This is a genomic window from Glycomyces amatae (assembly GCF_020991375.1).
GTDB classification, from domain to species: domain Bacteria; phylum Actinomycetota; class Actinomycetes; order Mycobacteriales; family Micromonosporaceae; genus Glycomyces; species Glycomyces amatae.
The window spans coordinates 55,610-169,071 of record NZ_JAJLQZ010000002.1; the positions used below are offsets into that span (position 1 = coordinate 55,610).

Consider the following 113,462-nt stretch of genomic DNA (forward strand, 5'->3'; position numbering starts at 1 on the left):
GGCGGGTCTACTGGTACGCCTTCGAGAACGCCGAGGCGGGCGCCGCGCACGAGCACCGCGTCGCGGCCCTCGTCTCACGGTTCGCCCGCTGGCACCATCCGATCCCGGCCCTGCTCGCCGCCACCCCGAACGAGGCGCTCCTGCGCAACGACGTCCACTACCTGGCAGAGCCGCTCGAATCGTTCGCCCACGGCCGCGTCGCGCTGCTGGGCGACGCCGCCCACGCCGTCACCCCGGACATCGGCCAAGGCGCGTGCCTGGCGATCGAGGACGCGGTCGTGCTCGCGGCCGAGGTGTCCGCCGCCGCGGTCCCCGCGGCGCTGCGCTCCTATGACGCGGCCCGCCGCCCGCGCACGCAGGCGCTCGCCGGCGAGTCGGGCCGCATCGGCCGCATGCTGATGCGCTCCAACCGGATCGCCACCGGCATCCGCGACGCCTCGGCCGCGATGGCGCCCGCCTCGCTCGCCATGAAGACCGTCGCAGACATCTACGACTGGAACCCGCCGAAACCGAGCGCCCTCGCCGCGCGACCCTGAACGGAGCCGACACATGACACACGACCGATTCCTGCTGCTGAGCGCCGGAGAACGGCGTCCCGGACGGGCGCCGATGCCGAGCGCGTTCAGCGTCAAGGCGTCCACCGAGGACACCGAAGGGCGCCTCTCGATCCTCGAGGTCACCGTGGCGCTGCCCATTCCCCGCCACATTCACCACCGCGCCGACGAGTGCGTCTACGTCCTCGCCGGGGAACTGACCGTCGAGATCGAGGGCGAGACCCGCACCGCGGGCCCCGGCGACTTCGTCCTCCTGCCGCGCGGCGTCCCGCACGCCCTGCGGCCCGGATCGGCCCCGCCGCCCCGGGTCCTCCAGATCTCGGCGCCGGGAGGCTGGGAACGGGCCCTCGAGGACATGTTCGCCGCCAGGTCGGGCCTCGCCTCCGGCGGCGCCCTGGACCCGGCGAAGCTCAACGCCGCCACCGAGCCCCACGGCATCACCTACCTCTGAACGACGCCCGGGGGTCCACCCGCTTCACGGCGGGCGGACCGGTCCGGCGCCGAAGCGCTGGACCGGCCCGCCCGGTGCGGCGGAGGCCCGGCCTCATCGCGAATCCTCCAGGTTGCCGATCATCTTCCGCAGGCCGGCGACGACGGCCTCGTACTCGCCCGCTCCGAGTCCGGCGGTGGTCCGCTCGCGGACGGCCCGCACCTCGCGGGCCAGCGCCCCGAGGCGGTCGCGTCCGGCGCCGGTGAGCGAGCAGCGGCCTGCGTCGGAGCGGACCAGGCCTCGGCGGGCGAGCGGTTCGAGGTGCGGCAGCGCGTCCTCGCCGTCGAGGAACGCGGCGAGCGCCTCGGTCAGCTCCTCCAGTGCCGCCTCGCCTTCGGCGAGGAGGTTGAGCAGCTGCCACTGGCGGCGGCTGACGCCGTGGCCGCCGAGGACCTCCTCGAACCGCTCGTCGATGAGGCGGTCGAGGGTGACCAGCAGGAGGCCGATCGGCGCCTTATTAGTTGTAATCATACAACTATCGTAGTGGGACGACGGCGGTTGTCAAGTGGCAACTGTTGTACTGTGCCGGGCATGGCGACCGATGAGCGCGAACCCGACCAGGTGATCGAGCGGGCCCTGGTCCGCATCCGGCGCGTCCAGCAGTCCCGGCGGCTCCAGCGCCGCGCCGCCGGAGGCGACCCGGCCGCGGCGTCCGCGGCGAGCGCCGCCCGCTTCCGCTACCTCGACGCCCTCGAAGGGGCGCGCGAAGGCCTGGCCATCTCCCAGATCGCCGACGCGATCGACGTGGACCGGCCCCGCGCCAGCCGCCTCACCGGCGAGCTGCTCGCCGACGGCCTGATCGAGCGGGAGACCGCCCCCGGCGACTCCCGCTACGCCCGCATCCGCCTGACCGCCGAAGGCGAGGACTTCGTCGACCGCGTCCACGCCTCCCGCCGCCGGGCCGTCGCCGAGGCGCTCTCCGGCTTCACCGGCGAGGAGGCCCGGACCCTCGCCGCCCTCCTGGAGCGCTTCGTCGCGGCCTGGCCGCAGGAGCCTCCGCCCCGTTGAGGCGCGGCGAGCCGCCGCGGCGAGGCCGAGTCCCCGCGCATCGCAGTCCGCTGCTCCGCAAGCCTTCTCGCACCCCGGTGGTAGCCTTCTGCGCGTGATGACCGGATCGGCTGACCGCCACGCACGGACGGGCTACCCGGTCGTGCGCTGACTCCCGCAGCGAGGCCGACGCCGCACGGCGCCCGTGCTCCTCCTCGGTCGTGCCCTCACCCGCACGACCGACCATCACGAGGAGGAACCATGACCGCACTGTTCAACCACACCATCATCGCCGCGAAGGACCGCGCCGCGTCCGCCGCGTTCTACCGGGAGGCCCTCGAAGCGCGTGAAGCGCCCTCGTGGGGGCCGTTCACCAACATCAGCCTGGACGGCGACGTCCTGCTCCAGTTCGCCGAGCCGCCCGTCGAGATCCAGATGCAGCACTACGCGTTCCTGGTGACCGAGGAGCACTTCGACCGGGCCGTCGCCCGGTTCCGGGCGCAGGGGATCGCCTACTGGGCCGACCCGCAGCTCACCCGCGAAGGCGAGACCAACACCGAGCACGGCGGCTGCGGCGTCTACTTCCGCGATCCGGCCGGGCACGGCCTGGAGCTGACCACGCGTCCGTACCTTCAGTCCGACGAGAGCCGGGCCCGGCCGTAGGAGACCGGCGCCCCGCCCGGACCCGGGCGGGGCGCCGAGGCCGGGCCACGGGGTCCAGGACGCCGAAGGCGCGACGGCCGAGGCTGCGGCGGACGCGGAATTGAGCGCTGCGGCCCCGGCGCCGGGGTGCGGGAGCGGATGCCGAGGTCCGGGGCGTCATGCCAGGTCAGAAAGTTTTTGAACACGTTCGAACTTCACCTTCGCGCCCTTGTGAATGCGTTCACAAGGGCGTGGTTCCGGACATCCGGGCCGCTAGCTTCAAGGCATGGACGCAACCCAGCTCCTCGCCCAGGCGACCGACGCGGCGGGCTCCCCGCTCGCGACGGCGCTCGCCGCCGCCGACCCCGCGGGCCTCATGCCCGCCCGCCAGCAGATGGCCCTGTCCCTCGGCTGGCACATCATCCTCGCCTGCTTCGGCGTCGCGTTCCCCGCGATCATCTTCGTGATGCACCTGCGCGGCATCCGCCGGAACGACCAGACCGCGCTCGACCTCGCCAAGCGCTGGGGCAAGGTCTCCGCGGTCCTCTTCGCCATCGGCGCCGTCTCCGGCACTGTCCTCAGCTTCGAGATGGGCCTGCTGTGGCCCGGCCTCATGGGCACCTACGGCGACGTGCTGGGCCTGCCCTTCGCCTTCGAGGGCCTCGCGTTCTTCCTCGAGGCGATCTTCCTCGGCATCTACCTCTACGGCTGGGGGAGGATGCCCCCGAGGCTCCACCTGCTCATGGTGGTGCCCATGGCGATCACCGGCGTCATCGGCACCTACTGCGTGCTCGCCGTCAACGCCTGGATGAACGTCCCCACCGGCTTCGACATCGTCGACGGCCAGGTCGTCGACATCCAGCCCTGGGCCGTCCTGTTCAACGCCCACACCTTCATGCAGTTCGCCCACATGTGGGTCGCCGCCTACATGGTCGCGGGCTTCTCCATCGCCGCCGTCTACGCCGTCGGGATGCTCCGCGGCAGGCGCGACCGCCACCACCGGCTCGGGTTCATGGTCCCCTTCGCCTTCGCCACCGTCGCGGCCCTCGCCCAGCCCTTCGTCGGGCACCTCCTCGGCGACGGCCTCGACGAGCGCCAGTCCTCGAAGCTCGCCGCGTTCGAACTCGCCGAGACCACCGACGACGGCCCCTCCCCGCTGCGCATCGGCGGCGTCCTCATCGAAGGCGAGGTCAAGGGCGCCATCGAGATCCCCTACCTCGGGTCGATCATCTCCATGAGCTCGCTCGAACCCGTGCCCGGCCTCGACCAGATCCCCGACGAGGACGAGCCGCCCGTCAACATCACCCACCTGGCCTTCCAGACCATGATCGGCATCGGCCTCCTGCTCATGGCCGCCGTCGCCCTCTACTGGTTCCTGCGCTGGCGCCGAAGAGACCTGCTCGACAACCGCTGGTTCCTGCGGCTCATGGCCGTCTCCGGCGTCCTCGCGATCCTCGCCATGGAGGCCGGGTGGATCGCCACCGAGGTCGGCCGCCAGCCCTGGATCGTCTACGGCGTCATGCGGACCTCCGACGCCGCCGCCGACCACTCGGCCGCGCTCTGGGGCGTCTACGGCGGCTCCGTCCTCCTCTACGGCGGCATGACCGCCGGCGCGGTCATCGTGCTCCGGTCCATGGCCCGGCGCTGGCGCGCGGGCGCCGCCGACCTGCCCAGCCCCTACGGGCCGCAGTCGCCGCTCGCCGCCGACGGCCCCGCCGAGATCCGCGAGTGCGGCGACGAACGCGAACCCGGGAAGGGCGACGAGGCCGCCGCGAAGGAGGACGCGCGATGATGACCGTCGAGTTCGCCGTCGCCGCAGCGCTCTTCGCGGGCGTCCTGTGCTACGCCGTCCTCGGCGGCGCCGACTTCGGGTCCGGCTTCCACGACCTCACCGCCGGGAGCGCCCGCCGCGGCGCGCGGCTGCGGACCCTCATCGACCACAGCATCGGCCCCGTCTGGGAGGCCAACCACGTGTGGCTCATCTACGTGCTCGTCATGTGGTGGACCGGGTTTCCGCAGTCGTTCGCCGCCGCGATGACCACCCTGTACGTGCCGCTCGTGCTCGCGCTCATCGGCATCGTCCTGCGCGGCGCGAGCTTCGCGTTCCGCAAGTACGCCGAGACGCTCGCCCAGGCCCGGCTCTTCGGGATCGTGTTCGCGACCTCCTCCGTGCTCGCCCCGTTCTTCCTGGGCACCATCGCCGGAGCGCTCGCCTCCGGGCGGGTCCCCGAGGGCGGCGGCGGCGACCCGTGGTCGTCCTGGCTCGCGCCGACGCCGCTGTTCACCGGGGCGATCTCGGTGGGCACCTGCGCGTTCCTCGCCGGGACGTTCCTGACCGCCGACGCCGCCCGGCGCGGGCAGGCGGCGCTGGCCGCGACGCTGCGCGTGCGGTCGCTCGTGGTCGGCGCGGCCACCGGGGCGGTCGTGTTCGCGGCGCTCATCCCGATCGAGCACGACGCGCCGACGCTGTGGGAGGGCCTGACGAGCCGGGCCGCGCCGGTCATGGCGCTGTCGGCGCTCGGCGGGATCGCGACCTTGGCGCTCCTGTGGACCGGGCGGTTCGGCCCGGCCCGGTTCACGGCCGTGACCGCGGTCGCGGCGGTGATGGCCGGGTGGGGCGTCGGGCAGTACCCGTGGGTCCTGGTCGACCAGGCGACCATCGCCGAGGCCGCCGGGGCGCGGGCGACGATGCAGGGGCTCCTGGTGGCCGTCGGCATCGCCGCGGTGGTCGTCGGACCGGCTCTCGGCTACTTGTTCTACTTGACACAGTCGCCCCGCTGGAACCAAGCGGCACATGGGAACGGCGAGGCACCGGCCGTCGGCGCGACGCACTGGAGCCGCCAGGTGGGCGGTTGAACACATAGGCCATAGTGGAGCCTGCGGTGGATGATGGGAGGGCCGGGCGCGGCAGCGCCCGGCCCTCGACCGGCCCCGACTGCCGCTACTGGACGTCGCGGCGCGGCTTGAGCTGGTCCACGAACCAGACGTCCACGATGTCGCCCACGATGGCCCGCACCGGCTCGTCGGCGTCCTCGATGGCCTCGCCGTCCGTGCGGCCGATGACCACGTACATCAGGTAATGCCCATAGGTGTTGTACCCCACCATGGTCGCGGCGCGGCCCAGCTCCTCCGCCTCGCCGTCCGTCCGCAGGGCCGCGAAGCCGCCCTCGAGCCCCGCGTCGATCGCGGCCCGCAGCTCCTCGGCCGCGGCTGCGTCGCCCAGGTTCAGCACGCCCGCGGTCGCCGCGTACTCCCCGTCGGGGTTCACCAGCGTGGCCCGCACCGTCTGGGTGCAGTCCGCGTCGGCGAGCAGCTCGGCCAGCTCGTCCAGCGCGGCCTCGGCGCAGTCGGCGAGCTCCTCGGTGTCCAGCACCTCGTACGCGCCCGCCGCACCGGCCGGCGTGATCGCGCCCGCGCCGAACAGCTCCTCCACCGTGATCGGCTCGGCGTCGGTCTCGCGGCTCGCGATCGGGTCCACCACCGCGGGCGCGTCCGTGGCCGCGTCCGCGGACGACGCCCGGTCCGAGGCGCCCGGGGCGCTCGGCCCGGCCGGGCCCGGCTCGCCCTCGCGCAGCACGATGAACGCGCCCGCCGCGCACGCGGCCGCCACCGCGAGGGCGCTCACGACCGCGAGCGCCACCAGCCACCAGCGGGTGCGGCGGCGCGCCCGCTGGGCGGCGCGGCGCAGCGGCCGGGAGGCGTGGATCTGCTCCAGGTGCGCCTCCATCTCCTCGTCGGAGGCGAACGGGGCCGCCGCGGGCGGCAGCTCCTCCGGGCTGAGGCGGGCGGTGGGCGCGCCCATGCGCGCGCGCTCGTCGTACTCCGCCCAGTCGGTTCCCGGTTCGGTCTGGTTCCGGCGCCCCTGCGTCTGCTGCGGGACCCCGAAGGGGGACGGGCCATGTGCCATGGAGGCAGCTTAGACCCGCGGAGGGGCGAAACCGGGAAACGTTCCCCCTGGAGATGGACTCAGGAGAGCGCCGTTCATCTCCGTGGGTGAACGGCCGCGGTGCGTGAGACGCCGCCCGCCGCACCGGTGCCCCCGAGCCCCACCGGCGCGCCCGCGTCTCTCCCGGCGGATCCCGCCGCCCCGCCCGGCCGGGGCGCGCGACAATGGGGAGGTGTCCGACCAGCCAGAGCACTACTTCAGCGAGCAGCCCGCCGTCGACGACCGCGAGCGCACCATCGAGTTCGAGCTCGACGGCGTCGCCTACGAGCTGACGACCTCCACCGGCGTCTTCTCCGGCGGCCGCCTCGACCCGGGGACGAGCGTCCTGCTCCACAAGGTGGTCCCGCCCGAGGAGGCCGGGACCTTCCTCGACCTGGGCTGCGGGTACGGGCCGATCAGTGCGGTGCTCGCGCAGCGCGGGGACGCCGAGGTGTGGGCCGTCGACGTGAACCGGCGGGCCCTCGACCTGACCCGGCGCAACACGGCGAAGGCCCCCGGGACCGTGCACGCGGCCGCGCCCGAGGAGGTCCCGGCCGAGGTGCGGTTCGACGAGATCTGGTCGAACCCGCCGATCAAGGTGGGGAAGGAGGCCCTGCACGGGCTGCTGGAGACGTGGCTGCCGCGGCTCAAGGACGGCGGCGTGGCCTGGCTGGTGGTCTCCAAGCACCTGGGCTCGGACTCGCTGGCGAAGTGGCTCGCCGGGCAGGGGTGGGCGGTCGACAAGCACGCGAGCGCCAACGGCTACCGGGTCCTGCGGGTGGAGCGGGCGGCATAGCCGCGGCCGAACACTTTCGGGTGACGAAACCGCTGCGGGGGCCGGTTTTTGTCGTACCCCCGCGCAAAGGTTGCCGCTACGGTCCCCTGGCGGGTGGGGGTTTGGGATGGTAGACGGCCTTAAGTCGTACGGCGCCCGCCGCGACCACGGCGGTGTCCACTTCCTGACACCACGGTTGCGAAGTACGCTCGCGATGGCGTAGCGTCACCGCCGTAAACGAATAAACCCACGGGAGTCCGATGCATCGGGCTGAGAGGGGACTGGGTAGTCCCGACCGTCGAACCTGATCCAGATCATGCTGGCGCAGGGAGAAGGAGCTATGCAGGCTACTCGTCTACCCCGACTTCACGTCATCACCGACACCCGCGGCCCCGCCTCGACCGGCCGCGCGACCCATCCGGCGGCGCAACGCGATCCGGTCGCACACCACGCGGACCTCCCCCGCGGAGCCGCCGTCGCGCCCCGCGACCCCCTCGCGGCCGTCGCCGCCGCGCTGGACGCCGGGGCGCGCCTCGTCCAGGTCCGCCCCGAGGACCACTACTCCGACCGCGCCGCCTTCGACCTCGCCGCCGCGACCGCCGCGCTCTGCGACGCGTACGGCGCGCTGTGCCTCGTCAACGACCGCCTCCACATCGCACAGGCCGTGGGCGCCGACGGCGTCCACCTCGGCGCCGACGACCTGCCCCTCGACGCCGCCCGGCGCCTCCTCCCCGCCGCGATCATCGGCGGCACCTGCCGCGACCCCGAGTCGGCGCGGGCCGCCCGCAGGGCCGGCGCGACCTACCTCGGCGTCGGGCCCGTCTGGGGCACCGCCACGAAGACCGGCCTGCCGCGACCGATCGGCCTCGACGGCCTGGCGGCGGTGTGCGAGGCCGTCGACCTCCCGGTGATCGCCATCGGCGGCATCACCGCCGAGCGCGCCGCGCAATGCCGCGACGCCGGCGCCCACGGCGTCGCGGTCGTCGGCGCGATCGCGGCCGCCGACGACCCGGGCCGCGCCACGGCCGAACTGCTCGCCGCCGTCGGCGAAAGCCCCGGGCCCGCAGCCGAGGCGAACGCCCAAACCCTTGCAAGGACCGAAGGGCACCCTGAAACGGCGGACGGGAACACCGGACGGCGGTCCGGCGACCGTCCCGCATACGCCCGCACCCGCCCCGATCGCCGCACGGCCCCTGCCGCGCGGCCGCGAGGGGAAGGCGAAGCCTGATGCGCATCGCCGTCGCCGGCGCCGGCTCGATCGGGCTCGCCGTCGCGTGGCGGGCCGCCCAGTCCGGCGCCGAGGTCGTCGTCCACGACCCCGAACCCGGCTCGGGCGCCTCGCGCGTGGCCGCCGGCATGATCGCCCCCGTCACCGAGTCCCACTACGGCGAGGAGGCCCTCGCCCCGTTCATGGCCGCATCAGCCGACGCCTGGCCCGCCTTCGCCCGCGAACTCGAACTCGCCTCCGGCCTGGACGTCGGGTTCCGGGACGTGCCCACCCTCGTCGTCGGCGTCGAGGACGGCGACCGCGCCGAGATCGACCGGCAGGCCGAGCTCTACCGCCGCACGGGAAGGAGCGTCGAGACGCTCACGGCCCGCGCCGTCCGCAAGGCCGAACCGCTCATCGGCCATCGCGTCCGCGGCGGCGTCCTCGCCTCCGAAGACCGCGCGGTCGACCCGCGCGCCGTCCACGCCGCACTCCTGACCGCCGCCGAGCGGGCCGGAGTCGAACTGCGGCGCAACGGCATCGAGGACCTCGACGCGGTCGACGCCGACCAGGTCGTGATCGCCGCCGGTTGCGGCTCGGCGCGGTTCGCCCCCGCCCGAGCGGGCCAGGACGCCTCATCGCAGTGGACGATGCCGGTGCGCCCGGTCCGCGGCGCGGTGCTGCGGCTCCGCGCCGCGGGAGAGCAGCCCGCGCCCCGCACCACCGTGCGCGGCTACGTGAAAGGCCATGCGGTCTACATCGTGACCCGGGAGAGCGGGGAGGTCGTCGTCGGCGCCACGAGCGACGAGCGCGGCTTCGACCGGCGCACGGGCACCGCGGGCGCGGTGCACGACCTGCTGCGCCGGTCGATCGAGCTGGTGCCCGAGATCGCCGAGTACCACCTGGACGAGGTCAGCGTCGGCTTCCGGCCCGGCACGCCGGACAACCTGCCGCTCATCGGCCGCCTCGACGAGCGCACCGTCGCCGCGACCGGCCACTACCGCAACGGGATCGCGTTGATCCCGGCGACGGCGGCGGCCGTGGCCGCGCTGCTCGCCGGCGACGCGGCGGCGGCGCCGCGGGCGTTCGACCCCCTGCGGTTCGGCGCGGCCGGAAGCGGAGGGACCGGCGGCCGCGCCGAAGCGCGAAGCGACCGGCGGTCCGCGGCGCCGCCCGAAGGCGGCGGGCAGCGGCCTTCAACGGCGTTCGAGGGCAGGGGGCGGCGCCCCGGGGCGCCGTTCGCAGGCGCCCCCGAATCCATAGCGCCGGGAGGGCCCGACGATCCGGGCGCTCATGGGGCGCACGACCGGAGTGACACCGGCGACAACGGGGCGCGCGGCGACGCCGGGCGGGCCGGATCGTGACCGATCAGTGGAACAGCGCAGTGCGAGCAGGCGCCGCCCGCGGAGGCCGCCTCGCGGGGGACCGGACCGGCACTGCGGCAGGCGAAGGCGTCGAGGAGGCCGAATCATGACCATCGAGATCAACGGCGAAGCGCGCGAAGGCGTCGCCACCGTCGCCGACGCGGTCGCAGCCGTGACCGAGGCGCGGCGCGGGATCGCCGTCGCCCTCAACGGCGAGGTCGTGCCCCGGTCCGAATGGGACCGCCCCCTCGCCGACGGCGACGCCGTCGAAGTCCTCACCGCCACCCAAGGAGGCTGACATGGAACAGCGCACCGCTGCGCCCACCGCACCGACCGCCGACTCCGGCGGCGAGCCGCGGGCCGCCCGCGACGCCGCCCCGCCGGCCGCCGCGCACGGCACCGCCCCACGGGCCGGGACCGGCGCCGAATCCGGGGAACACCGCGGTTCGCCGCCGCCCCTCGCCCCGCTCACCATCGCCGACAAGACCTTCACCTCCCGGCTCATCCTCGGCACCGGCGGCGCCGCCAACCACGCCCAGCTCGCCGAGGCCATCACCGCCTCCGGCACCGAGCTCGTCACGGTCGCGCTCCGCCGCGTCGCCCCGCACCCCCACGGCTCCCTCCTGGACGTCATCGAGCGCTGCGGCGTCGACCTCCTGCCCAACACCGCCGGGTGCTTCACCGCCGAGCAGGCCGTCCGCACCGCCGAACTCGCCCGCGAGGCCTTCGGGACGAACTGGATCAAGCTCGAGGTCATCGGCGACGAGGACACGCTCCTGCCCGACCCCGTCGAACTCCTCGACGCCGCCGAGACCCTGGTCGCCAAGGGCTTCACGGTCCTGCCGTACACCAGCGACGACCCCGTGCTGGCCCGCCGCCTCGAAGCGGCGGGCTGCGCCGCCGTGATGCCCCTCGCCGCGCCCATCGGCACCGGCCTCGGCGTCCGCAACCCCCACAACCTGGCCCTCATCTGCGAGCACGCCGCCGTCCCCGTCATCTGCGACGCCGGGATCGGCACCGCCTCCGACGCCGCCCTCGCGATGGAGCTCGGCTGCTCGGCGGTCCTCCTCGCCACCGCCGTCACCCGCGCCGCCGACCCCGCGCTCATGGCCGCCGCCATGCGCGACGCCGTGAACGCCGGCCGCGCCGCCCGGCTCGCCGGGCGCATCCCCAAGCGCCACTTGGCGAACGCCTCCTCCAGCTTCGAGGGGATGGCCGACCTGTGAACCGGACCCAGCCGCCCGTCGCGCTCACCATCGCCGGATCCGACTCCGGCGGGGGCGCAGGACTCCAGGCCGACCTGCACACCTTCGCCGCCCACCAGGTCCACGGCACCAGCGTCGTCACCGCGATCACCGCGCAGAACACGCGCGGCGTGACCGCCGCCGAGGCGATCGGCGCCGGCCTGGTGCGGGCCCAGCTCGACGCGGTCCTCGGCGACTTCCCGGTCGCCGCGGTGAAGACCGGGATGCTCGGCGGCGCCGAACTGCTCGCGCTCGTGGCCGAGTACGGGCAGGCCGACCGGCTGCCGAACCTCGTCGTCGACCCGGTCATGGTCACCACGACCGGCGACGCGCTCTACGACGGCGACCCGGCCGGGTACCTCGGCGGGCTCGGGCCGCTCTCCACGGTGCTCACCCCCAACCTGATCGAGGCCCGGCAGCTGCTCGGCCGGGAGATCGAGACGGTCGGGGAGATGCGGGAGGCCGCCCGCGCGCTCGCGACCTACGGGCCCAGGGCGGTCCTGGTCAAGGGCGGGCACCTCGACCGGGACGGCGCGGCGGCCGTCGACGTGCTGTGGTGCGACGGGCGGATGCTCGACCTCGCCGCGCCGCGGATCGCGACCCGCAACGACCACGGCACCGGCTGCACCCTCGCGTCGGCGATCGCGGCGCGGCTCGCGCTCGGGCACCCGCTGCCGCAGGCGGTCGCCGGGGCGAAGGTCTACGTGAACGAGGCGCTGAAGGCCGCCGCCGACTGGCGGCTGGGGACCGGGCGCGGCCCGGTCCATCACCACCACGGCCGCAAGAGCGCCGCGATATGAGCCGCGAGGCGGGGCGGGGAGCGAACGGCGGGCGGCGCGAAGCGCTCCGGGGCCGGGAGTCCGAGCGCCCTCGACGCGACGGCGCCCGAGGAGTGCGACATTTCGAGTCCGGCGGGCCGCGCCGCGGGCCTGGCGCCCCGACGAGTCGCGGTGCGGTTTCCAGGCGGTCCGACGGCCCGCGGCAGTACGGATTCGAGCGCCCTCGACGCGACGGCGCCCGGCCGGTACGGCAGTCCGTGCCGGTGCCGCCCGCGGTGCGAAGGCGTTCGCCGCCGCGGCGACGTTTCCCGCGCACGCCGAAAGCGCTCGGGCCCTTGACCTGCGGGCCCCCGGTCTCAACCCTGCGCCCCGGATACGACAATCCGCGCCGCCCCTGCGCGACCGATGATCGAGATCACTGAGGAGACAGCATGAACGCCAGAACCAAGGTCTACGTGGAGGGGCCGCGCCCCGACGTCCGCGTGCCCTTCACCCAGGTCGAGCTCTCCGGCGGCGAGCCGCCCCTGCGCCTCTACGACACCTCCGGCCCCGGCTCCGACCCCGACGCCGGGCTGCCCGGACTCCGGTCGGCGTGGATCGGCGAGCGGCGCGGCACCGAGGCGAGCACCCTCCGCCGCGGCGGCGCCGCGCTCGAATGCCACACCCAGCTCCACTACGCCAGGCAGGGCGCCGTCACCCCCGAGATGGCGTTCGTCGCCGTCCGCGAAGGCCTCGACCCCGAGTTCGTGCGCGCCGAGATCGCCGCCGGCCGCGCCATCCTCCCCGCCAACGTCAACCACCCCGAGTCCGAGCCGATGATCATCGGCAAGCACTTCCTCACCAAGATCAACGCCAACATCGGCACCTCCGCCGTCTCCGACTCCATCGCCGCCGAGGTCGAGAAGCTCACCTGGGCCGTCAAATGGGGCGCCGACACCGTCATGGACCTCTCCACCGGCAAGCACATCCACGAGACCCGCGAGCACATCGTGCGCAACTCCCCGGTCCCCATCGGCACCGTCCCCCTCTACCAGGCCCTCGAGAAGGTCAACGGCGACCCGGTCGCGCTCACCTGGGAGGTCTACCGCGACACGATCATCGAGCAGGCCGAGCAGGGCGTCGACTACATGACCGTGCACGCGGGCGTCCTCCTGCGGTACGTGCCGCTCGCCGCGCGGCGCGTCACCGGCATCGTCTCCCGCGGCGGCTCGATCATGGCCGCCTGGTGCCTCGCCCGCCACGAGGAGAACTTCCTCTACACGCACTTCCGCGAACTCTGCGAGATCTTCGCGGAGTACGACGTCGCCTTCTCCCTCGGCGACGGCCTGCGCCCCGGCTCCATCGCCGACGCCAACGACGAGGCCCAGTTCGCCGAGCTGCGCACCCTCGGCGAGCTCACCCACATCGCCTGGGAGTACGACGTCCAGGTCATGTGCGAGGGCCCCGGCCACGTCCCGATGCACAAGATCAAGGAGAACGTCGACCTCCAGCAGGAGCTCTGCGGCGAGGCCCCCTTCTACACGCTCGGCCCCCTCACCACCGACGTCGCGCCCGCCTACGACCACATCACCTCCGCCATCGGCGCCGCCATGATCGGCTGGTTCGGCACCGCGATGCTCTGCTACGTGACGCCGAAGGAGCACCTCGGCCTGCCGAACCGCGAGGACGTCAAGGAGGGCGTCATCGCCTACAAGATCGCCGCCCACGCCGCCGACCTCGCCAAAGGCCACCCCAAGGCCCAGGAATGGGACGACGCGCTCTCCAAAGCGCGGTTCGAGTTCCGCTGGCAGGACCAGTTCAACCTCGCGCTCGACCCCGACCGCGCCCGCGAGTACCACGACGAGACCCTCCCGGCCGAGCCCGCCAAGACCGCGCACTTCTGCTCCATGTGCGGTCCCAAGTTCTGCTCCATGAAGATCAGCCAGGAGCTGAAGGAGTACGCCGAGCGGGGCATGGCCGGCAAGAGCGAGGAGTTCCGCGAAGGCGGCGGCAAGGTCTACCTGCCCGTGGTGGAGCCCCGGTGACCTGAAAAGGGGCCGCCGTCCGGGCCGCCGCGGCGGCCCGGACGGCGGCGGGGCTCCCGCCGAAACGGCTGTAGCCGAGGTCACGGCGGCCGCCGTCAGGGCCGCCGCCGCCACCGCGTAGACTTGGCAGCTGTTGTTCGAGTGCCTCCGCACCAGGGCCGGTCCCCGGCCCGCACGCTCCACCGCGGCGGCGCTGTCCAACGAATCCCACGTCGACCGCCCCGCGGCCGGCGCGCGCCGTTCCAGGCCGGGGGATTCAGGCGGTCCCGCATGTCATCCGCGGGATTCGTTCCACACCGACAACGAAAGCTAGGTAACACTGTGCCGACGTACAGCCCCAAGCCGGGCGACATCGACCCGCAGTGGCTCGTGATCGACGCGACCGACGTGGTGTTGGGCCGGCTCGCGACGCACGCTGCCGATCTGCTCCGCGGCAAGCACAAGCCGACCTTCGCGCCGAACGCCGACACCGGTGACTACGTCATCGTCGTCAACGCCGACAAGGTCGTGCTGACCCGCAACAAGCTCCAGACCAAGAAGGCCTACCGCCACTCCGGCTACCCGGGCGGTCTCAAGGAGAAGTCCTACAACGAGCTGATGCAGAAGGCCCCCCACAAGGTGGTCGAGAAGGCCGTCTTCGGCATGCTGCCGAAGAACAAGCTCGGCCGCGCCGTGTCCAAGAAGCTGAAGGTCTACGCGGGTCCCGGTCACCCGCACACCGCCCAGCAGCCGAAGCCGTACGAGATCAAGAAGATCGCGCAGTAGGCGCGGGCGGAAGGAATTTTTCACATGAGTGACGAGATCCAGGCCAACGAGGCCGTCGAGACCGAAGCCGTCGAAGCCGAGGCGCCCGTCGAGGTCCCCGCCGACGCTCCCGCGGAGGTCGCCGAGGTCGCCGAGGCCCCGGTCGAGATCCCCGCCGACGTCGCCGCCGCGCCGTCCGTGCCGAGCATCCCGGTCATCCCGAGCGACCGCCCGATCCAGACCGTGGGCCGCCGCAAGCGCGCCATCGCCCGCGTCCGCCTGGTCCCGGGCACCGGCAAGTACGTCGTCAACGGCAAGAGCCTCGAGGACTACTTCCCGAGCAAGGTCCACCAGCAGACCGTGGCCGAGCCCTTCGTGACCGTCGAGGCCGGCGACAACTTCGACGTCCTGGTCAACATCCACGGCGGCGGCGCCACCGGCCAGGCCGGGGCGCTGCGCCTCGGCATCGCCCGCGCCCTGGTCGAGATCGACCCGAACACCCGCCCGGCCCTCAAGGCCGCCGGGTTCCTGACCCGCGACGCCCGCGAGAAGGAATCGAAGAAGTACGGTCTCAAGAAGGCCCGCAAGGCGCCGCAGTACTCCAAGCGCTAGCACGCCTTCCCCGCGCACGCGGGGACGCGCTAGTCTGCACGAACGACGGGGCTGCCGAGGACATCCTCGGCGGCCCCCGTTCGTTGCCACCCTGGCACTGCCAACCGGCACTGCCGCCAGTCACCGAAAGGGCCGGTCCCGGCCGCGGGGCTCGCCAGCCGAGCCGACGGGCTCGCCGAGCGCGGTCCGCGAGACCCGCGCCGGCACCGCCAAGATGGGAAGCCACACCGTGTCACGACTGTTCGGCACCGACGGCGTACGGGGGCGGGCGAACGCCGACCTCACGCCGGACCTGGCCCTCCGCCTCAACATCGCCGCGGCCCGCGTCCTCGGCGCCTCGGACCGGCGCCCCCTCGCCGTCGTCGGCCGCGACCCCCGCGCCTCCGGGGAGATGCTCGCCGCCGCCAGCGCGGCCGGCCTCGCCGCCGCCGGCGCGAAAGTCATCGACCTGGGCATCCTTCCCACGCCCGCGGTCGCCCACCTGACGGCCCTGACCGGCGCCGACTTCGGCGTCATGGTCTCGGCCTCCCACAACCCCATGCCGGACAACGGCATCAAGTTCTTCGCCGCGGGCGGGCGCAAGCTCCCCGACGAGGTCGAGGACGCCATCGAGGCGGCCATGGGCGACCCCGCGCCGCTCCCGCAGGCCGAGGGCGTCGGGCGCATCGAGCGCTCGACCGGCCCCGTCGAGGCCTACATCGAGCACCTCGTGGCCGTGTGCCCGAACCCGCTCACCGGCCTCAAGGTCGTGCTCGACCCCGCCAACGGCGCGGCCGCCGGCGCGGCCCCCGAGGCCCTGCGCCGGGTCGGCGCCGAGGTCGTCACCATCAACGACGCCCCCGACGGCCTCAACATCAACGACGACTGCGGCTCGACCCACATGGGCGGGCTGCGCGCGGCCGTCGTCGCGCACGGCGCCGACGCCGGGATCGCGCTCGACGGCGACGCCGACCGCTGCCTGGCCGTCGACGCCGCGGGCGAGGTCGTGGACGGCGACGCGATCATGGCGGTCCTGGCCCTGGCCATGCACGAGGCCGGGACGCTGCGCGGCGACACGCTCGTCGCCACCGTCATGTCGAACCTCGGCCTCCACCAGGCGATGGGCGCCGCCGGCATCAAGCTCGAGGTCACCGGCGTCGGCGACCGCTACGTGCTCGAGCGGCTCGGCGAAGGCGGCCTCTCCCTCGGCGGCGAGCAGTCCGGGCACATCATCCTCGCCGACCACGCCACCACCGGCGACGGGACGCTGACGGCGATCATGCTGCTCGCGCGCATGGCCGCCACCGGCCGCACCCTCGCCGACCTGGCCTCGGTGTTCACCCCCGCCCCGCAGGTCCTGGTGAACGTGCGGGTGACCGACAAGTCCGTGATCGACCACGAGGACGTCCGCAGCGCGGTCGCCCTCTGGCAGGCCAAGCTCGGCGCCGACGGGCGGGTCCTGCTGCGCCCCTCGGGCACCGAACCGCTCGTGCGGGTCATGGTCGAGGCCTCCGAGGAACCGGTCGCGCAGTCGGTCGCGGCCGAGCTCGTGGCCGTGGTCGAGCAGGCCATGTCCTAGTCCGGACCCGTTCCCTCCTGTCGGGAGGGCGCCGTTGGCGGTGCCCTCCCACTGGCATAGATGGACTAGGCTCTCGTTCCATGACCACTGTCATCGTCATCCTCGTCGTCCTGGTGCTGATCGCGCTCATCCTGGTGTTCGCGGCCCTGGGCGGCCGCAACAAGCTGGTTCGGCTGCGCAACATCACCCAGGAGTCGTGGGCGCAGATCGATGTCGAGCTCCAGCGCCGATACGACCTGCTGGACAACCTGATGTACGTCGTGCAGCAGGCGGCCGGGGCCGAGAACGCCACGCTGCGGCAGGTCGCCGAGGCGCGCGCGCTGGCCATGCAGGCCCGCCAGGATCCGAACCAGGGCCACGGCGCCCAGGGCGCGGCCGAGGGCCAGCTCGGGAACGCCATCCGCGGCGTCATCCACATGCAGGAGTCCTACCCCGCCCTCCAGACGAACCAGAACTTCCTCCAGCTCCAGACCGAGATCACCGAGACCGAGAACCGCATCGCCGCCCCGCGCCGGTTCTACAACGCGAACGTCCGCGAGTACAACACCGCGCTCCAGGTCTTCCCCGGTTCGATCTCCGCGAAGATGGGCGGGTTCAAGCCCGAGGAGTACTTCGAGCTGGACACCCCGCAGGCCCGCGTCGCCCCGAAGCTCCGCGACATGCAGCAGCCCGGCTTCATGCAGCAGCCGCCCCAGCAGCAGCTGCCGCCGCAGGCCCCGCCCGGCCAGATGCCGCCCGGCTACGGCCAGCCCCAGCAGGTCGGCTACGGCCAGCAGCAGCCCCAGCAGCCCGGTTACGGCCAGCAGCCCCAGCCCGGCTACGGGCAGCCCGCGCCCCAGCCCGGCTACGGCGCCCCGCAGCCCGGCTACGGCCAGCAGCCGCCGCCCCCCGGCTACCCGCAGCAGCCCCAGCAGCCCCAGCAGCCCGGTTACGGCCAGCAGCCCTACGGCCGGTAGCCCGCGCGCGGCCCGCGCCCGCCGAGCCGCGCCCCCGCCCGAACGCCCTCGAGAAGGAAACCACCCCAGTGAGTTCATCCGATAACCCGTGGTGGGTCTACGTCCTCTGCGCCGTGGCCGTCATCGTCATCGGCTACTTCGGCTGGCGCGCCCGCCAGAAGAAGATCGCGATGTACCGGGCCTGGGCGGCCCAGTACGGCTTCCACTACGAGCCCTCCGACAACTCGGTGGTCGGGCTCTCCAGCGAGGAGCCGTTCAACGCCGGCCACTCCCGCAAGGGCGTCGACGTCTTCCGCGGCATGTACAAGAACTCGCACATCGTGTTCTTCCAGTACCAGTACACGACCGGCAGCGGCAAGGAGTCGCAGACGCACACCCACCAGGTGGTCGCGATCGGCCTGCCCACGGCCCGCCCGCTGCTGGACATCAGCCAGGAGAACTTCCTGACCAAGCGGTTCGCGAAGGACATCGACTTCGAGAACCAGACGTTCAACGACACGTTCCGCATCAAGTCGCCGAACCGGCGCTTCGCGTTCGACGTGATCCACGCCCGGACGATGGAGTGGATGCTCGCCGACCAGCGCGCCCGCTCCTACCAGTGGCGCTTCGAGGGGCCGTGGCTGATGACGTTCCGGTCGGGCGCGCTCAAGCTCGAGGAGGTCTTCTTCTACGCGGACTTCCTCATCGACATCTACGCGCAGGTGCCGCGGCACGTCTGGTCCAACAACTAGCGAACGGGACGGGCCGCGCCGCGAGGCGCGGCCCGTTCGCGTCCCGCCCTGAGGAGGCGCCCGTGGAGCTGATCCCCTTCGTCGTCGCGCCCCTCGGCGCCCTCACCTGCGTCGGGGCGGTCGTCGCGGTGGTCGTGGTCGCGGTGCACCACACCCGGCAGGCGCGCCGGCGCCAGATGGCCGCCTACCACCACTGGGCGGTCCGGCACGGCTTCCACTACTGGCCCGAGGAGCCCTCGGCGCTGGCGATCTCGGCCCAGGCGCCGCTGGCGGGCGGCCACGGCCGCCAGGCCCTGGACGTCTTCCGCGGGAAGTACAAGGGCGCGCACCTGCACTGCTTCGAGCTGCGGTACCAGACCGGCAGCGGCGACAGCCAGAGCACCCACTACTTCCAGGTGGTGGCGATCAGCCTGCCCGCGACCCGGCCGCTGCTGGACATCGGCCACGAGAACTTCCTCAGCAAGCGGTTCGACAAGGACATCGAGTTCGAGAACCAGGCGTTCAACGACCGGTTCAAGATCTTGTCGCCGAGCCCCCGCTACGCCTACGACGTGATCCACGCCCGGACGATGGAGTGGATGCTCACCGACTGGCGGGCGTGGTCGTACCACTGGCGCTTCGAGGGGCCGTGGCTGATGACCTTCCGCTCGGGCCGGCTGAACCTGAACGAGGTCTTCTTCTACGCGGACTTCCTGCACGAGGTGCTGGACCGGGTGCCCGACCACGTGTGGAAGGACTGAGGCGCGGAAGGCTTGCCGGAGGGCTTGCGGGCCCGCCGTGGCCGGCCCCGTCAGGTGCGGGAGCCGAGGTCTTCGACGGCAGGCTCACCACCGGGTTCACCCCGGCCCCGTCCGGTGCGGGGAGCCGGGGCGCGCCCTGGTGGCGGCCCCCGGAGGGAGGCGGACCGGCGCCGCGCGGCTGTTAGACTGGCTCCGCGCGCGCCCGTCGCCCCGACGCGCTCGCAATGGCCCGTGGTGTAATTGGCAACACTACTGATTTTGGTTCAGTCATTTCAGGTTCGAGTCCTGGCGGGCCAGCCATTCCCTCTCCCGGCAGGGCTCTCCCCGCAGGGCCTTCCTGACACGCCCCCCGTCCGCGGCGCGGAGCGCGGCCCGGCCGGAACACCGCTGAGGCACGCGAAAGCCGCCGAGGCCCGGGGGCCCCCGTTCTTCAATCCTCCCTCGCGGGTCCGACATGGTCCGGCTCGAACAAGGCGCGAGCGGTCGTCGCGTTCGGTGCCGCGTTAGCGCATCCGGTCGATGAGGGCCGCGAAACCCGTCTCCGCCGCGCCCGTCAGCGCGCCCTCGTCGCCCAGCACCGGGGTCCGCAGCCGCAGGCGCGAGCGCAGGTGCGGCAGCGTCGCCCCGGCCAGCGCCGACCGCACCGGGGCCGCCGCCGAGAGGTACAGCTCCCGCAGCCAGCCGCCGAACAGGATCTCGTCCGGGCCCGTCGCCGTCACCACCGCGCCCAGCGCCCGCCCCAGGTCCTCGCCCGACCGGTGCAGCGCGTCCCGCGCCGCCGCGTCGCCCATGCCCGCCGCCAGCGTCGCCTCCTCGATGTCCTCGGCGTACCCGAACGCCTCCATCTCCGCCTCCAGGCACCCCCGCAGCCCGCAGGCGCACTCGCGTCCGTTCGGTTCGACCACGATGTGCCCCAACTGAATCGATCCACCGCGCTGCGCGCGGCCCTCGACCACGAGCCCGGCCGTGAGGCCCCGCCCGCCGTGCAGGTACAGCAGCGTCGTCGCCTCGTGCGCGTCGCCCCGCGACCACTCGCCGACCGCCGCGGCGGTCGCCGTGTCCACCACCCGCCACTCGCGGCCGGTCGCCGCCGCCAGGTCGGCGGCCACGTCGCGCCCGGCCCAGCCCAGCTCGGTCGAGTGCGCGACGATCCCCGCGTCGACCAGGCCGGGCACCGCCGCCACCGCCTCGGCGCCCGCGGACCCGGCCAGTTCGGCGGCGGCCGCCGCGGCCGAGACCGGCTCCGCGCCCGACGCCAGCGCCGCCTCCGACCGCTCCAGCACCTCGCCGCCCAGGCCGACCAGCGCGAACCGCACCCGGTCGGCGCGGATCTCCACCGCGGCCACGGCGAGCGCCTTCGGGACGCACTCGACCAGCGTCGAGGGCCGCCCGGCCGACCCGGTCGACCGCCCCGTCGTCTCCTGGAGGTGCCCCGACTCGGCCAGGTCCGAGGCGAGGGCGGCGATCGTGGACCGGTTGAGGCCCAGCGCCTCGGTGAGTTCGGCCCTGGTCTGGGGGCCGTGCCGGTGGAGCTGTCCGAGCAGTGCCGCGCGATTGCGCCGCCGCAGCTCCTCAGTCCCGGGCCGGGCCACCGGTCAGTGCCTGCCGAAGAGCTTGCCCCGGCCCCGCGACATGGCGTCGACGCCCGCCGCGAGCAGCAGGACCGCTCCGGTCACACCGAACCGCACGCCCGCGCTCAGGCCCATGAGGCCCATCCCGTTGTTGATGATCGCCACCACCGCTCCTCCCAGCAAAGCGGCCCGCACCGTGCCCTTGCCACCGAAGAGGCTAGCACCGCCGATCACGGCCGCCCCCACAGAAAGCAGCAGCACATTGGACCCGCCCGTGTTCGGGTCGACCGAGGCCGCGCGCGAGGCGGCCACGACGCCGCCGACGGCGGCCATGCCCGAGCAGACGACGAACGCGGCGATGCGCACCCGGTCGACGTTCACGCCCGCGCGCATCGCGGCCTCCGCGTTCCCGCCCACCGCGTAGAGGTGGCGCCCGAACCTGGTGCGGTGCAGCACGAACGTCCACACCGCGAACAGCCCTCCGAGGAGCGCCACCACCACGGGCACGCCCGTGAGCGAGATGATCTGCGGGTTCGCCGAGCGCTCCAGGTTCAGCAGGAACACCGTCGCGGTCAGCAGCGCCGCCAGGGCGCCGATCCGGGCCAGGACCACCGCGAGCGGCTCGTGGACGAGCGAGCGCGCGACCCGGCGCCGCCAGCGCTGGACCTGGAGGGCCGCGTAGGCGGCGACGGTCACGACCAGCAGCGCCCAGCCCTGCCAGCGCTCGAGGTTCCCGCCCGCCAGGGCCTTGACCGTCTCGTCGTTGATGGAGATGTTGGTGCCCTCGTCGAGGATCATGAGCACGATCCCCTGGAAGGCGAGGAACGCCGCGAGCGTGACCACGAACGAGGGGATGCCGAGCTTGACGACGAGCGTCCCGATCACGAGCCCGATGACGACGCCCGTGGCCAGGGCCGCGCCGATCGCGAGCGGCCACGGCATGCCCCAGTCGGTGAGGATCACCGCCATGATCGAGGCGCACACGCCCGAGGCGAACCCCGCCGAGAGGTCGATCTCCCCGATGACGAGGACGAACACGAGCCCCATGGCGATGCACGCGACCGCCGCGCCCTGCCCGAAGAGGTTGGCGAGGTTCCCGACCGACAGGAACACCGGTTTGGACAGCCCGAAGAACACGCACAGCGCGATGATCCCGGCGACGGCCGGGAGCGCCCCGACCTCGCCCGAGCGCACCTCGGCCCAGTAGGACCTGGCGTGGTCGAGCACGGCGCGGCCCGCGCCCGGCCGGGGCGGGGCGGCGGGGGGCGTCTGCGTCTCTGCGGTCACGGCCGGACTCCGTTCTGGTCGGTGAGGCCCAGCTGGCCGGACCGGCCGCTGGTGATCAGCTCGACGACCTGCGACTGGGTGGCGTCGGCCGCGTCGAGCACGGCGGCCATGCGCCCCAGGTAGAGCGCGGCGATCCGGTCGGCCACGGCGAACACGTCGTTGAGGTTGTGGGAGATGTAGAGGACGGCCAGGCCCTGGTCGGCCAGGCGCCGGATGAGCTCGAGCACCTGCCTGGTCTGGGCCACGCCGAGCGCGGCGGTGGGCTCGTCGAGGATGACGAGGCGGGAGTTCCACAGGACCGCCTTGGCGATGGCGACGGTCTGGCGCTGCCCGCCCGAGAGGCTCGCGACGGGCTGGCGGAGGTTGCGGATGGTGCGGACGGCGAGCGAGGAGAGGGTCTCGGCGGCGAGCTGCTCCATGGCGTCGTCGTCGAGGACGAGGCCGCGGCGGCGCTCGCGGCCGAGGAAGAGGTTCTCGACCACGTCGAGGTTGTCGCACAGGGCGAGGTCCTGGTAGACGATCTCGATGCCGAGCGCGGCGGCGTCGCGCGGGCTGGTGATGTGGCGGGCCTCGCCGTCGACGCGGACCTCGCCGCCGTCGATGCCGTGGATGCCGGCCACGCACTTGACCAGGGTGGACTTTCCCGCGCCGTTGTCGCCGACCAGGGCGCAGACCTCTCCGGCGTCGATCGCGAGATCGACGTCGGAGAGGACCTCCACCGGTCCGAAGCGCTTCGAGATACCGGTGAGTTCGAGCAGCACCGTGTCTGGCCCCCTAACCGATCCCGTGCTGGGCGCACAGGTCCGCGTAGTCGTCGGCGCACAGCTCGGCCGGGTCGGCGTAGCCGTCGTCGACGACGGCCTGGATGTTCTCGACGGTGACGGGGATGGACTCCAGGAGCACGGCCGGGACCTCCTCGGAGCTGATCGGGTCGACCACGCTGCCCTCGGTGCTTGGCTTCTCGCCGTTCGCCAGGGCGATGGCCAGTTCGGCGGCGGCGTCGGCCTCCTGCTTGACGGGCTTGTACACGGTCATGCACTGGTCGCCGGTGAGGATGTTCTGGAGGCCCTGGATGGTCGCGTCCTGGCCGGTGACCGGGATGGTCCCGTTGAGGTTCTTGCGCTGGAGGACGGTGATCACGGCGTGGGCGAGGTCGTCGTTGGCGGCGAGGACGCCGTCGATCTCGTCGCCGGTGGAGGTGAGCATCTGCTCGAACAGCGTGCCGCCCTCGGCGTTGTCCCAGTCGGGCACCCACTCGTCGGGGCCCTTCTCGAAGGTGCCGTCGGCGTAGAGCGGGTCGAGCACGGAGTCGTAGCCGTTCTTGAACAGGGTCGCGTTGTTGTCGGTGGGGGAGCCGTTGAGCTCGGCCACGAGGGGGGTCTCGACGCCCTCGAGGCAGGCGGCGAGGCCTTCGCCCTGGAAGACGCCGACCTGCTCGTTGTCGAAGCTCACGTAGTAGTCGGCGCCGCCGTCCTCGGTGAGGCGGTCGTAGTCGATGGTGGCCACGCCCTGGGACTTGGCCTTCTCGATGACGGTTTTGCCGGTGCCGGAGTCGAGGTTCACGGTGACCAGGACGTCGACGCCGCTGGTGAGCATCTGGTCGGCGATGGTCTGGAAGTCCTCGCGGCTGCCCTGGGCGTTCTGGATGTCGTAGTCGACCCCGGCGGCCTCGAAGGCCTCCTGGAGGTACTTGCGGTCGGCGGTCTCCCAGCGGTCGGAGGAGGCCGAGTCGGGGAGGATGACGCCGATGAGCGGCGTGTCCCCGTCGCCGCCGGAGTCCTCCTGGGAGCAGGCGGCGAGGGTGAGGGCGAGGGCCGCGGCGGCGGTCGCGCCGAGGGCGGCGCGGGCCCTGGATCGGGTGGAGCGGCTTCTGAGAAGGTGCATGAGAGGTACCTCCGAGATTTGTTGTTGACTGCAACATATGATGCGTGACGAAGGTCGCACAAGTCTCGCGGGAGTGGATAGCGCATGCCATCGGTAACGATTCGGTAATGGCGGACATCCGGTCCGCTTCGGCGGCCCGGGCCGTTCACCCCGGCGCCACCGGCTACCATGGCCCATCATGAGCAGTGAGCGTTCGGCGATCATCCTGGCCGCTGGCCTGGGCACCCGCATGAAGTCCTCGAAACCCAAGATGCTGCACGAGATGCTGGGCCGGCCCCTCCTGGGCCACGTCCTCCAGGCCACGCGCGCCATCGGGCCCGACCAGCGCATCGTCGTCGTCGGCGCCGCCGCCGACCAGGTCACCGCCTTCCTCGACGAGGCCGCCCCCGACGCCGCCACCGTCCTCCAGGCCGAGCAGCTCGGCACCGGCCACGCCGTGCGCACCGCCGTCGAGGCCTTCCCCGACCTCGCCGGGACCGTCATCGTCGCCTGCGGCGACACCCCCCTCCTGCGGCCCGACACCCTCGCCGAGCTCGTCGAGGTCCACGAGAAGACCCGCCAGGCCGTCACCGTCCTCACCGCCGAGGTCGAGGACCCCAGCGGCTTCGGCCGCATCGTGCGCGACGGCGAGGGCAACGTGCTGCGCAACGTCGAGCACCGCGACGCCGACCTCGCCGAGCTCGCCATCCGCGAGATCAACTCCGGCACCTACGCCTTCGACGCCGAGGTCCTGCGCGAGCAGCTCTTCAAGCTCGACACCGCCAACGACCAGGGCGAGCTCTACCTCACCGACGTCATCGAGCTCGCCCGCGAGGCCGGCCACCCCGTCGGCGCCGTCGTCGTCGACGACCCCACCGAGGTCCTCGGCTGCAACGACCGCGCCCAGCTCGCCGCCCTGCGCCGCATCCTCCAGAGGCGCATCAACACCGAGCTGATGAAGGCCGGCGTCACCATGGAGGACCCCGACACCACCTGGATCGACGCCACCGCCAAGGTCGCCCCCGACGTGCTCGTCCGCCCCGGCGTCCAGCTCAAGGGCGCCACCGCCGTCGACTCCGGCGCCGAGATCGGCCCCGACACCACCCTCACCGACACCATCGTCGGCGCGGGCGCGGTCGTCGTCCGCTCCCACGCCGACCAGGCCACCATCGGCGAGAACGCCCACGTCGGCCCCTTCGCGCACCTGCGCCCGGCCTCCAAGCTCGCCGAGAAGGCCAAGGTCGGCGCGTTCGTGGAGACCAAGAACGCCGAGATCGGCCCCGGCGCCAAGGCCAACCACCTCGCCTACCTCGGCGACGCGGCCGTCGGCGCCGACGCCAACATCGGCTGCGGCGTCATCACCGCCAACTACGACGGCGTCAGCAAGCACCGCACCGAGATCGGCGAAGGCGCCTTCATCGGCTGCGACTCGGTGCTGGTCGCCCCCGTCGCGATCGGCGACGGCGCCTACGTCGCCGCCGGCTCCACCATCGTCAAGGACGTCGACCCCGGCGACCTCGGCGTCGCCCGCGCCCGCCAGGCCTCGCTGGAGGACTGGGTCGCCAAGAAGCGCCCCGGCACCGTCTCCGACAAAGCAGCAAGGCGAGCGAAAGGTGAGGCGGGAGTGGCCGAAGCGTGACGCGACACTAAACGCCCGGGCCCCTCGCGCTTTCGGGCCGGGTCGGGGACACTGGAACCGTCGAGGTTCAGGTGAGACGACCTATGGGGGAGCCCACGTCATGGCGAGCATGTCCGCTGTCAACTCCAAGATGCTCATGCTGTTCTCCGGGCGCGGCTACCCGGAGCTGGCTGAGGAGATCGGCAGGCACCTCGGGGTCGCGCCGACCCCGATGAGCGCCTACTCGTTCGCCAACGGCGAGCTCTTCGTCCGGTACCAGGAGTCCGTCCGCGGCTGCGACGCCTTCGTCGTCCAGTCCATGCCCGCGCCGATCAACGAGTGGGTCATGGAGACCCTCATCATGATCGACGCGCTCAAGCGCGGCTCCGCCAAGCGCATCACGGTCGTGCTGCCGTTCTACCCGTACGCGCGCCAGGACAAGAAGCACCAGGGCCGCGAGCCGATCTCGGCGCGGCTCATCGCCGACATGTTCAAGACCGCCGGCGCCGACCGCATCCTCACCGTCGACCTGCACACCGCGCAGATCCAGGGCTTCTTCGACGGGCCCGTCGACCACCTCTTCGCCATGGGCACCCTCGCCCGCTACGTCGAGGAGAAGTACGCCGACCGCCAGATGGCGATCGTCTCGCCCGACACCGGGCGCGTGCGCCTCGCGGAGCGCTGGTCCGACCGCCTCGGCGGCTGCCCCATCGCCTTCGTGCACAAGACCCGCGACCCGCTCAAGCCCAACCAGGTGGTCGCGCACAAGGTCGTCGGCGACGTCGAGGGCCGCACCTGCCTGCTCATCGACGACATGATCGACACCGCCGGCACCATCTGCTCCGCCGCCGAGATGCTCCACGAGTCGGGCGTCGAGGACATCGTCATCGCCTCGACCCACCCGATCATGTCCGGCCCCGCCGCCGAGCGCCTGGCCGCCGCCCCGGTCAGCGAGGTCATCGTCACCAACACCCTCCCGCTCCCCAAGGAGGCCGCGGACCTCGAGAAGCTCACGGTCCTGTCGATCGCCCCGCTCGTGGCCAAGGCCATCTGGGAGGTCTTCAACGACGGCTCCGTCACGACCCTGTTCGGCGGCCTCTCGTAAATCACACTGCGATGCCCGTGTCAAGGCGGATCTGACGCGCGTAGTACTCTGGTGGGGTTGCCGACGGCGAGGGTGTCCTCCAGAGGGCGCCGTAATCGACGCAAAGGCGTAGGTCTCTTCAGGGCTGCCTGCCCTTCCGAATGCCGACGTGAGCGTCGAGCGCCGCATGAAATGTTGCTTGAAAAACAGGGGAGTATTTCCGTGTCCGAAGTTCGTATCAGCGCAGAGCCTCGCACTGACTTCGGGAAGGGCGGTGCCCGCCGTACGCGCAGGGCTGGAAAGGTTCCCGCGGTGGTCTACGGCCACGGCGAGAAGCCGCGCCACATTTCCCTTCCCGGGCTCGAGCTCGCCGCCGCCATCCGCAAGGGCGGCGCCAACCAGCTCATCCAGGTCGAGGTCACCGACGGCACCCGCGAGCTGGTGATCCCCAAGGACATCCAGCGCGACCCGATCCGCGACGAGATCGTCCACGCCGACCTGCTCATCGTCCGCCGCGGCGAGACCATCACCACCGACATCCCGATCTCCTTCACCGGCGAGGTGGAGAAGGGCGGCCTGGTCGTGCACGAGCTGAACACGCTGTCGGTCGAGGCCGAGGCCACCCACATCCCCGAGTCCATCGAGGTGAGCATCGAGGGCCTGGCCATCGGCTCGCAGCGACTCGTCTCCGAGATCGAGGTGCCCAAGGGCATCACCGTCCTCACCGACGGCGAGCAGGTGCTGGCCACCGTCAGCGAGCCCCGCGGCGAGGAGCCCGCCGAGGACGCTGAGGGCGAGGCCGAGGACGCCGCCGCGCCCGCCGAGTAGTATCGGATTCTCGACATGACCGACACCCCGACGCTCGTGGCCGGCCTGGGCAATCCCGGGCCGAAGTACGCCGCGAACCGCCACAATGTCGGTTTCATGGTCGTCGACGCGCTCGCGAAGCGCGTCGGCGGTCGTTTCGCCGTGGCCCGCAAGGCCCGCGCCGAAGTCTGCGAGGCCCGCCTGGGGGTAGGCGGGCCTCGCGTCGTCCTCGTCAAGCCCATGACGTACATGAACCTCTCCGGCGAGTCCGTCGGGCCGCTCGCCCAGTACTTCGGGATCGCCCCCGAGTCGGTGATCGCCGTCCACGACGAGCTCGACATCCCCTTCGGCCGGATCCGCATCAAGCGCGGCGGCGGCGAAGGCGGCCACAACGGCCTGCGCTCGCTCACGAAGGTCCTGGGCACCAAGGACTACGCCCGGGTCCGGTTCGGCATCGGGCGCCCGCCCGGCCGCCAGGACGCGGCCGACTACGTCCTCAAGGACTTCGCCAAGTCCGAGCGGACCGAAGTGGACCTGAACATCGAGCTGGCCGCCGACGCGGTCGAGGCGATCATCGAGAAGGGCTTCGTGACGGCGCAGAACGCCGTCAACGCGCCCAACGAATAGTCCTCTGCAAACCTGCTGCACCGCAAGGCGATCCGGGACGGCCCGCGATAATGGACCGTCCCTCGTGTATGCCGTAGTGTGACAAAGCCGTCACTCCTTGTTCATTCGGTCGTTAGACCGGTCGTGACAGTGGTCGAGACAGATCAGACGGCGTCCCCGGCGGCACCGGGAGCGCGGGCGAGCGGAGCCGAGGCGCCCGAGCAGGGCCGCGTCTACGCCGTGGTCCCACCGGGAACCCGGCCCTACAGCGGGCCTCCGGCCTGGCAGCGCAAGTACTTCGTCGGGATCATCGCCTCCGACATCGCCGCGGGCCTCCTCGGCGCCGGCCTGGCGTTCCTCGCCCGGTTCGGCCACCTGGACCCGCACAGCCGCGTCTACGCCCTGGCGCTCATCGCCCTGCCCGCCGTGTGGATCGGCGCGCTCGGCCTCTCCCGCGCCTTCGAGAAGCGGTACCTGTTCGTGGGCACCGAGGAGTACCAGCGCATCGTCCACGCCGCGGTCGCGCTCACCGCCGCGGTCGCGATCGTCTCCTACGGCCTCGAACTGCCGACCTCGCGCGTGTTCGTCCTCATCGCGATCCCCACCGCCGCGGCGGTCTCCATCACCGCCCGCTTCGCGTGGCGCAAGTGGCTGCACGCGATGCGCCGCGGCGGCCGCTGCATGAAGCGCGTGGTCCTGGTGGGCCACGAGAGCTCGGTGGCCGCGCTCATCGTGCAGCTGCGCCGCGAGCACTACCACGGCCTCAAGGTCGTCGCGGCCTGCCTGCCCACCGAGCGGTCCCAGGGGGCGCTCCTGGACTTCGACACCCGGGTGCGCGGCAGCTTCGACCGCATCGACGAGGCCGTGGCCGCCGAGCGCGCCGACACCGTGATCGTCCTGTCCTGCCCCGAGATCGACGGGCAGGCCCTGCGGCGCCTGGCCTGGAGGCTCGAGCGCAGCGAGGTCGACCTCATCGTGGCCTCCGCGCTCGTGGACGTGGCCGGCGACCGCACCACCGTCCGCCCCGTCGACGGCCTGCCGATGCTCCACCTCGACCACGCCCGCCTCACCGGGGTGCGCCGCGTCGCCAAGGACGCCGTCGACCGCGTCGGCGCCGCCGCCCTCCTCCTGGCGCTCTCGCCGCTGCTGCTCGGCGCGGCCCTGCTCATCCGCTGCACCTCCCCGGGCCCGGCCCTGTTCAAGCAAGAGCGCATCGGCAAGGACGGCCACCCGTTCACCATCTGGAAGTTCCGCACCATGCACGTGGACGCCGAGCGCCGCCTCGCCGCCATCGCGCACCTCAACGAGGGCGACGGCGTCCTGTTCAAGATGAAGGACGACCCGCGCATCACCGGCGTGGGGAAGTACCTGCGCCGCTTCTCCATCGACGAGTTCCCGCAGCTGGTGAACGTCCTGCGCGGCGACATGAGCCTGGTCGGCCCGCGCCCGCCGCTCGCGGTCGAGGTCGCCGCCTACGAGAGCGACATGCGCCGCCGCCTCGCCGTCAAGCCCGGCATGACCGGCCTGTGGCAGGTCTCGGGCCGCTCGGACCTGCCGTGGGAGGAGGCCGTGCGCCTCGACCTGCGCTACGTCGAGCACTGGAACCTCACGCTCGACTTCGTCATCCTGCTGCGCACCGTCGCCGCGATCCTCAGGCCCAGCGGCGCCTACTGAGGCGCCCGCCCGCAACCACGCCCCACCGCACAGAAGGACCACCATGACTTCCATATCGCGGGACCGCATCGCTCAACATTTGGACGGCGCTGCGCCGCAGCGTAGACTGACCGGCATGCACGCCTCCCCCGACTCCGCCCCGAAGACCGGAGTTCCCACCGCCTCGCCCGAGGCCGCCGCGCCCGCCGACACGGCCTTCGCGGCCGAGCTCGCGACGGGCGCGGGGGAGCTGCTCATGAAGCTCCGGGCCGAACTCGGCTTCGCCGACCCGCGCGCCCTCAAGGACACCGGCGACCGCCGGGCCGACGACTACCTGCTCGGGCGACTCGCCGCCGAGCGGCCCGGCGACGCCGTCCTCTCCGAGGAGGGCGAGGGCGAGACCGGCCGCGTCGGCACCGCCCGCCTCGACGCCGACCGCGTCTGGATCATCGACCCGCTCGACGGCACCCGCGAGTTCGCCGAGGAGGGCCGCGACGACTGGGCCGTGCACGTCGCCCTGTGGCAGCGGGGCCTCGGCCTCACCGCCTCGGCCGTCGCCCTCCCCGCGCAGCACGCGACCCTGCGCACCGACCGGCCCCGCCCCGTGCCCTCCGCGCGCGCCGGGGCGCCGCGCATCGCGGTCTCCCGCACCCGCCCGCCCGCCGAGGCCGCCGCGGCCCAGGCCGCCCTCGGGGCCGAACTCGTCCCCATGGGCTCGGCCGGCGCCAAGGTCATGGCCGTCGTCGCCGGCACCGTCGACGCCTACGTGCACGCCGGCGGGCAGTTCGAGTGGGACTCCGCCGCCCCCGTCGGGGTGGCCCTCGCCTCCGGCTGGCACGCCAGCCGGATCGACGGCGCCCCCCTGCGGTACAACAACCCCGACCCGTACCTGCCGGACCTGCTGGTCTGCCGCCCCGACCTGGCCGAGCCGCTGCTCGCCGCCATCCGAGCCACGCACTGACCGACCCGGTCCAGCGCCGGACCACGAACACGAGACCACTGCCCCTTCCGGGGTGAGCTGAGAGGAGCACTGCGCCGGTGAGCGATTACCGCATCAGCCACATCGCCGCGCTTGAGGCCGAGGCGATCTTCATCTTCCGTGAGGTCGCGGCCACCTGTCAGCGACCCGTGCTCCTCTTCTCCGGCGGCAAGGACAGCATCGTCATGCTGCACCTGGCCCAGAAGGCCTTCGCGCCCGCCCCGGTCCCGTTCCCGGTCATGCACGTCGACACCGGCCAGAACTTCGCCGAGGTCATCGACTACCGCGACCGCCGGGTCGCCGACACCGGCGTCCAGCTCCTCGTCGCCTCCGTCCAGGACGCGATCGACCGCGGCATGGTCACCGAGCCGCCGGACGGCACCCGCAACCGCATCCAGACGCCCGTGCTCCTGGAGGCCGCCGAGAAGTACCAGTTCGACGCCCTGTTCGGCGGCGCCCGCCGCGACGAGGAGAAGGCCCGCGCCAAGGAGCGCGTGTTCTCCTTCCGCGACGACTTCGGCCAGTGGGACCCCAAGAACCAGCGGCCCGAGCTGTGGAACCTGTACAACGGCCGGGTCCACCCGGGCGAGCAGATCCGCGTGTTCCCGCTGTCGAACTGGACCGAGCTCGACGTGTGGCGCTACATCGGCTCCGAGTCGATCCCGCTGCCCGAGGTGTACTTCGCCGCCGAGCGCGAGGTCGTCGACCGCGGCGGGATGCTCTACGCCGTCAACGAGTTCATCTCGCCGCGCGAGGGCGAGCGGGTCTTCACGGAGACCATCCGCTACCGGACCGTCGGCGACGCGACCCTCACCGCGGGGGTCCGCTCGGACGCGACCACGATCGAGGAAATCATCGCCGAGGTCGCCGCCACCCGCGTCACCGAGCGCGGCGCGACCCGCGGCGACGACAAGACCTCCGAGGCCGCGATGGAAGACCGCAAACGGGAAGGCTACTTCTGATGACGGACACCATGTCGCCCCGCGAGGACAGCAGGGCCTCCCGCGAGGACACGCACGAGCTGCTGCGCTTCGCCACGGCCGGCTCGGTGGACGACGGCAAGTCGACCCTCATCGGGCGCCTCCTGTTCGACTCGAAGGCGCTCTTCGACGACCAGTGGGACGCCGTGGAGGCCGTCTCGGCGGGCCGCGGCGACGAGTACACCGACCTCGCCCTGCTCACCGACGGCCTGCGCTCGGAGCGCGAGCAGGGCATCACGATCGACGTCGCGTACCGGTACTTCTCCACGCCCGAGCGCAAGTTCATCATCGCCGACACGCCCGGGCACATCCAGTACACGCGCAACATGGTCACCGGCGCCTCGACCGCCGACCTGGCGCTGATCCTCGTCGACGCCCGCAAGGGCCTCGTGGAGCAGTCGCGGCGCCACGCGTTCCTGTGCTCGCTGCTGCGGGTGCCGCACATGGTCCTGTGCGTCAACAAGATGGACCTCGTGGACTACGACGAGGCGACGTTCAAGCAGATCGAGAACGAGTTCTCCGCGTTCGCGACCAAGCTCGACATCCCCGACCTCACGGTCATCCCGATCTCGGCGCTCAAGGGCGACAACGTCGTCAACCGCTCCGAGAACATGCCGTGGTTCCAGGGCCCGAGCCTGCTCCACCACCTGGAGAAGGTCCACATCGCGTCGGACCGCAACCTCGTGGACGCGCGATTCCCGGTCCAGCACGTGATCCGGCCGCACTCCAGCGACAACCACGACTACCGCGGCTACGCGGGCCAGGTCGCCTCGGGCGTCATGAAGCCCGGCGACGAGGTCACGGTGCTCCCCAGCGGGTTCACCTCGCGGATCGCGTCGATCGAGACGGCCGACGGCCCGATCGAGGAGGCCTTCCCGCCTCTGTCGGTGACCGTCCGCCTCGAGGACGAGCTGGACGTCTCCCGCGGCGACATGCTGTGCCGCCCGGGGAACCAGCCGCGCGTCTCGCAGGACATCGAGGCGATGGTCTGCTGGATGGACGAGGCCCGGCCGCTGCGGGTGCGCGGCAAGTACGCCGTGAAGCACACCACGAGCGACGTCCGCGCGATCGTGAAGGACGTCCAGTACCAGCTCGACGTCAACACGCTCCACCGCGACGAGGGGGCGACCGAGCTGAGGCTCAACGAGATCGGCCGCGTCACGCTGCGCACCACCAAACCGCTCCTGTGCGACGACTACCGCCGCAACCGCGCCACCGGCGGCTTCATCGTCATCGACGAGGCCGACAACCGGACCGTGGGCGCGGGCATCATCGTCTGACCGCCGCAGCACGGAGGGCCCGACCGCACGTGGTCGGGCCCTCCGTCGTCCAGTCTCAAGCCGCGCGCCGCTCCTCGACCTCATCGCCCCCGCGGGCACGACATGTGCCGGGGACGGACCCCGACCCGGCAGTGTGCTCCACGCGGTTCAGGGCTCGCCCGCGGCCGGAAGGTTCCAGGCCTCGAGCAGGTCGTCCGGACCCCACATGAGGTCGGCGTGCACTCCGGGCGCGATCCCTGAGAGGCTGACCACGGCCAGGCCGGTCTCCCCCGGTGCGGCTCCGGGCACCTGCGCCGCATCGGCGGTGAGCTTGGCGAGATCGCGGCGGTCGAACGGCGTGCCGAGCCATTTGACGGAGCCGGTGTAGTGGACCCGCCGGGCCCGCGGGGCCCGGTCGGCCCCCACGAGGTCGATCTCCGGGTTGAAGTTCCGCGGCCACCAGCCTCCGACCTCCACCGCTCCGCGCCAGGGGAACCCCTCGGCCGCCTCGGCCTGCGACAGCGCCTCGCGCACCAGCGGTTCCACGGCGCGTCCACGCCAGCTCGCCCACTGCCTGGTGAACCGCGCGAGGGCCAGATCGGCACGGCCGCGTCTGGAGTCGGCGTGGGCGTCGGCGAGCACGGCGAGGTAGAGCCGCAGGTAGCTGTCGGCGATCCGGAAGAGCTTGCCGCCGTTGCCGGGCAGGGTGGCCAGTGGTTCGTCTGCGGCGACCGCGCCTTTTTCGGTGAGTCGATGCAGGATCGGCGTCAACGCGCCCGAGCTGACCGGTGTGGCGGGATCGGCCCCGGCGGTCGTGGCGATGTTCCTGAAACTCCGGGAGCCGTGCCCGATGGCGGTCAGGACCCGCCTGGTCTGATCGGGGGAGGGGAACTCCGAGGCGATCATCTGCGCGCCGACCGTGAACAGTGGACTCTCGGGGAACTCGACCTGATCGGCGAGATACTCCTCGGCGGTGGAACCCTGCGGCCAAGTCCTGCACAGGCCGGGGAAGCCGCCGGTGACGAGGTGGGCGTCGATCGCGACCGATCCGGTCGTCCCCGTGACGTCGGCGGTCTCCCTGGGGTTCAACGGCCGGACCGTCATCGGTTCGGCCCGCCCGTAGAACGGGCGGTCGTACCCCAGGAAGGCCTCCATCATGTGGATGTCGCTGCCCACGAGCATCAGTAGCAGCGGTTTCCGTTTCAATCGACGGTCCCACTCGGTCTGGAGGACTCCTTCCAGCCGCTTGTCCTGCTGGAACAGCCAGGGCAGCTCGTCGATGACCAGGATCGAAGGCGTGTCGTCGGGAACGGCGAGGGACAGCAGCTGAAAGGTCTCGTGCCAGTCGCCCGGCCGGGCCCTCGGCAGGTCGAGGGCGCCGGGAAGGTCGGAACCGCGCACGGCTTCGAGCAGGTCGAGCATGGACTGCGCCGGGCTGCTGCCCTGGTCGGCCTGGAAGAAGGCGTACGGCAGACCGGAGGTCTGGCAGAAGTGCTCGACCAGGCGCGACTTGCCGACCTGGCGGCGGCCCCGGACCGCCACGGCCAGACCTTCGCCCCCTCGTTCGATCAATTCGATCCGGCGGGAGAGGCTTCGAAGCTCCCGTGTCCTTCCGATAAACGGACTTTTAAACATGAACGCTCCTGAGGTAGAAATCTCTTACGTAAAAAAATTCTACGTCAGAACGATCTACGTCAGGAGCGGTCGAGCGCCGCGGGTCAGGGGTTGATCCAGTTGCCGATGTAGATCAGGCTCGCCGCCGAGGCGGCGAGGACCGCGGTCGCCACGACGGCGGCCGCGAGCAGGCGCAGGGGCATCTGGGTCCAGTCCGGGCCGATCTGGTGGCGCATCGCCGGCATCGAGCCGGTGCCCGGCTCCGGCTGCGGCGCCTCGACCGCGTCGGGGATCTCCTCCGGCTGCGGGCGCATGAACGCCGCCGTCGGGAGCAGCTGGGTGTCGCCGCCCGTGCCGCCGTGGACGCGGACGTGGTCGACCTGGACCGACACCGGCCCGACCGATCCGCGCAGGCCGTCCCCGACCCGCGCGAACTGCGCGGTGTCGTCCGGCCTGACCTGCGGCTGCGAGTCTTCCGGGGCGGGCCGCGGCGGCGACTCGGCGAAGCGCGGCACTGAGCCCTCGCGGCCCGCGAGCGGCGCCGACCGCTCCCCGGGCGGCTCGCTCGTGTGCCGCGGCGCCGAGGTCTCCCAGCTGTAGCGGTACCGCGAGCGCGACTCCTGCCGGGGCGGCTCGGCGACCGTGTCGACCTGCACCGTGCGCAGCTCGTCGGTGCTCTGGCCGTTTCCGACGCGGGGGAGCTCCCCGGTGGTCGGATGCGACGGGTCGCCGTAGCGCGGACCCCAGTCGTCATGGCTCACAACGGATCCCTACCTACTGCTCGACGGCGGAGAGGATGTTGTCGAGGTGGCCTTGGAGGTTGTCGATGTCGGACTGCTGCACGGTGATCGAGCGCCGGGCCGCGTCGACCACCAGCGCGTTGTCGCTGCGCTCCAGCGCGGCCTTGGCCATGTCGATGCCGCCGATGTGGTGGGCGATCATCAGCTCCGCGAACATGACGTCCGCGTCGGTGCCGGTGAGGGTCTTGAACTCGGCCATCTCCTCGTCGGTGGCCATGCCCGGCATGAGGCCGCCCGCCTCCTCGGTGTCGTGCTCGTGCTCCTCGCCCGCCCACGCCATCGGATTCCCGCTGGAGAGCTGCACGTCCCAGTCGCGCAGCCACGAGCGGTACATGCCGATCTCGGCGCTCTGGGACGTGGCGATGTCGTACGCGATCGCCGTCATCGCCTCGTCCGAGCCGTTCCGCCACTCGTACATGGCCATCTCGACGGCCTGCTGGTGGTGCGTCTGCATGTCCCGCGCGAACCCGGCCTCGGCCGAGTCGTTGCCGGGGGCGGCCGTGCTCGCCGCCCAGCCGACCGCGATCCCGGCCGCGAGCATCAGCACCGCGGTGATCGCGACCAGTACGGCCGGCCTGCGCCACAAGCGGCTCATTCGTCGTCCTCTCTCGGCGGGCGCTCCCCGAAGCGCCCGCGCGCGTCCCGTATGCCTAACGAGTGTGAACTCGAAAGGTTCGCCGTCAGCCCGTGGGCATCTGCTGGTCGGCGATGGTGGTGGAGATGCCGCCGGAGCAGGTCGCGTTCATCTCCGCGAGGTTGTCGGAGTTCTGGATGTAGAAGTCCAGGAACTCGTCGATCTTCGGGTCGTTCAGATCGCTCGTCTGGTACTGGACGCCCCAGGCCTGCACGGAGACCTCCACGCCGAGGTCCTGGTAGGGGCTCATGAGCGAGTAGTCGCGGCCCTCGATCTTGGAGGCGAGCTGGTCGATGCCGTCGCCGTCGACCAGTGCCGGGTCGTAGGTCAGCCACACGGCGCCGTGCTCGAGGGAGTGGACGGCGTTGCCGTCGACGATGGGCGCGTCGTAGACCGAGCCGGTGCAGGTCTGCCACTGGCTCAGGTGGTTGCCGCCCGCGGGCGGGGTGACCTCGTACTCGGGGACCGCGGCCGGGTCCTCGCCGTCGACGTGGGTCTGCTGCACGACCCAGGGGTTCTCGAGGTCCTCCTCGGTGATGTCCCCGTCGGCGATCGCCGCCTTGGCCTCGGTGACGTTGGCGTAGTCGCCGTAGTAGCTGGTGATGCCCTCCGGCGGCTGGCTGCGGTCCCAGACGACGAAGATCGCGGCCCCGATGAGGCCGAGCGCGACCACGCCGACGCCGGTGAAGGTCCAGATCAGGCCCCACGGCTTGGGCTGCTTGACCTGGACGGCGCGGCCCTTGCCGCGGGCGGGGGCGGTCGTGGCGGAAGACTTGCCGGCCGGCTTGCGAGCGGACGCCTTGGAGGACTTGGCCGGGGCCTTCTTGGCCTCGGTCTTCACGCCTTCGGACTTCTTGCCCTCGGCCTTCGCGGCCTTGGTGTCCTGGGCCTTCTTGTCCTCGGGCTTGCCGTCGCTCTTGACTGCGCCTGTTCCAGAGCCTTTGCCGGCGCTCTTGGAGGCGGTTTGCTTCTTGGATGCCATTTCGCGGAGAGTGCCTTATTCGTCGACGTCGGGATGAGTGCTCGCGGCGCCGAGGAGGGCCCGGTGTGATTTCCGCTCGCGTACGCCACCTTACCCGGTCGCGCTGCGACGATTCCTTAGAGCGTTCTAAGAAAGCAGGCCTTCCGGGCCGCTACGGCGCCGTCGCGGTGTTCCCGCCCGAGCAGGTCGCCATCGCCTCCGGGTTGAACCGCTCGTTGAGGATGTACACGTTCAGGTACTCCTCGATGACCGGATCGGCCGGGTCCTCGGTCTGGTAGCGGTTGCCCCAGGACTGGAGCGAGACCGCGACGCCCTGGCCCGGGTAGGGGCTCATGAGCGAGTAGTCGCGCCCGCCGATGAGCAGCGCCAGCGCGTCCACGTGCGCCTGGTCGACCAGCTCGGGGTCGTAGGTCAGCCACACCGCGCCGTGCTCCATGGAGTGGACGGCGTTGCCCTCCACCAGCGGCGCGTCGTAGACCGAGCCGTTGCACGTCTGCCACACGCTCAGGTGGTCCCCGCCCACCGGCGGGCTCAGCTCGTACTCCGGGTTCGCGCCGTCCCACCCCGCGGCGGCGTCGACGTGGTCCTGCTGCGCCACGAACGGGTGCTCCAGGTCCTCGGCGGTGACCTCGCCGGCCTGGACCGCGGCGATCACGGTGACGTAGTCGCCGTACTCGCCGTAGAAGCTCTCCACCCCCTCGATCGGGGCCGGGGCCTGCGCGGACTGCTCGGCGGCGGCCGAGCCGTCCTCCGCCGTCTCCTCGGCGGGGGAGGAGGAGCAGGCCGCGGCCGCGGCCAGGGCGAGAACGGGGACGATCGCGGTCCAGCGGGTGCGAAGCGGGCGCATGTTCGGGGCCTTCCGTCGGAGTTGCCAATAGACAACCTACCGGCCCTGGCCACAACGGTGTTTATCACTCGCGGGCGCCGAAGCGGGGAGTCTACGATTGTCGGGTGACTCCTGAGACGCTCGCAGAGAAAGTGCTGTCCGCTACGCGCGATGCCTTCGAGGCCCTCGGCCTCGACGCCGCCGTACTGCCCGCCCAGACGGCGGTGGAGCGACCCAGGGACCCCAAGCACGGCGACTACGCCTCCAACATCGCGCTCCAGACCGCGAAGAAGGCCGGCACCAACCCGCGGGCCCTCGCGGAGAAGATCGCCGGGAACCTCGCCGCGGTCGACGGCGTCGCGAAGGTCGACATCGCCGGCCCGGGCTTCCTCAACATCACCGTGGACGCGGCCGCCGCCGGAGGCATCGCCGGGAAGATCGTCGCCGCCGGGGACGCGTACGGCACCAACAACTCCATGGAGGGCGTCTACGCCAACCTCGAGTTCGTCTCCGCGAACCCGACCGGCCCCATCCACGCGGGCGGCACCCGCTGGGCCGCCATGGGCGACGCCCTGGCCCGGGTCATGCGCGCCTCCGGCGCCAAGCTCACCGCCGAGTACTACGTCAACGACGCCGGCGCCCAGATCGACCACTTCGCCGCGTCCCTCCTCGCCCGCGCCAAGGACGAGCCGACCCCCGAGAACGGCTACGTCGGCGCCTACATCGACGAGATCGCCGCCGACGTGCTCGAGGCGCGCCCCGACGCGCTCGACGCCGCCGAACCGCTCGAGGTCTTCCGGACCGTCGGCCTCGACCTCATGCTCAAGGACATCCAGACCACGCTCGCCGACTTCGGCACCCACTTCGACGTGTTCTTCAGCGAGAAGGGCATGCACGACCGGGGCGAGGTCGAGACCGCCGTCCAGCGGCTGACCGACCTCGGCCACGTCTACGAGGCCGACGGCGCGACCTGGCTGCGCACGACCACCTTCGGCGACGACAAGGACCGGGTCCTCAAGAACTCCAAGGGCGGCTGGACCTACTTCGCCTCGGACTGCGCCTACTACCTCGACAAGCGCGAGCGCGGCTTCGAGAAGCTCGTGTTCATGCTCGGCGCCGACCACCACGGCTACGTCGGCCGGATGCAGGCGATCAGCCGGGCCTTCGGCGACGAGCCGGGCACGATGGAGATCCTCATCGGCCAGTTCGTGAACCTGCTGCGCGGCGGCGAGCCGATCCGGCTGTCGAAGCGGGCCGGGAACATCATCACCCTGAACGACGTGGTGGAGGCCGTCGGCGTCGACGCCGCCCGCTACGCCCTCACCCGCTACTCCGCCGACTCGACGATCGACCTCGACATCGACCTGTGGACCAGGCACGGCAACGAGAACCCGGTCTACTACGTGCAGTACGCCCACTCGCGGACCCACGGCGTCCTGCGCAACGCCGCCGACCGCGCCGTCGACCGCGGCGACTCCTACGACGCCGCGCTCCTGAGCCACCCGCGCGAGTCGGACCTGCTCAAGGCCCTCGCCGAGTTCCCGGCCGTGGTCGCCTCGGCCGCCGAGCTGCGCGAGCCGCACCGGGTCGCCCGCTACGCCGAGGAGCTGGCCGCGGCCTACCACCGCTTCCAGCACGACTGCCGCGTCCTGCCCTTCCCCGACGAGGAGACCACCGACGTCAACCGGGCCCGCCTCTGGCTGGTCGACGCCACCCGCGTCGTCCTCGCCAACGCCCTCGGCCTGCTCGGCGTCTCGGCCCCGGAGCGCATGTGATGCGGACCCACGAAGCCGGTGCCCTGCACGGCGACTTCGCCTCCCTGCGCCCGTCCTGGCTCGGCGTGCCCGAGGACGTCAACGCCCTCCTCCCCGGCCTGTGGTCGGCGAACGTGGAGCGCTCCGGCGGCGTGCTCCACATCGGCGGCCTCTCGGCCGAGAAGCTCGCCGCCGAGTTCGGCACGCCCGCGTACGTCTTCGACGAGGACGACTTCCGGGCGCGCTGCCGCGCCTGGACCGAGGCCTTCGAGGGCGCCGACGTCTTCTACGCCTCCAAGGCGTTCTGCTCCAAGGCCGTGCTGCGCGCCGCCGCCGAAGAGGGCCTCTTCGTCGACGTCTGCACCGCCGGGGAGCTCGCCGTGGCCCTCGCCGCCGGGCTCGACCCGGCCCGCCTGGGCCTGCACGGCAACAACAAGTCCCTCGCCGAGCTCCACCAGGCCGTCGAGGTCGGCGTCGGCCGCATCGTCGCCGACTCCTTCCAGGAGATCGAGCGCCTCGAGGCCGTCGCCGAGGAGCTCGGCAGGCGGCCCCAGGTGATGGTCCGCGTCAACGTCGGCGTCGAGGCCCACACCCACGAGTTCATCGCCACCGCCCACGAGGACCAGAAGTTCGGCTTCTCCCTCGCGGGCGGCGACGCCTACGAGGCCGCCCGCCGCGTCATCGCCGCCGAGCACCTCGACCTCATCGGCCTGCACTCGCACATCGGCTCGCAGATCTTCGACACCGCCGCGTTCGAGGTCTCCGCCGCCCGCGTCGTGCGCCTCCACGCGCAGCTCCAGTCCGACCACGACGCGGTCCTGCCCGAGCTCGACCTCGGCGGCGGCTTCGGCATGGCCTACACCAGCCAGGACGACCCGCAGGAGCCCGCCGCGATCGCCGCCTCCCTGCGCGGCATCGTCGAGCACGAGTGCGCCGCGGCGGGCATCGACGTCCCGCGCCTGTCCTTCGAGCCCGGCCGCGCCCTCGTCGGCCCGACGATGTTCACCCTCTACGAGGTGGGCACCGTCAAGCCGGTGACCCTGTCGGCGGCAAGGCAGAGTCTTCAGTCCGATCCGGGTGGCGGGGGGCGACGGGTAGGCGCCTCGCGCCTCTACGTCTCGATCGACGGCGGCATCAGCGACAACATCCGCACCGCGCTCTACGACGCGACCTACTCCGCGACGCTCGCCTCGCGATCGTCCACTGCGACGCCCGCACTGGCCCGAGTAGTGGGAAAGCATTGCGAATCCGGCGACATTGTTGTTAAAGATGAGTTCCTGCCGGCCGACATCGCGCCGGGAGACCTGATCGCGGTCCCTGGAACCGGCGCCTACTGCCGCTCCATGGGCTCGAACTACAACCACGTGCCCCGCCCGCCGGTCGTCGCCGTCCGGGACGGCGAGGCGCGGGTGATCCTGGCCCGGGAGACCGTCGACGATCTACTGCGACTCGACCTGGGCTAGGCACCGCACGCGGCCACACCATCGGAAAGAGGACACCAGCGATGAGACTCGCGCTACTCGGATGCGGCACCGTCGGCAGTGAAGTCGTGCGCCTCATGCGAACGCGCAGGGAGGAGCTGGCGGCCCGGGTCGGCGAGCCGGTCGAGATCGCCGGGATCGCGGTCCGCCGCATCGACCGCGACCGCTCGCACCTGCCGGTGGAGAGGTCCCTGTTCACCACGGACGCGCTCGGCCTGGTCAAGCGCGACGACGTGGACATCGTGGTGGAGGTCGCCGGGGGCATCGAGCCGGCCCGCACCTGGATCACGACCGCCCTCGGCCAGGGCAAGTCGGTCGTCACCGCGAACAAGGCCCTCCTCGCCGAGGACGGCCCGGCCCTGTCGGCCGCCGCGAAGGCCGGCGGCGCCGACCTGTACTACGAGGCCGCCGCGGCCGCGGCGATCCCGCTCATGCGCCCGCTGCGCGAGTCGCTCCACGGCGACACGATCAACCGGGTCCTCGGCATCGTCAACGGCACCACGAACTTCATCTGCACCGCCATGAGCTCGGGCGGCACCTCCTTCGAGGAGGCCCTGGCCGAGGCCACGGAGCTGGGCTACGCCGAGGCCGACCCGACCGCCGACGTCGACAACTTCGACGCCGCCGCGAAGGCCGCGCTCATCGCCTCGCTCGCCTTCCACACGCACGTGGACCTGAAGGACGTCTACCGCGAGCCGCTGCGCGGCGTCTCCGCGGCCGACATCGCCTCCGCCGCGGCCGAGGGCCGCGTCGTCAAGCCGCTGTGCATCGCCACCCGGGAGGCCGACGGCGTGTCCGTGCGCGTCCACCCGGCGATGATCCCCAAGACCCATCCGCTCGCCAACGTCAACGGCGCCTACAACGCCGTGTTCGTCGAGGCCGAGTCCGCCGGCCGCCTCATGTTCTACGGAGCGGGAGCCGGCGGGACCGAGACCGCCTCGGCCGTGCTCGGCGATATCGTGGCCGTGGCGCGCAACAAGCGCGGCGGGATCACCGCCTTCCCGCCCGAGGCCGCCTACTCGGACCTGCCGGTGAAACCCATCGGCGAGGCCCGCACCCGCTACCACGTCAGCCTCGACGTCGTCGACGAGCCCGGCGTGCTCGCCCGCGTGGCGGCCACCTTCGCCCACCACGGCGTCAGCCTCGCCACCGTCCACCAGTCCGGGCGGGGCGACGACGCCCAGCTCGTGGTCGTCACGCACACGGCCGCCGACAAGCAGTTGTCGGACACCGTAGAGGAACTGTCGCAGCTGACCTCGGTGCACCAAGTCACCAGCGTCATGCGCGTCGAAGGAGAATAAGGGCGACATGTCCAACTCTGCACAAGGCGCATCCGCGATGCGCCCGGGGTGGCGCGGCCTCATCGAGGAATTCCGCGACCGGCTCCCGGTCACCGACGCCACCCCCGTGGTCACGCTCCAGGAGGGCGGCACGCCGCTCCTGCCCGCGCCCGTCCTGTCCGCCAGGACCGGCTGCGACGTGTACCTCAAGGTCGAGGGGCTCAACCCGACCGGCTCGTTCAAGGACCGCGGCATGACGCTCGCGGTCTCCAAGGCCGTCGAGGACGGCTCGAAGGCCGTCATCTGCGCCTCGACCGGCAACACCTCCGCCTCGGCCGCCGCCTACGCGGCCCGGGCCGGGATCACCTGCGCGGTGCTCGTGCCGGCCGGGAAGATCGCCCTCGGCAAGCTCGCCCAGGCGCTCGTCCACGGCGCGAAGCTCATCCAGCTCGAGGGCAACTTCGACGACTGCCTGATGGTCGCCGACAAGCTCTCCCAGGACTACCCGGTCGCGCTGGTCAACTCGATCAACCCGGTCCGGCTCCAGGGCCAGAAGACCGCCGCGTTCGAGATCGTGCAGGTCCTCGGCGACGCCCCCGACCTGCACGTCCTGCCCGTCGGCAACGCGGGGAACATCAGCGCCTACTGGATGGGCTACACCGAGGACGCCGAGGAGGGCAACGCGACCAGGCGCCCCCGGATGCTCGGCGTCCAGGCCGCCGGGGCCGCCCCGATCGTGAACGGCCACGTCGTGGAGCACCCGCAGACCATCGCCACCGCGATCCGCATCGGCAACCCGGCCTCCTGGACCAAGGCGCTCGACGCCCGGAAGGAGTCGAACGGCGACATCATCGCCGCCACCGACCGCGAGATCCACGCCGCCTACATGCTGCTGGCCCGGTCCGAAGGCGTGTTCGTCGAGCTCGCCTCGGCCGCGTCGGTCGCGGGCCTGCTCAAGCAGACCGAGGCCGGTCTGGTCGAAAGAGGACAGACGATCGTCTGCACCGTCACCGGCAACGGGCTCAAGGACCCCGACTGGGCCGTCTCCACAGCCCCGCAGCCGCAGACCGTCCCCGTGGACGTGGTGAAGACCGCCACGGCCCTGGGCTTGTGACGTGATCGCCTTTCCCACCGGGCCGCGCGCCACCGTCCGCGTCCCGGCCACCTCCGCGAACCTCGGCCCCGGCTTCGACTCGCTGGGCCTGGCCCTCGACCTGTGCGACGAGGTCACCGCCGCCGCCACCAGCGGCACCGCCGTCACCGTCGAGGTCCAAGGCGAAGGCGAGGGCGCCGTCCCGCTCGACGAGCGCCACCTCGTCGCCGCCACGATGCTGCGCACCTTCAAGCACCTGGGCCTGGCGGCTCCGGGCCTGAAGATCAAGTGCCGCAACCGCATCCCGCACGCCCGCGGACTCGGTTCCTCCTCCGCGGCGATCGTGTCCGGGATCATGCTGGCCGACGCGCTCGCCGGAGCGGGGCTCACCCGCGGCGAGAAGCTCGCGCTCGCGAGCGAGATCGAGGGCCACCCCGACAACGTGGCCCCGTGCCTGCTCGGCGGCTTCACCATCGCCTACTCCACTGAGGACGGCGCGAAGGCGGTCAGCCTGGACCCCTCGCCCCGCATCCACCCGTGGGTGTTCGTGCCCCAGGTCAAGGGCCTGACGGCGGCCGCCCGCGCGGCCCTGCCCGAGAAGGTCCCGCACGCCGATGCCGTCTTCAACCTGTCGCGCGCCGCGCTCCTGGTGGCCGCGGTCTCGCGCCAGCCCGCGCGGCTCTTCGAGGCCACCGACGACCGCCTCCACCAGTCGTACCGCGCCCGGGGAATGCCCGAGAGCGCGCAGCTGTTGAAAGAACTGCGTTCCGCCGGGGTCGCCGCGGCGATCTCGGGGGCGGGACCGACCGTGCTGGCGCTGACCGTCGACGACCGCGGCGTCCCCGAGGCCCCTGCGGGCTTCGCGGCGATGCGACTGGACGTCGCGGACGGGGCCGCTCAGGTCGCGACCTCCCCGAACGAGTGATCCTCGGGTCCGTTGTTGTCACTGGGAAGAGTGCGCTACTATTCCAACTAGACGACCACCCGGTGTCGTGACTGCTCGAAGCCTTGCTTATGCTTGTAGTCACAACAGCTGCGGCGCATCCAGCGCACGCCTGATCTCTTGTTTGGGTCATCACCCTCAACCATGGATTTGTGACTTTGCGTAGCTCCAGCGTGACTTGGCACAGTTTCGACGAAGGAACGGCCTCTGTCCGCATTCAGCCCCGAGTTCCAGGCTCGGAGCGGATCGCAATGGAGTGGACCGCAACCAGCGAGGATCGTCTTCAGCGGGAATCGGGACCACGTGTCCCACCGTGCACCGTCATTCATCGCGAGCTGGTCGGTCGCAGGCCCAGAGGCGTCACTTCCATCAGGACGGTCTGCTCAGCGGACGGCCCAGGGGTGTTGCATCCGAGTGTCAACCGTCGCCTCCCATCCGCAAAGGCCAGGCAGGCCCGTGGGCGACGACGGCGGGACGCAGACCAGAACATCGGCATTGCGGCTATTTGAAAGACGCGGAACCTCCTCGAATTCGCTTCGAAGTTCCGCCAGGGAAGGAATCCATTGAGCGACACCACCGGCACGACGTCGGACCGGATGAGCGATGCGGCGTCGGCTTCGGGAGAACTCCCGGAGGCCAAGAAGCGCCGTCGGGCAGGAACCGGTCTGGCCTCTATGCTGATGCCCGAGCTCCAGCAGATGGCCCAATCGCTCGGCATCACCGGCGTTGGCCGGATGCGCAAGAGCGAGCTGATCGCCGCCATCCAGGAGCGGCAGGACACGGGCTCGCAGCCCGGCGGTGCCAGCGCAGAACGGGAGGCCCCGCCAGTGCCTGACTCTGACAACACATCGACCGCCGAGGAATCGCCGGCCACTGTCGACACCGCGCCGAGCGACAACGGCTCCGCGGGCGCCGAAGCCAAGGGCGGCGCCACCGCCCGCCGGGCGACCCGCCCGGCCGGCCCGCCGCAGCCGCGCCGCCAGCAGCGCCAGTCCGAGAACCGCGAGCCGGCCGAGGCCGACGAGCGCCGGACCGAGCCCGCCGAGGCCCCCGCCGCCGAGTCCGATGAGGACCGTCCGCAGCGCCGCCGCCGCACCCGCGACAACGGGCGTGACGGCGGACGCGAAGGCGGCCGCGAGCACAACCGCCGCGACGAGCAGCCCGAGGGCCGGACCGAGTCCCGCTCCGAGCGCTCCGAGCGCCGCGACGACGACTACGAGGACCGCGGTCCCCGCGACGGCGACGGCGAGGGGCGCCGCCGCAAGCGCCGCGACCGCTCCGACCGCCGCCGCAGCGGCGGCGGACGCGAGGAGACCGAGCGCGGCAGCGGCGGCGGCGGCGTCCAGAACGACGAGCAGCTCGTCCCCGTGGCCGGCATCCTCGACATCCTCGACAACTACGCGTTCATCCGCACCACCGGCTACCTCGCCGGACCCGACGACGTCTACGTCTCGATGTCGCAGGTCCGCAAGTACCGGCTGCGCCGCGGCGACGCCATCACCGGCGCGGTCAAGCCCGGCCGCGGCGAGGAGCCCGGCGGCGGCAACGGCAAGCAGCAGCGCCGCGAGAAGTACAACCCGCTCGTGCGCCTCGACACCGTCAACGGGATGAACCCCGAGGACGCCAAGAAGCGCGACGAGTTCTACAAGCTCACGCCGCTGTACCCGCAGGAGCGCCTGCGCCTGGAGACCGAGCCGAACGCGCTGACCACGCGCGTCATCGACCTCGTGGCCCCGATCGGCAAGGGCCAGCGCGCCCTCATCGTCTCCCCGCCCAAGGCCGGCAAGACGATGGTGCTCCAGGCGATCGCCAACGCGATCACCACGAACAACCCCGAGTGCCACCTCATGGTGGTCCTCGCGGACGAGCGGCCCGAAGAGGTCACCGACATGCAGCGCTCGGTCAAGGGCGAGGTCATCGCCTCGACCTTCGACCGCCCGCCGTCGGACCACACCACCGTCGCCGAACTCGCGATCGAGCGCGCCAAGCGCCTCGTCGAGCTCGGCCACGACGTGGTCGTGCTGCTCGACTCGATCACCCGGCTGGGCCGCGCGTACAACAACTCGTCGCCCGCCTCGGGCCGCATTCTGTCGGGCGGCATCGACTCCACCGCGCTCTACCCGCCGAAGCGCTTCCTGGGCGCGGCGCGGAACATCGAGCACGGCGGGTCGCTGACCATCATCGGCACCGCGCTGGTCGAGACCGGCTCCATGGGCGACACGGTGATCTTCGAGGAGTTCAAGGGCACCGGCAACGCCGAGCTCAAGCTCGACCGCAAGATCGCCGAGAAGCGCACCTGGCCCGCGATCGACGTCCACCAGTCGAGCACCCGCAAGGACGAGCTCATGATGAGCCCCGAGGAGCAGGCGGTCATGCTCAAGCTCCGCCGGGTCCTGTCCTCGCTGGAGCCGCAGCAGGCCATCGACCTGCTCATCGACCGGTTGAAGAAGACGCAGACCAACGCCGAGTTCCTGATGTCCATCGTCAAGAGCACGCCCGGCGAGTAAGGCGGCGGGCCGCGAGGCCGCTCCGGTTGAGAGCGGCCTCACGGCTTACCATTGAGTGCTGGTGCGCAGGTCGCGCACCCAACCAGAGAGCCCGTGAGGGCCCGGACCGGTACCGGTTCACGGCTGCCCCGGCAGCCGACCCGGCGACCGAACAGAAAGGGAAGTCATGAAAGACGGGATCCACCCTGAGTACGTCGTCACCGAGGTGACCTGTTCCTGCGGGAACGCCTTCACCACTCGTTCGACGGTGGCCAGCGGCAAGATCCAGGCTGCGACCTGCAACAAGTGCCACCCGTTCTACACCGGCAAGCAGCGCATCCTCGACACCGGCGGTCGCGTGGCCAAGTTCAAGGCCCGCTACGCCAAGACCCAGGAGAAGGCCGCCCAGGCCGGTAAGTAGCTGTGCCGCGCAGCGCTCGTGTCGTAGGACACGGGCGCTGCGTTTTTCGTATGCCTTTCCTAAGACCCTGCTTCTTGAGGACATGAGATGACGACCGCTGCCGACAACCGCCTGGAGTCCCTGCTCGCCGAGTACCGCGACCTCGAGGTCCAGATGGGCGACCCCGCCCTGCACGCCGACCAGGCCCAGGCCCGGCGGGTCGGGCGCCGCTACGCCGAGCTGTCCCCGGTCGCCAAGACCGCCGAGGACATCGAGGCCGCCAGGGACGACCTGGAGACCGCCGAGGAGCTCGCCAAGGAGGACGCGGACTTCGCCGAGGAGGCCGACCGCCTGCGCGAGCGCATCCCCGCGCTGGAGGAGAAGCTCGCCGAGCTGCTGGTCCCGCGCGACCCCGACGACTCCAGGGACGTCATCATGGAGATCAAGGCCGGCGCGGGCGGCGAGGAGTCCGGCCTGTTCGCCGGGGACCTCCTGCGCATGTACCTGCGCTACTTCGAGCGCCAGGGCTACGCGGTCGAGACCCTCGAGATGGTGCCCACCGACCTCGGCGGCGTCAAGGACTCCTCGATCGCCGTCCGCACCAAGGGCACCCCCGAGGGCGGCAACGGCGTGTGGTCGCGCATGAAGTTCGAGGGCGGCGTCCACCGCGTGCAGCGCGTCCCCGTGACCGAGTCGCAGGGCCGCGTCCACACCTCCGCGGCCGCGGTCGTCGTCATGCCCGAGGCCGAGGAGGTCGACTTCGAGCTGAACATGAACGACGTCCGCGTCGACGTGTACCGGTCCTCCGGGCCCGGCGGCCAGTCCGTCAACACCACCGACTCCGCGGTGCGCCTCACCCACGTGCCCACCGGCGTCGTCGTCACCTCGCAGAACGAGAAGAGCCAGCTCCAGAACAAGGAGGCCGCGATCAAGGTCCTCCGCGCGCGGCTCCTCGCCAAGCAGCAGGAGGAGGCCGCCGCGGCGGCCGGGGCCGCCCGCCTCTCGCAGGTGCGCACCGCCGACCGCTCCGAGCGCATCCGCACCTACAACTTCCCGCAGAACCGCCTCACCGACCACCGCGTCGGCTTCACCGCCTACAACCTCGACCAGGTCATGGACGGCGCGCTCGACGAGGTCCTCGACGCCCTCGCCGCCGCCGACCGCGCCGAGCGCATGGCCCGCGGGGCCGAGTGAACTGGTCCCGGGCGGTCGCCGCCGCCGCGCGGCGACTCGCGGCGGCGGGCGTCCACTCCCCGCGGAACGACGCCGAACTGCTCGCGGCCCACGTCTCGGGGCTGACGCGCGCCCAGCTGCTCATCGCCGACGGGCCCACCGCGCCGCAGCTCGCCGAGTTCGACGCGCTCGTGGAGCGCCGCTCGACCCGCGAGCCGCTCCAGCACCTGACCGGGTCGGCCGCGTTCCGCTACGGCGAACTCGCGGTCGGACCGGGCGTCTTCGTGCCCCGGCCCGAGACCGAGCTCCTGGTCGACTGGGCCCTGGAGCACCTCCCGGAGGGCGGCACCGTCATCGACGCGTGCTCCGGCTCCGGCGCGATCGCCCACGCCCTCGCCACCGAGCGGCCCGACGCGACCGTGTGGGCCGTCGAGATCGACCCCGACGCGTTCGAATGGCTCGAGTCGAACCTCGAGGGCACCGGCGCGACCCCCGTCAACGCCGACGCGGTCGCCGCCGCCACCCTGAACGAACTCGACGGGCTCGCGGACCTGGTCACCGCCAACCCGCCGTACGTGCCCTTCGAGATCGAGGTCGCGCCCGAGGTCGCCTTCGACCCCTCGGGCGCGGTCTACGCCGCCGAGGCCGGGCTCGCCGTCATCCAGCCGCTCGCCGTCCGCGCCGCCCGCTGGCTCAGGCCCGGCGGCTGGTTCGGGTTCGAGCACGACGACACGCACGGCACCGTGGCCCCCGAGATCCTCCGTGTCAGCGGATTCACCGACGTCGCGGACCACGACGACCTGGCGGGCCGACCGAGGTTCGCGACCGGAAGGCTAGGCTTGCTGCCGTGAGGCTGTTCAATTGCAGGAAGATCAAGGACCGCGCGACCGGGCTGAAGTCCGCCGCCAGGGCCGTCACCGGCGGCCGGCTGGTCGTCATCCCCACCGACACCGTCTACGGCATCGGCTGCGACGCGTTCAACCACGCCGCGGTGAAGGCGCTCCTGGCCGCCAAGGGCCGCGGGCGCGACATGGCCCCGCCGGTGCTCATCGGCTCCAAGCGCGCGCTCGACGGGATCGCCTCCGACGTCCCCGACTCCGCCAAGGAGCTCATCGAGGCGTTCTGGCCCGGGCCGCTCACGGTCGTCGTGCCCTACACCCCGACCCTGACCTGGGACCTCGGTGACACCGACGGCACCGTCGCGGTCCGCATGCCGCTGCACCCGCTGGCGCTCGAACTGCTCAAGGAGACCGGCCCGATGGCCGTGTCCTCGGCGAACAAGCACGGCCAGCCCCCGGCCGAGACCGCCGCCGACGCGAAGGCCCAGCTCGGCTCCGACGTCTCCGTGTACCTGGAGGCCGGGCCCAGCGAGGACAACCTGCCGTCGACGATCGTCGACTGCGTGGCGCACCCGCCGCAGGTCCTGCGTGAAGGCGCCCTGTCCCTGGAGCAGATCCGCAAGATCGTGCCCGACACGCTCGACCGCGACGGCTTCGGCCCCGGCGACCGCCCCGAGGAGCGGGAGCCCGAGGAGGAGACCGCCCAGGAGGCGGGCGCGGAGGCGGAACCGGACGAGGCGGCCCAGGCGTGAGCGCGCCGTTCTCCGTCCTGCACGTGTGCACCGGCAACATCTGCCGGTCGCCGATGTCCGAGCGCATCCTCGACGGGCTCACCGGCGAGGACGTGTTCAACCACGGCGCGGGCGTCTCGGCCTTCCACGAGGGCGAGGACATGCAGTCCGGCTCGGCCGAGCAGCTCCAGGAGCGCGGCTACGACGCCCGGGGCCACCGCGCGCGCCACCTCGTCCGCGCGCACGCCGAGTCCTCGGACTTGATCCTGGTCGCCACGACCGGGCACCTGGAGTACCTCGCCGAGCGCTTCCCCGAGGCGGCCGCCAAGACCTTCCTGGTGCGCTCGTTCGGGCTGCTCGCGGCCGACGTCGCGGGGACGCTGCCCGACGGCGGCACCGCCGTCCGCGGCAAGGCCCTCGCGGCCGCCGCCGAGGAGCGCCGCGGCGAGTACGACGAGATCGACCTGGCGGACCCGTGGGGGATGAGCCGGGAGGTCTACGCCCGGATCGCCGGCCAGCTCGAGGACGCGCTCCGGCCCGTCGCCGCGGCCCTCGGAGGCCGCGCATGACGACCGCGAGCGGATTCCTGAAGCCCTGCTCGGCGGTGGCGGGCGCGGCGGCGGTCGTCGCCGCGGTGATCGGCTGGATCGCCGCGGGGGGCACCGGCGCGTGGGCCGCACCGGCAGGAGTAGCCTTGGCCGCCTTGGGCTTCGCCGGATCCGCCGTGGCGGTCATGAAGGCCGAAAAAATTGACATACGTCTCACCCTGCCTATGGCCTTGGTCACGTACGCCATCAAGCTGATGATCGTGTTCATGGTGCTCGCGACGGTTCGGTTCGCCTTCCCCGAGGCCCTGCCCCCCTTCGCCTACGGGATCGCGGGGGGCGCAGTCGCCTGGCTCGCGGCGCAGGTTGTCTGGGCTTACAAGGCGAAAATCCCCTACATCGAGTTGGGCGACCGCTCCTGAGCGCGCATCCCGACCGGGCGCGCCGTGTTTCATTGAGGTTGACAAACGCGCACTGATGGCGCTCATCTCAGCGAACCCGCTGGGCAGTTCCGGTGTAGTAGCTGTTAGAGTTCAGCTCGACATGGCCGACATGGAACCCCCCGATCGCAAGCCCCAATCCGATGGATCGGAGATGGGCTGGCGCGCTCTGGGATATCTGCTTTCCGGAATCATCTTCTGGGGTGGTGCCGGATATCTCGTCGACCTGTGGCTCGGACTGCCCAAAGTCGGGCTCCTGGTAGGGATGCTTGTCGGTGCTGCAGCAGGAATGTACCTGCTGATGAAGCAGATGTCGCCGTAATTTGACCGACACTGACTGAGAGGCGTGGCTCGCGTGACCGACTCAGCCATCGTGCTGGCCGAAGGGGACTCCCACTTCCCGCCCGGTATCCACAGCTTTGACTTTGCCGACTGGTTCTCCGGACTCAGCGGGACCGCCCTCACCCACATGTTCACCACCATCACGTTCGTGGTGTGGCTTTCGGTCGCTATTCTGATCGTCTTCTTCCTGTGGGCCTACCGCAAGCCCCAGATCGTCCCCACCAAGAAGCAGTGGATGGCCGAGTCCGCCTACGGATTCATCCGGAACACCGTCGCCATCGACCTGATGGGCAAGAAGGACGGCGTCAAGTTCGCCCCCTATCTCGCCACGCTGTTCCTGTTCATCCTGATCATGAACCTCTGGGCCATCGTGCCCGGCGTCCAGATCTCCCCGAACTCGCACATCGCCTTCCCCGCGCTCATGGGCGCGCTGTCGTGGGTGATCTACATGGCCGTGGGCTTCAAGAAGCACGGCTTCATCGGGTTCCTGAAGCTCACCTGCGTGCCCCCGGGCGCCCCGTGGTTCATCTACCCGCTGCTCATCCCGATCGAGTTCCTGCAGAACCTCATCCTGCGCCCGATCACCCTCGCCCTGCGGCTCTTCGCCAACATGTTCGCCGGCCACCTCATCCTGCTGGTGTTCATCCTCGGCGGGTTCGAGATGCTCAACTCCTCGAACTTCCTGATCCAGGGCCTCTCGATCTTCTCGTTCGGCATGGGCATCGCCATGACTATGTTCGAGCTCATCGTCATCCTGCTGCAGGCCTACGTGTTCACGCTGCTGACGGGCATGTACATCCAGGGGTCCCTCGCGGACGAGCACTAGGGCTCCCGAGCTTCCACCCCTCAAACCACAGTTTTCGCAATTGAAGAACATCGTGCGCGTGACGGTCACGCCACGCTGACACCTAGGAGAAAAACGCCATGGATGGCAGCCTCAACGTCATCGGTTACGGTCTCGCCGCGATCGGCCCGGGCATCGGTGTCGCCCTGATCTTCGCCGCGTGGATCACCGCCACCGCGCGTCAGCCCGAGTCCGCCGGCATCACCCGTCCGATGCTGTTCATGGGCTTCGCCCTCGTCGAGGTCCTGGCCCTGTTCGGCCTGGTCCTCGCGTTCATCAACTAACCACCTCACGGAGCGAACATGATTCACGCCGCCGAAGGAGGCGCCGGGATCCTCTTCCCCATCTGGCAAGAGATCCTCGTCGGCGCCATCGCCTTCGGTCTGCTCTGCTTCGTGCTCATGAAGTTCGTCTTCCCCATGATGGAGAAGACCTTCGAGGCACGGGTGGACGCGATCGAAGGCGGGATCGAGCGAGCTGAGCGGGCTCAGGAAGAGGCCAACCAGACGCTCGAGGAGTACCGCCGCAAGCTCGCCACCGCCCAGGAAGAGGCGGCGGCGATCCGCGACGAGGCCCGCGCCGACGCGGTGGCCGCGAAGGAGGAGATCCTCGTCTCCGCCCGCGAAGAGGCCAACCGCATCATCGCGGCCGGCCACGCCCAGGTCGAGGCCTCCCGCCAGCAGCTCGTCCGCGAGCTGCGGGGCGAGGTCGGCAACCTGGCCGTGGACCTGGCCGGGAAGATCATCGGCCAGCGCCTCGCCGGGGACGCCGACACGACCGCGACCGTCGACCAGTTCCTGGCGCAGATCGCGGACGACACGGCCGAGACGAGCGGAGCACGCTGATGTCGACGACTGGACGCGAAAGCATCGAGGCCGGCCGTGCCGTGCTGGAGGCGGCCGCCTCCGGCGCCTCGGTCGAGCAGCTCACCGAGTGCGGCGACCAGCTGCTGGGAGTGACGCGGTTCCTCGTCGACCAGCCTCGGCTGCGTCGCGCCCTGTCCGACCCCGCCCGCAAGGCGGACGACCGGGAGGGCCTGCTCCGGCAGCTCCTCGCCGGTCGAGTCGGCGACACCGCCGCCGACGTGGTCGCCGCCCTCGTGCGCGGCCGCTGGGGCGGCCCCGCCGAACTGGTCGACGGCACCGAGCAGCTCGCCGTCGAGGCGCTGCTGCTCGCCGCCGGCAAGGACGGCAGCCTGGCCAACGTCGAGGACGAGCTGTTCCGCTTCGGGCGGCTCATCGACGGCGACGCCGAGCTGGCCGCGGCCCTCGGCGCCTCCGGCACCGACCCCAACGGCCGGGCCGCGCTGGTCGAGCGACTGCTCGACGGCAAGGCCGAGCCGGTGACGGTGGAGCTGGCGGCCGCCGCGTGCTACGGCATCGGCGGGCGCAGCTTCCACGCGTCGCTGGCCCACCTGGTCGAGTCCGCCGCGGCGGCACGCGACGAGGCCGTGGCCTACGTGACCGTGGCGAAGCCGCTCGACGAGGCGGGTGAGCGCCAGCTCGCCGCCAAGCTCACCCTGGTCTACGGCCGCCCGGTGGCGCTCAAGGTCACCGTCGACCCCGCGATCGTCGGGGGCATCCGGGTGCAAGTCGGCTCGGACCTGTGGGACGGCTCCGTCTCGCGCCGCCTCGACGAAGCCCGCCAAGCCTTGGCCGGACGCTGATCCAGCCGGTAGCAACAGAAAGGGAAAAGTTCAGATGGCTGAATTGACCATCTCCTCTGACGAGATCCGCAGTGCGCTCGACGCCTACGTCTCGTCGTACCGGCCGGAGATCACCCGCGAAGAGGTCGGTACCGTCACCAGCGCCGGCGACGGCATCGCCGTCGTCGAGGGCCTGCCCTCCGTCATGGCCAACGAGCTCCTGGAGTTCGAGGGCGGCGTGATGGGCCTGGCCCTGAACCTCGACGTCCGCGAGATCGGCGCCGTCCTCCTGGGCGACCCGACCAAGGTCGGCGAGGGCCAGCCCGTCAAGCGCACCGGCAAGGTCCTCTCCGTGCCGGTCGGCGACAAGTACCTGGGCCGCGTCGTGGACGCCCTGGGCAACCCCATCGACGACCTCGGCGAGATCGAGGCCGAGGGCGAGCGCGAGCTCGAGGCCCAGGCCCCGAACGTCGTCAGCCGCCAGTCGGTGTTCGAGCCGGTCGAGACCGGCATCAAGGCCATCGACTCGATGACCCCGATCGGCCGCGGCCAGCGCCAGCTGATCATCGGCGACCGCAAGACCGGCAAGACGCAGGTCGCGATCGACACGATCATCAACCAGCGCGCGAACTGGGAGTCCGGCGACCCGAACAAGCAGCTGCGCTGCATCTACGTCGCGGTCGGCCAGAAGGGCTCCACCGTCGCGGGCATCAAGGGCATGCTCGAAGAGCACGGCGCGATGGAGTACACCACCATCGTCGCCGCGAACGCCGACGAGCCGGCGGGCCTGAAGTACCTGGCGCCCTACACCGGCTCGGCCATCGGCCAGCACTGGATGTACGGCGGCAAGCACGTCCTCATCGTCTTCGACGACCTGTCGAAGCAGGCCGAGGCCTACCGCACCGTGTCGCTGCTGCTGCGCCGCCCCCCGGGCCGCGAGGCCTTCCCCGGCGACGTCTTCTACCTGCACTCCCGCCTGCTGGAGCGCTGCGCGAAGCTGTCCGACGAGCTGGGCGGCGGCTCGATGACCGGCCTGCCGATCATCGAGACCAAGGCCGGCGACATCTCGCAGTTCATCCCGACCAACGTCATCTCGATCACCGACGGCCAGGTCTTCCTCGAAGAGGGCCTGTTCAACTCGGGCGTGCGCCCGGCGATCAACGTCGGCACCTCCGTCTCCCGTGTCGGCGGCGCCGCCCAGACCAAGGGCATGCGCTCGGTCGCCGGCTCGCTGCGCCTGGACCTGGCCCAGTACCGCGACCTGGAGGCCTTCGCGGCCTTCGCGTCGGACCTGGACGCCGCGTCCCGCGCGCAGCTGGACCGCGGTCTGCGCCTGGTCGAGCTCCTCAAGCAGGGTGTGGCCGAGCCGTACCCGATGGGCGAGGAGACCATCTCGATCTGGGCGGGCACCTCGGGCGAGCTCGACGACGTCCCCGTCGGGGAGGTCCGCCGCTTCGAGGGCGAGTTCCTCACGTACATGCGGGCCAACCACAAGGACGTCGTGGCCCAGCTGAACGCGGGCAAGGACAAGGTGACCGGCGACATCGAGGACACCCTCAAGCGCGCCATCGCCAAGTTCAAGCAGATGTTCAAGGCCACTGCCGACGACCTGAACGTGACCGACGTCGCCGAGGACGCCCTTGAGGGCGACGTCGACGTCGAGACCGTCAAGCGCGTCAAGAGGGGTTAGCCATGTCAGCGCAGCTTCGTACTCTGCGTAAGCGGCTGAAGTCGACCCAGTCCATCAAGAAGATCACCAAGGCGCAGGAGCTGGTCGCCACCAGCCGGATCTCCAAGGCGCAGGAACGGGTCGCGGCCTCGCTGCCGTACGCCCGGGCCATGACCGGCGTGATGACCTCGCTCGCGAGCAACGCGTCGATCAACCACCCGCTGCTCCAGCCGCGGGCGGCCGTGCGCCGGGCGGGCGTGCTCGTGATCACCGCCGACAAGGGGATGTGCGGCGCGTACAACGCGAACGTCATCCGCAACGCCGAGCAGCTGATCTCGCGCCTCGCCGAGGAGGGCAAGGTCCCGGTCCTGTACGTCGCCGGCCGCAAGGGCGTCGACTACTACCGGTTCCGCTCCCGCAAGATCGAGCAGTCGTGGACCGGGTTCTCCCAGCTCCCGAAGGTCTCGGACGCGCAGGAGATCACCCGGACGCTGCTCGCGGCGTTCATGTCCGGCGCCGACGACGAGGGCGACGAGGCGGGTGCCGACGGTATCCTCGGAGTGGACGAGCTGCACATCGTGCACACCAGGTTCGTCTCGCTGCTGACGCAGTCCCCCGAGCCGCGGCAACTGGCCCCCCTCGAGGTCGAGGAGGTGGAGGAGCACGAGCTCGACGAGCACACGCTCCTCCCGGACTACGAGTTCGAGCCGAACCCGGAGGCGCTGCTCGACGCGCTGCTGCCGAAGTACCTGACGACTCGCATCTACGCGTCGCTGATCGACGCCGCGGCCAGCGAGCTGGCGTCGAAGCGTCGGGCGATGAAGGCGGCCTCGGACAATGCCGATGAATTGATCAAGACCCTGCGGCGGAGCGCGAACGCGGCGCGGCAGGCGGCGATCACGCAGGAGATCAGCGAAATCGTGGGCGGGGCGAGTGCCCTTTCCGCCGCAGGAAGAGAGTAACGATGACTGACACTCAAGGAGTGGGGCGCGTCGTACGGGTCATCGGGCCGGTCGTCGACGTCGAGTTCCCGCGCAACGCCATCCCGGCGATCTTCAACGCGCTGCACGTTGACGTGACCTACGGCGGCGACGTCAAGACGCTGACCCTGGAAGTGGCCCAGCACCTGGGCGACAACCAGATCCGCGGCATCTGCATGGCCCCGACCGACGGCCTGGTCCGCGGCGCCGAGGTGCGCGACACCGGCGGCCAGATCAAGGTCCCCGTCGGCGACGGCATCAAGGGCAAGGTCTTCAACGTCCTCGGCGAGTGCCTCAACCTCCCCGAGGGCGAGACGCTCGAGGCCGACGACCACTGGGAGATCCACCGGCACGCGCCGGAGTTCGCGCAGCTGGAGCCGAAGACCGAGATGCTGGAGACCGGCATCAAGGCCATCGACCTGCTCGCCCCGTACGTCAAGGGCGGCAAGATCGGCCTGTTCGGCGGCGCCGGCGTGGGCAAGACGGTGCTCATCCAGGAGATGATCATCCGCGTCGCCCAGAACTTCGGCGGTTCGTCGGTGTTCGCCGGTGTCGGCGAGCGCACCCGCGAGGGCAACGACCTCATCGCGGAGATGGACGAGGCGGGCGTGCTCCCGAAGACCTCGCTGGTCTACGGCCAGATGGACGAGCCGCCGGGGGTGCGCCTCCGCGTCGCCCTGTCGGCCCTGACGATGGCCGAGTACTTCCGCGACGTCAAGAACCAGGAGGTGCTGCTCTTCATCGACAACATCTTCCGGTTCACGCAGGCCGGTTCGGAGACCTCCGCGCTGCTGGGCCGCATGCCCTCGGCCGTGGGCTACCAGCCGACCCTGGCGGACGAGATGGGTGAGCTCCAGGAGCGCATCACCTCGCTGCGCGGCAAGGCCATCACCTCCATGCAGGCCGTGTACGTCCCCGCGGACGACTACACCGACCCGGCGCCGTTCACCGCGTTCACCCACCTGGACGCGACGACGAACCTCGAGCGGAAGATCTCCGACAAGGGCATCTACCCGGCGATCGACCCGCTGGCCTCGAACTCCCGCATCCTGGAGCCCGAGGTCGTCGGTTCGGAGCACTACGCGGTCGCGTCGACGGTGAAGCAGATCCTCCAGAAGTACAACGAACTGCAGGACATCATCGCCATCCTCGGCATGGACGAGCTGTCCGAAGAGGACCGGCTCGTCGTGGGCCGGGCGCGCCGGATCGAGCGCTTCCTGTCGCAGAACACGTTCGCGGCGAAGCAGTTCACCGGCGTCGAGGGCTCGTTCGTCCCCGTCAAGGAGACGGTCGAGGCCTTCAAGAAGATCGCCGAAGGGGAGTACGACCACTTCCCCGAGCAGGCGTTCTTCATGTGCGGCGGTCTCGACGACCTGCACAAGAACGAAGAGGAGCTCCGCAAGAAGGGCTAGCCCTCCGAGCGAAGCACCGAGCGAACGGCCCCGGAACCTCGCGGTTCCGGGGCCGTTCGTCTTCCCCCGGTGATCAGTCGTCGGCGTCGTCGTCGTCATCATCGGACTGGAGCGACGCGGTGGGGACGCCGCCCGCGCAGGCGACCTCGTAGACGAGGCCGTCGTCGTCATCGTCATCGTCACCGCCGCCGGTGAACGCGATCGACGCCAGGGCCGCCGGGCCGGGGTCGACGGTGCCGGTGCTCCAGCCCTGGGCGGGCACCCACCAGGCGAGGCGCACCTGGTCGCCCTCGCAGACGGCCTGGAACGTGCCGCCGTCGCCGCCGAGGACGTGCCCGTCCGCGGCCGCGCTCGGCGTGGCCTCCAGGGGGCCGGTCGGCGTCGCCGCCGCGCTGGGCGACTCGTCCGCAGAAGGGGACGCGGGCGACTCGCTCGCCGAGGCGGTCGACGTCGCGCCGTCGTCGGCATCCGCCAGCGCCGACACGACCTCGTCCTCCGACATCGGCTGCTCCGGGCCCGCGAAGCTCCCGCCCTGCGCCAGCGCCACCGCGCCGATCCCCGCCGTCACCGCGACCGCGGCGGCCGCGGCCCATCCGCTCACTACCCATTTCCTCTGCATGACACCAGCGTGCCCGCGCCGAGGTTAAGACCGCGATAAGACCGCTCTAAGTTCATGCAGGTCACTGCTGCGGGGGTGGATTCGGAGCACTTCGGCCGCATAGCATTCCGGCCATGGCCCAACTCCTGCTGATCGAGGACGACGAGCGCGTCCGCTCCGCCCTGCTGCGGTCCCTGCGCGACCTGAACCACCAGGTCGCCTCCGCGCCCGACGCGATGAGCGGGCTGCGCGCCGCGATCGACCACCGGCCCGACCTGGTGGTGCTCGACCTCGGCCTGCCCGACCTGGACGGGAGCCAGATGCTCAGGATGCTCCGCGGCGTCTCGGACGTGCCGGTGATCGTGGCGACCGCCCGCGACGACGAGGACGAGATCGTCCGCGTCCTCGGCTCGGGCGCCGACGACTACGTGGTGAAGCCCTTCACCGCCAAGCAGCTCGACGCCCGCATCCAGGCGGTCCTGCGCCGCGTCGGCGGCGGCGCGGCGCCGCAGGACGCGACGGTCGCCGTGGGTCCCCTGCGCATCGACCCGCGGGGCCGCTCCGCGCACCTCGACGGCACCGCGCTCGAGCTGAGCCCCAAGGAGTTCGACCTGCTGCACTACCTCGCCGCCCGCGCGGGCGAGGTCGTCGCGAAGCGCCAGCTGCTCACCGACGTGTGGGACCTGCCGTTCGGCGGCGCCGACAAGACCGTGGACGTGCACCTGGCGTGGCTGCGGCGCAAGCTCGGCGAGACCGCGCAGGCCCCGCGCTTCCTGCACACCGTGCGCGGGGTGGGCGTCAAGCTCACGGCACCGCAAGAACCCCGACCGACCGAAGGAGGCACCCGGTGAGGGCCCGCCTGACACTGCTCGTGGCCGCGACCGCGAGCCTGATCCTCCTGGCGTTCGCGATCCCCATGGGGTTCCTGCTGCACAGCAACGCCGCCCAAAGCGCGGTCAATAGCGCCGAGGAGGAGGGCCAGTCGCTCGTGACCACCGTGATCTCCGGCGACCGGGCCGCCACCCAGGCGGCCGTCGAGACCTTCAACGTGAACCGGCCCTACCCGGCGACGGTCTTCTGGCCCGACGGCACGCTCATCGGCGCCGAGGCGCCCCGCTCGAACGCGGTCGAGTACGCCGCCTTGGGCAACTCGTTCTCCGCGAAGGTCGAAGGGGGCCGGGAGATCCTCTTCGCCGTGGGGCTCGCCGAGGGCGTGGCCGTCGTCCGCGTCCACGTCGACGACGACGAGCTCACCGAGGGGGTCGGGCGCTCCTGGGCGCTGATCGCCGTGATCGCGGTGGCGCTCCTCGCGTTCGGGCTCATCGCGGCGTCCCTGTTCGCCGGACGGCTGCTGGTGCCGCTCAACGACCTCGCCGCAGTCTCGCACCGCCTCGCGAACGGCGACCTGGAGGCCCGCGCCGACGCCGCCGGCCCCTCGGAGCTGCGGAACGTCGGAACGGCGCTCAACACGCTCGCCGACCGGATCAAGGACCTCCTCGAGGCCGAGCGCGAGCGCGTCGCCGACCTCTCGCACCGCCTCCGCACCCCGCTGACGGTCCTCAAGCTCGAGACCGAGGCGCTCGGCGACCACGCGCAGCGCGAGCCGGTCGAGCAGGCGGTCGCGGAGGTCGAGCGGGCCGTCAACGCCGCCATCCAGGACGCCCGCAACCCCGCCGAGGCCGGGACGTGCGACGCGGCGGCCGTCGTGGCCGAGCGCGTCGAGTTCTGGTCCGCGCTCGCCGAGGACACCGCCCGCGAGTGCCGGGTGCGGCTCGTCCCCGGCCCGCTGCCGGTGCGGCTCTCGGCGGCCGACCTCGCCGCCGCCATGGACTCCCTGCTCGCCAACGTCTTCGCGCACACGCCCGACGGCACCGCGTTCGAGGTGCGGTTGGCGCCGCGCTACGGGGGCGGGGCCACCGTGGACGTCGCCGACGAGGGCCCGGGCCTGCCGAACCTGGCGGTGTTCAACCGGGGCCGCAGCGAGGGCGGCTCGACCGGACTGGGCCTGGACATCGCGCGGCGCGCCGCCGCCGCCTCGGGCGGCCAGCTGGTGTTCGGCCAGGGCCCGGGCGGCGTCGGCGCGCTCATCAGACTCGAACTGGGTTAGGGAAGCACTCGCGCATCGCGCGCGCCCACGGGTTGCCGCGCGTCCCCGGCGAGAGGGCCGCGACCGCCAGGCAGTACTTCGAGACCGCCACCGGCCGCGCGCCCATCGCCCACAGGAGACGGTCGGCCGCGCCGCCCGGCCGGGCCGACTTGACCTCCACCAGGCACATCGGCCGCGAGGCCACCGAGCCCGCGGCCGAGACGCACCGCAGGTCCTCGTCGCACGTGATGCGCACGCCCGCGGCCGGGTTCACGAGCGTGTGCCGCCGGTAGTCGGTGCGCAGCCGCGCCTCCAGGCCCGCCGGGACGGCCATGCCGTACGCCTCCCACAGGGTCGCCGCCAGGTGCTCGGCGGCCTCCGGGGTGATCCGGGCGGCGTCGGCGGCCGCGTACGGCAGCCGCTCCTTGACCGTGTCCTGCCGCGCCCCCTTCACCTTCACCTCGAACGCGCACTCGCCCGAGTCGGCGTACAGCCGCGTGCGGACCTTGAAGCGCCGCCGGCGGCCCTGCTGGTGTTGCCGGTACGTCAGCAGGTCCGGGGTGTCGAAGTAGACCGACTCGTACGCGAAGCGGCGCCTGCCGCCGATGTCGAGGCACGCCCAGTCGCCCCCGGCCGCCAGGTACCCGCGGAACCGCCGGTACGCCTCGGGCTCGAGCAGGTACTTCGTGTCGACGCGCGTCTGGAGGTCCGCGGCGGCCACCACCTCGTCGAGCCCCATGCCCGCGAACGCCTCCAGGCCGCTCATCGGGTCCTCGCCAGCGGGATGGTGCGCTCGGGCGCGGCGGCCGGCGACGGGAGCGGCTGGAAGCGCACGTCCACGGTCATCGTCTCGCGCACGTAGTCGGTGTCGACCACCTCGAGCTTGCGGACCCTCGCGCCGAGGCGGCGCTCCAGGTCCTCGCGGAGGCGCTCCTCGTCGCGGTGGACGGTGTCGAGCACGACCACGCGGTGCCGCGACCGGTTCGCCAGGCGCGGGTGGTCGGCGACGAACATGGTGAGCACCAGCAGCGCCGACAGCGCGATCATGACCGCCGGCCGCGAGGAGCCGATGCCGTTGATGAGGCCCAGCGCGAGGGCCGTGAAGTAGTAGCCGACGTCCCGCTGCGAGATCTGGTCCGACCGCAGCCGCAGGATCGACAGGACCCCGAAGAGGCCGAACGCCAGCCCCAGGCTCACCTGCTGCGACAGCATGAGCGCCGAGACGGCGAAGACGCCGACGTTCAGCGCGACGTACGCCAGCGCCAGGTCGGTGCGGTGGTGCCGCCGGTAGTAGATCGCGCACGCGAGCACGGTGATCGCGAACAGGTTGATGGGCAGGGCGAGTGCGAGCGCGAGACTCAAGGCGGTTCCTCCTCGTCGGGCGTGGCGCCGCGCGGATCGGCGGCACGTGGAGAACCGTAAGTCCCTGGAGGTTAAGGCACCGATAAGCCGTGAATAAAGGGCGGACAAACGATGAACCGCCTGCGCCGCAGGCGGTTCCACGCGGCCCCGGCTCAGATCCCGCGGCCGCGCCGGTGCAGCGCCGCCATCACCGCCGGGACGCCGACGATGCCCGCCGCCGCCGCGGCGGCGACCGCCGCCCGCGGCTCGCCCGGGTTCGCCTTCGTGGCGCGCACCGCCCACCGTAGCGCCGCCTTGCGGTCGCCGATCGCGGCGTGCCAGCAGGCGATCTGGCCGTAGACGCGCGCCGCGCCCTCGGGGCTCCCGTGGATCTCCGGGTGCCGCGCGAGGATCCACCGCAGCGAGGAGATCTTGGTGTCCCAACGGGTCTCGAAGTGCGACCCGGCCCAGTTCACGAGCGCGTACGGCACGTCCACGTGCGCGATGGGCCGCCGCCGCGAGGCCCGCAGCAGCATGTCCCAGTCCTCGTTCTGGCTCCCCGGCGCGTCCTCGGCGACCAGGCCCAGCCCGCCCAGCAGCGCCGAGCGGCGGAACAGGAACGTCGAGGAGTGCAGCATCATCATCCGCGACCTGAGCAGGTCCACATGGCGCACCATCGTCCGCTGCGCCAGCCGTGGGTTGCGCCGCCCCCGGTAGTCCACCTCGATCGCGGCGGTGCACAGCTCCGCCTCGGTGCCCAGGGCCGTCACCTGCGCGGCGAGCTTCCCGGGGAGCCACTCGTCGTCGTCGTCCAGGAACGCCACCAGGTCCGTATCCAGGGCCGTGATCCCGGTGTTGCGGGCCCCGGCGAGGCCGGGCGTGCGGTCGTTCTTGACGACCCGCACCGGGCGCGCGCCGTCCGCGGCGAGCTCCTCGTCGGGCTTGGCGCGGTCGAAGACCACGATCACCTTGAGCTCGCCGGGGTAGAACTGCGTCAGCACCGACCGCAGCGCGGCCCGCACCTGCTGCGGGCGGTCGTGGGTCGGGATCACGACGCCGACGGAAGGCCAGTCAGTCACGGGCGCTCACCTCTTCGCGAACGGGCTCGTCCACCGCGGGCTCCTCCTCGTCGAGGTAGCCGTAGCGGCCGAGCAGGGGGCGGGTCAGGGTCGAGACCATCCGCCGGGTCCCCTCGGGGAGGTCCTCGGTCCAGGCCTCGTCGGGTCTGATCGGTATGCGCCCCACCGTGAACCGCATCGGGTTGCCCGCCGCGGAGTGGCTCGGGCCCAGGTCCGCCCAGCCGTCCCCGATGAAGTTGAGGTCCGACTCGGCCAGCTCCAGCCCGCAGAACCGGGCGAGCGAGGCGATCACCTTCCCGGGGCGCTGGATGAGCCGCTCGTAGCGGACCCGGCGCACCGGCACGCCCCGGCGCGCCAGGAGGCTGAACGCGGCGTTCTGCGCGTTCCACAGCATCGCGGCCTTCGCGGGGGAGTAGCGGGTCATCTGGTCGCCGCTGGGCGACTCGGGGCGGCGCACCTGCTTCGTCCACGAGTACGCCACGCCCCGCGAGTCGCGCACCACGTGCATCACCCGCAGGTCGATCCGCGGCGACCAGCGCAGGCAGTACGCCAGCGAGGCGTGCTTGGACGAGTCGACCACGACCTGCGCGCGCGTGTCCTTCGCGGCGGCGGTGTAGATCTTCTCGAAGTACTCGGCGTACTCGGTCACCAGCTGGTGCTGGGCCGGTGCGAGCCGCTTGGCCGCGAGCGCCGGGATGTGCCGGGTGCGGTCCACCGTGGCCTTGAGGGCGTTCAGGCGCTCGATGTCCACGTCCTCCCAGGACCCGAAGGCGCGCGCGCCGATCCGCTGCCAGAACTCGCAGTGCGAGAAGGTCGCCCCGCAGGCGCACATCTCGTCGCCGACCAGGTCCCGCTCCCACAGGTGGGTGATCTCGCCGAGCGGCACCACGCTCGGCAGCTGGCCGAGCAGGCGCTCCAGGAGCGTGGTCCCGCTGCGGCCCAGTCCTCCGATGAAGACCACCTTCACCCGGTTCTCGGACGGCTCGGCCGTATCGGCGATCTTCACGCTCACTGCACCCTCGCTCACCCTAGGACGTTCTCGACCCGGCGCCGCCGCGACAGTGCGGTGAGGCGCGGCCCGCCGGGACCGGGGCCGCGGTCCGAGACCTCCTCGGCGTCCCGCACTGCCCTCTGCTGCCCCGTATAACGACTCGAGGTGGGGTGGGGGACACGCCCTGTGATGAAAAAACCCGGAAAAACGCCCCCGGACCCTTAGCGTCTTGTCATGAAGCACTCGGGTCCTTCCCGCACGAGCCGCGCCGACGGCCCCCCCGCCCCCCGCGTCCGCCTGGGCGGCATCGGCATCGACCCCGTCACCGAGCAGGACGCGGTGCGCCGCGTGCTGGACGCGCTCGAGTCCGGGCGCGGCGGGCGCATCGTCACCCCGAACGTCGACATCGTCGCCGCCGCCCGCCGCAGCGCCGAGCTGCGCGCCGTCGTGGACACCGCCGACCTCGTCGTCGCCGACGGCGCGCCCCTCGTGTGGGCCTCCCGGGTGGCCGGGACGCCGCTGCCCGAGCGCGTGGCCGGCTCCGACCTGGTCTGGAGCCTCTCGGCCGCCGCCGCCGAACGCGGCCTGCGCCTCGCGCTCCTGGGCGGCACCCCCGACGGCGCCGCCCGCCCCACCGAGCGGGCCGCCGAGGTCCTCGAGGCGCGCTACCCGGGCCTGAAGGTCGTCGGCGCCTGGTGCCCGCCCATGGGCTTCGACCGCGACGACTCGCACTGGCGGGCCCTGGTCGAGCGCATCGAGGCCGCCGCCCCCGACCTCGTCTACGTCGGCCTCGGTTTCCCCAAGCAGGAGCAGGTGGCGGTCCGCCTCCGCGCGGCCGCCCCCCGGGCCTGGCTCCTCGGCTGCGGCGCGAGCATCGACTTCATCGCCGGGTACCGCCGCCGCGCCCCGAAGTGGATGCAGCGCAGCGGCACCGAGTGGCTGTTCCGGATGCTCTCCGAGCCCCGCCGCCTCGCCCGGCGCTACCTCAGGGACGACGCCCCCGAGGCGCTGCGGCTCCTCGCCGAGGCGTACCGGGCTCGCCGCCGGTAACGCCAAATGGTATTCCAAGTGGTATACTCCAAGAATGACTTCTATGACTACCATCAAGGTGCCCGTCGAGCTTCGCGATCGCATCGCGAAGCTCGCCGAGCAGCGGCACCTCACCATGGCGGGCGCGGTTGAACGCGCGATCGACGTCACCGAGGAAGAAGAGTTCTGGGCACGGGCCCGGGCCGTCATGGGCACCGCGGCCGCCAGGTCGGACCTCGAGCACGAGAGCGAGCGGCTTGCGGGTTCACTCGGCGACGAGCTCGAGCCCGAGGACTGGAGCGACATCCTGTGAACCGGGGCGACATCTACCTGTGCGACTTCGGCGATTCGATCGGCCACGAGCAGGGCCACCGCCGGCCCGCGGTCATCGTGTCCCGAGACGATATGGCCCGTTTCGGCATTCCGGTGGTCGTTCCGATATCGCGGACCCGGAAGGACTATCCGACGCACGTCGAACTCGAAGAGGCCCTCCCGGTCACCAGTTACGCGCAGTGCGAGCACCTGCGCACCGTTTCCACCCGGAGATTCGTGAAGCGGGTCGGCGCGGTCGACGGCGTGCAGATGATGAAGATCGAACTCGTCCTGCGCCGAATCCTCGGACTGGGCTGAACGGTCAGCGGCGCCGCGCGATGTAGACCACGTCCGTGGCCCACCGGGACAGCGGCGAGGCCAGCGCGTCGTCGAGCGCCTTCGCCGCCCCGCTCCAGGGCCTGCGGTAGCAGCCCTGGGTGAACAGCGTGAAGCCCTGCACGCCCAGCAGCTCGTAGCCGTGGCGGTCGAGCAGGTCGCGCATCTCCTCGTGCGAGAACTCCTGGAACCACATGCTCGTGTCCAGGCGGCCGAAGGTCTTGCGCAGGTGCCGCAGCGAGGAGGCGTTCCCGTGGTTCTCCACCAGCAGCAGCCCGGCCTCGGCGTCCGGCAGCGCCGTCGACGCGAAGTCCATCAGCTGGTCCCGCAGGTGCGGGTCCGCGTTGAGCACGAAGCGGAACGCGGTCACCAGCGCCGGGCGCAGCGGGTCGACCTCGGGCACCGCCAGGCCGGGCCGGACCAGGTGGGCGTGGCCGGGCGTCCCCAGCTCGCGGCCCTTGCGGAGCATGGCCTCCGAGGTGTCGTAGCCGTGCGAGACCGCCGCCAGGCCCGCCAGCATCCGCGCGACCCTCCCCGTGCCGCAGGCGAAGTCGTGGTGGACCGGCGGCACCGGGAACGCGTTCGGGACGAAGCCGCGCAGCCAGCCGGCCTGGCGGCCGGAGACGACGGAGGCGAACGTCCCCGGCGCGTAGATGCGGTCGGCGTACTTCTCCACGGCCGCAGGGTCCTGGAACACCTCGGTGTAGTCGCTGGCCACGAGGCTCCTCTCGGTTCGGAGTGTCAGATCGCGGCGCGGTACCGCAGCATCACCACCGCCCACGCCAGGCCCGCGACCGCGAGCGCCCCCAGCGTCCACCAGGGGCCGAACGGGGCGGCCGCCAGCGGGACGGCCCCGAATCCGAGGCCCGCCGCCAGCAGCGTCCGCTTCGTGAGCGCTCCGAACGGGTGCAGCCCGAACGTGCGCCACAGTTGCGCGAGCGGCATCAAATTATTCACCAGGACGGCCGCCGACCACGCGATCGCCGCGCCGACCACCCCCATCGTGGGAATCAACGCGAGGTTCAGTCCGACATTGACGACGAGCGAGACCGAGACGTCGATCAGCTGCCACGAGGTCTTGCCCGCCATGGACAGCATCGAGTCGACCACGCCGCACGCGGAGCTGACCATCATGGCGGGCACCAGGACCCACACCACCAGGCGCGCGTCGCCGGTCGCGTACTCGCCGCCGAACAGGCGCAGGTACCAGTCCGCCAGCAGCCCCACCGCCAGGTACACCGGCCACGTCAGGCCCACGATCCACGCGGTCGACGTCTGGTAGAGCGCCTGCGCCGACGCGGGCTCCCCGGCGGCCATCGCCGCCGCGGCCCGCGGCTGGACCGACTGCCCGACCGCGCCCGAGGCCAGCTGCCCCACGATCACGAACCGGGTCGCCACCGTGTACACCGCCGCCGGGCCCAGCCCGGCCAGCGCCGCCACCATGATGATGTCGAGCCGCTGGAGCCCCAGGTGGGCCACCCCCGCCGCCGCGCGCGGCGCCGTGAACCCCCAGAACGCCCGGGCCGAGACCCGGTCCGGGAAGCCCTGGTCGGGCCGCGAGGCCCGGTGGCGCCGCAGCAGGTACCAGCCCGCCGCCAGCGCCGCGGGCAGGTACGGCAGCGCCCACGCGAAGGTGACGGTCGCCGCCGAGGCCGTGCCGGCCAAGGCGATCGCGCCGAGGCCGATCAGCTGCGCCACGGTGCGCCCGAGCTTGTCGATGACCACCGAGGGCCCCATGAGCCGGTAGCCGCGCGTCGCCGCCAGCAGCGCCTCCATCGCCACCGACGCGGGCAGGAACACCGCGATGAGCCGCACCAGGTCCGGGCGCTCGAACATCGGCGCCGCCAGCAGCAGCCCCAGGGCCGTCGCCATCGACGCGATCGCGGCGGGCCACAGCCCCAGCCTGAGCACCGACCCGACCGCGCCGTCGCGCCCGTTCCGGTGCAGCCGGGCCACCCAGTACACGAGCCCCGTGGGCGTCCCCAGGCGGGCGAGCCCGCCGGCCAGCAGGAACACCGAGGTCGCCGCGAAGAACGCGCCCGCCTCGGCGGGCGAGAGCGCCATGGCCGCCAGCCACGTGATCGCCAGGCCCCCGGCGCCGGAGACGGCCGCCCCCAGGAGGTTCGCCAGGCCGCCGCGGGCCGTGCCGCGCAGCTCCTCCCGGCCGGTCTCCTCGTCGCGGGCGGCCGCGGCGGTCAGCGCCGCCAACTCGGCGCGCCCCCCAGCCACGCCGAGAGCCGCTCGTCGTACGGCCCGTACTCCTCGGTCAGCCGCTCCCGCAGGGACGCCGGCATCGGCGAGGGGCGCCCCCGCGCGTTGTGCCGCGCGAACGCGAACTCCCCGATCCACGGCAGCCCCAGGAACCGCAGCACCTTCTCGAACGCGTCCTCGGGGCGGGAGAAGAACTCCCCGGAGTCCAGCACCAGCACCCGGTCGCGCCCCACCTGCTCGGCGAGCGGCTCGAGGTAGTCGGTGTACCGCCCGCGCGCGGTGTACGCGTGGTGCTGGTGGTCGAAGCTGTACAGCCCCGGCTCGTCCCGCAGGCGCTTCTCCACGCCGCGCAGGCGGTCCTCCTCGGCCGCCACGGCCTCGGCGAAGTCCGCGACCGGCTCGAACCCGCGCGCCACCTCGTGCGCGTGGTGCGACCAGGCCCGCTCCACCGGGTCGCGCACCAGCACGATCACCTTGACCCCCGGCAGGTCCCGGGCGAAGCGCTCGGCCGCCAGCGGGTGGTACAGGTAGTACGGGCTCGACTCGAAGCCCACCGGGGCGAGCCCGGTGTGGTCGGCGATCCGCCGCGCGCTCGCCTGCGTCGGAAAGTGCCCCCGGTACCAGGCCATGCCGCGCCCGTACCCGGTGTCGAAGTAGTGGACGCCCTTGTGGAACACCGGCTTCAGCATCGCCGGATGCTGGGCCAGGGCCCGGTACAGGGACGTGGTGCCGCAGCGCTGGCCGCCGCAGATCAGCAGGCCCGGCAGGATCCGCGAGGAGGCGGTCAGCCGCCCGAAGGTGCGGGACGAGTGGCCGACGACGGCCTTCAGCCGTCCCGGGATGCGCTCGCGGAGCGTTCGCTGGCTCATATGGGTGACTCCTCCGTCAACGCGTTCCGTCGGCGCCGTTCGCCGGCGCGGTGCGCTGGCGGGCGATGTGGCGCAGCAGGGTCGGCAGCAGCCAGCGGCCGAGGGCCCCGAGCGCGGCGCCGGCCCGCTCGGCCTGGTCGCCCATGTAGCGCGCGGCGAGGTCCACCAGGTACAGCAGCACGGTCGCCTCGGCCTCGGCGGGCGCGACGCCCATGGGCGCGAGCACCGCGGGCGCGTCGGCGACGAGCCCGAGCACGGCGGTGGTCGGGTCCATCCCCTTGGTGACGATGTCGTCCTGGAGCCGGTAGTGGGCGGCGTCGAAGCCGTAGGGCACGCCGGTCTCGAAGCGCTCGAGGTCCCACAGGTAGATGACCTCGTCGGTCTCGCGGGTGTTCCACGGGGCCCAGTCGCCGTGCCAGGCGCCGAAGGTCATCTCGCTGGCGGCGTACCGGTCGAGGAGGGTCTCCCCGGCGGTCTGGAGCGTGTCGGCGTCCTGCTCGGCGCGCTCGGCGAGCGTCTTCAGGCGCGAGCGCAGCCGCGCGGCGTAGTCCGAGTCGCCCAGGGACGAGCGGGAGTCCCCGCAGGCGCCGGCGAGCTCGCGCATGGCGGCGACGCGGCGCCCGGGGCCGAGGTCCGCCGGCTCGGTCCAGGCCGGGAGCGCGGAGGCCACCATGACGTTGCAGCCGTTCCACTCGCCCGCGTGGAGCAGCCGCGGGACCCGCAGCAGCCTGAGGTCGCAGTGCTCGCTCAGGCGCCTGGTGGCCGCGATCTCGGCGTCCACCAGTTCGCGGGTGAGCGGGTTGACCCCGAGCTTGGCGAACGCGACCGTCTCGGCGTTCCCGTCGAGGACCTGGAGCACCGGCTTGCGGTTCGCCCGGGCCGGTCCGATGTGGATGCTCAAGTGGACCTCGTGGCCGAGCGCCGACGCCAGGTGCTCGTCGATGCCCCGGGCGCCGTCGACCTCGAGCCGGTGCGGCAGCAGCAGGCGGTCGACGCCCAGGCGCAGCGCCAGCACGGCGGCGTCGCGCTTGAGCCGGGCGCCGCGCGCGGCGGGCCTGGCGTAGCGCGAGAGCGCGGCCGCGGCGACCTTGCGGTCGGCGGCCGGGACGAGCACGCGGGGCCTGCGCCGCCCCGGCACGATGATGTAGGGCCGGCGCGCGCCCTTCGCCTCGGGAGGCGCCGCCCCGTTCCCGCCGGGGTAGAGCTGGTCGATCACCTCCGCCAGGTAGGTCGCCCGCCTCCGCAGGTCGTCGGCGGTCTTCAGGGCTCGGCTCATCGCTTCTCCGTCTCTGGGCCAAGGGTCCCGGTTTCGGGACCGGGCGAATGCGCGTCCTCGGCGGCGGCGGTGCCGTTCGCGGCGAGGAGGACGTAGCTGAGCAGGGTGAGCAGGAGGGGCGTGACGAGGGCGTTGTAGTAGAACATCGACAGCAGCGAGAACGCGACCACGGCGCTGCCCGCGATGCCGATCGCGCTGTGGTCCTTCCTGAAGCGCCACAGGACCGCGAGCGCGAACCCGAGGTAGGTCACCGTGCCCGCGATGCCGTGGGCGAACATGACCTGCCAGAACTGGCCGTTCCCGCCGAGGGTGCGCCCGCCGCAGCGGGGGCACTCGGGGGTCGGGCCGACGGCGATCGACTCGCCCGAGCCGAGGGTCTTCCTGGTGGAGCCGAATCCGAGCACGGGGGAGTGCTCCACGACCAGCTCGGTGGCGCGCTCGGACGAGAAGGCCCGGCCCTCGTCGGAGTGGCCGTTGTCGAGCCGGGCCTGGACCACCGTCCCCAGCGGCGTGAGCATGATGAGGAGCACCGCGGCGCAGCCGGCCCCGCCGAGCGCGAGCATCCCGCCGGGGCGGCCCGAGATCAGCAGCCGCAGCGCCGCGAAGACGGCGATGGCGGCCAGGCCGAGCCACAGGCCGCGGTTCATCGAGTACACGGCCGGCACCAGCGAGACGACGAGGAGTGCGACCGCGGCGACGCGCCACTTCACGGCGTTCGGGACGCAGAAGGCGGCCACGACGGCCCACACGGCGGTGATCGCGAAGTTGTTGCCCCAGGTGTTCGTGTACCCCCACGGCGCCGAGGGCCGCGGCGTCTCGTAGCCGAGGAAGTCCATGGTCTGGGCCGCGGCGGGGTGCACCAGCGACTGCACGAACCCGTCCTTGGCGACGGAGTGGGGCAGCAGGGCCTCCACGGGGGAGGTGTACTCGAAGCCCCCGGCGAAGGTCCCCAGGAGCCCGCCCGCGACGGTGACGACGAACAGCCACGCGAGCAGCCGCACCAGGCGCTCGCGCCGCAGCCGACCTTCGAGGACGAGGTTGTAGGCCCACAGGGCGATGAGGGTGCAGCAGCAGTAGAAGCCGAACCGGTACGTGGCCCCCGCCAGGCTCGAGAACCAGGTCTCGGGCACCACCCCGGGCGGGTCGACGCCGAGGTTCGCCAGGCTCAGGGTGACCGCGAGCAGGAACAGCAGCCACCAGCCGAACGCGGGCGGGACGGCGATCGAGCGCCGCCGCACCAGCTTGACGGCGGCGACGGCGGCCACGAACGGGATCGCCAGGACGCCGAGGCCGAGCGCCCACCACAGCGGGTAGGCGGCCATGAGCCAGAACAGCGAGCCGCCCTCCCGCGAGGAGGGCCGCTCTAGGCCGAGCCGCCCGCGCCCGGCGGCGCGGGCGGCCGAGAGGAGGATCATCGCTGCTCGGCCGAGCGGGCCGCCGGGGTCGCCACCGCGGGGATCGTCTCGGTCGGCGCCTCGCCGTCCTCGACGGCCTCGAGCGAGTCCGTGGGCGTCTCGTCCGCCGACACCGCGTGCCCCGAGGCGAGCTCGCGGCGGGCGGTCGGCAGCGGCACGGCGTTCATCGGGCCGAGCACGCCCGGCAGCAGGACCGCTCCGAGGAGCGGCGTGTCGATCTGGCGCATGGCGACCGCGGCGGCGGCGGTCTCGGTGATGGCGTCTCGCTGGGACTGGACCGCGAGGATCACCGCGTCGGCGTGCCCGGCGAGCAGCTGCGCGTCGGCCGAGCACGACAGCGGCGGCGCGTCCACGACGACGAACCGCCCGGCCTCGGCGAGCGTCGCGAACGTCTCGGCGGCGGCCTCGCTGGTGGGCCCGGCGGCGCGGGCCGCGGCGCCGGGGCCGATGACGTTGAGGCTCGGCTGCCGCGGGGCGGCCTGGGTGGCCGCGGCGAGGCCGACGCGCCCGGCCCAGACGTCGGCCAGGCCCGGGACGGGCTCGGTGCCGAACAGCTCGGGCAGGCCCACGGTGGTGCTCGGGTTCGCGGTGACGGCGGTGACGCGGTCCCCGGCGCGGGACATGGCGGTGGCGAGGTTGGCGGCGACGACGCTGGCGGCCGGACCGGGGGCGACCCCGGCGACGACGATCACGCGCTGCTCGCCGGTGAGCTGGGAGGCCACCACGTTGCGCAGCTGGGAGAACACCCGGCCGCCGGGGCTGTAGGCCCCGAAGACCTCGCGGCGCTGGAACTTCACGGCCGGGGGCACGGAGGCGAGCACGTCGAGCTCGCAGCGCTCGACCAGGTCGGCCGGGTAGGACACCTTGCGGGCCAGGCGGTGCCGGGCCCAGGCGAGCATGAGGCCCAGCGGCAGGCCGACACCGAGCGCGGCGGCGAGGTTGAACGCCATGTTGGGGCTCACCGGCGCCTCGGGCAGCGCGGGCTGGTTGATGACCCGCCCGGGCGAGACGGCGGTCTGCTCGGCCTCCAGCGCGGCGATGTCGGCTTCGAGCTCGCCCGCCTGGCCGCGCAGGTCGTCCAGGGCGGACTCCAGCGAGGCCCGTCCGCCGTCGCCCGAGTCCATGCCGGACAGCTCGTCCTCGGCGGCGGCGATGTCGGCGTTGACCGCGTCGAGCCCGACCGCGGTCGACTCGATCGCGCGGTCGAGCGAGGCGGTGGCCCCGGTGAGGCGGTGCGCGAGGTAGGCGTCGCTGAAGGCCACGGCCCCGGCCCTGGCGCCTTCGGCGGTGTCGGCCCGGAAGGCGATCTCCAGCACGGACGTGTTGGGCGGCACCGTCACCGAGACCTGCGAGAGCAGGTCGGCGTCCGGGTCGGCGCCGAGCGCCTCGGCCGCGCCCTCGGCGACCTGCGTGGACTTCACCAGCTGGGCCTCGGTGTCGAGGTTGACCTGGCCGGCGGTGCGCGCGCCGGCGACGTCGGTGTCGCTCGCGGTCGGCAGCACGAGGACCGAGGCGGTCGACTCGTAGACCTGCTCGGTCACCGTCGTGTAGGCGAAGCCGGCGGCGACCGCCACGGCCGCCGTTCCGATGACGAGCCACCAGGAGCGGCGGACGATGACGCCGTAATCGGCGAGCGTGCGGGCGGCAGGGGTCCTCAACGCGAAAGCCTTTCTCGTTCTTGGGATCTCGGTTGAGTAACGAGTGATGAGCCGTTCAGGTGACGGGGGCGCCGGACCCGTCGGCGCCCGAGGGGCTGGAAAGGTGGTATTCGGGCATGTGGGATGGCGAAAACCGATTTGTTCGCTAATATGTTGTTTCGCGCATTTTGAAGCTCGGTCACATTGGACTGTGCCTCCTGGACGCGGGCACACGAGACGGAAGCAGGTGGACGATGAGCGATCCGGAGCACAAGCAGCGGCGCTGGGCCGGGCGCGGCCTGGTGACCGTCCTGGGGGTCCTGCCGCTGGTCCTGGCCGGGTTCGTGATCGGGTACGGCGTCGGCTCCGACGGCGACCGCCTCGGCGAGACCCTCGACGAGGCCTGGGAGGGCGGGGAGGGCACGGTCGACCACCGGCCGCTCGCGGCCTCCTTCGTCGCCACCGGCGTCGCGGGCCCCGCGCCCGACGCGCCCGCCGTGCTGCCCGTCGGCTACTCCGAGGACCTCGGCATCGCCGTCACCCACCTCCAGTTCGCGATCGACGAGTCCACCGTGCGCCCCGGCCACACCGCCGAGCTGCGGCTGCCCGTCGCCGTCCCGCCCGATAGCGAGGGCATGACCCTCGAGGTCGCCTCCGTCCGCCCCGTGCACTGCCTGTGCTCGCTGACGGCCGCCTCGGCGCCGCCGTACGGGACCGTCTGGGACGTGGCCGAAGTCGACGCCTCCTCCACCGAGGTCGTCTTCGACGTGACCGGCGCGATCGACGCGCCCGGCCGCTACGGCTTCGCCGTCACCTCGCCCGACCGCGAGGCCTACGTCGAGTTCGAGGGCGCCGAGTACGGCGGCGGCCCCGCCCTGCGGACCGTCTCCGAACCGCCCGCGCCCCCGTCGAGGCCGGTCCCGCCGACCGCGCCCGCGCCCTACCCGCACCCGGACCCGACCGGCACCGACGCGGCCCCCTCCCCGTCGGAGGACCCGTCGCCGGCCGCCGAGAGCCCGCTGCCCGTGGCGGACCCGACGCCCTCGTCCGCCCCGACGGCTCCGGCCGAACCGGCGCCCTCGTCCGACCCGGGCGCCGTCCCGGGCCTGCCCGCCATGGACCCGACCACGGCGGGCCCGCCCGAGTCGCCCACCGGCGAGTCGGGCCCGACCGAGGACGGCTTGAGCGACTGCCGGACCGGGGCCAAGCTCATCCCCACCTGCGGGGCCCTCATCGGCGTCTCGCCCGGCTCGCACACCTCCAAGGACAAGGAGGACGAGCACCTCGTCTTCGAGTCCAGGGTGGAGAAGACGCAGCAGATCCACCACGCCTACCACCGGGGGATCGAGAAGGTCTTCCCCACCGAGGACCAGATCGCGCTCACGAACGACCCCGAGCACCCGCGGACCCTCCTGCTCAACTGGAAGCCGCAGGCCGCCACCTGGGCCGAGATCGCCGCCGGGGACCCGGAGGTCGACGCGTTCCTCGACCGGCTCGCCGCCCACCTCAAGGAGAACTTCGACAAGCCGTTCTTCTTCACCGTCCACCACGAGCCCGAGAACGACGTGATCCAGGAGGAGGGCTCCGGCATGGAGGCCGCCGACTACGCCGACATGTACCGGCACGTCGTCGAGCGTCTGCGCGGGGCCGGGGTCGACAACCTCGTCACCGTCATGAACTACATGGGCTACCTCAAATGGGTCGAGAAGCCCTGGCACCACGAGCTCTACCCCGGCGACGACGTGGTCGACTGGATCGGCCTCTCGGGCTACGGCCAGTCGCTCAAGGACGACGGCCACTCCGACTTCGGGGAGATCGTCGACCAGACCAACGACACCGCCTGGCCCGGGTTCTACCACTGGATCGCCAGGGAGCACCCGTCCAAGCCGATGATGCTCGCCGAATGGGGCGTCTTCCAGATGGACGAGTACCCCGACCACCAGGCGACGGTGTTCGAGGCCGCCCGCTACCAGATGGCCCACTACCCGAGGCTCAAGGCGATCGTCTACTTCGAGTCGCCCGACGCCGAGGGCCGCAACTCCGAGGTCCACCACGACCCGGAGGTCCTGGAGGCCTTCAAGACCCTGATGCGGTCGCCGCACTTCCAAGTGCGGCTCGAATGGCCTTAGTCAGGGCTTCGGGGCCTTGGGATGGCGCTTGTACGGGGACACGTAGCGGTCGTCGGCGACCCAGAACCGCCAGGCGGTGTCGGCCGCCTTCGTGATCCCCGTCCGGGGCCCGGCGAGCACCGCCGGCGCCTCGGCGGCCGCCCGCACGGCACCGACCATGTCGGCGCCGTCGTCGGACCGGTCCCAGCCCATGGCCTGCGCCAGCCGCGCCGGGCCGCGCGCCAGGTCCCGGTCCGGCACCCGCTCGCCCCGGCGCCGCCGCGCCGCCGCGGCCCCGTCCACGACCTCGCCGGCGCGCAGCAGCACCCCGGCCCCGAACCCGGCCTCGCCGCAGACCAGGTTGGCGCAGTAGTGCATCCCGTACGTGAAGTAGACGTACAGGTGCCCCGCGGGCCCGAACATGACCGCCGTGCGATTGGTCGGCCCCCGGAAGGAGTGCGAGGCCGGATCGTCCTGGCGGTACGCCTCGACCTCGGTCAACCGGACCGTGACGCCGTTCGCGGTCACCGTGCAGCCCAGCAGCTCCGGCGCCACCGCGACCGGGTCCCGCGCGAAGAAGGACCGGTCCAGCGGGGCGCTCACGCGCAACCGGTCGGGGCGTCCGCCGCGACCGGGATCTTCTCGCCGATGACGTTCGACAGGTCGTTCAGCACGTCCACCGGCTGCTCGTACTCCTCGGGGAAGCCCACCGCCACCGGCACCTGCCGGTCGAGCGTCGTCCACTCGGCGCCGTCCCCCTCGGAGAACCAGCACACGCCGTTGAGCTTGTAGACCGCGGCCGTGTCCTCGACCGCGACCGGCTCGGCCCCGCAGGTCGCCACGACCGCCGGGTCGCCGTAGGCCATCACGGACTCCGCCGCGCGCTCGCCGCCCTCGACCGGGCGCGCCTCCAGCCCGCCCGCCGTCTCCGGCGCGGTCGCCGTCAGCGCCAGGCACACCACCGCGTCCTCGTCGCCCAGCGCGGGGACCTCCACCGACACCGGGGACAGGTCCTCCTGCACCAGGTCCGCGTCCTCGGCCTCGGGCGCGATCGCGTTGAACACCACGATGCCCGCCACCACGGCGACCGGCACCGCCACGGCGGTCGCCAGGACCGCCGGAAGCCTCGACTTGCCCACAGAGCCCAAGCGGACCGCACCCCTCAGATCTTGAGAATCGAACAGGTCAGCGTGCGGGTAATGCCCGCCACCCTCTGGACTCTACTCACCACGGCGGTTCCCAGGTCGTGGACGGTGGCGGCCTCGGTGAGCACCACCACGTCATAGGGCCCGGTGACGGTGTCGACCCTGATCACGCCCTCGATCTCGGAGACGGCGTCGGCCACCCGGCCGGCCATGCCGACCTCGGTCTGCACCAGTATGTACGCCTGCACCACGCCAGGCCTCCTCAGGGAAAGGGGCGGAGGGGGATCGGCGGTCGAACTCGACACGGGCGGGCCTGACCGGTTCCCGATCGGGGTTGAGCGAAGATTAGCGAGTGGAACACCGATCTTCAACCACCCCGGAAATGACACGGCCGTGAGCGAGACCGTCGCCGAAGTCGGCGAGTTCAGGCTGATCGAACGCTTCACCCGGCACTTCGGGACCACTCCCGACGTCGTGCTCGGCCCCGGCGACGACGCCGCGGTCGTCGCGGCCCCCGACGGCCGGGTCGTGGCCTGCACCGACATGCTCGTGGAGGGCAACCACTTCCGCCGCGACTGGTCCTCCGCGGCCGACGTCGGGCACAAGGCCGCCGCCGCCAACCTCGCCGACCTCGCGGCCATGGGGGCCCGGCCCACCGCGCTCCTCGCGGCCGTCTCCGCGCCGCAGGACACCCCCGCCGAATGGCTCGAAGGGCTCGCCTCGGGCCTGGCCGCCGAGGCCGCCGCGGTGGGCGCGGCCGTCGTCGGCGGGGACACCACCCGCGGCGACCGGCTCACCGTCACCGTCACCGCCCTCGGCGACCTCGAGGGGCGCGAGCCGGTCACGCGCGGCGGCGCCCGCCCCGGCGACGTGCTCGCCCTCGCGGGCCGGACCGGCTGGGCCGCGGCCGGGCTCAACGTGCTCTCCCGCGGCTTCCGCTCTCCGGGCGCCCTCGTGAGCGCCTACCGCAGGCCGCAGCCGCCGTACGCGGCCGGGCGCGACGCGGCCCTCGCGGGCGCGCGGGCCATGATCGACGTCTCCGACGGGCTCCTCGCCGACCTCGGCCACCTCGCGGCGGCCTCGGGTGCGGCGATCGACGTGGACACCGCGGCGCTGCCGGTCCCCGAGACGATGCGCAACGCCGCCGAAGCGCTCGGCGCCGACGCGCGGCGGTGGATCCTGACCGGGGGAGAGGACCACGCGCTGGCCGGGGTGTTCCCGCCGGACGCGGTCCTGCCGGAGCAGTGGAGGCGGATCGGCGCGGTCGCCGAGGGGCGGGGCGTGACGGTGGACGGCCGCGCCTGGACGGGCCCGACCGGCTGGGACCACTTCGACGAGGAGTGACGAAGCCGGCCGGCGAGGCCCCGCGGCGAGCGCGAAGCGGGGGCCACGCTGCATCGGTGCGGTGCGGTGCGGTGCGGTGCGGTGCGGTGCGGTGCGGTGCGGTGCGGTGCAGTGCAGTGCGCGGACCTCCCACCCAGGGTGGGTAGGTGAGGAACCCGCGCCGTCGACTCTCCCGCCCGGGTCCGACGGTCCGGCCCCTCTTGCCGCCCGGTGTCGGCATTATCACTCGCCTGCGCCGCCCCGAGCGCCGTCACTCCGCGAGCCGCCGTCCTCCGCGGGGACGACAAAACGCCGCCGGGGCTCGGCCCCGGCGGCGGTAAGTCTTCGCGGCGTCAGCCCTTAGCGGGTGACCTTGCCGGCCTTGATGCACGAAGTGCAGACCTTGGCGCGGCGCTTGTTGTCACCGGAGCCAGTCGCGATGCGGATGGTCTGCAGGTTCGGGTTCCAACGACGACGGGTCTTCTTGTGGGACCACGGGACGTTGTTGCCGAAGCCCGGGCGCTTGGCGCAGACTTCACACACGCTCGACATAATCCAAAACTCCTGCATTGACGTTCATTCGGCCCACCCCGACGGCGGGCAACCCGGCAATTCTAACGGACCCTGGAGACCGGCGGCCATCCAGGTGGCGGGACCTGCGCCACAGCGCCCCGTCCGAGCCCTCCCACGGCCCGCTCGCGGACCCGGCGGGCCTTTCGGCCCCGGAGGCGGTGGGCCTGCGCCGCAACCGGTCCCGAGCCCGAATTGCGCGGTCTGCTCGGTCCTGCCAGGACGCTCCGCGGCCGCTCTGTACTGTGGCGGCTGCCGCGGGCGGCTACCGTGGGTGACTCTAGGATGGGACCCAATCCCGTAGGCTGGCCGCATACAAGTGTTGTGCCGATGCCCATATATTTTTTGGTGAGTCGAACATGAGCCACACCCCGCAGCAGCCTGCAGACGGCTGGCAGCAGCCGCAGCAACAGCCCCCGGTGTACCGCCCGAACGAGCAGCCTCCGGCCGAAGAACCGCCACCGTGGTCCCCGGAGAGCCAGCGCATGTCGCCGCCGAGCCAGCAGGTCCCCCCGCCGGTCGAAGACGACGGCACCGTCAAGTACGTCGGCGGACCCGGCATGCAGCAGTCGCCGCAGTACGGCCCGCCTCCGGGCGTCCCCGTCTCGCCGTTCGACGCGCCGCCCCAGCAGCCGCACCTGCCTCCCCAGCCCCCGCAGGGCATGCCCCCCCAGGGGATGCCCGCCTCGGACCCGTTCGGCGGCGGTGGCGGCGTGCCCGTCTCCGGGATGCCGGTGTCCGGGATGCCCCCCGTGTCGTCGATCCCCGCCTCGGGGATGCCGGTCTCCGCGCCGGGCGGCCCCGGCCAGTACGGGCAGCCGCCGTTCGGCGGCGGCCAGTTCGGTCCGCAGGGCGGCCAGCTCGTCCCGGTCTCGGGCGGCGGGGCCCAGCCGTGGGGCGCGCCGGACGCGATCCAGCGCAACAACAAGAAGAAGGGCAAGGGCCCGATGTGGCTCCTGCTCGTCGGCGTAGTGGTCATCGTCGCTGCCCTGGGCGTCGGCGGGTTCATCCTGTTCAACCCGACCGGCGGCGACCCCGAGGGCGAGCAGACCGGCACCATCGAGAGCGCCGAACCCGGGGTCGCCGAGGTCCCTGCGGACATGATCCGCGTCAACGAGGCGTCCGGCCTGAGCGTCCTCGCCGGTGCCGATTGGGCCGAGAACACCGAGGCCCCCACGGTCTTCTCGGACGTGACCGGCCTGGCCACGGCCGACGGCGCCAACTCCGCCTACTTCGGCGTCCTGGACGCGGAGGTGCTCGGCGTGACCGAGGAATCGGGCACCGGAGAGGTCGGCTCCGCCTTCGACGCGCTGCTCGCCGAGCACCTGGGCGGCGAGGTCGGGGCGGACGTCACGGCCACCTCCTACCGGGTCGACGCCCGGGCCGCCGAGTTCCGGACCTTCACGGTCGGGGAGACGACGGTCCTGACGGCCCTCATCGAGACGCCCGACGGCTACGTCGGGTTCGCCGGCTTCGCCGTGGCCGGCAACGCCCAGATCGTCGACTCCCTGCGCTCGACCCTCACCTTCGGCCCCTGACCGATCGACCGCCACGGCCCGGCCCGCGCCGAAGCGCGGGCCGGGCCTTTTCCGCCGCCGCCCGGTCCGGCGGCGGGACCCGGAGCGCCCCCACGACGCGGCGCGCTGCCGGGCGCCGCGGCGGGGGCGTATCCTCATGGCCCGTGGTGGAAATCCCTGAGACCGGACGCCAGGCCCTCGACGCCGACATCATGCGCGAGTGGGCCGCCCGCGGCATCGACACGTTGACCCGCCACCGGCGCGGCGTCGACGAGCTCAACGTCTTCCCCGTCGCCGACTCCGACACCGCGACGAACATGCTCGCGACCCTCCAGGCCGCCTTCCAGGGCGGCACCCCCGGCCTGGGCCTCGAAGCGCTCCTCGACGAGGCCGCCGGGCGCGCGCTCCTGTCGGCCCGCGGCAACTCCGGGGTGATCCTCGCGCAGATGCTCCGCGGCCTCGCCGACGCCTGGAACGGCGACGAGATCGACGCCAAGGGCTTCGCGTCCGGCCTGCGGTCGGCCACCGACGCGGCCACGGCCGCCGTCGCGGTCCCGACCGCGGGGACCATCCTCACCGTCGCCGAGTCGGCCGCGTCCGCCGCCGCCAAGGCCGCCCCGTTCGGGTTCGTCTCGGCCGCCCGCGCCGCCGCCGAGGCCGGCGCCCAGGCCGTCGCCGCCACCCCCGGCCAGCTCCCCGCGCTCGCCCGCGCGGGCGTCGTGGACGCGGGGGGCCTGGCCCTCACCCTCATCCTCGAGGCCCTCGTCGAGACCCTCACCGGCTCGGTCTCCACCGGCGCGCTCGACCTCCTCGAACGCCACCGCGTGCGCGCGGTCGAGGAGGCCGAGCAGGTGCCGCGCGAGACCGGCTCCGAGGTCTTCGGCTACGAGGTCCAGTACCTGCTCGAGGCCGACGCTGCCGCCGCCGCCGAACTGCGGCACCGGCTCACCGCGCTCGGCGACTCGGTGGTCATCATCGGCTCGCGCGCCGCCAAGGACGTCACCACGTTCAACGTCCACGTGCACGTCAACGACATCGGCGCGGCCATCGAGGCCGGGATCGAGCGCGGCCGCGTCCACCGCATCTCGGTGACACGCTTCGACGACGCCCACCACACCCAGGCCGCCCACCACACCGAGTCCGCCCACCACACCGGGGCCGACCGCCGCCACCAGGCCCCGCCCGAGCCCCGGCAGGCCCCCGAGCGGGCCGTCGTCGTGGTCACCGCCGCGGGCGTCCGCGACTTCCTCGAACGCGAGGGCTGCCGCGCCGTGCGGGTCGAGCGCCTCCCCGACGAGGACGAGGCCGTCGCCGCCACCGCCGACCGCATCGCCGCCGAGCTCGCGGCGGTCCGCGAGGCGGGCGGGTCGAGCGCCGTCGTGGTCACCGACGAGCCCGCCGCGGCCCGCGCCGCCCGCGGGGCCGTCCAGCGGGCCCGCCAGGACGGCTACCGCGTCACCGTGCTGCCCACCGGCTCGGTCGTGCAGAGCCTCGCGGCGTTCGCCGTCCACGACCCCGACCGCCACTTCGACGACGACGTGGTCGCCATGTCCGAGGCCGCCGCCGCCTGCCGCACCGGCGAGCTCCGCTCCGGGACCGAGGGCGTCGAGGTCGTCGTCGGCGAGGCGGACCTCGGCGTCTTCGACACCGCGCTCGAAGCCGCCCGCGACCTCGCCGACCGCCTCTGCGGCACCGGCGCCGAACTCCTCACCGTCCTGCCCGGCGCCGCGTTCGAACCGGAAAGTGTCACAGCCCTGAGCGATCATGTCCGCGAGGCGTGGCCGCTCGTGGAGATCCAGCGACTGCCCGCCGGAGACGACGAACCGCTGCTGCTGATCGGAGCCGAATGACCATCGGGCTGGAGACCCGCCTGCGCGAGGTCCTCGACAAGAAGTCGGTGGAGAAGCTCGGGGAGGAGCTGGACCTCGACACCATCGGGGACCTGCTCGGCCACTACCCGTTCCGCTACATCGGACAGGGCGAGCGCCCCGACCTCGGCCGCCTCGCCATCGGTGAGGAGGTCACCGTCTTCGCCGAGGTCCGCGCCGCCGTCGCGAGGAAGTACCAGCCCAAGCGCCCGGGCAAGAAGGCCCGGCGCGCCGAGCGTCTCGAAGTCGTCATCGCCGACGAGGACGGCCGGACGCTGACCCTCGTCTACTTCAACCAGCCCTGGCTCAAAGAGCACCTCACCGCCGGGAAGCAGGGGCTCTTCGTCGGCAAGGTCGGCCAGTTCAACGGCCGCCTCCAGCTCAACTCCCCGCAGCACTTCCTGGTCGACGAGTGGAACGTGACCAGCGGCCTCCTCCCGGTCTACCCCGGCACCGCCGAACTGCCGTCCTGGAAGATCATGAAGGCCGTCCACACCGTCCTCGGACTCGTCCCCGGCCTCGCCGACCCGCTCCCGCGCGAGATCCGCTCCCGCCTCGGCCTCCTCGGCTACGGCGAGGCGCTGCGCCGCATCCACCGCCCCGAGACGCACGAAGTCCTCGGCGCGGCCAAGAAGCGCCTCAAATGGCAGGAGGCCCTGGTCCTCCAGACCGTGCTGGTCCGGCGCAAGGCCGAGTCCCTCGCCGAGGCCGCCACCCCCTACCCCGCCGGCGGGGCGATCCTCGACGCGTTCGACGCCCGCCTGCCCTTCGACCTCACCGCCGGGCAGCGCCGGGTCGGCGCCGAGATCGCCGCCGAGATCGCGCAGCCGCACCCCATGCACCGGCTCCTCCAGGGCGACGTCGGCTCCGGCAAGACCCTCGTCGCCCTCCGCGCCATGCTCCAGGTCGTCGCCCACGGCGGCCAGGCCGCGCTCCTGGCCCCCACCGAGGTCCTCGCCGCCCAGCACCACCGCTCCATCGCCGAGATGCTCGGCGACCTCGCGAACGGCGGCCAGCTCGGCGCGCCGCCCGAGGCCACCCAGGTCGTGCTCCTCACCGGCTCGGCCACCGCCGCCCAGCGCCGCCCCGTCCTCGACGCCGTCAGGACCGGCGCCGCCGGGATCGTCATCGGCACCCACGCGCTCCTCTACGACGGCGTGGACTTCGCCGACCTCGGCCTGGCCGTCGTCGACGAGCAGCACCGCTTCGGCGTGGAGCAGCGGGACGCCCTGCGCGCCAAGGCCCAGCGGCCCCCGCACACCCTCGTCATGACGGCCACGCCGATCCCGCGCACCGTCGCGATGACCGTCTACGGCGACCTGGAGACCAGCCGCCTCACCGAGCTCCCCGCCGGGCGCACCCCCATCGCCACCCACGTCGTGCCCTACACCGACCAGCGCTGGATGCAGCGCACCTGGGCCCGCCTGCGCGAAGAGGTCGCCGCCGGACGCCAGGCGTACGTGGTCTGCCCGCGCGTCGGCGACGACCAGAAGAACGACGACGACCTCGGCGGCGCCGACGGCGACAAGCGCCCGCCGCTGGCGGTCACCGACGTCATCGAGCAGCTGCGCGGCGGCCCGCTCCAGGGCCTGCGGCTCGGCCTCCTGCACGGGCGCCTCGACGCGGACGAGAAGGACCGCGTCATGCGCGCCTACGCCGCGGGCGAGATCGACGTCCTCGTCGCCACCACGGTCATCGAGGTCGGCGTGAACGTCCCCAACGCGACCGCCATGGTCGTCCTCGACGCCGAGCGCTTCGGCATCTCCCAGCTCCACCAGCTGCGCGGACGCGTCGGCCGCGGCGCCCACCCGGGCCTGTGCCTGCTCGTCAGCGAGGCCGCCGAGGGCAGCTCCTCGCGCGAGCGCCTCGACGCGGTCGCCTCCACGACCGACGGGTTCGCGCTGGCCGAGCTCGACCTGGAGCAGCGCCGCGAGGGCGACGTGCTCGGCGCGGCCCAGTCGGGCGTGAAGTCGCACGTGAAGCTCCTGTCGCTGCTCAAGGACGCCGACATCATCGAGGAGGCCCGCGCCGAGGCCGCCGCGCTCATCGGCGCCGACCCCGACCTGCGCGGCGAGCCGGCGTTCGCGGCCCTCGTCGACGACCTGGCGGCCGACCGCGGGGAGTTCCTGGAGAAGGGCTGACCGGCTCCGCAGGGCGACCACGGACCGGGCCGCCGGGCTCGGCGCCGGGGCCGATGACCGGCCCCGCGCGGCGGCGGCCCGCGAGGCCGCCCGTGAGCCGTCCCGGCCGCGGCGGGCGCGGATTACAGTAGTGCCAAATGACTAGGATCATCGCCGGCAGCCTCAAGGGCCGCCGCCTCGCCACGCCGCCGGGGGACCGCACCCGGCCCACGTCGGACCGGGTCCGCGAAGCCCTGTTCAACTCGCTCGCGCCCGGCGGCGACCTCGACGGCCTCCGCTTCGCCGACCTCTACGCCGGCTCCGGAGCGGTCGGACTGGAGGCGCTCTCCCGGGGCGCCTCGGCCGCCCTGTTCGTCGAGTCCCACGCGCAGACCGCGAAGCTCCTGCGCCGCAACATCGCCGATCTCGGCGTCACCGGCGCCGAAGTGATCTGCGCCCCCGTCGAGAAGGTCCTCCAGAACGAGCCGGCCCTGCCCTTCGACATCGTCTTCGCCGACCCGCCGTACGCGGTCACCGACGCCGGGATCGCCGACCTCCTCGAGTCCCTGGTCGCGCACGGCTGGCTCGCCGCGGACGCCGACGTCGTGGTCGAGCGCGGCGGCAGGGACGCGGCCGTGCCGTGGCCCGACCAGATCGCAGAAGACCGCGTCCGCCGCTACGGCACCACGGCCCTTTGCTACGGTCACGCCCTGTGAAACCTGAAGCCCGAATCGCCGTCTGCCCCGGGTCGTTCGATCCGGTGACGTACGGTCATCTCGACATCCTCGGACGCGCCGCCCAGCTGTACGATGAGGTATGGGTCGCGGTCTTCCACAACGCCTCCAAGAACCCGCTGTTCAGCGTCGAGGAACGAGTGGAACTCCTCAGCGAGACCACCAAGGACATGCCCAATGTGCGAATAGCGTCCTCCCAGGGCCTGGTCGTCGACTTCTGTCGGCGGCACGGCGCCGGAGTACTCGTCAAAGGCGTCCGCGCGGTCTCGGACTTCGACTACGAACTGCAGATGGCACAGATGAACTACGGGTTGGGAGGCGTCGAGACGGTGTTCATCCCGACCAACCCCCAGTACTCCTTCCTTTCGTCCTCGATGGTCAAGGACGTGGCGAAATGGGGCGGCGACATCTCGCCCTATGCGCCGGAAATCGTCCAATCACGACTGGTTGAGCGATTGGGGCAGGATTAGCCACGTTTTCAACCCTCATCCGGGACAATGTCCCCATGACTGACATCGACGGGAGCAAATCGGTGGGTGCGCTCGACCGGATCGAAGAGATCATCGCCTACGTGGAGCAGGCCAAGGCCGTGCCCATGTCCCGCGCCTGCAAAGTGGACCGGGCCGAGATGATCGCCATGCTCGAAGAGCTCCAGAACGAACTCCCCGGCGACCTGCGCCGCGCGGAGGCCATGCTCCAGGAGCGCGACAAGATCATCGACGCCGGCGAACGCGAGGCCGAGCGCATCATCACCGAGGGCGAGACCGAGCACGCGCGCCTGGTCTCGCGGCACGAGATCACCGTGTCGGCCGAGCACGAGGGCAACCGCATCATCGCGGAGGCCCGCGGCGAGGCCCAGCGCCTGCGCGACGAGGTGGACGAGTACGTGGACACCACGCTCGCGAACTTCGAGCAGTTCCTGCACCGGGCCCTGTCGGGCGTCGAGCGCGGACGCGACAAGATGCACACCCTCCGGGAGATCGGCACCTTCGCGCCCGCGCAGCAGGAGCAGATGGAGGAGGAGAAGCCACTCCCGCAGCTTTAGCGGAGGGAGCGTGGGTCCAGTCGCAGCTTTAGCGGAGGGAGCGTGGGTCCAGTCGCAGCTTTAGCGGAGGGAGCATGGGCCCGGTCGCAGCTCCAACGAGGGGCGCGGGTCCGGCCGTGGCGTATCCACCCACCCAGGGTGGGGAAGTGGTCCTCCCCGCCAACATCGCATCCGCGACCGACGATTCCGGCCCGGTTCCCCCCTCGCTATAGCCGGAATCACATCGCCGCCGCCGTGTCGCGCCGCCGCATCCGGCGGCCCCGCCCCGGCTCCCACCTGGGTTGGAGCCGCCGCCTCCGCTGATGTAACATTGTCGGTCGGCCTCGATCGAGGCGCATCTCCCTGACGTGAGGACCGCAGTACACCCATGACGAAAGCCGCTCTGGATCCCGCCGCGCCGCTGGTGTTCGACACCGCGGAGCTGGGGCGCAGCTCGGGCACGACCATGCACATCGAGCGCGGCGTCCCCGCGCCCGAGGCGTTCGGTCTCGAAGGCGTGTACGCCGTCCCCAAGTCGTCGACCGTCGACCTCGACGTCCGGCTGACCGCGGTCAGCGAGGGCGTCCTCGTCGACGGCGAGGTCGAGGCCGTCGCCGAGGGCGAGTGTGCGAGGTGCCTCGCACCCGTGCGGGACACCCTCAGGGTCCAGGTGCAGGAGCTGTACGCTTATGAAGGCTCCGTCACCGAAGCGACCACCGACGCCGATGAGATCATGCGGCTCGAGGGGGACCTGCTCGATCTGGAGCCCGCGGTTCGGGACGCGCTGGTGCTGGCCATGCCGGTCACTCCGCTGTGCCGACCTGACTGCCCGGGGTTGTGCGCCGAATGCGGCGTCCCCTGGGACGAACTGCCCGACGACCACGGCCACGAGGCCGTGGACCCCCGTTGGGCGGGCTTGGAGAAGCTTCGGCTCGCCGACACCGATGGCGAATCGAAATAGCACAGCGTATAGGTATGGAGTTCTGAAGTGGCTGTTCCGAAGCGTCGTATGTCGCGCAGCAACACCCGGCACCGTCGGTCGCAGTGGAAGGCTGCGCCGATCCAGCTGGTCGAGTGCCCGCAGTGCCACGCCAAGAAGCGCGGCCACCAGGTCTGCGAGGTGTGCGGCACGTACAAGGGCCGCCAGGTCCTCGAGGTCTGAGCCCTCCCGCTCATGGGCGACAAGGCTGTACAACATTTCGAAGCGGTGTTCGGGGTCAGGGATATCGACCCCGAACTGCTGCGTCTCGCCCTGACCCACCGGTCGTACGCGTACGAGCACGGCGGACTGCCCACCAACGAGCGCCTGGAGTTCCTCGGGGACTCCGTGCTCAGCCTGGTGATCACCACCGCGCTCTACCGCAACCACCCGGACCTGCCCGAGGGGCAGCTCGCGCGCCTGCGCGCGTCGGTGGTGAACATGAAGGCGCTGGCCGGCGTGGCGCGCCGCATGGGCGCGGGCGGCATCGGCCCGCACCTCCTGCTCGGCAAGGGCGAGGAGACCTCGGGCGGACGCGGCAAGAACTCGATCCTGGCCGACGCGGTCGAGGCGCTGCTCGGCGCCGTCTACCTCCAGTACGGGGTGGAGATCGCCAAGCGGGTGGTGCACTCGTTCTTCGACTCGCTCATGGAGGCCGCCGCCGGGCAGGGCGCGGCCTTGGACTGGAAGACCAGCCTCCAGGAGCTGACGGCCGACTCCGGCCTGGGGGTGCCCGAGTACCGGATCACCGAGTCCGGGCCCGACCACGCCAAGGAGTTCACGGCCTGGGCCGTGGTGGCCGGCGAGGAGTTCGGCGAGGGCTCCGGCGGCTCCAAGAAGGACGCCGAGCAGATCGCCGCCAAGCTCGCCTGGACCGTCCTATCCGAACGACTGGGCGTCAAGCAGCGGTGATGGTGGCGGTCCGCCGTGGCCCGGCAGGACCGCCCCAGAACAAATCTGAGCTGCGGCTGGACTCGTCGCAAGTACGCTCCGCTGATGTACTGGCTCCTCACCAGCCTTGTCAGATTCGCCTTGGAACGGTCCCTATGGCTGCGACCGTCACCGGGTAAGGCTATCGCTGGCACTTGGGGCAGTAGTGGGCCGAGCGGTCGCCGATGACCTCGCGCGCGATCGCGGTCCCGCAGCGACGGCACGGCTGGCCCGCCCGTCCGTAGACCGCCAGCTCCCTCGCGAAGTACCCGGCCTCGCCCCTCGCGTCCACGTACAGCTCGTCGAAGGACGTCCCGCCCACCGCGAGCGACTCGGTCAGCACGTCCCTGACGTGCCCCAGCAGCTCCAGGGCCTTGCGCCGCGACAGCGAGTCGCCGCTGCGCCGCCCCCGCAGGCGCGAGCGCCACAGCGCCTCGTCGGCGTAGATGTTCCCGACCCCGCTGATCCAGCCCTGGTCCAGCAGCGCCTTCTTCACCTCGATGCGCCGCCGCAGCAGCCGCGTCGCGCTCAGCTCCGCGTCGAACTCGGGCTCGAACACGTCCGGGGCGATGTGCCCCATGGTCTTGGGGACCGCCCCGTCCAGGTCGGCCAGCTCCCAGTACCCGAAGGTCCGCTGGTCGATGAACCACAGCTCGCGCGCGTCGGTGAAGCGCATCCGCCCCCGCAGGTGCCTGTGGGCCTCGCGCCCGTCGGTGACGACGTGCAGCTGGCCGCTCATCCCCAGGTGGCAGATGAGCGCGCGGCCGTCGTCGAGGCCGAGCCACATGAACTTGCCCCGGCGCCCCGAACCGGTGATCCGGAGCCCCGCGAGGCTCCGCTGGAAATCGGCGATGCCGGGGACGTGGCGGCGCACGGTCCGCGGGTTGTAGACCTCGACGGCGCTGATCTGTCCGCCGCGGAAGGCCGCGTCGACCCCGCGGCGGACCGTTTCGACTTCGGGTAGCTCTGGCACGTTTCAAGTATGCCCCGGGCCCGGCCGCCCCCTAGCTCAGCTGCGGGTGCTTCTCCCTGACCGTGTCGATGCCGTAGTTGATCGCGAAGGCGATCGCCGCGAGCCGCGAGTTCACGCCGAGCTTGCCGAGCACGTTCTGCACGTGGGAGCGGACCGTGGAGACCGAGACGCCCATCTGGTCGGCCATGTGGCTGGTCGGCTCGCCGCGCACGATGCGGCGCAGCACGTCGTCCTCGCGCGGCGTCAGGTGGTGCGCGAGCTCGAGCGCGTCGTCGTCGCCCAGGAGCGGCGCCGGTTGGAGCGCCGCCCGCAGCAGCTGCGGATCGTAGTACGGGGGGCTGGCGAGGCCGCGGTCGATGGCGTGCAGCAGCTCGCCGGGCATGATGTGGGTGTTGGCTATCCCGGCGGCGGAGACGGAGACGGCCTTGCGCAGCACCGAGCCGTCGTCGCGGTCGGTGATGAGGAAGACGGGGCGTTTGCAGTCGGTCAGGACCCGGTTGCGGGAGACCGCCTCGAGCGCGACGAGGCAGCAGTCGATCTGCGCGTCCGCGGACACGAGCGCCCTCGCGCTCCTCGCCTCGATCGGGATGTCACCGCGTCGGTGGAGCAGGGGCCGAATGCTGGCGGAGAAGACCTGATTCGGGTCGTACAGCATGACACGCACGGTTGGCACCTCATCCTTCAGGTTTTTCGCGCCTCCCCAGATGCGCGCCCGTTCAGGCGGCCACCCCAGCATGACCGTTGGTAATCATTCAGTCCAGCGTTGAGTCGGATGGACGACAGTAAGAGGTATGGGCGGCGCCTACCTGCGATAATGCGGGCCCCTGAAGGACCGGGCCCGGCGGCGGCGCCGTCTCAGCCGAAGTTCTGCACCCAGTAGATGGTGCCGTCCCTGTCGTACGCGCCGACGCCTATGACGCTGTAGCCGCAGTTCAGGATGTTGGCCCGGTGGCCCTCGGAGTTCATCCAGCCCTCCATGACGGCCTCGGCGTCGGGGTAGCCGTAGGCGATGTTCTCGCCGACGCCGCCGTCGTAGCCCTGCTCGTTCGCGCGGTCGGTGGGGCTGCGCCCGTCCTGCGAGGTGTGGCTGAAGTAGTCGTTGACGGCCATGTCCTCGGCGTGGAGCAGCGCGGCGGCGTCGAGCCGCCCGTCGCGGTCGAGGGAGCCGCAGCCGTTGTCGGCGCGGTAGTCGTTGACGAGGTCGAGCACGGCCGACTCGGCGTCGGCGTGCTCCGAGTCGCCGGAGCCGCCCCCCGAGTCGCCGCCGCCGCTGCCGCCGGTGTCCCCGCCGCCGTCGTCGTCCTCCTCGGCCGCCTCCGTGGTCTCCTCGGCGGCCTCGGTGGTCGGGGCCTCCTCGGCCTCCTGCGGCTGGATCGCGGCCTCGTCGAGCAGCAGCTCGGGGAGGGCCTGCGCGGTCGGGGCCGCCGCGGCGGACTCGGTCTCGGGTGCGCCCTCAGTGGAGGCGGCGTCGCCGTCGAGTGGCGAGTCGAGCGCCCACAGTGAGGTCGCGGCGGTCGCGAGGCCGAAGGTCACCAGGATCGACAGGAGGATCCGGCGCCGGCTCTCGGCGGGGTCGCGGTGGCGCCCGCCCTGGAGTCTTCGCATGGGGGTACGGCCTCGTCACGTGGGGTTACGTGTGGAATGTTCGTATTTTCCGCGGACCCTACCAGGTTCGGGCGGGATTTGCACGGCTCGATCCGCCGCGATCGGTGCGACGCACCCCCCACAGGTGTGACCCCCGTCGAATCAGGAGGGCAAAGCATGTGCAAAGCTTGACGAAGACCGCCGATCAGGCGGATGATGTTGAGAGACGGCCAGTGTTCACGAGCCGTGCTCCACTGGTCCGTCAAGGGGCAATCGGCCCCGGCGGCTAACAAATTCACTCACCGAAATGCGACGTTTTTCATGGTGCGTACGCCAACGCCACCAGACGACGTGATCGCAAGGAGAAACCATGGCGAAAGCCCTCTACGGCCACATCGGCCAGGCTCCCAACAAGCGCCTGCTCGAGGAAGTGGTCCAGCTACGTGCGCGAGTACGCAACCTGGAGACCGAGCTCGCCGAGCTCCGGGCACGGGAGGCCGAGATCGAACACGATCAGGTCGAGGAGCTGATGCGGCTGCACGAGCCCGCGTTGACTTAAACCGTCACTCGCGACAACGGAACACGCGCGCGCCTGCTGCCAACAGCCGGCGCGCATCGTCATGTCTGGGCCCCGAACGCGGGCGCCGGGCCCGTCCCGGGGCTTTGACCTGCCGGGTTCGGTCACACCGGCCTTGTAGGCTGGGACGGTCCCGAACCACGCCGACGCACCCGCCCGGAGCGACCGTTGTACCTCAAGAGCCTCACGCTGAAGGGATTCAAGTCCTTCGCCTCGGCCACGACCCTGCGCTTCGAACCGGGGATCACCTGCGTGGTCGGGCCCAACGGCTCCGGCAAGTCCAACGTCGTCGACGCCATCGCCTGGGTCCTCGGCGAGCAGGGCGCGAAGTCCCTGCGCGGCGGCAAGATGGAGGACGTCATCTTCGCCGGCACCACCGGTCGCCCCGCGCTCGGCCGCGCCGAGGTCACCCTCACCATCGACAACTCCGACGGCGCCATCCCCATCGACTACTCCGAGGTCTCGATCACCCGCCGCATGTTCCGCTCCGGCGAGGGCGAGTACGAGATCAACGGCGACCGCTGCCGCCTCCTCGACGTCCAGGACCTCCTCTCCGACGCCGGCATCGGCCGCGAGATGCACGTCCTCGTCGGCCAGGGCAAGCTCGACTCCTACCTCCACGCCCGCCCCGAGGACCGCCGCGCCTTCATCGAGGAGGCCGCGGGCGTCCTCAAGCACCGCAAGCGCAAGGAGAAGGCCCTCCGCAAGCTCGAGGGCATGCAGGGCAACCTCGACCGCCTCGCCGATCTCACCGGCGAGCTGCGCCGCCAGCTCAAGCCCCTCGGCCGCCAGGCCGAGCTCGCCCGCCGCGCCCAGACCATCCAGATGGACCTGCGCGAGGCCCGCCTGCGCCTGCTCGCCGACGACCTCACCTCCCTGCGCGGCAACATCGCCAAGGACCTCGCCGACGAGGAGGCCCTGAACGAGCGCAAGGCCGTCCTCGCCGAGGAGCACGAGCGCCTCGCCGCCCAGACCGCCGAGTTCGAGGCCGCCCACGCGGCCGACAAGCCGCGCCTGGCCCGCCTCCAGGAGACCTGGTACCGCCTCCAGGCCGTCGCCGAGCGCCTGCGCTCCACCGCCCAGCTCGCCGCCGAGCGCCGCCGCTACCTCTCCGAGGAGCAGGAGGACCGCGCCGGACGCGACCCCGAGGTCCTGGAGACCGAGGCCCAGCGCATCCGCGAGCAGGAGATCGAGCTGCGCGAGTCCATCGCGGAGGACTCCGAGCGCCTCGCCTCGGCCGCCGAGGCCCGCGCGGAGACCGAGGCGGCCCTCGCCGACGCCGAGCAGCGCATCGTCGCCGGCGTCAAGGCCGCCGCCGAGCGCCGCGAGGCCCTCGCGACCCTGCGCGGCCGCGTCGACGCCCTCCGGACCCGCACCGCCGCCGCGGCCGAGGAGCTCGAACGTGCCACCGTCGCGCTCGCCGAGGCCAGGGAGCGCGCCGAGGCCGCCGCCGAGGCCGTCGCCGAAGCCGAGGCCGAAGGCGAGGCGGTCGACACCGGCACCGAGTTCGACGAGGCCCTCGCCGAGGCCAAGGCCCGCGTCGCCGCCGCCAAGGCCGAGGCCGACCGGCTCCAGGCCGCCGAGCGCGAGGCCGACCGCGAGGCCTCCCAGTGGGCCGCCCGCGAAGAGGCCCTCGCCGTGGGCCTGCGACGCAAGGACGGCGCCGCCACCCTCCTCGCCCGCGTCGCCGACGCGCGCCCCGGCGACGCCGACGGCGCCCCCCTCGCCCCGGACGAGGTCCTCGGCAGCGTCGCCGCCCTCCTCACCGTGGAACCCGGCTACGAGCCCGTCCTGGCCGCCGCCCTCGGCCGCCTCGCCGACGCCGTCGCCGTCACCGGCCCCGACAGCGCCGCCCGCGCCCTCCGGCTCCTGCGCGACGAGGACGGGGGACAGGCGGGCTTCCTCTACGCGTACGGCCCCGCCGCCCCGCACGTCGACGTCCCGCCCGGCCGCAGGGCCGTCGCCGACACCGTCGCGGCCCCCGCCGAACTGGCCGGGACCGTCCGCGCCGTCCTCGCCGGCATGGTCGTCGCCGACGACCTCGACGACGCCCGCGCGCTCCTCGCCGCCCACCCCGGGCTCACCGCCGTCACCCGCGAGGGCGACGTCCTCGGCGCGGCCACCGCCCACGGCGGGTCCGCCAAGGGCCAGTCCTACATCGAGATCCAGGCGGCCGTCGACGAGGCCCGCGACCGCAAGATCGCCGCCGAGTCCCTCGCCGCGCAGCTCGGCGAGCAGCTCGCCGCCGCCCGCGAGGCCCACGCCGAGGCCGAGGCCGCCGCCGAGCAGGTCCGCGCCGCCAGGCGCCAGGCCGAGGCCGCCCAGGGCGTCGTCCAGCGCCGCCTCGCCGAACTCGGCGCCGCCGCCCGCAGCGCCGAAGCCGAGGTCGCCCGCCTCGCCCAGGCCCGCGACCGCGCCCAGACCGCCCGCGAGAGCGACACCGCCGGCATCGAAGACCTCGAGGAGCGGCTCGAGGAGCTCGAGTCCCTCCCCGAGATCGAGGAGCCCTCCACCGACGAGCGCGACGTCCTCGCCCGCGAGCTCGACGCCGCCCGCCAGAACGAGATGGAGACCCGCCTCGCCGTCCGCACCGCCGAGGAGCGCGCCTCCGCCCTCGCCGGACGCGCCGACGCCCTGGCCCGCCAGGCCCAGTCCGAACGCGCCTCCCGCGCCCGCGCCGAGGCCCGCCGGGCCGCCCGCGCCCGCGGCGCCGCCGTCGCCGGGCTCGTCGCCGAGGCCGCCTCCGAGGCCGGGGTCCAGCTCACCGACTCCCTCGAGGCCGCCGCGATCGAACGCGACCGCGTCAGCGCCGAGCAGTCCCGCCGCGAGGCCGCCCTCGCCGAACTCCGCACCCGCACCGGGGCCACCGCCGCCGAGCTCGAGCGCATCACCTCCGCCGCCCACCGCGACGAGGTCGCCCGCGCCGAGCAGCGCCTGCGCATCGAGCAGCTCGAGGAGAAGGCCGGCGACGAGTTCGGCGTCGACATCGAGACGCTCCTGGCCGAGTACGGCCCCGACCGGCCCGTGCCGCCCGGCGCCGACGAGATCGCCGCCGCGGCCGAGCAGGGGCGGCCCGAACCGGCCCCGCACGACTTCGACCGCGCCCTCATGGAGAAGCGCGCCGCCCGCGGTGAGCGCGAGCTCAAGCTCCTCGGCAAGGTCAACCCGCTCGCGCTCGAGGAGTTCGCGGCGCTCGAGGAGCGCTACAAGTTCCTCAACGAGCAGCTCGAGGACGTCAAGAAGACCCGCGCCGACCTCCACACGGTCGTCAAGGAGGTCGACGACCGCATCCAGCAGGTCTTCGCCGAGGCCTTCGCCGACACCGCCCGCGAGTTCGAGCACGTCTTCCAGACCGTCTTCCCCGGCGGCGAGGGCCGCATCCTGCTGACCGACCCCGAGGACCTGCTCACCACCGGCGTCGAGGTCGAGGCCCGCCCGCCCGGCAAGAAGGTCAAGCGGCTCTCGCTCCTGTCGGGCGGCGAGCGGTCCCTGACCGCGCTGGCGCTGCTGTGCGCGATCTTCCGCGCCCGCCCCAGCCCGTTCTACCTGATGGACGAGGTCGAGGCGGCGCTCGACGACGTGAACCTCGGCCGCCTCCTCGACCTGCTGCGCCAGCTCCAGGAGAACTCGCAGCTGCTCATCATCACCCACCAGAAGCGCACCATGGAGATCGGCGACGCCCTCTACGGCGTCACGATGCGCTCGGGCGTCACGCAGGTCATCAGCCAGAAGTTCTCCCGCGAGGAGGACTGAGGGCGCCCGCCCGGCCGGTGGCGGACCCGCGCGCGCCCGCGTGCGCGCAGACGGCGAACCCCGCCGATGTCACGCAGGTCATGAGCCGGAAGTTCTCCCGCGAAACGGACCGAACCGGCCCCAGTACAGTGTTTGCGTGCGCTCTTGCCTGCGTGCAGACGAACAACCGCTGTTGGAGGACTCGCCGTGGACAACCTGTGGATCTGGGTGGTCGCCGCCGTCGTCGCGATCGCCCTCGTCGTCGGCGTCGTGGTCGCCGTGCGGAGCCGCTCGAAGTCGGCTCCCGTGGAGGCGCCGACCGAGGAGCCGCAGGTGGAGGCCCCGAAGCAGGGCGAGCCGAAGATCGCCGAGCCGGCCGCCCCCGCCGCCCCGGCGATCGAGACGCCCGAGCCCGTCGCGGGCCGGCTGGTGCGTCTGCGCTCGCGCCTCGCCCGCTCCAACAACGCCCTCGGCAAGGGCCTCCTCGCGCTGCTGGCGAGCGACAGGCTCGACGACGACGTGTGGGACGAGGTCGAGGAGACCCTCCTGACCGCGGACGTGGGCATGGCCGACACGACCGCGGTCGTCGAGCGCCTGCGCGAGCGCGTCAAGGTCCTCGGCACCCGCGACCCCGAGGAGCTGCGCAGCCTGCTCAAGGCCGAGCTCAGCGCCGTCCTCGACCCCGGCCTCGACCGCTCCATCGCCACCGCCTCACCCTCGGGCGAGGGCCCGGCCGTGATCCTCATGGTCGGCGTCAACGGCTCGGGCAAGACCACGACCTGCGGCCGCGTCGCCCGCGTGCTCATCGCCGAGGACAAGACCGTGATCATGGGCGCGGCCGACACGTTCCGCGCCGCCGCCGCCGAGCAGCTGGAGACCTGGGGCGCCCGCGTGGGGGCCAGGGTCGTGCGCCGCGGCGAGGGCGCCGACCCCGCCTCCGTGGCCTTCGACGCGGTCAAGGCCGGTGCCGACGAGGGCGCCGACGTCGTCCTCGTGGACACCGCGGGCCGCCTCCAGAACAAGGCCGGGCTGATGGACGAGCTCGGCAAGGTCAAGCGGGTCGTCGAGAAGCAGGGCCCGGTGGCCGAGACGCTGCTGGTGCTCGACGCCACCACCGGGCAGAACGGCCTCCAGCAGGCGAAGGTGTTCGGCGAGGTCGTCCAGGTCACCGGCATCGTGCTCACCAAGCTCGACGGCAGCGCCAAGGGCGGGATCGTGATCGCGGTACAACGGCAGTTGGGGGTACCGGTTAAGCTGGTCGGACTCGGAGAAGGCCCGGACGACCTGGCCCCGTTCGAGGTCGGAGCGTTCGTCGACGCGATCGTCGACGGCGCCGAGAGCTGAAACTGATACGGAACGGGCACAGCGGGGACCGGTGAGCCAAGACGAGATTCCGCTGATCGGCGGCAACACGAGCACGGTCATCCGGCTGGGGGACACGGTCCGCCGGAACACGGGACCGTGGACGCCGGCGGTGCACGCGCTCCTGCGGCACCTCGACGGCGCCGGGTTCACGGGCGCGCCGCGGGTGTTCGGCATCGACGAGCACGCCCGGGAGGTGCTCTCCTTCGTCGAGGGCGAGCCCGGGAAGTACCCGCTGGCGCCGCACTGGACCACCGACGAGACCATGAGCGCGGTGGCGAAGATGCTGCGCATGTACCACGACGCGCAGTACGGCTTCCGGCCGCCGCCGGGCGCGACCTGGCGGTCCTTCGGGCCGCCGCCGCCGGACACCGAGGTCATCTGCCACCACGACGCCGCGCCGCACAACGTGGTCTGGCGGCCCGACGGGACGCTGTCGCTCATCGACTTCGACCTGGCGAGCCCCGGGGCGCGGATCTACGACGTGGCGTACGCGGCCTGGACCTGGGTGCCGATCTTCACCGACCGGGACTCGATCACCCTGGGCTGGAAGAAGCCCGACCGGGCGCGGCGACTGCGCATGTTCGCCGACGCCTACGGGCTCTCCGACCGCGACCGCCAGCGGTTCATCAAGGTGATCCGCAAGCGCATCGTGGACCACATCGAGGGCATCCGGCGCATGGCGCAGGCGGGGGACCCGGCGTTCGAGCGGATCGTCGAGAAGGGACACCTGCGCCGCCCGGCGCGGGACCTGCGCCTGCTCGACGCCGAGCGGTACATCCTGGACGAGGCGCTCCGCTGACCGACGGCGCCCGCCGATGTGGCGGACACGTATGTCCTTGGGGCCCAAAAGAACGAAGACCCACCGACGAGCCGGGAGCCGAGGGTCTTCGTTCGCTGGAGCGCTCCCAAAGGAGGATGCGACCGCCTCCGCCGAGCTTCGGTGGAGACGTGCTTCCAGGAGGGGCGCCGGGCTTGGTCGCACGATGGATTTGAGGGAATTGCAGCAAATTTACCGTGCTAACGTTTGCCTGTCAATACATAGTAAAACGTCAATATTAAGTCGTCGCCGAGGCGCTCCGCGGCGAATCCGCCCCGGAGCGGGGCGGGAACGCGCCCTCCACCCGCCCAGAGTGGCGGTGCCGCCGAGCCGGCCGATGACGGTCTCGCGCCTTCGGCCCGCCGAGGTGCCCGGCCGCCGGTGCGGCCGGTGGCGGTGGTGGTCGCGGCGGCGCGCCCTCCACCCGCCCTGGGTGGGTGTCATAGCACCCACCGTTCCCGCCGGGTCCGACGGAATCGCACCTCCCGCGGCTCGCATGTGGCGGGTTCTCATGCGCCGGCCCTCACGCCGCGGTCCAGCGCAGCTCCCGGGCCGTCAAGGGCCCGTAGGGCGTCAGCGCCGCGAGCTCGGCCCGGTGCTCGCCCGGGGCGCGGTCGAGCGCCCGCGTGAAGCGCCGCTCCGCCGCGTGCGGGCCCGGGCCCGCCTCGATCGCCTCGCCGTTCCACACCCCGCCCACCGCGTACGGGTGCGCCGGGCTGATCCGCACCGCCGCCTCCCCGTCCAGGGCCGCCACCGCCACCCCGAGGTCCGACAGCCGCGGGTAGGCGCCCCCGGCCTCCCGCAGCAGCCGCTCGGTCGGCAGCACCTGCCCGTCCTGGAACACCGGCACGTACCCCTCCGGCGCCCACGCGGCCCCGCTGACCGACGCGTGCGCGAAGTACGCCGACCACAGGGCCGGGTCCTGGATGCCCGCCCTCGGCCCCACGTGGACCGGTCTCGCGGGCCGCCCGCGCGCCTGGAGCTCCGGCAGCCCCAGGGCCCGACCCTCCTCGTCGACCCAGTAGGCCCCGTGCTGGCCGTCGAGCAGGACCCACCGGTCCAGGTCGTCGATCCACGCCTCCGCCGCGGCGTGCCCCTGGCCCACGCCGTCGTGGTAGTCCCCGCGGCGCAGCGACACCCGCCGCGCCGGGATCCGCAGGGCGTTGAGCCCCTGCGCCAGCACGATCGCGTACTCCACGCACGAGTACCGCGCGCCGTTCGCGACCTGCTCCAGCACGTCCACCGCGTCCCCCGCGTTGATGCGGGCGTTCGCGTGCCGCCACAGGGCCGAGGTCCAGGCGAGCAGCTCCCTGGCGGTCTGCCACGCCCCCGCGGCGGGACGCGGCAGCCGGGACAGCAGCTGCGGCTCGCGGTGGGGCTCGGCGCGGTCGAGCCGCAGGGGCGCGGCCGGGCCGGGCTCGGGCCACGCGGTGAGCCGCAGCGGCGGCGCCGGCACGTTCGCCCGCGCCCGCTCGAGCACCTGCGCCCAGTCCGGGTCCCTCCCGAACGCCGCCGTCAGCTCCGGCTCGAACAGGTCCGTCTGGTGGAAGCCCGCCGCGATCGCCTCGTCGAGCCGCGCCCGCGCGCCCGCGAGCCCGACCTTGTGCGCGGCGATCGACAGCGAGGGCGCCCACAGGTCCCGCCAGAACTCGGTGTCGGCGCGCAGCGTCCGCTCCAGGTCCAGGAGCGTCCACCACCGGGCGCCGCGCATGGCGTCCTGCGCGACGGTGCGCACGCGCGCGAGCTGCGGGGTTCGGGCCATGGGTATGAGGTTAGTCATCTCCGAACGCGCCGCAAACCCCGTTGTGCCGCGGCCCCGCGGACGCTAGAGTGGGCGGCATGATCCTTTAGAAGAGATTCGGCCGCCCCGCTTCCGTACTCGACCGGCCGTCGAGCGCCGGGCCCGGCCAATACGACTGAGTGCAGCTTTCGACAAGCACAGCCATGAGACGTCGAGCCACGGCTCCGTTTCGCGCTCACGTCTCTTCACGCTCTACCCGAGAAGGGGATCCGTATGACCGCCGAAGCTCCCGAACCGCAGCAGGACGACGCCGAGGGCGCCGAGCCGCTCAACCGCGAGCAGCGTCGGGCCCTGGCCCGCGGCAAGAAGACCGGCAAGTCCGGTCACCAGGCGATCGGCGACAAGAAGTCGAACGTCCGCTCGCAGATGCCGAAGGGCGGGGTCGGCAAGTTCCAGCTCCCCACCAAGAACGGCTGAGAGGCCGCGAGCGACGGAGGCCGCCGGACCGAAAGGTCCGGCGGCCTCCGCCTTCACTGCCCCTCAGCAGGTACTAGACCGCCTCGCAGGTCACGGTCGGAGCCGTGGCCGGGGTCGAGGCGATGAACCCGAAGACCTCGCGGGACTGGCCGCCGGCGACCGACCCGTTCCAGCCCACGTCGACGGCCGTCACGCCCGCGCCCGAGGAGGTCACGGTCGCGTTCCAGCTGCTGGTGATCCGGGTCGAGCCGGGCCAGGTCCAGGTGAGCCGCCAGCCGTCCAGCGCTTCGCCTGCGGCGGTCACCGTCACGTTGCCCTGCCAGCCCGAGCCCCAGTCGTTGGCCACGCTGATCGTCGCCGTGCAGTCGCCCTCGCCGGGCTCCTCGGTCGGCCCGTCCGTGGTGGGTTCCTCCGTGGTCGGCTCCTCGGTGGTCGGGCCGGGGTCGTCGCCGAAGATGCTCGCGCGCTCGGCGGTGTTCCCGATGCCGTACTGGCTGTCGAAGACCTGCTCGCCCCAGCTGGTCAGCTGGTTCGGGTCGAAGCCGGTCACCTGGTCGAGGTACTCGACGCCGCTGCCGTTGCCCGAGTAGGACCACGCCAGCCAGCCGATGCCGCGGGCGTTCGCCTCGGACTGGACGGTCTCCCACGCGACCGGCTGGCCGTTGTGCAGGTAGCCGTACTCGCCCACGATGAGCGGCAGGTTCATGTCCTCGAACGCGTCGAAGTAGTCCACGACGGTCTGCGCGGAGCCGTAGACCTCGTACATGTGCACCGAGAAGAGGGTGTTGCCCTGGCTGTCGGCCGCGGCGACCGCGGGGGCGTTGGAGCGCATGATGCCCTCCCAGTCCTGGCCCCAGTTCGGCGCGTCGACCACGAGGGTGTGGTCGAAGCCCGAGCTGCGCATCTCCTGGATGGCGTCGGTGGTGGCGGCGGTCCAGCCGGAGGCGTTCTGGTTGCCCCACGGCTCGTTGCCGATGTTGATGAGGACGTACGCCTCCTGGCCCTCCAGGACGCTCTGGATGCTCTGCCAGTAGTCGACCGCCTGCGCGAGGGTCGCCGCGCCGCTCTGCTCGCCGTAGCCGGTGGTGTCGTGGACCTCGAGCATGCAGATGAGTTGGTGCGCCTTGCACTCGTCGATGATGTCCGCGACGCGGTCGGCCGAGGAGGTGCCCCAGCCGCGCTGGCCCGAGCCGAGCACGACGCGGACGGTGTTGGCCCCCAGGTCGCTGATCTCGCCGTAGCTGGCGAACTCGCCCTGGTACCAGACGTCGGCGTGGGAGGTGCCGCGCATGATGAACGGGTTGCCGTTCGCGTCGATGAGCTGCGTGCCGTCGATCGAGAAGCCGCCCTGCTGCGCGCCGGCGGGGGCGAGCTGCCAGACGCCCGCCACGGCCATCGCCAGTGCCGCGGTGGCCGCCATGAGCCACCTGCGCATCCGACGACGCCGTGCCGGGGCGGCGTCGGTGGTGCCGTTTTCCATGTCGATACCCATCTTCTCTGTGAAGGTGAATCGGTTAATCCCGATCTTCAGATAGACAAGCATAAATATCGAAATGGTTCAAGACATGGCGGTGATTTTGGCCTTCCGGGCAGGTGGAAAACCCTGTGAGAGCGTTGTCAAGCGCTTCCGTAGGCCTACGCGAAGGCCGGTCCGGTCGAGCCCCGCGGGGACAGCTGGGCCGGACGGCACTGAACCGAGAAAGTTCGGGCCTCGGTGCTCGGCGCCTCCGCCCCGATGAGCGTCAGCAGCACCTCGGCGCAGTTGGAGCCGTACGCCGTGATGTCGCGGGTCAGCGACGTGAGCGCGGGATGCGTCAGGCGGCACAGCGGCGAGTCGTCCCAGGCCACGATGGACAGCTGCTCGGGCACGTCGAGGCCGAGCTCGTGGGCGACGCCCAGGCCCGCCACCGCCATCACGTCGTTGTCGTAGATGATCGCCGTGGGGCGCTTGGCGGAGCTGAGCAGGCGGCGCGTGATCCGCGCGCCCTCCTCGCCGGTGTAGTCGCTGTGGAGGGTCGTCATGGACTCGAAGTCGAGCACGGCGGTGGTCTCCGCGTAGGCGGCGTCGCGGATCGTGGTGTGCAGCAGGCGGGAGAGTCCGGCGACGCGGGCGACCCGCCGGTGCCCCAGCGCGTACAGGTACTCCATGATCTCCCGGCACGGCTCGGCGTCGTCGTGCCAGACCGCCGGGAGGCGCGCCCCCTCCACAGGCCCCCCGACGGCCACGGCCGGCAGGCCCAGGTCCGCCACGAAGTCGAGCCGCTGGTCGCCGACGCCGATGTCGCACAGGAAGACCCCGTCGACCCGCCGCTCGGCCCACCAGCGCCGGTACACCTCCAGCTCCTCCTCGACGGTGTCGACCACCTGGAGGGTCAGGCCGAACGACCCCGCCGAGAGCGTCGCCTCGATGCCGCTGATGAGCTCCATGAAGTAGGGCTCGATCCCCAGGGTGCGCGCGGTGCGGCGCAGCGCGATGCCCACCGCCTGCGCCGAGGAGACCGACAGCGACCGGGCCGCCCGGTTGGGCACGAAGCCCATCTCGCCCGCGATCGCCAGGATCTTCGCCCTGGTCGACTCGGAGACGCCGGGCCTGCCGTTGAGCGCGTACGAGACCGCGCCCTTCGACACGCCCGCCGCAGCGGCGATGTCGGCGATGGTGACGCGCCTGGCCATGGGGCCTCCTCGGTGTGGTGCGACGCCCCGGGGGGGCCAGGGGCACGGCTCAGGAGCGGGCCGCGACCCAATGGTGCTCGGTGACCTCCGTCAACGGCGGCGGGGGGACCTCCCTGTCGCCGTCCGGCTCCAGCTCCTCCGGCTCCGTCTCACTGTCCGACCATTTTCGGTGCAGCTGCGGCACCGACGCCAGCAGGTTTCGCGAGTATGGGTGCTGCGGGTCGGTGAACACCTTGCCGGTCAGACCCGTCTCCACCACCGCGCCGTGGCGCATGATGACGACCCGCTCGCTGATGTAGTTCGCCAGCGACAGGTCGTGCGTGATGAACAGCACGCCCAGGCCGCGCTCCTTCAACTCGCCCAGCAGGTTGAGCACGTCGATCCGGGTCGAGGCGTCCAGCATGCTGATGATCTCGTCGGCCACCAGCACCTGGATGTCCAGCAGCAGCGCGCGGGCGATGAGCATCCGCTGGAGCTGCCCGCCGCTGAGCTGGTGCGGGTACTTGTTCAGCACCGAGCCCGGGTCGAGCCGCACCCCCTGGAGCACCTCCTCGACGCGCGCGTTCCACGCGGCGCGCTTGACCTCGGGGAAGTAGGACTCGCGGACGGTCTCGAAGATCCTGTCGGCCTTGAAGATCGGGTTGTAGCTGCTGAACGGGTCCTGGAAGACCCCCTGCACCTTCCGGTAGTACGCCTTGCGCTGGGCGTGGCCTCGCGCCGTGACGTCGGCCCCGTCCAGCAGGATCGACCCGCGCGTGACGGAGGTCAGCTGGAGGACCATCTTCCCGATCGTGGTCTTCCCGCTGCCGGACTCGCCGACGACCGAGAGGACCTCGCCGGGGGCGATGTCGATGCTGACGTCCCGGACCGCCGTCAGGCGCTTGGAGCCGAGCGCCCCGACCCGGTAGGACTTCCACACGTTCCTGAGTTCGAGCATCTCAGTCCACCGCCTTCCAGCACGAGACCTCGTGGCCCGCTTCGACGGCCACCTTCGGGGGTTCGGTTTCGCACTCCTCGGACGCGAGCGGGCACCGGTCGCGGAACCGGCAGCCCGTCGGCGGGTTGAGCAGGTGCGGGGGCTTGCCGGGGATGCTCTTGAGCCGCTCGTCGCCGTACTCGAGCCCGACCTCGGGCAGCGCCCCGATGAGCGCCTTCGTGTACGGGTGCTTGGGGGACTTGATGATCGTCTCGGCCGAGGCCTTCTCGACGATCTGCCCGGCGTACATGACCATGATGGTGTCGGCGATCTGGTACACCAGCGACAGGTCGTGGGTGACCACGATCATCGACTTGACGAACCCCATGTCGCGGAACCGGACCAGCGTCTCGGCCACCGCCTTCTGGTTGGTGACGTCGAGCGCGGAGGTGACCTCGTCGGCGATGAGCAGGCTCGGGTCCAGCAGGGTCGACAGCACCATGACCACGCGCTGCTTCATGCCGCCCGACAGCTCGATCGGGTAGTTGTCGAGCACCTTCTCGGAGAGGCCGACCAGTTCGAGGCGCCGGACCAGCTCGTCCTTGAGCTCGCGGTACGACTTGCCCCGCGAGCGCAGCAGCTCGGCGGTCATCTTCCCGATCTTGCGGGTGGGGTTGAGGGCGCTCATCGAGTACTGCGGGATGATCGACACCTCCTTCCACCGGTGGGCGTTCATCGCGCGGTCGTCGCCGATGGGCAGCTCGGTGCCGTCGAGCACGGCCGTGCCGCCCATGTGCCGCATCCGCCCGTCGAGCCGGATGAGGCTCTTGCCGAGGGTGGTCTTCCCGCAGCCGGACTCCCCGGCGAGGCCGACGATCTCGCCGTCCTCGAGCGAGAAGGACACCCCGTCGAGAGCGCGCACGTCGCCCTTGACGGTGCGGTAGTGGACCTTCAGGCCCTCCACTTCCAAGGCCATGGCTACATCTCCCTCAGTTTCGGGTTGAAGACCTCGTCGAGGCCGACGTTGGTGATGTACAGGGCCCCGACGATCAGGGTGATCGCCAGGCCGGGCGGGATGAACCACCACCACATTCCCAAGTGGAGCGAGCTCCACGCCATCGACTGCTGCATCATCGTGCCGAGCGAGACGGCGTTGGACGGGCCCAGGCCGATGAAGTCGAGCATGGCGGCGAACAGGATCGCGCCGCCGAAGAGCAGGATCATCGACATGAGCAGGTAGGAGGCCATGTTCGGCATGATCTCGCGCATGATGATCTGCGGGGACCGCTTGCCGGTGAGGCGCGCGAGGTCCACGTAGTCGCGGTTGCGCAGCGTGAACGTCTGCGCCCGGACCGCCCTGGCCACCCACGGCCAGGAGAAGACGCCGATGATGACCGCCTGGCTCACCACGCCGCGCACCTCCAGGTAGGAGCTGATGACGATGAGGACGGCCAGCGCGGGGAGCACCAGGACCACGTTGGTGATCATGTTGAGGACCTCGTCGACCATGCCGCCCCGGTAGCCGGCGGTGAAGCCGATGGTCAGGCCGATGACGAAGGCGATGCCGCCGCCGAGCGCGCCGACCAGGTAGGACGAGCGGAGCCCGTGGACGAACTGCGTGAACACGTCCTGCCCGAAGTAGGTGGTGCCGAACCAGTACTCGCCCGAGGGCGCCTCGGACTTGGGGCCGACGTACTCGTTGGGGGAGTCGGACAGGAAGAACGGCCCGATAAGGCCGAGCAGGAGCAGCGCGAGCACGACCACCAGGCCGATGACGACCTTGGGGTTGCGCAGCGCGAAGTACAGGTGCTCGTTGCGCCGTCCGACCGGCTCGGTCTGGAGTACGACTTCGGCGCTCATGACTGGCCTCCTTCGAGTCCGAGGCGGGTGCGGGGGTCGACCAGGACGTACACGACGTCGGCCAGGAAGTTGAACACGAGCACGCCGATCACGATGAACAGCAGGATGCCCTGGAGCAGGAAGAAGTCCTGGTTGTTGATGGCGTTGAGCAGGAGGCTGCCCAGGCCCGGGTAGGCGAACACGACCTCGGTGACCAGGGCCCCGCCGACCACCACGCCCAGTTGGAGCGCCAACCCGGTGATCTGGGGCAGGACCGCGTTGCGGAAGGCGTAGCGCCGGACCAGCCGGTTCGGGGCGCCGAGCGCCTGGAGGTAGTTCGAGTAGTCGGACTCCAGCTCGTAGATCACCAGGTTGCGCATGCCGATCGCCCAGCCGCCGAGGGCGACCACGAAGAGCGAGAGGAACGGCAGGAACCAGTGGTGGAAGAGGTCCGCGATGAAGGTCCAGGTGAAGGCCGGGGTGAGCGCGAAGCTGTAGCCGCCGGCGACCGGGAACCAGCCGAGGAGGATGCCGCCGACCCAGGCGAGCAGGATCGCCAGCCACATGTAGGGCACCGCGGTGAGGACGTACCCGATCGGCAGGGCGCCGTTGTCGAGCAGCTTGTTGCGGGCGGCCATGGCGCCCAGGGCGTTGCCGACGACCCAGCTGAGGAGGATCGAGGGCAGCAGCAGCGCCAGCGTGTACGGCAGGGCGTCGGCCACCACCGAGGACACCGGGGCGGGGAAGGCGAAGACGCTGACGCCCAGGTCGCCCTGGAACAGGGCCGCCCAGTAGTTGAGGTACTGCTTCCAGAGCGGCACGTCGAGCCCGAAGAGGTCGTTGAAGTACCCGCGCATGGCCTCGGAGGACTCGAGGTTGGCGACCGAGTTGCGGGTGAGCATCCGCGCCACCGGGTCGCCGGGCATGAGGCGGGGGACCGCGAAGTTGATCGAGACGGCGATGATGAAGGTCAGGCCGTAGATGAGCAGTTTGCGCCTGAAGTATCGGCCCATGTGGACTCCTGGGGTCGGGGCGGGGCCGGGCCGCGATCGGGCCCGTGCCCCGCCGGCCTACTTACTCGGCGAGCTTGAGCTCGGTCAGCATGTAGATCGCGCCCATGTTCCACAGGCTGTTCCACATGGACGGGAACACGTCCGGAGTGCCCTCGGCGTCGGAGGGCCAGTTGGTCCAGACGGTGTTGTTCACCTGCGACCAGGCGCCGTTGTACCAGATCGGGATGGCCGGCATGTCCACCAGCGAGTGGCGCTGGAGCTCGGAGAGGATCTCCTGGTAGCGCGGGTCCTCGGCGGCGGTGGCAGCGAGCTCCTCGGTGAGGGCCCAGGCCTCCTCGTTGGTCCAGCGGGAGAAGTTCGCCGTGGACTGGTTGTCGAGGACCGGGAGCTGGAACAGGTACCGGTAGTGGGTCCAGGGCGTGTGGCTGGTGCCGCTCCAGTTGTTGAGCATCAGCTGGAAGTCGCCGGTGGTGCGGGCGTCGTCGACGGCGCCGGCGTCGAGGAACTCCTCGGTGACGTTGATGCCGGCGGCGCGCAGGTCGGCGGCCATGCTGCGCGCGGCCTCCTCCCAGTCGGTCCAGCCGGTCGGGACGTTGAGCTTGAACTCGATCGGGTCGCCGCCCTTGGTCTCGACGAAGCCGTCGCCGTCGGCGTCCTCGTACCCGGCGGCGGCGAGGATCGACTTGGCCTCGTTCGCGTCGAAGCTGAACCCGACCTCGCCGATGACGGCCTGGTCCAGGTACTTGTCCCAGATCGGCAGCAGCCCGGTGGGGTTGGAGGCGGCCACGAGACCGGAGTACACCGAGTCGACGATCTTCGCCGAGTCGATGGCGAAGGCCATGGCGCGGCGGAACTCGGGGTCGTCGAGCGGCTCGATCGTGGTGTTGGGGATGAGCATCGCGGTGTTCGCCGAGAGCATGTACGGCGCCTCGGGGTAGTACGTGCTCAGGTCGGGGTTGGACGCGATGAGGTCCTGGATGCCCGGCAGGAAGTTGTTCGAGATGTCGAGCTCGCCCTGCGCCATGAGGTTGAGGGTGACCTCGTTGGAGGTGTTGACGATGTCGACGATGAACCGCGGCTTGACCTCGAGGCCGAGCGCCTCGGTGGCCCACCAGTCGTCGCGCTTGACCCACGCGAGCCGGTCCTGGTCGTAGCTGTGGACGGTGTAGGGGCCGGAGACCACGGGGTTCTCGTTCGAGCCGGTGAGGAGCTCCTCCTCGGACAGCTTCGAGAGCACGTGCTGGGGCACGATCTGCTCGGCCCACAGGAAGTTGTTCCACTCCTGGTGGCGGGCCTCGGTGAAGGTGAACACCACGGTGAGGTCGTCGGGGGCCTCCACCGAGGAGAGCCAGCCCCAGATGTTGGCGTAGGGAACCGCCTCGATCTGGCCGAGCTCGGCGGTGTACTTGACGTCCTCGGAGGTCAGCTGCTCGCCGTCGGACCACTTGATGCCGTCGCGGAGTTTGAGCGTGTAGACGAGCTCCTCGGTCCACTCGCCGGACTCGGCGAGCCACGGGGTGAGCTCGGTGGTCAGCGGGTCGAACAGGAAGAGGGTCTCGTAGCCGAGCCCGTTGAGGCCGGTGACCTCGCCGGGCGTGACGGTGTTCCAGTCCGCCGGCGGTCCCCAGGCGGTCCCGGTGGAGTAGAGGGTCTCGTTGCGCGGGAACTCGTTCATCGAGAGTTCCGAGGGGTCCTCACTGCTGCTGCCGTCGTCGCTGCAAGCCGTGGCGGTGGCCGCGACGGCGGTGCCGGCGGCGAGGGTGAAGATCGTTCGCCGTCTTATCATCTTCTGCTCCGCTTTCGGATGGAGGGATTGGCGAGACCCGGCTCGGACGCCGCCGCGGTGACGGGGTTGACGTTGTGACCGATCGCACCTTAACCGGGTCAGTGATGGCACTGAATCATGCGCACCTGCGGTTGTCAAGTGGAGAGCGTGAAACATCCACGTTCTGTTCCCGAATTCAAATGTTTTTCTCAAATATCGAGATTTCTCGAATCTTTTCGAAGGGTCGACACCTCTTGGTCGTGTGGGTCCCATGGAGGGTCGCAGGGTTCCAACTTGATTGCAAAGGTTCCTTAAATATTGACGAAACTAGATCGATGGTGTACCTTCAGTCCAACTTACCCGGTTAAGTGACCTCGCTCCCACGGGAGTCGGCCTCCAGCCGCCCCGCGAAGCCGATGAACCCGCCGGCAGCGCCCCCGACTACGCTGCCCACGGCCGCGCGCCGCTTCCCGCGGACGCCCCGAACCGTGACCGCCGTCCGCCCCCAAGGCATAGGAGTCTCTTTGAGCGCCAAGCGAACCCTGCACGAAGGCTGGACCGTCTCCGCCGATACCGACACGCCGGTGGCCGTCGCGGGCGTCCCGGCCTCGGTGCCCGGCGTCGTCCACACGGACCTGCTGGCCGCCGGACTCATCGGCGACCCGTACGTGGACGAGGCCGAGCGCGAACTGGCCTGGATCGGCCGCACCGACTGGACCTACCGCACCGTCTTCACCGTCGACGACCTCGAATCCGACGGCGCCGACCTGGTCTTCGACGGCCTCGACACGGTCGCCCGCGTCAGCCTCAACGGCACCGTGCTCGGCGAGACCGCCAACATGCACCGCCGCTACCGCTTCGACGCCCGCCAGGCGCTCCGCGAGGGCCCCAACGAACTCGAAGTGGCCTTCACCTCGCCGTACGCCTACGCCGAGGCCCAGCGCGACCGCCTCGGCGACCGGCCGAACGCCTACCCCGAGCCCGGCAACTTCATCCGCAAGGCCGCCTGCAACTTCGGCTGGGACTGGGGCCCGAACCTGGCCGGCGTCGGCATCTGGCGCCCCGTGCGCCTCGAGACCTGGAACGCCGCCCGCGTCGACGAGGTCGTCCCGCGCGCCGCCCTCGACGGCGCGACCGGCGTCGTCGACTTCGCGGTCCGCCTCGCCAAGGCCGCCGACGTCGACGTCGACGTCGTGTGCGCCGTCGCCGGGCACGAGGCGACCGCCCGCCTGACCGCGGGCCTCGCCACCGCGAACGTCCGCGTCGAGGTCCCCGACGCGGACCTGTGGTGGCCCCACGACCGCGGCGCCCAGCCGCTCTACGACGCCGCCGTGACCGTCCGCGACGGCGACCGGGAGCTCGACGCCTGGACCGGCCGGATCGGCTTCCGCACCGCCGAGCTCGACACCGCCCCCGACGAGGAAGGCCGCCCCTACACGCTCCGCGTCAACGGCGAGCCCGTCTGGGTCAAGGGCGTCAACTGGATCCCCGACGAGGCCCTGTTCAGCCGGATCGACCCGGCCCGGATCGAGCGGCGCCTGCGCCAGGCGATCGCCGCCGGCGTCAACTACGTCCGCATCTGGGGCGGCGGCGTCTACGAGTCCGAGGACTTCTACCGCCTCTGCGACGAGCTCGGCCTGCTCGTCGCCCAGGACTTCCCCTTCGCCTGCGCCGCCTACCCCGAGGAGGAGCCGTTCTGGTCCGAGGTCGAGGCCGAGGCGCGCGACAACCTCGCCCGCCTCGCCCCGCACCCGAGCCTGGTCACCTGGACCGGCAACAACGAGAACATCTGGGGCTGGCACGACTGGGACTGGCAGGCCGACCTCGAGGACCGCACCTGGGGCGCGGGCTACTACCACGACCTCCTGCCGAAGCTGGTGGCCGAGGTGGACGGCACCCGGCCGTACTGGCCCGGCAGCCCCTACTCCGGCGTGCGCGAGCTCCACCCCAACGAGCAGGCGCACGCCTCCGTCCACATCTGGGACGTGTGGAACGACGAGGACTACACCCGCTACCGGGAGTGGCGGCCGCGCTTCGTCGCCGAGTTCGGCTACCAGGCCCCGCCGACCTGGGCCACGGTGCGGCACATGGTCACCGACGAGCCGCTCAGCCCCGACTCGCCCGCGATGCTGTGGCACCAGAAGGCCGCGAACGGCCAGGGCAAGCTCCAGCGCGGCCTCGACGCCCACCTGCCCGCGCCGCGCGACTTCGACGACTGGCTCTACTACACGCAGGTCAACCAGGCCCGCGCGATCCGGCTCGGCATCGAGCACTTCCGCTCGCTCCAGCCCTACTGCACCGGGTCGGTCGTGTGGCAGCTCAACGACTGCTGGCCCGTGACCTCCTGGGCCGCGATCGACGGCGAGGAGCGGCTCAAGCCGCTGTGGTACGCCCTCCGGGACGCCTACGCCGCCCGCTCGGTGACCTTCCAGCCCGACGGCGAGGGCCTGAAGCTGGTGGTGCTCAACGACGCCGCCGAATCCTGGAACGGCGTCGTCGGGTTCTGGAAGTGCAGCCCCGAAGGGCGCATCATCGGCCGGGTGCTCGCCGAGATCGAGGTCGACCCGCGCGACGCGGTCGCGGTCGCCCTGGCCCCGGAGGCGGTCCCGGCCGACGGCGAGTTCCTGGTCACCGGACCCGAGGACTTCCCGCGGGCGACCTGGTTCTCCAAGGAGGACAAGGACATGGACTGGCCGAAGGCCCGGTTCGAGGCGACGACCGAGGTGGTCGAGGGCGGCGTGGCGCTGACGGTGACGGCCGAGACCGTCCTGCGCGACGTGTGCGTCTTCGCCGACCGCCTCGACCCCGACGCGGTCGTCGACAAGGCCCTGGTCACGCTCCTGCCCGGCGAGCGGGCCGTCTTCACCGTCGCCAGCGAGGCGATCGCGGCCTCGCCGGAACTGGCGCAGGCCCTGACGGCCAAACCGGTGCTGCGCGCGATCAACGACTGAGCCGGCGGCGCGCCATGCTCCCGTATCCTGGGAATCTGATTCCCAGGATACGGCGGTTCGGGTAACGTCGCCGCCGACCGGAGTCCGCCTCGCGCCCCTTCGCCCCTCTTCGGAGGTGCCGGTTCCCTGGAAGCCCGAACAGAGAGCGGTTCCCCTGATGATCAAGCGCGTCAGCGACCTCACCGGCACCTGGCTGCCCGCCATCGTGCTCGTCGCGGCGGCGGTCGCCTTCGCGACCCCGAGCACCTTCGCCCCGCTCGGCGCCGCCGTCCCCTACCTCCTCATGGTCATCATGCTCGGCATGGGCATGACCCTGCGCCCCGTCGACTTCGCCGTCATCGGCAGGCGCCCCTGGCCGGTCGTCCTCGGCGTGGTCGCCCAGTTCCTCGTGATGCCCCTCGCCGGGTACGGCCTCGCCCGCGCCTTCGACATGGAGCCGATGCTCGCGGTCGGCATGGTCCTGGTGGGCGCAGCCCCCGGCGGCACCGCCTCGAACGTCATGGTCTACCTCTCGAAGGGCGACACCGCGCTCTCGGTGGCGATGACCTCGATCTCCACCCTCCTGGCCCCGCTCCTCACCCCGGTCCTGGTGCTGTGGCTCGCGGGCGAGTTCCTGCCGGTCGACGCGGGGGACCTGTTCGTCTCGATCGTCCAGATCGTGCTCGTGCCCGTCGTGGTCGGGCTGCTGCTGCGCCGCTTCGCCCCGCGCCTGATCGACAGGGTCCTGGACGCGCTGCCGCTGGTCTCGGTCCTCGGCATCACCCTCGTGGTCATGGCGGTCGTCGCCGGCAGCGCCGACACGCTGCTCGAGGTCGGCGCCCTCGTCGCCGTGGCCGTGGTGCTGCACAACGCCTTCGGCCTCGCCCTCGGCTACGGGCTGGCGAGGCTGTGCCGCCTGCCGGCCACGGGACGCCGCGCCGTGAGCATCGAGGTCGGGATGCAGAACTCCGGGCTCGCCGCGGCGCTGGCCACGACCCACTTCAACCCGGTGGCGGCGCTGCCCGCGGCCGTGTTCTCGGTGTGGCACAACATCTCCGGATCGCTCATCGCCGCCTACTGGTCCCGCAGGCCGGTGGCCGACGCGCCGGAACCGAACGAGGACCGCGACCCCGCGGAGGCCTGACCCCGGCGGCCGCGGTGCCGCGGTGAACGGAACGGCGCGACCGGAACCCGGTCGCGCCGTTCGACGTCATATCGTCCTGGCAGGTCAGACCCGCTCGTCTCCGCCTTCGGCGGCGGTCTCGGGGTCGACCTGCTCGACCTCCGGTTCCGCCGCGGACTCGGCGTTGGTGGCCGTCTCGGCCTCCTCGGCGTCGGCCATGGTCTCGGGGGCCTCGGCCGCCGGCTCCGGCTCGGGCTCCTCCTTCGCGGGCATCGGCAGCGCCTGCGCGATCCGCAGGCTCTGCTGGATCAGGTCCCAGCCGATCGGGAGCGCGGCGGCGTCCGGCAGGTCGAACTCGAGGCCGAGGTCGTCCGCCAGCCCGCCCTGCTTCGCGAGCTTGACCACGACCGGGTGCGCCGATCGGTTCGGCGCGTAGCACCACTTCGGCGCGGCCAGCCCGAAGTCCCGGGCGATCATCATGGCGGCCACGGCGGCCGGGCCGTCGATGAGCATCGCGGTGGAGCGCACCGCGGCGGTGAAGATCGCGGCGGCCATGGCGCCGATCGCGGCCCCGCCGAGGCGCCCGATCAGCGCCTCGGGGCTGCGCTTGAAGCCCCGGTTGAACGCGACGTGGTCGCGCAGGGCCGCGACGCGGCCCATCCACGCGGAGTCGAAGACCGAGCCGCCGGGCGCGTGCAGCTGCGGCTGGAACGAGGTGATGTCGTCCTTGGCGATGAACGAGCAGACCGCCACCGAAGCGGTCGCCGCGCCCGCGCCGAGCCCGGAGATCAGGAGCAGGTCCGCGCCCTCGTCGATCGCGCGGTCGGCGGTCTCGCGGCCCAGCCGCAGCGCCGCCTCCACCTCGGTCTCGTCCAGGAGCGGGCCGTCCACGCCCCCGCTCGCGCCCGTGCGCACCACCGTCAGCGGCAATCCCGAGCGCGTCGCCTGCTCGGCGAGGCGCCCGCGGCCCTCCTCCAACTCGGTGGCCTGCTCCTCGACGGGCGCGTAGTCGCCGGCGTCCCAGCCCTGCGGGTACGCCCCGGCGAACAGCAGCATCCGCGGCGAGGCGAACGGCTCGGGCGCCTCGGTCGCCTGCATCCGGGCGGCCCAGCCGACCGCCGTCTGGAGGCGGCCCAGACCGGCGCCCTCGATGAGCGCGTCCTGGAGCCGCGCGTTCGCCCTCGTGGTCCACACCCCGTTGGGGAACTTCGCTTTCAGCTCGGCGAGGGGCCCGGCGTCGGTCGTCTGTGTCACGGCACAAGGCTAGCGCGGAGGCCGTGGGGCACAATTGCCACGTGACCACCATCGACTTCGCCAAGGGGCACGGCACCGGCAACGACTTCGTGATCGTGCCCGACCTCAAGGACGCCCACCCGCTCAAGGACGCGCAGGTCGCCGCCATGTGCGACCGCCGGTTCGGGATCGGCGGCGACGGCCTGCTGCGCGTGGCCCCCTCCGAGGACCCGGCGGCCGAGTGGTTCATGGACTACCGCAACGCCGACGGCTCGATCGCCGAGATGTGCGGCAACGGCGTGCGGGTCTTCGTCCGCTACCTGCTCGAGCAGGGCCTGGCCGAGGGCCCCGAGGTCCCGGTGGCCACGAGGGCGGGGATCAAGACCGTGCACGTGGACGGCGACGAGCTGCGCGTGGACATGGGCCCGGCCGCGTTCGGCCCCGCCTCGCAGGCCTCCGTGGAGGGCTTCACCCGCCCGTCACCCGCCACCACCCGAACCGGAGCGAACACTCTGCTCAGCGTGCAGGGCCAGGCCGTCTCGATGGGGAACCCGCACCTGGTCTGCCAGCTCGGTGACGAGGCCGAGCTGGAGGCCCTCGAGCTGTTCCACCAGCCCCGGTACGACGCGGCGGTCTTCCCCGACGGGGTGAACGTGGAGTTCGTGACGGGCGCCGCGCCGCACGTGCGGATGCGCGTCCACGAGCGCGGCGTCGGCGAGACGGCCTCGTGCGGCACCGGCGCGTGCGCGGTCGCGGCGGTCGCCCTGCGGCACGCCGGGCAGGACACGGGCGTGTGCAAGGTGGACGTCCCGGGAGGGACGCTCACGATCACCGTCACCGACGAGACGCTCTTCCTCGCGGGCCCGGCCGTGATCGTCGCGGAGGGCACCGCCCGCGTCTAGGACGGGCGGTGGACGCCGTCTGCGAGACTGGCCCCATGCCCCCGATCGACAGCCCCGAGGAAGACCACCCTGCCGAGCGCGAGGCCCGCGACGACGTGCGCGCGGCGGTCGAGGCGGTCCTCGAGGCCGCCGCCGACGACGGCGAGGCGCTCCAGGAGCTCACCACCGGTGCGCTCGCCCGCCTCCGCGGCGACTTCACCGACCCCGCCGAACTGCTCCTCCAGGTCCACCGCGCCCTCGACGCCCTCCAGGACGGCCTCTACCGGCAGGAGACCCGCCGCCGCATCGAGACCGACGGCGGCCGCCGCCGCGCCGTCCGGCTGCGCCTCATCCGCGAGCAGCTCGTCGGCCT

At 72.0% G+C, this 113,462-nt stretch carries 109 protein-coding genes, 1 tRNA gene, 1 pseudogene and 1 riboswitch (2 of these 112 running past the window's edge); of the genes and pseudogenes, 73 read left to right on the forward strand and 38 right to left on the reverse strand.

Annotated elements, in window-relative coordinates; translation table 11 throughout:
* Window positions 1–536, forward strand: the final stretch of a protein-coding gene (locus tag LO763_RS03180) for an FAD-dependent monooxygenase (RefSeq protein ID WP_230600503.1). The gene continues 676 nt to the left of window position 1, outside the view; the window shows 536 of its 1,212 coding nt (coding positions 677–1,212); the start codon falls outside the window, past its left edge; it ends in the stop codon at window positions 534–536.
* Window positions 537–549: 13 nt separating this feature from the next.
* Window positions 550–1,005, forward strand: a complete 456-nt coding sequence (locus LO763_RS03185) for a cupin domain-containing protein (protein WP_230600504.1) — start codon at window positions 550–552, stop codon at window positions 1,003–1,005.
* Window positions 1,006–1,098: 93 nt separating this feature from the next.
* Here the strand turns inward: LO763_RS03185 and LO763_RS03190 are convergent, their stop codons facing one another.
* Window positions 1,099–1,515 (reverse strand): winged helix DNA-binding protein, encoded by a 417-nt coding sequence (locus tag LO763_RS03190; RefSeq protein ID WP_230600505.1) that lies wholly within the window; start codon window positions 1,513–1,515, stop codon window positions 1,099–1,101.
* Window positions 1,516–1,575: 60 nt separating this feature from the next.
* Here LO763_RS03190 and LO763_RS03195 point away from each other — a divergent pair, with 60 nt between their 5' ends.
* The 4 genes from LO763_RS03195 to LO763_RS03210 all read left to right on the forward strand — a co-directional run bounded on the left by LO763_RS03195 (window position 1,576) and on the right by LO763_RS03210 (window position 5,529).
* On the forward strand, window positions 1,576–2,052 hold the full coding sequence (locus tag LO763_RS03195) for a MarR family winged helix-turn-helix transcriptional regulator (protein ID WP_230600506.1): 477 nt from the start codon (window positions 1,576–1,578) through the stop codon (window positions 2,050–2,052).
* Between the two features lie 240 nt (window positions 2,053–2,292).
* On the forward strand, window positions 2,293–2,694 hold the full coding sequence (locus LO763_RS03200) for a VOC family protein (protein ID WP_230600507.1): 402 nt from the start codon (window positions 2,293–2,295) through the stop codon (window positions 2,692–2,694).
* 373 nt (window positions 2,695–3,067) lie between these two features.
* Window positions 3,068–4,465: a cytochrome ubiquinol oxidase subunit I gene (locus LO763_RS03205; protein ID WP_369431910.1), complete on the forward strand. Its 1,398-nt coding sequence runs from the start codon at window positions 3,068–3,070 to the stop codon at window positions 4,463–4,465.
* Window positions 4,465–5,529, forward strand: a complete 1,065-nt coding sequence (locus LO763_RS03210) for a cytochrome d ubiquinol oxidase subunit II (protein WP_369431911.1) — start codon at window positions 4,465–4,467, stop codon at window positions 5,527–5,529. Before LO763_RS03205 ends, LO763_RS03210 begins: the two co-directional genes overlap by 1 nt.
* An 85-nt stretch (window positions 5,530–5,614) precedes the next feature.
* On the opposite strand, the gene LO763_RS03215 is transcribed toward LO763_RS03210, so the two are convergent.
* On the reverse strand, window positions 5,615–6,580 hold the full coding sequence (locus LO763_RS03215; RefSeq protein WP_230600510.1) for a hypothetical protein: 966 nt from the start codon (window positions 6,578–6,580) through the stop codon (window positions 5,615–5,617).
* 211 nt (window positions 6,581–6,791) lie between these two features.
* Here LO763_RS03215 and LO763_RS03220 point away from each other — a divergent pair, with 211 nt between their 5' ends.
* The 14 genes and pseudogenes from LO763_RS03220 (at window position 6,792) to LO763_RS03285 (ending at window position 19,632) form a co-directional block, all read left to right on the forward strand.
* On the forward strand, window positions 6,792–7,394 hold the full coding sequence (locus LO763_RS03220; RefSeq protein WP_230600511.1) for a class I SAM-dependent methyltransferase: 603 nt from the start codon (window positions 6,792–6,794) through the stop codon (window positions 7,392–7,394).
* Window positions 7,395–7,612: 218 nt separating this feature from the next.
* Window positions 7,613–7,723, forward strand: a riboswitch (TPP riboswitch).
* A gap of 134 nt (window positions 7,724–7,857) precedes the next feature.
* Window positions 7,858–8,418: pseudogene (gene thiE / locus LO763_RS29540) on the forward strand (thiamine phosphate synthase); the annotation flags it as partial.
* A gap of 182 nt (window positions 8,419–8,600) precedes the next feature.
* Window positions 8,601–9,944, forward strand: coding sequence for a glycine oxidase ThiO (gene thiO / locus LO763_RS03230; RefSeq protein ID WP_230600513.1), 1,344 nt, complete (start codon window positions 8,601–8,603; stop codon window positions 9,942–9,944).
* 106 nt (window positions 9,945–10,050) lie between these two features.
* Window positions 10,051–10,242 (forward strand): sulfur carrier protein ThiS, encoded by a 192-nt coding sequence (gene thiS, locus LO763_RS03235; RefSeq protein ID WP_230600514.1) that lies wholly within the window; start codon window positions 10,051–10,053, stop codon window positions 10,240–10,242.
* A 1-nt stretch (window position 10,243) separates the two neighbouring features.
* Window positions 10,244–11,170: a thiazole synthase gene (locus LO763_RS03240; RefSeq protein WP_230600515.1), complete on the forward strand. Its 927-nt coding sequence runs from the start codon at window positions 10,244–10,246 to the stop codon at window positions 11,168–11,170.
* Window positions 11,167–11,988 (forward strand): bifunctional hydroxymethylpyrimidine kinase/phosphomethylpyrimidine kinase, encoded by an 822-nt coding sequence (gene thiD, locus LO763_RS03245; protein WP_230600516.1) that lies wholly within the window; start codon window positions 11,167–11,169, stop codon window positions 11,986–11,988. Before LO763_RS03240 ends, thiD begins: the two co-directional genes overlap by 4 nt.
* A 410-nt stretch (window positions 11,989–12,398) precedes the next feature.
* Window positions 12,399–13,991, forward strand: coding sequence for a phosphomethylpyrimidine synthase ThiC (gene thiC, locus LO763_RS03250; RefSeq protein WP_230600517.1), 1,593 nt, complete (start codon window positions 12,399–12,401; stop codon window positions 13,989–13,991).
* Between the two features lie 321 nt (window positions 13,992–14,312).
* Window positions 14,313–14,756, forward strand: coding sequence for a 50S ribosomal protein L13 (rplM, locus tag LO763_RS03255; protein ID WP_230600518.1), 444 nt, complete (start codon window positions 14,313–14,315; stop codon window positions 14,754–14,756).
* A 24-nt stretch (window positions 14,757–14,780) separates the two neighbouring features.
* Window positions 14,781–15,347, forward strand: coding sequence for a 30S ribosomal protein S9 (gene rpsI, locus LO763_RS29545; RefSeq protein ID WP_369431904.1), 567 nt, complete (start codon window positions 14,781–14,783; stop codon window positions 15,345–15,347).
* Window positions 15,348–15,576: 229 nt separating this feature from the next.
* Window positions 15,577–16,905: a phosphoglucosamine mutase gene (gene glmM, locus LO763_RS03265; protein ID WP_230600519.1), complete on the forward strand. Its 1,329-nt coding sequence runs from the start codon at window positions 15,577–15,579 to the stop codon at window positions 16,903–16,905.
* 80 nt (window positions 16,906–16,985) lie between these two features.
* Window positions 16,986–17,861, forward strand: a complete 876-nt coding sequence (locus LO763_RS03270) for a LemA family protein (protein ID WP_230600520.1) — start codon at window positions 16,986–16,988, stop codon at window positions 17,859–17,861.
* Window positions 17,862–17,929: 68 nt separating this feature from the next.
* A complete protein-coding gene (locus LO763_RS03275) occupies window positions 17,930–18,592 on the forward strand; it encodes a hypothetical protein (RefSeq protein WP_230600521.1) in 663 nt (220 codons plus the stop codon).
* A gap of 62 nt (window positions 18,593–18,654) precedes the next feature.
* Window positions 18,655–19,332 (forward strand): hypothetical protein, encoded by a 678-nt coding sequence (locus tag LO763_RS03280; protein ID WP_230600522.1) that lies wholly within the window; start codon window positions 18,655–18,657, stop codon window positions 19,330–19,332.
* A 225-nt stretch (window positions 19,333–19,557) separates the two neighbouring features.
* Window positions 19,558–19,632, forward strand: a tRNA-Gln gene (locus LO763_RS03285).
* 203 nt (window positions 19,633–19,835) lie between these two features.
* Here the strand turns inward: LO763_RS03285 and LO763_RS03290 are convergent.
* The 4 genes from LO763_RS03290 to LO763_RS03305 are packed head-to-tail and all read right to left on the reverse strand — an operon-like array spanning window position 19,836 to window position 24,074.
* Window positions 19,836–20,924 carry an ROK family protein gene (locus LO763_RS03290; RefSeq protein WP_230600523.1) on the reverse strand — a complete coding sequence of 363 codons (1,089 nt, stop codon included), beginning with the start codon at window positions 20,922–20,924 and terminating at the stop codon, window positions 19,836–19,838.
* Between the two features lie 3 nt (window positions 20,925–20,927).
* A complete protein-coding gene (locus LO763_RS03295) occupies window positions 20,928–22,190 on the reverse strand; it encodes a sugar ABC transporter permease (RefSeq protein WP_230600524.1) in 1,263 nt (420 codons plus the stop codon).
* Window positions 22,187–22,951 (reverse strand): ATP-binding cassette domain-containing protein, encoded by a 765-nt coding sequence (locus tag LO763_RS03300; protein ID WP_230600525.1) that lies wholly within the window; start codon window positions 22,949–22,951, stop codon window positions 22,187–22,189. The genes LO763_RS03295 and LO763_RS03300 overlap by 4 nt, the downstream gene beginning before the upstream one ends.
* Window positions 22,952–22,964: 13 nt before the next feature.
* Complete coding sequence (locus LO763_RS03305) at window positions 22,965–24,074, reverse strand: sugar ABC transporter substrate-binding protein (protein ID WP_230600526.1); 1,110 nt, start codon at window positions 24,072–24,074, stop codon at window positions 22,965–22,967.
* A gap of 178 nt (window positions 24,075–24,252) precedes the next feature.
* Here LO763_RS03305 and glmU point away from each other — a divergent pair, with 178 nt between their 5' ends.
* From glmU to LO763_RS03345, 8 genes are all read left to right on the forward strand, one after another.
* Complete coding sequence (gene glmU / locus LO763_RS03310) at window positions 24,253–25,692, forward strand: bifunctional UDP-N-acetylglucosamine diphosphorylase/glucosamine-1-phosphate N-acetyltransferase GlmU (RefSeq protein ID WP_230600527.1); 1,440 nt, start codon at window positions 24,253–24,255, stop codon at window positions 25,690–25,692.
* 100 nt (window positions 25,693–25,792) lie between these two features.
* Complete coding sequence (locus tag LO763_RS03315) at window positions 25,793–26,776, forward strand: ribose-phosphate diphosphokinase (protein ID WP_230600528.1); 984 nt, start codon at window positions 25,793–25,795, stop codon at window positions 26,774–26,776.
* 171 nt (window positions 26,777–26,947) lie between these two features.
* A complete protein-coding gene (locus LO763_RS03320) occupies window positions 26,948–27,583 on the forward strand; it encodes a 50S ribosomal protein L25/general stress protein Ctc (protein ID WP_230600529.1) in 636 nt (211 codons plus the stop codon).
* Between the two features lie 15 nt (window positions 27,584–27,598).
* A complete protein-coding gene (gene pth, locus LO763_RS03325) occupies window positions 27,599–28,189 on the forward strand; it encodes an aminoacyl-tRNA hydrolase (protein ID WP_230600530.1) in 591 nt (196 codons plus the stop codon).
* A 129-nt stretch (window positions 28,190–28,318) separates the two neighbouring features.
* Complete coding sequence (locus tag LO763_RS03330; RefSeq protein WP_230600531.1) at window positions 28,319–29,842, forward strand: sugar transferase; 1,524 nt, start codon at window positions 28,319–28,321, stop codon at window positions 29,840–29,842.
* A 115-nt stretch (window positions 29,843–29,957) separates the two neighbouring features.
* Window positions 29,958–30,782 carry a 3'(2'),5'-bisphosphate nucleotidase CysQ gene (locus LO763_RS03335; RefSeq protein ID WP_230600532.1) on the forward strand — a complete coding sequence of 275 codons (825 nt, stop codon included), beginning with the start codon at window positions 29,958–29,960 and terminating at the stop codon, window positions 30,780–30,782.
* A gap of 77 nt (window positions 30,783–30,859) precedes the next feature.
* Window positions 30,860–31,762, forward strand: coding sequence for a sulfate adenylyltransferase subunit CysD (cysD, locus tag LO763_RS03340; RefSeq protein ID WP_230600533.1), 903 nt, complete (start codon window positions 30,860–30,862; stop codon window positions 31,760–31,762).
* Window positions 31,762–33,060 (forward strand): sulfate adenylyltransferase subunit 1, encoded by a 1,299-nt coding sequence (locus tag LO763_RS03345; RefSeq protein WP_230600534.1) that lies wholly within the window; start codon window positions 31,762–31,764, stop codon window positions 33,058–33,060. Before cysD ends, LO763_RS03345 begins: the two co-directional genes overlap by 1 nt.
* 147 nt (window positions 33,061–33,207) lie before the next feature.
* On the opposite strand, the gene LO763_RS29550 is transcribed toward LO763_RS03345, so the two are convergent.
* The 5 genes from LO763_RS29550 to LO763_RS03370 all read right to left on the reverse strand — a co-directional run bounded on the left by LO763_RS29550 (window position 33,208) and on the right by LO763_RS03370 (window position 37,916).
* Window positions 33,208–34,581 (reverse strand): AAA family ATPase, encoded by a 1,374-nt coding sequence (locus LO763_RS29550; RefSeq protein ID WP_230600535.1) that lies wholly within the window; start codon window positions 34,579–34,581, stop codon window positions 33,208–33,210.
* Between the two features lie 176 nt (window positions 34,582–34,757).
* Window positions 34,758–35,414: a hypothetical protein gene (locus tag LO763_RS03355; RefSeq protein WP_230600536.1), complete on the reverse strand. Its 657-nt coding sequence runs from the start codon at window positions 35,412–35,414 to the stop codon at window positions 34,758–34,760.
* 13 nt (window positions 35,415–35,427) lie between these two features.
* Window positions 35,428–36,048: a DUF305 domain-containing protein gene (locus LO763_RS03360; RefSeq protein ID WP_230600537.1), complete on the reverse strand. Its 621-nt coding sequence runs from the start codon at window positions 36,046–36,048 to the stop codon at window positions 35,428–35,430.
* Between the two features lie 85 nt (window positions 36,049–36,133).
* Window positions 36,134–37,069 carry a DUF3105 domain-containing protein gene (locus LO763_RS03365; RefSeq protein WP_230600538.1) on the reverse strand — a complete coding sequence of 312 codons (936 nt, stop codon included), beginning with the start codon at window positions 37,067–37,069 and terminating at the stop codon, window positions 36,134–36,136.
* 151 nt (window positions 37,070–37,220) lie between these two features.
* Window positions 37,221–37,916 (reverse strand): thioredoxin-like domain-containing protein, encoded by a 696-nt coding sequence (locus LO763_RS03370; RefSeq protein ID WP_230600539.1) that lies wholly within the window; start codon window positions 37,914–37,916, stop codon window positions 37,221–37,223.
* A 104-nt stretch (window positions 37,917–38,020) separates the two neighbouring features.
* On the opposite strand from LO763_RS03370, the gene argS reads away from it, so the two are divergent.
* The 20 genes from argS to atpD all read left to right on the forward strand — a co-directional run bounded on the left by argS (window position 38,021) and on the right by atpD (window position 57,952).
* Window positions 38,021–39,670, forward strand: coding sequence for an arginine--tRNA ligase (gene argS, locus LO763_RS03375; RefSeq protein ID WP_230600540.1), 1,650 nt, complete (start codon window positions 38,021–38,023; stop codon window positions 39,668–39,670).
* Window positions 39,670–41,112, forward strand: coding sequence for a diaminopimelate decarboxylase (gene lysA / locus LO763_RS03380; RefSeq protein WP_230600541.1), 1,443 nt, complete (start codon window positions 39,670–39,672; stop codon window positions 41,110–41,112). The genes argS and lysA overlap by 1 nt, the downstream gene beginning before the upstream one ends.
* 41 nt (window positions 41,113–41,153) lie before the next feature.
* A complete protein-coding gene (locus LO763_RS03385) occupies window positions 41,154–42,431 on the forward strand; it encodes a homoserine dehydrogenase (RefSeq protein WP_230600542.1) in 1,278 nt (425 codons plus the stop codon).
* 37 nt (window positions 42,432–42,468) lie between these two features.
* The gene (gene thrC / locus LO763_RS03390; RefSeq protein WP_369431913.1) at window positions 42,469–43,524 is read left to right on the forward strand and encodes a threonine synthase; all 1,056 of its coding nucleotides are present in this window, start codon (window positions 42,469–42,471) and stop codon (window positions 43,522–43,524) included.
* Window position 43,525: 1 nt separating this feature from the next.
* Window positions 43,526–44,428 (forward strand): homoserine kinase, encoded by a 903-nt coding sequence (thrB, locus tag LO763_RS03395; RefSeq protein WP_230600544.1) that lies wholly within the window; start codon window positions 43,526–43,528, stop codon window positions 44,426–44,428.
* A gap of 692 nt (window positions 44,429–45,120) precedes the next feature.
* The gene (rho, locus tag LO763_RS03400; protein WP_230600545.1) at window positions 45,121–46,953 is read left to right on the forward strand and encodes a transcription termination factor Rho; all 1,833 of its coding nucleotides are present in this window, start codon (window positions 45,121–45,123) and stop codon (window positions 46,951–46,953) included.
* A gap of 166 nt (window positions 46,954–47,119) precedes the next feature.
* The gene (gene rpmE, locus LO763_RS03405; RefSeq protein ID WP_230600546.1) at window positions 47,120–47,353 is read left to right on the forward strand and encodes a 50S ribosomal protein L31; all 234 of its coding nucleotides are present in this window, start codon (window positions 47,120–47,122) and stop codon (window positions 47,351–47,353) included.
* 87 nt (window positions 47,354–47,440) lie between these two features.
* A complete protein-coding gene (gene prfA, locus LO763_RS03410; protein ID WP_230600547.1) occupies window positions 47,441–48,526 on the forward strand; it encodes a peptide chain release factor 1 in 1,086 nt (361 codons plus the stop codon).
* The gene (gene prmC / locus LO763_RS03415) at window positions 48,523–49,356 is read left to right on the forward strand and encodes a peptide chain release factor N(5)-glutamine methyltransferase (protein ID WP_230600548.1); all 834 of its coding nucleotides are present in this window, start codon (window positions 48,523–48,525) and stop codon (window positions 49,354–49,356) included. The genes prfA and prmC overlap by 4 nt, the downstream gene beginning before the upstream one ends.
* Window positions 49,353–50,096 (forward strand): L-threonylcarbamoyladenylate synthase, encoded by a 744-nt coding sequence (locus LO763_RS03420; RefSeq protein WP_230600549.1) that lies wholly within the window; start codon window positions 49,353–49,355, stop codon window positions 50,094–50,096. The genes prmC and LO763_RS03420 overlap by 4 nt, the downstream gene beginning before the upstream one ends.
* Window positions 50,093–50,644, forward strand: a complete 552-nt coding sequence (locus LO763_RS03425) for an arsenate reductase/protein-tyrosine-phosphatase family protein (protein WP_230600550.1) — start codon at window positions 50,093–50,095, stop codon at window positions 50,642–50,644. Before LO763_RS03420 ends, LO763_RS03425 begins: the two co-directional genes overlap by 4 nt.
* A complete protein-coding gene (locus LO763_RS03430) occupies window positions 50,641–51,042 on the forward strand; it encodes a Cg1360 family ATP-synthase-associated protein (protein WP_230600551.1) in 402 nt (133 codons plus the stop codon). The genes LO763_RS03425 and LO763_RS03430 overlap by 4 nt, the downstream gene beginning before the upstream one ends.
* A 121-nt stretch (window positions 51,043–51,163) precedes the next feature.
* Window positions 51,164–51,382: an AtpZ/AtpI family protein gene (locus LO763_RS03435; RefSeq protein ID WP_230600552.1), complete on the forward strand. Its 219-nt coding sequence runs from the start codon at window positions 51,164–51,166 to the stop codon at window positions 51,380–51,382.
* A 33-nt stretch (window positions 51,383–51,415) separates the two neighbouring features.
* Complete coding sequence (gene atpB, locus LO763_RS03440; RefSeq protein WP_230600553.1) at window positions 51,416–52,228, forward strand: F0F1 ATP synthase subunit A; 813 nt, start codon at window positions 51,416–51,418, stop codon at window positions 52,226–52,228.
* Window positions 52,229–52,326: 98 nt separating this feature from the next.
* The gene (locus LO763_RS03445) at window positions 52,327–52,530 is read left to right on the forward strand and encodes an ATP synthase subunit C-like protein (RefSeq protein ID WP_205325210.1); all 204 of its coding nucleotides are present in this window, start codon (window positions 52,327–52,329) and stop codon (window positions 52,528–52,530) included.
* An 18-nt stretch (window positions 52,531–52,548) separates the two neighbouring features.
* A complete protein-coding gene (locus tag LO763_RS03450) occupies window positions 52,549–53,091 on the forward strand; it encodes a F0F1 ATP synthase subunit B (protein ID WP_230600554.1) in 543 nt (180 codons plus the stop codon).
* Window positions 53,091–53,912, forward strand: coding sequence for a F0F1 ATP synthase subunit delta (locus LO763_RS03455; RefSeq protein ID WP_230600555.1), 822 nt, complete (start codon window positions 53,091–53,093; stop codon window positions 53,910–53,912). Before LO763_RS03450 ends, LO763_RS03455 begins: the two co-directional genes overlap by 1 nt.
* A 34-nt stretch (window positions 53,913–53,946) precedes the next feature.
* Window positions 53,947–55,581, forward strand: coding sequence for a F0F1 ATP synthase subunit alpha (atpA, locus tag LO763_RS03460; protein WP_255671649.1), 1,635 nt, complete (start codon window positions 53,947–53,949; stop codon window positions 55,579–55,581).
* A gap of 2 nt (window positions 55,582–55,583) precedes the next feature.
* Window positions 55,584–56,522 (forward strand): F0F1 ATP synthase subunit gamma, encoded by a 939-nt coding sequence (locus tag LO763_RS03465; RefSeq protein WP_230600556.1) that lies wholly within the window; start codon window positions 55,584–55,586, stop codon window positions 56,520–56,522.
* A gap of 2 nt (window positions 56,523–56,524) precedes the next feature.
* Entirely contained in the window at window positions 56,525–57,952 is a 1,428-nt protein-coding gene (gene atpD, locus LO763_RS03470; protein ID WP_230600557.1) for a F0F1 ATP synthase subunit beta, read from the forward strand.
* Between the two features lie 73 nt (window positions 57,953–58,025).
* Here the strand turns inward: atpD and LO763_RS03475 are convergent, their stop codons facing one another.
* A complete protein-coding gene (locus tag LO763_RS03475) occupies window positions 58,026–58,553 on the reverse strand; it encodes a hypothetical protein (protein ID WP_230600558.1) in 528 nt (175 codons plus the stop codon).
* Window positions 58,554–58,684: 131 nt separating this feature from the next.
* On the opposite strand from LO763_RS03475, the gene LO763_RS03480 reads away from it, so the two are divergent.
* On the forward strand, window positions 58,685–59,401 hold the full coding sequence (locus LO763_RS03480) for a response regulator transcription factor (RefSeq protein WP_230600559.1): 717 nt from the start codon (window positions 58,685–58,687) through the stop codon (window positions 59,399–59,401).
* The gene (locus LO763_RS03485) at window positions 59,398–60,657 is read left to right on the forward strand and encodes a HAMP domain-containing protein (RefSeq protein WP_230600560.1); all 1,260 of its coding nucleotides are present in this window, start codon (window positions 59,398–59,400) and stop codon (window positions 60,655–60,657) included. The genes LO763_RS03480 and LO763_RS03485 overlap by 4 nt, the downstream gene beginning before the upstream one ends.
* Here the strand turns inward: LO763_RS03485 and LO763_RS03490 are convergent.
* From LO763_RS03490 to LO763_RS03505, 4 genes are all read right to left on the reverse strand, one after another.
* A complete protein-coding gene (locus LO763_RS03490; RefSeq protein ID WP_230600561.1) occupies window positions 60,638–61,402 on the reverse strand; it encodes a polyphosphate polymerase domain-containing protein in 765 nt (254 codons plus the stop codon). The genes LO763_RS03485 and LO763_RS03490 overlap by 20 nt on opposite strands.
* Window positions 61,399–61,998, reverse strand: a complete 600-nt coding sequence (locus LO763_RS03495) for a DUF4956 domain-containing protein (protein WP_230600562.1) — start codon at window positions 61,996–61,998, stop codon at window positions 61,399–61,401. Before LO763_RS03495 ends, LO763_RS03490 begins: the two co-directional genes overlap by 4 nt.
* Window positions 61,999–62,150: 152 nt before the next feature.
* Complete coding sequence (locus LO763_RS03500) at window positions 62,151–63,056, reverse strand: glycosyltransferase family 2 protein (RefSeq protein WP_230600563.1); 906 nt, start codon at window positions 63,054–63,056, stop codon at window positions 62,151–62,153.
* The gene (locus LO763_RS03505; protein WP_230600564.1) at window positions 63,049–64,083 is read right to left on the reverse strand and encodes a sulfotransferase; all 1,035 of its coding nucleotides are present in this window, start codon (window positions 64,081–64,083) and stop codon (window positions 63,049–63,051) included. Before LO763_RS03505 ends, LO763_RS03500 begins: the two co-directional genes overlap by 8 nt.
* 198 nt (window positions 64,084–64,281) lie before the next feature.
* Between LO763_RS03505 and LO763_RS03510 the strand changes: the two genes are divergently transcribed.
* From LO763_RS03510 to LO763_RS03520, 3 genes are read left to right on the forward strand one after another with little or no spacing between them, the layout of a single operon-like run.
* Window positions 64,282–65,097, forward strand: coding sequence for a WecB/TagA/CpsF family glycosyltransferase (locus LO763_RS03510; RefSeq protein WP_230600565.1), 816 nt, complete (start codon window positions 64,282–64,284; stop codon window positions 65,095–65,097).
* 43 nt (window positions 65,098–65,140) lie between these two features.
* Entirely contained in the window at window positions 65,141–65,389 is a 249-nt protein-coding gene (locus tag LO763_RS03515; protein ID WP_230600566.1) for a hypothetical protein, read from the forward strand.
* Window positions 65,386–65,706, forward strand: coding sequence for a type II toxin-antitoxin system PemK/MazF family toxin (locus LO763_RS03520; RefSeq protein ID WP_230600567.1), 321 nt, complete (start codon window positions 65,386–65,388; stop codon window positions 65,704–65,706). The genes LO763_RS03515 and LO763_RS03520 overlap by 4 nt, the downstream gene beginning before the upstream one ends.
* Before the next feature lie 4 nt (window positions 65,707–65,710).
* On the opposite strand, the gene LO763_RS03525 is transcribed toward LO763_RS03520, so the two are convergent.
* The 6 genes from LO763_RS03525 to LO763_RS03550 are packed head-to-tail and all read right to left on the reverse strand — an operon-like array spanning window position 65,711 to window position 73,153.
* Window positions 65,711–66,442 (reverse strand): class I SAM-dependent methyltransferase, encoded by a 732-nt coding sequence (locus tag LO763_RS03525; RefSeq protein ID WP_230600568.1) that lies wholly within the window; start codon window positions 66,440–66,442, stop codon window positions 65,711–65,713.
* A gap of 23 nt (window positions 66,443–66,465) precedes the next feature.
* The gene (locus LO763_RS03530) at window positions 66,466–67,953 is read right to left on the reverse strand and encodes an MATE family efflux transporter (RefSeq protein ID WP_369431906.1); all 1,488 of its coding nucleotides are present in this window, start codon (window positions 67,951–67,953) and stop codon (window positions 66,466–66,468) included.
* On the reverse strand, window positions 67,920–68,804 hold the full coding sequence (locus LO763_RS03535) for a sulfotransferase family protein (protein WP_230600569.1): 885 nt from the start codon (window positions 68,802–68,804) through the stop codon (window positions 67,920–67,922). The genes LO763_RS03530 and LO763_RS03535 overlap by 34 nt, the downstream gene beginning before the upstream one ends.
* A 16-nt stretch (window positions 68,805–68,820) precedes the next feature.
* Window positions 68,821–70,080, reverse strand: coding sequence for a hypothetical protein (locus LO763_RS03540; RefSeq protein WP_230600570.1), 1,260 nt, complete (start codon window positions 70,078–70,080; stop codon window positions 68,821–68,823).
* Window positions 70,077–71,495 (reverse strand): O-antigen ligase family protein, encoded by a 1,419-nt coding sequence (locus LO763_RS03545; RefSeq protein WP_230600571.1) that lies wholly within the window; start codon window positions 71,493–71,495, stop codon window positions 70,077–70,079. Before LO763_RS03545 ends, LO763_RS03540 begins: the two co-directional genes overlap by 4 nt.
* Entirely contained in the window at window positions 71,492–73,153 is a 1,662-nt protein-coding gene (locus tag LO763_RS03550) for a Wzz/FepE/Etk N-terminal domain-containing protein (protein WP_230600572.1), read from the reverse strand. Before LO763_RS03550 ends, LO763_RS03545 begins: the two co-directional genes overlap by 4 nt.
* A gap of 233 nt (window positions 73,154–73,386) precedes the next feature.
* Here LO763_RS03550 and LO763_RS03555 point away from each other — a divergent pair, with 233 nt between their 5' ends.
* Window positions 73,387–75,261 (forward strand): glycosyl hydrolase, encoded by a 1,875-nt coding sequence (locus LO763_RS03555; RefSeq protein WP_230600573.1) that lies wholly within the window; start codon window positions 73,387–73,389, stop codon window positions 75,259–75,261.
* Here LO763_RS03555 and LO763_RS03560 read toward each other — a convergent pair whose 3' ends face one another.
* The 3 genes from LO763_RS03560 to LO763_RS03570 are packed head-to-tail and all read right to left on the reverse strand — an operon-like array spanning window position 75,262 to window position 76,636.
* Entirely contained in the window at window positions 75,262–75,843 is a 582-nt protein-coding gene (locus tag LO763_RS03560) for a DNA-3-methyladenine glycosylase (RefSeq protein WP_230600574.1), read from the reverse strand.
* On the reverse strand, window positions 75,840–76,379 hold the full coding sequence (locus tag LO763_RS03565; RefSeq protein ID WP_230600575.1) for a DUF3515 family protein: 540 nt from the start codon (window positions 76,377–76,379) through the stop codon (window positions 75,840–75,842). Before LO763_RS03565 ends, LO763_RS03560 begins: the two co-directional genes overlap by 4 nt.
* Window positions 76,380–76,402: 23 nt before the next feature.
* Complete coding sequence (locus tag LO763_RS03570) at window positions 76,403–76,636, reverse strand: Lrp/AsnC ligand binding domain-containing protein (RefSeq protein ID WP_230600576.1); 234 nt, start codon at window positions 76,634–76,636, stop codon at window positions 76,403–76,405.
* Window positions 76,637–76,778: 142 nt separating this feature from the next.
* On the opposite strand from LO763_RS03570, the gene LO763_RS03575 reads away from it, so the two are divergent.
* Window positions 76,779–77,729, forward strand: coding sequence for a thiamine-phosphate kinase (locus tag LO763_RS03575; protein WP_230600577.1), 951 nt, complete (start codon window positions 76,779–76,781; stop codon window positions 77,727–77,729).
* Between the two features lie 339 nt (window positions 77,730–78,068).
* On the opposite strand, the gene rpmB is transcribed toward LO763_RS03575, so the two are convergent.
* Complete coding sequence (gene rpmB / locus LO763_RS03580; protein WP_030157716.1) at window positions 78,069–78,260, reverse strand: 50S ribosomal protein L28; 192 nt, start codon at window positions 78,258–78,260, stop codon at window positions 78,069–78,071.
* 377 nt (window positions 78,261–78,637) lie between these two features.
* On the opposite strand from rpmB, the gene LO763_RS03585 reads away from it, so the two are divergent.
* The 9 genes from LO763_RS03585 (at window position 78,638) to rnc (ending at window position 87,432) form a co-directional block, all read left to right on the forward strand.
* The gene (locus LO763_RS03585) at window positions 78,638–79,816 is read left to right on the forward strand and encodes a hypothetical protein (protein ID WP_230600578.1); all 1,179 of its coding nucleotides are present in this window, start codon (window positions 78,638–78,640) and stop codon (window positions 79,814–79,816) included.
* Window positions 79,817–79,959: 143 nt separating this feature from the next.
* Window positions 79,960–81,645, forward strand: coding sequence for a DAK2 domain-containing protein (locus tag LO763_RS03590; protein WP_230600579.1), 1,686 nt, complete (start codon window positions 79,960–79,962; stop codon window positions 81,643–81,645).
* Window positions 81,642–83,804 carry an ATP-dependent DNA helicase RecG gene (locus tag LO763_RS03595; protein ID WP_230600580.1) on the forward strand — a complete coding sequence of 721 codons (2,163 nt, stop codon included), beginning with the start codon at window positions 81,642–81,644 and terminating at the stop codon, window positions 83,802–83,804. The genes LO763_RS03590 and LO763_RS03595 overlap by 4 nt, the downstream gene beginning before the upstream one ends.
* A gap of 137 nt (window positions 83,805–83,941) precedes the next feature.
* Window positions 83,942–84,499, forward strand: coding sequence for a 16S rRNA (guanine(966)-N(2))-methyltransferase RsmD (gene rsmD / locus LO763_RS03600; RefSeq protein WP_230600581.1), 558 nt, complete (start codon window positions 83,942–83,944; stop codon window positions 84,497–84,499).
* Window positions 84,496–84,987, forward strand: a complete 492-nt coding sequence (gene coaD, locus LO763_RS03605; protein ID WP_230600582.1) for a pantetheine-phosphate adenylyltransferase — start codon at window positions 84,496–84,498, stop codon at window positions 84,985–84,987. Before rsmD ends, coaD begins: the two co-directional genes overlap by 4 nt.
* A 62-nt stretch (window positions 84,988–85,049) precedes the next feature.
* The gene (locus LO763_RS03610; RefSeq protein WP_369431914.1) at window positions 85,050–85,562 is read left to right on the forward strand and encodes a hypothetical protein; all 513 of its coding nucleotides are present in this window, start codon (window positions 85,050–85,052) and stop codon (window positions 85,560–85,562) included.
* A 367-nt stretch (window positions 85,563–85,929) separates the two neighbouring features.
* Window positions 85,930–86,502 carry a YceD family protein gene (locus LO763_RS03615; protein ID WP_230600584.1) on the forward strand — a complete coding sequence of 191 codons (573 nt, stop codon included), beginning with the start codon at window positions 85,930–85,932 and terminating at the stop codon, window positions 86,500–86,502.
* Between the two features lie 27 nt (window positions 86,503–86,529).
* A complete protein-coding gene (gene rpmF, locus LO763_RS03620) occupies window positions 86,530–86,703 on the forward strand; it encodes a 50S ribosomal protein L32 (RefSeq protein WP_230600585.1) in 174 nt (57 codons plus the stop codon).
* Between the two features lie 12 nt (window positions 86,704–86,715).
* Window positions 86,716–87,432 (forward strand): ribonuclease III, encoded by a 717-nt coding sequence (rnc, locus tag LO763_RS03625; protein WP_230600586.1) that lies wholly within the window; start codon window positions 86,716–86,718, stop codon window positions 87,430–87,432.
* Window positions 87,433–87,592: 160 nt separating this feature from the next.
* Here rnc and mutM read toward each other — a convergent pair whose 3' ends face one another.
* The 3 genes from mutM to LO763_RS03640 form a co-directional block, all read right to left on the reverse strand.
* Window positions 87,593–88,423, reverse strand: a complete 831-nt coding sequence (gene mutM, locus LO763_RS03630; protein ID WP_230600587.1) for a bifunctional DNA-formamidopyrimidine glycosylase/DNA-(apurinic or apyrimidinic site) lyase — start codon at window positions 88,421–88,423, stop codon at window positions 87,593–87,595.
* Between the two features lie 31 nt (window positions 88,424–88,454).
* On the reverse strand, window positions 88,455–89,096 hold the full coding sequence (locus LO763_RS29555) for a helix-turn-helix transcriptional regulator (protein ID WP_230600588.1): 642 nt from the start codon (window positions 89,094–89,096) through the stop codon (window positions 88,455–88,457).
* A gap of 182 nt (window positions 89,097–89,278) precedes the next feature.
* Window positions 89,279–90,028 carry a CAP domain-containing protein gene (locus LO763_RS03640; RefSeq protein WP_230600589.1) on the reverse strand — a complete coding sequence of 250 codons (750 nt, stop codon included), beginning with the start codon at window positions 90,026–90,028 and terminating at the stop codon, window positions 89,279–89,281.
* 349 nt (window positions 90,029–90,377) lie between these two features.
* Between LO763_RS03640 and LO763_RS03645 the strand changes: the two genes are divergently transcribed.
* From LO763_RS03645 to LO763_RS03660, 4 genes are all read left to right on the forward strand, one after another.
* On the forward strand, window positions 90,378–90,566 hold the full coding sequence (locus LO763_RS03645; protein ID WP_230600590.1) for a hypothetical protein: 189 nt from the start codon (window positions 90,378–90,380) through the stop codon (window positions 90,564–90,566).
* Window positions 90,567–90,752: 186 nt separating this feature from the next.
* The gene (smc, locus tag LO763_RS03650) at window positions 90,753–94,337 is read left to right on the forward strand and encodes a chromosome segregation protein SMC (RefSeq protein ID WP_230600591.1); all 3,585 of its coding nucleotides are present in this window, start codon (window positions 90,753–90,755) and stop codon (window positions 94,335–94,337) included.
* A 186-nt stretch (window positions 94,338–94,523) separates the two neighbouring features.
* A complete protein-coding gene (ftsY, locus tag LO763_RS03655) occupies window positions 94,524–95,660 on the forward strand; it encodes a signal recognition particle-docking protein FtsY (protein ID WP_230600592.1) in 1,137 nt (378 codons plus the stop codon).
* Between the two features lie 31 nt (window positions 95,661–95,691).
* Window positions 95,692–96,480, forward strand: coding sequence for a phosphotransferase enzyme family protein (locus LO763_RS03660; protein WP_230600593.1), 789 nt, complete (start codon window positions 95,692–95,694; stop codon window positions 96,478–96,480).
* Window positions 96,481–97,021: 541 nt separating this feature from the next.
* Here the strand turns inward: LO763_RS03660 and LO763_RS03665 are convergent.
* The gene (locus tag LO763_RS03665) at window positions 97,022–98,260 is read right to left on the reverse strand and encodes a transglutaminase domain-containing protein (protein ID WP_230600594.1); all 1,239 of its coding nucleotides are present in this window, start codon (window positions 98,258–98,260) and stop codon (window positions 97,022–97,024) included.
* A 252-nt stretch (window positions 98,261–98,512) separates the two neighbouring features.
* Here LO763_RS03665 and LO763_RS03670 point away from each other — a divergent pair, with 252 nt between their 5' ends.
* Window positions 98,513–98,716 (forward strand): hypothetical protein, encoded by a 204-nt coding sequence (locus LO763_RS03670; RefSeq protein ID WP_230600595.1) that lies wholly within the window; start codon window positions 98,513–98,515, stop codon window positions 98,714–98,716.
* Window positions 98,717–98,789: 73 nt separating this feature from the next.
* Here the strand turns inward: LO763_RS03670 and LO763_RS03675 are convergent, their stop codons facing one another.
* The 7 genes from LO763_RS03675 to LO763_RS03705 all read right to left on the reverse strand — a co-directional run bounded on the left by LO763_RS03675 (window position 98,790) and on the right by LO763_RS03705 (window position 106,943).
* On the reverse strand, window positions 98,790–100,196 hold the full coding sequence (locus LO763_RS03675) for a cellulase family glycosylhydrolase (RefSeq protein ID WP_230600596.1): 1,407 nt from the start codon (window positions 100,194–100,196) through the stop codon (window positions 98,790–98,792).
* Between the two features lie 155 nt (window positions 100,197–100,351).
* Entirely contained in the window at window positions 100,352–101,389 is a 1,038-nt protein-coding gene (locus LO763_RS03680) for a LacI family DNA-binding transcriptional regulator (RefSeq protein ID WP_230600597.1), read from the reverse strand.
* Between the two features lie 49 nt (window positions 101,390–101,438).
* Complete coding sequence (locus LO763_RS03685; protein ID WP_230600598.1) at window positions 101,439–102,326, reverse strand: ABC transporter ATP-binding protein; 888 nt, start codon at window positions 102,324–102,326, stop codon at window positions 101,439–101,441.
* A gap of 1 nt (window position 102,327) precedes the next feature.
* Entirely contained in the window at window positions 102,328–103,281 is a 954-nt protein-coding gene (locus LO763_RS03690; RefSeq protein ID WP_230600599.1) for an ABC transporter ATP-binding protein, read from the reverse strand.
* A gap of 2 nt (window positions 103,282–103,283) precedes the next feature.
* Window positions 103,284–104,165 (reverse strand): ABC transporter permease, encoded by an 882-nt coding sequence (locus LO763_RS03695; protein ID WP_230600600.1) that lies wholly within the window; start codon window positions 104,163–104,165, stop codon window positions 103,284–103,286.
* Window positions 104,162–105,157, reverse strand: coding sequence for an ABC transporter permease (locus tag LO763_RS03700; protein ID WP_230600601.1), 996 nt, complete (start codon window positions 105,155–105,157; stop codon window positions 104,162–104,164). Before LO763_RS03700 ends, LO763_RS03695 begins: the two co-directional genes overlap by 4 nt.
* 61 nt (window positions 105,158–105,218) lie before the next feature.
* Window positions 105,219–106,943, reverse strand: a complete 1,725-nt coding sequence (locus LO763_RS03705; RefSeq protein ID WP_230600602.1) for an ABC transporter substrate-binding protein — start codon at window positions 106,941–106,943, stop codon at window positions 105,219–105,221.
* Between the two features lie 503 nt (window positions 106,944–107,446).
* Between LO763_RS03705 and LO763_RS03710 the strand changes: the two genes are divergently transcribed.
* Window positions 107,447–109,873: a glycoside hydrolase family 2 protein gene (locus LO763_RS03710; protein WP_230600603.1), complete on the forward strand. Its 2,427-nt coding sequence runs from the start codon at window positions 107,447–107,449 to the stop codon at window positions 109,871–109,873.
* A gap of 157 nt (window positions 109,874–110,030) precedes the next feature.
* Window positions 110,031–110,996 carry a bile acid:sodium symporter family protein gene (locus tag LO763_RS03715; RefSeq protein ID WP_230600604.1) on the forward strand — a complete coding sequence of 322 codons (966 nt, stop codon included), beginning with the start codon at window positions 110,031–110,033 and terminating at the stop codon, window positions 110,994–110,996.
* A gap of 84 nt (window positions 110,997–111,080) precedes the next feature.
* Here LO763_RS03715 and LO763_RS03720 read toward each other — a convergent pair whose 3' ends face one another.
* Window positions 111,081–112,229, reverse strand: a complete 1,149-nt coding sequence (locus LO763_RS03720; protein ID WP_230600605.1) for a nicotinate-nucleotide--dimethylbenzimidazole phosphoribosyltransferase — start codon at window positions 112,227–112,229, stop codon at window positions 111,081–111,083.
* A 50-nt stretch (window positions 112,230–112,279) separates the two neighbouring features.
* Between LO763_RS03720 and dapF the strand changes: the two genes are divergently transcribed.
* Together dapF and LO763_RS29345 are read left to right on the forward strand one after the other, a co-directional pair.
* A complete protein-coding gene (gene dapF, locus LO763_RS03725) occupies window positions 112,280–113,110 on the forward strand; it encodes a diaminopimelate epimerase (protein ID WP_369431915.1) in 831 nt (276 codons plus the stop codon).
* A 35-nt stretch (window positions 113,111–113,145) separates the two neighbouring features.
* Window positions 113,146–113,462 carry the beginning of an nSTAND1 domain-containing NTPase gene (locus LO763_RS29345; protein WP_304608772.1) on the forward strand. It continues 3,499 nt past the right edge of the window, so the window shows 317 of its 3,816 coding nt (coding positions 1–317); it begins with the start codon at window positions 113,146–113,148; its stop codon lies beyond the right edge, outside the window.

Bases quoted from the DNA above. Each gene is read 5' to 3' on its own strand.
- LO763_RS03185 (WP_230600504.1), top strand. From the start codon at position 550: ATGACACACGACCGATTCCTGCTGCTGAGCGCCGGAGAACGGCGTCCC.
- LO763_RS03190 (WP_230600505.1), bottom strand. From the start codon at position 1,515: ATGATTACAACTAATAAGGCGCCGATCGGCCTCCTGCTGGTCACCCTC.
- LO763_RS03195 (WP_230600506.1), top strand. From the start codon at position 1,576: ATGGCGACCGATGAGCGCGAACCCGACCAGGTGATCGAGCGGGCCCTG.
- LO763_RS03200 (WP_230600507.1), top strand. From the start codon at position 2,293: ATGACCGCACTGTTCAACCACACCATCATCGCCGCGAAGGACCGCGCC.
- LO763_RS03205 (WP_369431910.1), top strand. From the start codon at position 3,068: ATGGCCCTGTCCCTCGGCTGGCACATCATCCTCGCCTGCTTCGGCGTC.
- LO763_RS03210 (WP_369431911.1), top strand. From the start codon at position 4,465: ATGACCGTCGAGTTCGCCGTCGCCGCAGCGCTCTTCGCGGGCGTCCTG.
- LO763_RS03215 (WP_230600510.1), bottom strand. From the start codon at position 6,580: ATGGCACATGGCCCGTCCCCCTTCGGGGTCCCGCAGCAGACGCAGGGG.
- thiO (WP_230600513.1), top strand. From the start codon at position 8,601: ATGCGCATCGCCGTCGCCGGCGCCGGCTCGATCGGGCTCGCCGTCGCG.
- thiS (WP_230600514.1), top strand. From the start codon at position 10,051: ATGACCATCGAGATCAACGGCGAAGCGCGCGAAGGCGTCGCCACCGTC.
- LO763_RS03240 (WP_230600515.1), top strand. From the start codon at position 10,244: ATGGAACAGCGCACCGCTGCGCCCACCGCACCGACCGCCGACTCCGGC.
- thiC (WP_230600517.1), top strand. From the start codon at position 12,399: ATGAACGCCAGAACCAAGGTCTACGTGGAGGGGCCGCGCCCCGACGTC.
- rpsI (WP_369431904.1), top strand. From the start codon at position 14,781: ATGAGTGACGAGATCCAGGCCAACGAGGCCGTCGAGACCGAAGCCGTC.
- LO763_RS03270 (WP_230600520.1), top strand. From the start codon at position 16,986: ATGACCACTGTCATCGTCATCCTCGTCGTCCTGGTGCTGATCGCGCTC.
- LO763_RS03305 (WP_230600526.1), bottom strand. From the start codon at position 24,074: ATGCACCTTCTCAGAAGCCGCTCCACCCGATCCAGGGCCCGCGCCGCC.
- glmU (WP_230600527.1), top strand. From the start codon at position 24,253: ATGAGCAGTGAGCGTTCGGCGATCATCCTGGCCGCTGGCCTGGGCACC.
- LO763_RS03315 (WP_230600528.1), top strand. From the start codon at position 25,793: ATGGCGAGCATGTCCGCTGTCAACTCCAAGATGCTCATGCTGTTCTCC.
- LO763_RS03320 (WP_230600529.1), top strand. From the start codon at position 26,948: ATGTTGCTTGAAAAACAGGGGAGTATTTCCGTGTCCGAAGTTCGTATC.
- pth (WP_230600530.1), top strand. From the start codon at position 27,599: ATGACCGACACCCCGACGCTCGTGGCCGGCCTGGGCAATCCCGGGCCG.
- LO763_RS03335 (WP_230600532.1), top strand. From the start codon at position 29,958: ATGCACGCCTCCCCCGACTCCGCCCCGAAGACCGGAGTTCCCACCGCC.
- LO763_RS03345 (WP_230600534.1), top strand. From the start codon at position 31,762: ATGACGGACACCATGTCGCCCCGCGAGGACAGCAGGGCCTCCCGCGAG.
- LO763_RS03360 (WP_230600537.1), bottom strand. From the start codon at position 36,048: ATGAGCCGCTTGTGGCGCAGGCCGGCCGTACTGGTCGCGATCACCGCG.
- LO763_RS03365 (WP_230600538.1), bottom strand. From the start codon at position 37,069: ATGGCATCCAAGAAGCAAACCGCCTCCAAGAGCGCCGGCAAAGGCTCT.
- LO763_RS03370 (WP_230600539.1), bottom strand. From the start codon at position 37,916: ATGCGCCCGCTTCGCACCCGCTGGACCGCGATCGTCCCCGTTCTCGCC.
- lysA (WP_230600541.1), top strand. From the start codon at position 39,670: ATGCGGACCCACGAAGCCGGTGCCCTGCACGGCGACTTCGCCTCCCTG.
- LO763_RS03385 (WP_230600542.1), top strand. From the start codon at position 41,154: ATGAGACTCGCGCTACTCGGATGCGGCACCGTCGGCAGTGAAGTCGTG.
- thrC (WP_369431913.1), top strand. From the start codon at position 42,469: ATGCGCCCGGGGTGGCGCGGCCTCATCGAGGAATTCCGCGACCGGCTC.
- rho (WP_230600545.1), top strand. From the start codon at position 45,121: ATGCTGATGCCCGAGCTCCAGCAGATGGCCCAATCGCTCGGCATCACC.
- rpmE (WP_230600546.1), top strand. From the start codon at position 47,120: ATGAAAGACGGGATCCACCCTGAGTACGTCGTCACCGAGGTGACCTGT.
- prfA (WP_230600547.1), top strand. From the start codon at position 47,441: ATGACGACCGCTGCCGACAACCGCCTGGAGTCCCTGCTCGCCGAGTAC.
- LO763_RS03430 (WP_230600551.1), top strand. From the start codon at position 50,641: ATGACGACCGCGAGCGGATTCCTGAAGCCCTGCTCGGCGGTGGCGGGC.
- LO763_RS03435 (WP_230600552.1), top strand. From the start codon at position 51,164: ATGGCCGACATGGAACCCCCCGATCGCAAGCCCCAATCCGATGGATCG.
- LO763_RS03445 (WP_205325210.1), top strand. From the start codon at position 52,327: ATGGATGGCAGCCTCAACGTCATCGGTTACGGTCTCGCCGCGATCGGC.
- LO763_RS03450 (WP_230600554.1), top strand. From the start codon at position 52,549: ATGATTCACGCCGCCGAAGGAGGCGCCGGGATCCTCTTCCCCATCTGG.
- LO763_RS03455 (WP_230600555.1), top strand. From the start codon at position 53,091: ATGTCGACGACTGGACGCGAAAGCATCGAGGCCGGCCGTGCCGTGCTG.
- atpA (WP_255671649.1), top strand. From the start codon at position 53,947: ATGGCTGAATTGACCATCTCCTCTGACGAGATCCGCAGTGCGCTCGAC.
- LO763_RS03465 (WP_230600556.1), top strand. From the start codon at position 55,584: ATGTCAGCGCAGCTTCGTACTCTGCGTAAGCGGCTGAAGTCGACCCAG.
- atpD (WP_230600557.1), top strand. From the start codon at position 56,525: ATGACTGACACTCAAGGAGTGGGGCGCGTCGTACGGGTCATCGGGCCG.
- LO763_RS03480 (WP_230600559.1), top strand. From the start codon at position 58,685: ATGGCCCAACTCCTGCTGATCGAGGACGACGAGCGCGTCCGCTCCGCC.
- LO763_RS03490 (WP_230600561.1), bottom strand. From the start codon at position 61,402: ATGAGCGGCCTGGAGGCGTTCGCGGGCATGGGGCTCGACGAGGTGGTG.
- LO763_RS03510 (WP_230600565.1), top strand. From the start codon at position 64,282: ATGAAGCACTCGGGTCCTTCCCGCACGAGCCGCGCCGACGGCCCCCCC.
- LO763_RS03515 (WP_230600566.1), top strand. From the start codon at position 65,141: ATGACTACCATCAAGGTGCCCGTCGAGCTTCGCGATCGCATCGCGAAG.
- LO763_RS03535 (WP_230600569.1), bottom strand. From the start codon at position 68,804: ATGAGCCAGCGAACGCTCCGCGAGCGCATCCCGGGACGGCTGAAGGCC.
- LO763_RS03540 (WP_230600570.1), bottom strand. From the start codon at position 70,080: ATGAGCCGAGCCCTGAAGACCGCCGACGACCTGCGGAGGCGGGCGACC.
- LO763_RS03545 (WP_230600571.1), bottom strand. From the start codon at position 71,495: ATGATCCTCCTCTCGGCCGCCCGCGCCGCCGGGCGCGGGCGGCTCGGC.
- LO763_RS03555 (WP_230600573.1), top strand. From the start codon at position 73,387: ATGAGCGATCCGGAGCACAAGCAGCGGCGCTGGGCCGGGCGCGGCCTG.
- rpmB (WP_030157716.1), bottom strand. From the start codon at position 78,260: ATGTCGAGCGTGTGTGAAGTCTGCGCCAAGCGCCCGGGCTTCGGCAAC.
- LO763_RS03585 (WP_230600578.1), top strand. From the start codon at position 78,638: ATGAGCCACACCCCGCAGCAGCCTGCAGACGGCTGGCAGCAGCCGCAG.
- LO763_RS03595 (WP_230600580.1), top strand. From the start codon at position 81,642: ATGACCATCGGGCTGGAGACCCGCCTGCGCGAGGTCCTCGACAAGAAG.
- rsmD (WP_230600581.1), top strand. From the start codon at position 83,942: ATGACTAGGATCATCGCCGGCAGCCTCAAGGGCCGCCGCCTCGCCACG.
- LO763_RS03615 (WP_230600584.1), top strand. From the start codon at position 85,930: ATGACGAAAGCCGCTCTGGATCCCGCCGCGCCGCTGGTGTTCGACACC.
- rnc (WP_230600586.1), top strand. From the start codon at position 86,716: ATGGGCGACAAGGCTGTACAACATTTCGAAGCGGTGTTCGGGGTCAGG.
- LO763_RS03640 (WP_230600589.1), bottom strand. From the start codon at position 90,028: ATGCGAAGACTCCAGGGCGGGCGCCACCGCGACCCCGCCGAGAGCCGG.
- LO763_RS03645 (WP_230600590.1), top strand. From the start codon at position 90,378: ATGGCGAAAGCCCTCTACGGCCACATCGGCCAGGCTCCCAACAAGCGC.
- LO763_RS03665 (WP_230600594.1), bottom strand. From the start codon at position 98,260: ATGGCCCGAACCCCGCAGCTCGCGCGCGTGCGCACCGTCGCGCAGGAC.
- LO763_RS03670 (WP_230600595.1), top strand. From the start codon at position 98,513: ATGACCGCCGAAGCTCCCGAACCGCAGCAGGACGACGCCGAGGGCGCC.
- LO763_RS03675 (WP_230600596.1), bottom strand. From the start codon at position 100,196: ATGGAAAACGGCACCACCGACGCCGCCCCGGCACGGCGTCGTCGGATG.
- LO763_RS03680 (WP_230600597.1), bottom strand. From the start codon at position 101,389: ATGGCCAGGCGCGTCACCATCGCCGACATCGCCGCTGCGGCGGGCGTG.
- LO763_RS03685 (WP_230600598.1), bottom strand. From the start codon at position 102,326: ATGCTCGAACTCAGGAACGTGTGGAAGTCCTACCGGGTCGGGGCGCTC.
- LO763_RS03690 (WP_230600599.1), bottom strand. From the start codon at position 103,281: ATGGCCTTGGAAGTGGAGGGCCTGAAGGTCCACTACCGCACCGTCAAG.
- LO763_RS03695 (WP_230600600.1), bottom strand. From the start codon at position 104,165: ATGAGCGCCGAAGTCGTACTCCAGACCGAGCCGGTCGGACGGCGCAAC.
- LO763_RS03700 (WP_230600601.1), bottom strand. From the start codon at position 105,157: ATGGGCCGATACTTCAGGCGCAAACTGCTCATCTACGGCCTGACCTTC.
- LO763_RS03705 (WP_230600602.1), bottom strand. From the start codon at position 106,943: ATGATAAGACGGCGAACGATCTTCACCCTCGCCGCCGGCACCGCCGTC.
- LO763_RS03715 (WP_230600604.1), top strand. From the start codon at position 110,031: ATGATCAAGCGCGTCAGCGACCTCACCGGCACCTGGCTGCCCGCCATC.